The organism is Coriobacteriia bacterium (assembly GCA_003149935.1).
GTDB lineage: Bacteria > Actinomycetota > Coriobacteriia > Coriobacteriales > QAMH01 > QAMH01.
In genome coordinates this window covers 252,153-367,495 of record QAMH01000006.1, presented here as the reverse complement: position 1 = coordinate 367,495, position 115,343 = coordinate 252,153, and the positions used below count along the sequence as shown (strand labels likewise).

Genomic DNA, 115,343 nt, shown 5'->3' with positions numbered 1-115,343 from the left:
ACACCCCATCACCTCTTCTTGAACGAGGACGACATCAAGGCCGATAGCTATAGCACGAACCTCAAGATGAATCCGCCGTTGCGCACGAAGGAGGACAACCTCGCCTTGCAAGAGGCCCTTATCGACGGGCGCATCGACATGGTCGCCACCGATCATGCCCCGCATGCCGCTCATGAGAAGGCTCTCGAGTTCAACCGTGCGCCCTTTGGCACGACGGGTCTCGAGACGGCGCTGGGACTTTTGCTCACCGAGCTCGTGTTGCCGGGAAAGATGTCCTGGCAGCGCCTCGTCGAGGTCACGTCCATCGCTCCGCGCAATCTCATTGGCGTGGAGCAAGTCGAGCTGATCGAGGGCTCTACGGCTGACTACACCATCATCGACCCGGCTCTTGATTGGGTGGTCGAGGCCGATGACTTCTACTCGCGCTCCAAGAACTCGGCGTTTCTCGGATGGAAACTCACAGGACGTCCAACGGATGTCTTCGTGGATGGTTATGCCAGCATGGAAGATGGTGTCGTGACCTTCTAGCTTTTCGTTTCAAGTATGTGAACAAATGCACCCGCACTTCGATGCGGGTGCTATAGTTCCCTGCGGTCATACAACCTTTAACGAGCGGTCCCGTGAGACCGACAAGGGAGATGGACATGTCATTGCATAGCACTATGCCAGCCGTTCTCATGCTCGAGGACGGAACGACCTTTGAGGGTCATGCCTGCGGATGCGCGGGCGAGGCCTTCGGCGAAATCGTCTTCAATACCTCGATGAGCGGTTACCAGGAAATCCTGAGTGATCCCTCATACGCAGGCCAGATTGTGGCGATGACCTATCCGCATATCGGCAACTATGGTGTCAACGAAGCCGATGCCCAGTCACGGGGCTGTTTTTGTCGCGGTCTCGTCGTGCGCGCCATGTGTGACACTCCGAGCAACTTTCGTGCGGAGATGTCGCTTCCCGCGTATCTTGCCGCTCGCGACATCGTTGTCATCGAGGGTATCGACACGCGCAAGCTCGTGCGGCACGTGCGCGAGCACGGCGCGATGAAGGCGGTTATCTCGACGGAATGCGATGACATTCTCGCTCTCGCGAAGCGCCTTGAGGAATCTGACGGAATCATCGGGCACAACTTCGTCGCCGAGGTCTCCTGCGAGCAGCCTTATGAGCTCGCGTCGCTTTCCGGTGCCGGTCGTCATCATGTCGTCGCTCTTGACTGTGGCATCAAGACGGGCATACTCGATGGTCTACGCACGCATGGATGCGACGTGACGGCCGTGCCCTGGGACACGGCACTTGACGATGTTCTCGCCCTTAATCCCGATGGTGTCTTTCTCTCCAATGGACCGGGAGATCCGCAGGCGGTTGCGCCGGCCTACGAGCTTGCCCGCCAGCTTATCGGGAGGCTTCCGGTCTTCGGTATCTGCCTCGGTCACCAGATGCTCTCCATTGCCGCCGGTGCTCGTATCGAGAAGCTCAAGTATGGGCATCATGGTGGCAATCAGCCTGTCATGAACCTGCGTACGGGCGCTGTCGAGATCACGGCGCAGAACCATGGCTTCGGCCAGGTCTTCGAGAGCATCGGACCGCTCGTTCCCGAGCTTTCGGGTGGTCTTGCCGAGCATCCCGAAAGCTTGCTGTTCTGGAGCGAGCAGCGTATCGCGCCCGTCGTTGAGTCGCGTGAGTTTGGCCGTATCCAGCTTACGCATGTCAACCTCAACGACGGCACACCGGAGGGCATGGCGTTTCTCGACCACCCCGTGTTCTCGGTGCAATACCATCCGGAGGCAGATCCCGGTCCGCATGATTCTTCGTATCTCTTCGAGGCGTTCTCCCGCCTGATGGATGGCCGAAGCGACTATTTGGATATCGAGGTGCGAGACGTGCGAAGCACGGCATAGATTGCGAAGTAAGCGCCTTACCGAGGCTCGATCGCAGCATGGGATGCGAAGCCGAGGTCCAAGGGAGCGAGCCGTGAAGACCGCGAAGCGGGCTGTCGGGGAGCGACCGTCGAGGCGAAGCGCCCATGCTGCGACCTGTTCGAAAGTTGATTTGAAAGGTTTCATTACATGCCACGTAGAGACGATATAAAGAAGATTCTCATCATCGGCAGCGGCCCCATCGTCATCGGACAGGCTTGCGAGTTCGATTACTCGGGCACCCAGGCGTGCAAGGTGCTCATGGAGGACGGATACGAGGTCGTCCTCGTGAATTCGAATCCGGCGACTATCATGACCGATCCCGCCATGGCAACGCGCACCTACGTCGAGCCCATCACGGCTGCGGTCATCGAAAAGATCATCGAGAAGGAACGCCCCGATGCGCTTCTCCCCAACATGGGCGGACAAACCGGTTTGAACTGTGCGGTCGAGCTTGCCGAGTCGGGCGTACTCGAAAAGTACGGTGTCGAGATGATCGGCTGTGACCTCGCCGCCATTCAGAAAGGCGAGGATCGCAAGCTCTTTGCCGAGGCCATCAAGCGCATCGGCTTGGAGGTTGCGCGAAGCGGCTACGCTTATTGCGTCGCCGATGCCGAGAAGCTTGCCGACGAGTTCGGCTTTCCGGTCGTGTTGCGCCCGAGCTTCACGCTCGGTGGCGCCGGCGGTGGCATCGCATATGGCATGGATGATCTGCGTGATATTGTGCGCGAAGGCCTCGAACTCTCGCCCGTAGGAGAGGTGCTCGTGGAGGAGTCCATCATCGGTTGGAAGGAATACGAGATGGAGGTCATGCGCGATCGGTGCGGTAACGGCATCATCGTGTGCTCCATCGAGAACTTCGATGCCATGGGCGTGCATACGGGCGATTCGATTACCGTTGCCCCGGCCCAAACCCTCACGGATGTCGAGTACCAGCGCATGCGCGATGCATCGCTTGCCATCTTGGAGGAGATCGGCGTTGCCTGCGGCGGATCCAACGTGCAGTTTGCCGTGAATCCCGAGGACGGTCGCCTCATCGTCATCGAGATGAACCCGCGCGTGAGCCGTTCCTCCGCGCTTGCTTCCAAGGCCACGGGCTTTCCCATCGCGAAGATGGCGGCCAAGCTCGCGGTTGGCTATACGCTTGACGAGATTCAAAACGACATCACCAGGGCCACGCCCGCGTGTTTCGAGCCGTCCATTGACTATGTCGTCGTCAAGATTCCGCGCTTTGCCTTCGAGAAGTTCGCGGGAAGCGATGCGACGCTCTCGACGCGCATGAAAGCGGTCGGTGAGGTCATGGCCATCGGAAGCACCTTCGAGGAGGCACTTGGCAAGGCGCTGCGCTCGCTCGAGAACGGCAGGAGCGGCCTTGGGCGCGATGGCAAGGACGAATTTGACGAGACGCACTTCACGAGCCTCGTCTCGACGCCGACCGAGCATCGCATCTACTACATGGCAGAGGCCTTGCGTCGGGGAATGAGCAAGGAGGAACTCGCCTCCCTTAGCCTGATTGACCCGTGGTTCATCGACCGGCTTGCTGACATGGTCGAGGTCGAGACCATGTTCGAGGGCCGTGATATTGCGAGCGTTGACAGGTGCCTCATGCGTCTCGGCAAACGCTACGGGCTTTCCGACGTGCAGATTGCGCAGCTCACGGGTGCGACCGAGGAAGAGGTACGTGCGCGGCGCAAGGAGCTCGGTGTCATAGGGGTCTTCAAGACGGTCGATACCTGCGCGGGGGAGTTCGCCTCGCAGACGAATTACTACTACAAGACCTATGGGGACGAAAGCGAGGTGCGTCCTTGCGACAAGCCCAAGGCCATGATCATCGGTGCCGGTCCCAATCGCATCGGGCAGGGCATCGAGTTCGATTACTGCTGCGTGCAGGCGAGCTACGCGCTTTCCGCGATGGGCTACGAGACCATCATGGTGAACTGCAATCCGGAGACGGTATCGACCGATTACGATACCTCCGACCGTCTCTATTTCGAGCCGATTACCTACGAGGATGTCATGGACATCGTCGATGCGGAAAAACCCGACGGCGTCATCGTGACGCTCGGTGGGCAAACGCCGCTCAAGCTTGCCCAGATGCTTGCCGACGAGGGAGTGCGCATCATGGGCACGCAGCCGGCGGCAATCGATCTTGCCGAGGATCGCGATCGTTTCTCCGCCTTACTCGATGAGCTTGGTATTCCCTATCCGGTTGCCGGCGTCGCCGAATCGCTTGACGAGGCACTTGCCGTTGCCGAGCGCATTGGCTATCCGCTACTCGTGCGTCCAAGCTACGTGCTTGGCGGACGTGGCATGGTCATCGCCTACGACGAGCATTACCTCGAGCGCTATATGGCCCAAGCCGCTCGTGTCACACCCGACCACCCCGTCTATCTCGATGCGTTTCTCGAGTCTGCGACCGAATGCGATGTCGATGCCCTCTGCGACGGAGAGGATGTTTTCATTGGCGCGGTTCTCGAGCATATCGAGGAAGCGGGGATACATTCGGGCGACTCGGCCTGCTGTACGCCGCCCTTCTCGTTTTCCGATGCCGTGCTCGACAACATCACCGACTACACGCGCAAACTTGCGCTTGCCGTCCAAACGCGGGGTCTTGTCAACATCCAGTTTGCGGTGAAGGACGGCAAGGTGTATGTCATCGAGGTCAACCCTCGTGCAAGCCGCACCGTCCCCTTTACGAGCAAGGCGCGTGGCGTTTCGCTCGCGCAATATGCCGCACGCATCATGACCGGGGAGAAGCTTGCGGATCTCGACCTACCCGCAATCGGCGACGAGATGGGGTATTACGCCTGCAAGGAGGCTGTCATGCCCTTTGGACGCTTTCCCGGTGCCGAAACCATGCTTGGGCCCGAGATGAAGTCGACGGGCGAGGTCATGGGCATTGCCGCGGACTTTCCGAGCGCATATGCCAAGACGCAGCTTGCCATCGACTATTCGCTGCCCAATGCGGGCAAGGTCTTCATTTCGGTGTGCGATCGTGAAAAGCGTAACATCGTTCCCATCGCCCATGCGCTTCAGGATCTGGGATTCTCCATCGTGTCAACAGGGGGGACGGGGCGCCTGCTGCGTGCCAATGGGCTCAAGGTCGAGGTCACGCGCAAGATGCAGGAGGCACGTCCCAACATTGGCGACATGATTGCCAACGGAGAGATAAACCTGCTCGTCAACATTCCCTTCGGCCAGGAGACGCGTGGCGACAGCTATCATCTGCGCAGCGCGGCCGTGCGTCACGGCATTTGCTATGTGACGACGCTCGCCGGTGCCAACGCCTTCGTCCAGGCTATCAGCGCCGTGCACGATGGCCGTCTTACGCCGGTTGCATTGCAAGACTTGTAGGCGGTGAGGCACAGGGTGAGACACATTGGACAGGTACATCTGTCTCATTTTGCGCAAAATGAGACAGATGTACCTGTCCAATGTGTCTCACCCCACGTCTGCGACTAGACGGGGCAGCCAATGGCGATATGCGCAAGAAGTGCGCTATCATGAACAAAATCATGTTGAACCAGGCGTGGAGGGAAACGCGAAAGCATGGTCCAGAAGCTTCAAGAGAGTGGCCCGGTCCTCTTCAACAGGCAAATTGCCGAGGGAATCTATCATCTGTCCGTGCTGGCTCCCCGCATTGCCGCTACCGCACATCCCGGTCAATTCGTTCAAGTCAAGGTTGCAAGCGAGCCTTCGGTTCAGTTCTTGCGCATGCCCTTTGCCGTCTTCGATGTCGATGTAGACGCAGGTTCCGTTGACATCTGCTATCAGGTCGTCGGCGACGGGACCGAGCAGTTGACGCATGTTGGCATCGGTGATGAGGTCGATCTTGTTGGCCCCATCGGTAACGGCTGGCATGTTCCCACGGGTACAACGCATGCGTTGCTTGCTTGCGGCGGTGTGGGTACTCCTGCTCTCAAGCTTCTTGCAGACGAGCTCGCCGCGCAAGGTGCGCGTGTTGATGTCGTCATCGGGGCTACGACGGCCGATCGCGTCGCCTGCACGGAACAGTTCGAGGACAGTGTGCGCCGATCGCAGGGCGCTCTCTATATCGCAACCGATGACGGATCGATGGGCGTCAAGGGCTTCGTGAACGCCGTCACCGACGAGCTCCTCGCCACGAATGACTACGATTACGTCGCCGTGTGCGGGCCGCCCCTCATGGAGCGTTCCGTGGCGCTTCCCGCCATCGAACATGGCGTGACCTGCGAGATCTCGATGGAGCGACTCATGGCCTGCGGTGTTGGCGCATGTCTTGGTTGCGTTGTCGAGACGACAGGCGGTCTCAAGCGCTGCTGCGTCGATGGCCCCGTCTTCGATGCAAGCGAGGTGATCTGGTGATGAGCATGCCCGATATGCATGTCGACGTTGGCGGCTTGTCGATGAAGAACCCCGTGACGGTTGCCTCGGGAACTTTTGGCCATGGCGAGGAATTCGCCGATTTCCTTGACGTCTCGTTACTGGGTGCCGTTACGACGAAGGGCGTCTCGCCCAGGCCCTGGGATGGCAACGCAACGCCGCGCATCGCCGAGGCGCCGTGCGGCATGCTCAATTCCATCGGTCTGCAAAACCCCGGTGTCGAGGAGTTCTGCGCGAGCCAACTGCCGTGGCTTGCGACGCAGGACACGGCCGTCATCGTGAACGTTTCGGGCCATACGCTCGACGAGTACGTACAGGTCATAGAGCGCCTCGAGGATGAGCCTGCCGTCGATGCCTACGAGGTGAACATTTCGTGTCCCAACGTGGACGCTGGTGGCATGACCTTCGGCACCGACCCGGAACAGGCCGCGCAAGTGACCGCAGCCGTGCGCCAGTGCACGAGGCGTCCCCTCATCGTGAAGCTCACTCCCAACGTTACCGACATCACCGTCATCGCCAAGGCCGTCGAGTCGGCTGGTGCCGATGCGGTGAGTCTCATCAACACCCTGCTTGGCATGGCGATTGATGCCAAGCGTCGTAAACCCAAGCTGGCACGTGTCGTAGGTGGTCTGTCTGGCCCCGCCATCAAACCCGTTGCGTTACGCATGGTGTGGGAGACGCATAACGCCGTCGACATTCCCATCATCGGCATGGGAGGTATCTCGTCTGGTGAAGACGCGATCGAGTTCATGCTTGCCGGTGCGACGGCGGTGGCCGTGGGCGCGGCGAACTTCGTCGACCCGCTTGCGAGCGTGCACGTACTCGACGGAATGATTGCATATTGCGTGGAAAATGGCGTTTCACGAATAAGCGAGCTCATTGGAGCATTGGAGGTATAGCGCATATGGAATGGAAGAGCGAAGCTGCCAAAGACCGCATCATCGTCGCACTCGACTGCTCGGGTGATGAGGCCGTCGTGCTCGGCGAGAAGCTCGCGGGGCATGCCCGGTGGGTGAAGATCGGCATGACCTTGTATTACGCAGTCGGCCCCTCCATCGTGAACACGATGCACAAGCTCGGCTTCAAGGTCTTTCTCGACCTCAAGCTGCATGATATTCCCCATCAGGTCTATGGTGCTGCCAGTTCCATCGCGCAAGCTGGTGCAGACCTCTTCACCGTGCACGCGAGTGGCGGCGAGCTCATGCTCGAATCTGCCGAGCGCGGCGCACGCAAGGGCGCTGCCGATGCCGGCCATGAGGACAACGCCCCGGCGCTCTGTGCGATTACGGTGCTCACGAGCATGGACGCCGATCAGCTCGCCTCCGTCGGCATCGACGTGTCGCCTGCCGAGCAGGTCGAGCGTCTCGCCACGCTTGCGTCCGAGGCGGGGCTTGACGGCATCGTGTGCTCTCCCATGGAGGCAAATCAGATGAGGGAGCTCCTCGGTCCTGATGCCATTATCATCACGCCGGGCGTCAGGCCCAAGGGCGCTGCGTTGGGCGATCAGAGCCGAGTTGCCACACCCGCCGAGGCTTTTGCGGCAGGCGCCTCGCATCTTGTCATCGGTCGTCCCATCACGCGTGCGGCAGACCCCGTCGCCGCGTTCGAAGAGATTGCCGCCGAGCTCGACTAGAGACGGATGTATCCATGGATCAAGGAACGCTCTATGTCATATCGGGCCCTTCGGGAGCGGGCAAGGGGACGCTCGTCTCCGCACTGCTGAAAGAGTGCCCTCACATCGTGTTGTCGGTTTCCGCCACGACGCGTCAGCCCCGCGAGGGCGAGATTGATGGCGTGCATTATCATTTTCTCACCATCGAGGAGTTCGAGAACACCATCGAAGAGGACGGCTTCATCGAGTGGGCCAAGGTGCATTCCAACTATTACGGCACGCCGCTCGCACCCATCGAGGAACACCTCGCGAAGGGGGATACCGTCCTGCTCGAGATTGACGTCCAAGGCGCCTTCCAGGTGCTCGATAAGATCCCGCAGGCCAAGCTCATTTTCATCGCTCCTCCGTCAATCGAGGAGCTCGAGCGCAGACTGCGTGGCCGCGGGACCGAATCCGAGGAAGTCATCGCTCAGCGTCTTGCCAATGCGGCTGGCGAGATGGAGGCTGCGGATAGGTACGATTACGTCATCGTCAACGATGATGTGCAGGGGGCTACCAAAGAGCTCGCGCGCGTGTTAGAATGCTAGGTCGATTCAAAAACAACTCGTTCATTTGAGGAGCTTACCGCATATGTCTATTGTCGAACCACGTATTGACACCCTTCTCGATAAGACCCACGAAGACAAGTACCTGCTTTGCGCTATCGCTTCCAAGCGTGCGCGTGATATCAACGACATGATGCGTGGCCAGCGCGATCGTGCCGTCGCTCTGCAGTCTGTCAGCGAAATCGCCGAGTTTGCGGGTCGCAAGCCGCTATCTCTTGCCATGGAGGAGATTGCCCGTGGTGAGGTCTCCTACGACAAAACGGCCTTCATGAACGACAAGAGCTAGGAGGAGCGCTTGTTCGAGCGTATCTGCCTCGTTCATTATCACGAGGTCGGCCTCAAGGGTCGCAATCGTGCCTCTTTCGAGCACCGTCTCCTCAGCAACATGGAGGCGGCGCTCGTTGCTTTTGACACCAAGGAGATATGCCGTATCTCCGGGCATCTTCTCGTCGTGTTCGAAAATGCGGACGATCTTGAACCAGCTGCCCGGATTCTGCTGCAGGTTCCCGGCGTCGCACGCGTGTCACGTGGCTGGCGCTGCGCACGCGACCCCGAGGAATATAACCTTTGCGCTGAGCTTGCGATGATGGATTGCGGTGAGTTCGAGTCTTTCAAGGTCGTCGCGCGCCGCTCAAACACCGATTATCCCATCGACTCCATGCAACTCAACCAGCTCGTCGGTGCGCATCTGTGCGCTTTTGCCCCCGACAAGAAGGTCAAGATGAAGGACCCGGACGTCAAGGTTCACGTCGAGATCATCCAGGGCAGTGCCTATGTCTTCTCGCGTAGCGATCGTGGCATTGGCGGCTTGCCCGTGGGAACGGCCGGCAAGGTCGTGAGTCTCATGTCAGGCGGTATCGATAGCCCCGTTGCCACCTGGAAGCTCATGAAGCGCGGTGCCGTCGTCGTGGGCGTCCACTTCTCGGGTGCCCCCGTGACCGATGACGCGAGCGAATACATCGTCGATGACCTTGCACATGCGCTTGCACCGGCGGGTGGTATCGGCCGCATCTACACCGTGCCCTTTGGCAACTACCAGAAGGCCATCGCGAGCGAATGTCCGCCCAACTTGCGCATCGTGCTCTATCGACGCCTCATGTTCCGTATCGCACAGGGTATCGCGCGCATCGAAAACGCGAAGGCGCTTGTCACTGGCGAGTCACTCGGTCAGGTTGCGAGCCAGACTCTCGAGAACATAGCCGCCGTTAATGCCGTTGTCGATATTCCGGTGCTGCGTCCACTCATCGGAAGCGACAAGCTCGAGATCATCGACGTCGCCAAGCAGCTCGGCACCTTCGAGATCTCCTCGCGTCCGGCCGATGACTGCTGCACGCTGTTCATGCCTCGTTCGCCCGAGACGCATGCGCGCATCAAGGATTGCGAGACGGCCGAGGCCCTCGTGCCGATAGACGCATGGATCGACGAGATTCTCGATAATCTCAAGTACCGCGACTATCCCTGCCCATCGTACAAAGCGCCGCGTAAGATGCGGCGAGAGGGGAGTGACTGATGCATTCGAGCCAAGTTACGCTTCCCCTGCCCGACGGCATTGACCTTGCCCTCTTCTGCGGTCCCCAGGATGCCAATCTACGTGCCATCGAAGATCTCTTCGATGCGACCATCGCGTTGCGCTCCGATAGCATCGTCATGACGGGTGATGCCCTCGAGGTGCCACTCATCTCGGCGCTTGTCTCCGACCTTTTTGACATGGTCCAGGCTAACAAAGCGCCGACGGTCGAGGACATCCGTCGCGCCGTCGAGGTGCTGCGCAATTCCGATTACTCCCCGAGCTCCCTGCGCGAGGACATTCTGCTTACCTATCGAGGGCGCGCAATCCGTCCCAAGACGAGTGGCCAGAAGCGCTACTGCGATGCCATACGCGACAGCACCGTCACCTTTGCCATCGGTCCGGCTGGCACGGGTAAGACCTACCTCGCCATGGCAATGGCCATCGCCGCACTCAAGCGCAAGGAGATCGGTCGCATCATCCTTACGCGTCCCGTCGTCGAGGCGGGCGAGAACCTCGGTTTCTTGCCGGGCACGCTCGACGAGAAGGTCGATCCTTACGTACGCCCGCTCTATGACGCGCTCTTCGATCTGACCGACATGGAGAAGGGCAACCAGCTCATCTCGCAGGGCGTCATCGAGATCGCCCCACTTGCCTTCATGCGCGGACGCACCTTCAATGATGCCTTCCTCATTCTCGATGAGGCGCAGAACACCACACCCGAGCAGCTCAAGATGTTCCTCACCCGTCTGGGCTTCGGCTCCAAGATGGTCGTCACGGGTGATATCACGCAAGTCGACTTGCCGGGTGGTGTCTCGGGCCTGCATGGCGTGCGTGACATCCTCAGTGATATCGACGAGATCTCATTCATCGACTTGACCGGTGCAGATGTCGTGCGTCATAGCCTCGTTGCGCGTATCGTGCATGCGTATGACGAAGCAGCTCGCGGCGCGCGTAACGATTCCGGGAGGTCGAAGTAGCATGCTCGTGAACATAGACAGCCGTGGCGGTGCGCTAACCTGGGATGACGCCGCTATCGAGAGGCTCGCGTGCTTCGCGCTCGAGTACATGGATGCTCCCGATGCCTGTGAGGTTTCGATTAGCTTGGTTGATGCGGATGAGATTCACGAGCTCAATCGCACGTACCGAGGCATTGACAAGCCCACCGATGTCCTTTCTTTCGAGTGCGATGACCCATGGGATACATACGAGCCGGGTACCCCCATCGAAATCGGTGATGTCGTCATCGCCCTGGATGTCGTTGATGGACAGCGTGCCCAATTTGGCACGAGTCTTGAGCAGGAGGCATCGCTCATGCTCGTGCACTCGTTGCTGCATCTCCTCGGCTACGATCACATCGACGAGACCGAGGCGCTCGAGATGGAGGCGTTCGAGAAGGAGATTCTCGACGCCTATGGTCTGACGGGGATACGCTGATGAAGAACCAGTCACAAGCCAAGAGCTTCGCCGTTGCGTTCGTGGGTATTGGCAGGGCCTTCATGAGCGAAGTTCACATGAAGGTGCATCTCGTCTTCGCGCTCATGGCACTCATCGCCTGCTGGGTCTTGCAGGTCGAACCTTGGGGCTGGTGTGCCGTCATCGTTTGCATTGGGATGGTCGTATCCGCCGAGGTGCTCAACACGGCAATGGAAGCGTTGTGCGACAAGGTAAGTCCCGATTATGACCACCTTATCGAGATAGCCAAGGACGCGGCCGCAGGCGCCGTGCTCGTACTCGCGATTACCTCGGTTGTCGTCGGCCTCATCGTCTTCATCCCGGCGCTCATGAAATTCATTGCGTAATAAGGAGAGACCATGTCCGATCTGGATGAGATGCTCAAAGCCGCAGGCATTGCCGATGATGCGTATGCGGCAGTCAATCCCGAGACCTTTCGCAGCGGCTTCGTGACGCTCGTCGGTCGGCCCAATGCGGGCAAGTCAACATTGCTCAACCATATCATGGGCACCAAGCTCGCCATCACATCGCGTACGCCCCAGACCACGCGTCACCGCTTCCGCGCAGTATACGATACCGATGACATGCAGATGATCATCGTCGACACGCCGGGCATCCACAAACCGAAGGACGCCTTGGGTGCCGAGCTCAACGAGTCAGCCCTGCAGGCGCTGGCGGATGTCGATGTCGTCGCCTTCCTCATCGACGCATCGCAGCCTGTTGGCACGGGGGATGAGTGGATTGCCAACCACATAAACGAGCTTTCGTGCCACAAGATCCTTGTTATCTCCAAAGCCGACCTCGTCAAGAAACCCGTCATCGCCGAGCGCCTTGAGCAGGCACGTGGCCTGTGCGATTTTGATGCCGAGGTCGTCGTTTCCGCCAAGCACAACCGTGGTCTCGATGACTTCATCGACGCCGTCTACGATCTGCTTCCGGCAGGTCCACGCTGGTTTCCCAAGGATACGGGTGTCGATCTTTCTGACGAAGTGCTCATTGCCGAGTTCATTCGCGAGAAGATCCTGCGTTCGACCTTCGATGAGGTTCCCCATTCGGTCGGTGTCGTTGTCGAGGACATCGAGCGCATCGAGGACAGGCGCCTCATGCGCATCTGGGCGGTCATATATGTCGAACGCGATAGCCAGAAGGGCATCATCATCGGTGCCAAGGGCAGCAAGATCAAGCAAATCGGCATGCAGGCGCGTGAGGATCTCGAGCGCATCTTTGGCTGCCAGGTGCATCTCGACCTCACGGTGAAGGTCAAGAAGGACTGGCGTCAGAACGCCGCGCAGGTCAGGAAATTTGGCTATGGCGAAGGCCTATAACGAGCGCTGCATCGTCCTCAAGCACACGAAGCTTGGAGAGACCGACGTCATCGTCACCATGCTCGGCGGGGACGGACGTCAGATACGAGCCGTTGCCAAGGGGCTGCGCAAACCCGGCAACCGCATTGGGGCACGCCTCGAGTTATTCGCCGAGGCAGATTTGCTCTTGCATGAGGGAAAGTCCCTCGACATCGTGCGCGAGGTCAAGACGATTGCCACAAACGCGTCGATACGCGAGGAGCTTGAGCGCACGGCAGCTGCAAGCGTCGAGACGGAGTTCCTCGAAAAGCTCGGGCGTGAGGGCGTTGTCCTGGGTGAGCGTATGTACGAGATGAGCGCGGCGTCAATGCGCACCATAGCTGAGCTACCGGCACGTAGGGCGGCATTCATCGCAGCGGCCTTTCTCTTCAAGGCGATGGCCATGCAGGGCTTTGCACCCGCGACGCGCGAATGTGCGCTCTGCGGAACGTCCATCGAGCAGGTGAAAGCCTTCGACGTGAGCTATGGAGGCGCGCTCTGCGATGATTGCCTTGGGCGACTCGGGATCTGCACGACCATCGACTCGCGGGCTGCGGCTTGGATCGAGGCTTTGCTGTTCTCGACCTTCGCCCAGATTGCCGATATCGAATCCTATCCCGAAATCGAATTGCTCGATCTTGCACACATGTGGGTCTGCGAGCATGCAGGTTTCGAGCTCAAGAGCATTGCCTTTCTCAAGACGTTGCTGATGGGATGAATGTGTCAAGGGGTCAGACCCCCTGACACATTCACGGCGAATTCATGCTTCACCTACACCGCAATTAGGCTACAATGCCACGGTACGAAACTTTACTACGCTAGAGTGATGTAGGGAGAGAAAGATGAAGAAGAAACTCGTATCGATTGCGCTTGCATGCTGCATGCTCTGTTTTGGCGCCCTTGCCCTGACGGCATGCGGTGGTAGTGCTGCATCTTCGAGCAGCGCGGCTGGAAATAACGCACCTGAAGACAACGTCTTCATTGTCGGTTTCGATCAGAGCTATCCGCCGTATGGCTTCAAGGACACCACGACGGGCGAATTCACCGGTCTCGATCTCGATCTTGCCAAGGAGGTTTGCGATCGTAACGGCTGGACCTTCCAGGCCGAGCCGATTGACTGGGATGCCAAGGACGCGCTCATCAACCAGGGCAACATCACCTGCATCTGGAACGGCTTCACCTACGAAGGCCGTGAGAACGATTACTCCTTCACCGACATGTACATGATCAATGGCCAGGTCATCGTTGTTAAGGCTGACAGCGGTATCAACTCGCTTGCCGATCTTGCCGGCAAGACCGTCATGACGCAGGTCGATTCCGCCGCCCTCGAGGTACTCGATGGTGACGAGAAGAGCCTGCAGGACACCTTCGCCGGTGGCAAGGTCGAGACGATCGGCGATTACAATAATGCCTTCATGCAGCTCGAGAGCGGCATGGTCGATGCCGTTGCCTGCGACCTGTCCATCGCGCAGTATCAGATGGCCGCCAAGCCGGGCGTGTTCAAGATGCTTGACGAGCAGCTCTCCAGCGAGCATTACGCCGTTGCCTTCAAGAAGGGCAACGATGGTCTCGCCGATCAGGTTACCATGACGCTCAAGGAGATGGACGCCGACGGTACGGTCAAGGAGATTTGCGAGAAGTACTCTGCTGACGGCATCAGCTACGAGAACTGGTGCCTGGGCAAGTAAGCTCGCTTCATATTCTGGAATCTGCGGGGCGGTCGTCTTGAGGCCGCCCCGTCGTACGCTGTAGACGAGGTGATGCGTGTGGATCCTGCATTCATGCAGATGATGTCCGTGGTCCTGCCCGATCTTGGGGCGGGTTTTGTATTGTCGCTCGAGATATTCGTCGTGACGCTTGTCGGAGCGCTGCCGCTTGGCATCGTCATTGCCCTTGCGCGCATGAGCAAGTTCAAGCCGCTTTCGCTCATAGCACGCGTTTACATCTCGTTCATGCGCGGCACGCCGCTTATGCTCCAGCTCATGGCCCTCATGTTTGGACCGTATTACCTTTTTGGCATCAACATGGGTTCGGGCTGGAAGTTTGGGGCCTGTGCTATTGGCTTCATTCTTAACTACGCGGCCTACTTCGCCGAAATCTACCGCAGTGGCATTCAGTCCATTCCCGTGGGACATTACGAGGCGGCCGAAGTGCTCGGGTACTCGCGTGCCCAGACTTTTTTCTACATCGTGTTACCCCAGGTCATCAAGCGTATCCTGCCGGCAATGGGCAACGAGATCATCACCCTGGTCAAGGACACCTCACTTGCCTTCGTGCTCGGCATCGCCGAGATGTTTACCGAAGCCAAGGCGCTTGCCGCGTCCTTCGTGAGCATGATTCCCTACGTCATCGCCGCGATCATCTACTGGGTCTTCACGCTCGTCGTCGAGTTCATACTGAACAAGGCCGAGAAGAAACTCGCGTACTACCATGACTAGGGGAGAGGAGATAGCACCCATGTCCAAGGAGATTCTCTCCCTCAGAAACGTCGAGAAGAGCTTTGGCGACACGATGGTCCTCAAGGACATTAGCCTCGAGGTCACGCAGGGCGAAGTCGTGAGCATCATCGGATCGTCCGGTGGTGGCAAATCGACGTTGCTTCGCTGTGCGACGTTGCTCGAGACCTTCGAGCGCGGTTACCTGGCTTACGAGGACATCGTCGTGGCCAAGCCCGGACCCGATGGTCGAGCGGTCTATGCAGACAAGGCCACGCTCAAGAAGGCGCGCTCGAAGTTCGGCCTCGTGTTCCAAAACTTCAATCTCTTTCCGCATCGCACGGTGCTGCAAAACGTCATGGACGCGCCCGTACGCGTGCAGAAGGTCGACAAGGAACAGGCGCGCATCATGGCGGTCGAGCTTCTCGAGAAGTTTGGCTTGGCTGGTAAGGAGAATATGGTTCCAAACGAGCTTTCGGGAGGCCAGCTTCAACGTGTTGCCATTGCCCGTGCGTTATGCACGAAGCCCGACATCCTCTTCTTCGACGAACCCACGAGTGCGCTTGACCCCGAGCTTACGCAGGACGTACTCAAGATTATCCGCGACCTCGCCGAAGAGCACATGACCATGGTCATCGTCACGCACGAGATGACCTTCGCGCGTGACGTCTCGGATCGCGTCATCTTCATGGACAAAGGCGTGATCGTCGAGGAGGGCTCGCCCGAGCAGGTCATCGACCATCCGCAGCACGAGCGTACCAAGAGCTTCCTCAGAAAGATTTACGACTGACGGTGACCAGTATTTCATTGCCGCAGGTGAGCAGCTATGGTACGGTTGCACGGTTTGAAAATGCGTTTCTGATTTGCAGTTTCGAGTAGTAAGGGAGAGAGATGTTGAAGGGGAAGTTTTCTAAGATTGCCGTGTTCGGCCTTGCCTGCATCGCCGTCGTCGGCATGCTCGCGCTGAGCGCCTGTGGTGGCTCTTCGCAGTCCAGCTCTGCGAGCTCCAGCTCCGCCGCTTCCGACGAGTACACGCTCGTCACGCCGGGCACCCTCACGGTTGCCACGAGCCCTGATTACGCTCCGATGGAGTATCAGGAGAACGGCGAGATCAAGGGTTACGATATCGCGCTCATCAAGGAAGTCGCGAAGCATCTCGGCCTCAATGCCGACATCCAGAACCAGGCCTTCGATTCGCTCGTGACGCAGGTCGCGGGTGGCAAGACCTTCGATTGCGCCATCAGCGCCATCACCATCGATGACGAGCGTGCCGAGCAGGTCGCCTTCACCGACGCGTACTATGACTCCAACCTCGCCATCGTCGTCCTCAAGGGCTCCGATGTGACGAGCCGCGACGCGCTCAACGGCCAGGCCGTGGGTGCCCAGTCCGGTTCCTCGGGCGAGGCTTGGGCCAAGGAGAACCTGAAGGACATCGCCTACACGCCGTTCCAGGAGACTCCCGACATGCTCGCGGCTCTGCGCACCGGCAAGATCAAGGCCGTCATCTACGACGAACCGGCTGCTGCCTACAGCATCGCGCACGAGTATGACGACTGCGACATCCTCGAGGTCATCCCGACGGGCGAGCAGTACGGCATCATCGTGAACACCTCCAACGTCGCGCTGGCCGAGGCCATCAACAACGCGCTTGCCGAGATGCAGGCCGATGGCACCATCGCCAAGCTCCAGGAGGAGTGGTTCGGCGCGGCCAAGTAGTCCGTTCTCGAACAACCGAATTTCTCTTCGGTTTCAATAAGGCAAGGGCGTATAATTCGTCCTTGCCTTATCTATTTTATGCATATTTACGGGGGATTCATTCATATGGCAGCATACCTGAAGCCCGTGCTCAAGCATGCGCTCGTGACGGCACTCGCGCTCTCGCTCGTGCTGACCTTCGTCTCGCCGCTTCTCGCCGGTGCCATGTCCGTCGACGTGACCACGGCCAAGAGCAACGAGACGGGTACGGGAAGCGTGCTCGGCGGCGAGCCGACGCGCGTGACCTGGGAGGCGCTCGTCGGTGACGGCGAGCAGGTCTCGTCCGTGCGCGTCGAGCTTCCCGAAGGCTCCTCGATCACCGATGAATCGTCGGTCAAGGTGACGGTGCTCGAGGGCACGACCCGTCTGAGCCCCGAGAACGTTGCGACGATGAACAAGGGCGATGCCTCGATCGACGTGAACTTCTCCGCGCCGCTTCAGCCCGGTCAGCGCCTGCGTCTCGAGATGTACAAGGTGTCGCTGCCCAACGTGAACGGCGAGGTCACGCTTTCCGGAACGTATACGCTGGCTAACGGCCAGACCCTCGACTTCGCGCCGTCGCCCGCCATCGAGGTCACGCACGCTTCGACGGCCGAGAAGATCTCCAACTGGCTCGGCGAGCAGCCTGCCGTCCAGGCCTGGAACTCGGTTACCTTCCTGCGCCTCTTCTTCCAGCCCGAGCTCATCGTCTCGTCTATCCCCATCGTCGCGGTTGGCTGGCTCATCTCGCTTGGCCTTGTGCTCGTCGGCTTCCCGTTGGCCATCCCCATCGGCCTCATAGCCGCGTTCATGAAGATCGCACGTGCGCGCATCCTGCATGTACTCGCCGCCGTGTACACCGGCGTCGTGCGTGGCACCCCGCTCTTCTTGCAGATCTACATCGCGTTCTTCGGCCTGCCGCTGCTCGGCATCGACATCAACCAGTACGTGCTCGCGATCATCGTGCTCGCGGTCAATTCGGGCGCCTACCTCTGCGAGATATTCCGCGCAGGCATACAGTCCGTGCCCACCGGTCAGTTCGAGGCGGCACGCTCGCTTGGCATGACCGGCCCGCAGACGATGTTCTACGTCATCATTCCGCAGACCATCCGTCGCGTCATCCCGACCATGACGAGCGAGTTCATCCTGCTCTACAAGGACACCTCGCTGCTCGCGGCCGTCGGCGTCATGGAGCTCATGCTCTACTCACGCTCCATCGTGTCGCTCACGGGTAACATGACGCCCTACATCGTCGCCGCGTGCTTCTACCTCATCGTCACCTTGCCGCTCATCCGCGTCGTCGGTAACCTCGAAAAGCGCCTCGCGCTCGCCGATTCGGGCGGCAGCGCTCCCAAGAAGAAGCGCCGCAAGAACCGCCGTGGCGCGTTTAGCCAGATGTGCGAGGAAATCGCCGACAGCACTGACGATGCACGCGACGAGCTTCAGGAGCAGACGCGCCTTGAAGCCGGTCTTACCGGTGACCTTTCGTCAAAGGACATGGAGCAGGCTATTGACGAGCTCCAAGAAGAGGTAGCTCGCGATGCTCAACTTGATTCCACCGAAGAGAAGGGAGGCGCGCGATGAGCGGACAGGATTCCATGATTTCGATCCAGCACCTCTCGAAGAGCTTCGGCGACAACGAGGTCTTGAAGGACGTCAATATCGAGGTCGCCAAGGGTGAGGTCGTTGTCGTGCTCGGTCCTTCGGGTTCTGGCAAGTCGACGATGCTGCGTTGCATCAACCTGCTCGAGAAACCCACGGGTGGTCACATCTTCATCGAGGGCAAGGAAATCACCGACCCGAAGACCGACGTGAACAAGCTCCGCGAGCACGTGGGCATGGTGTTTCAGCAGTTCAACCTCTTCCCGCAGCTCACGGCGCTCAAAAACGTCATGCTCGCCCAACGCAAGGTGCTCAAGCGCTCCAAGGAGGAGGCCGAGCGTATCGCCCATTTCGAGCTCGACCGTGTCGGGCTGGGCGATCGCGCCGATTACTTCCCCGCGCAACTGTCCGGCGGCCAGCAACAGCGCGTCGCCATCGCGCGTGCTCTGGCGATGGAGCCTCACGTGATGCTCTTCGACGAGGCCACAAGCGCTCTTGACCCCGAGCTCGTGCGTGGTGTTCTCGATGTCATGCGCTCCCTTGCAGAGGAGGGTATGACGATGGTCGTCGTCACGCACGAGATGCAGTTCGCCAAGGATGTGGCGGATCGCGTCATCTTCATGGAAGGCGGAGTCGTCGTCGAGGAGGGTACGCCCGACGAGGTCTTCAACCATCCCAAGCACGAGCGTACGAAGAACTTCCTCGGACATATTCAGTGATGCTCTACAAGTTTCTCATCGTCCTGGCTACCCTGATTTGGGGCAGCTCGTTCGTCATTGTCAAGGATACGACTGATGCCGTCTCTCCGGCATGGATTCTCGTCGTGCGCTTTGGTCTAGCGGCGCTCATCCTTGCGTTGGTGTATCTCAAGAAGCGCGAACTCTATCTTCGCAAGGATTACATTGCCCTCGGAGCGCTCTTCGGCTTTCTGCTCTTCATGGGCTATTATCTGCAAACCATTGGCATCACGGATACGACACCGGGCAAGAACGCCTTTCTGACGGGAACGTACTGCGTCATGGTGCCGTTCTTTGCCTGGGGCATATCCAAGCGTCGTCCGCACGCCTTCAATATCGTTGCCGCATTCATGTGCGTCGTCGGCATCGGACTCGTGAGCCTCGGATCGGGCTTTTCGATGAGCTTCGGCGACTTGCTCACCTTATGCTGCGCGGTTTTCTACGGCCTGCATATCTGCTTCGTCTCGAAGTTCTCGCAAGACAGGGATATCTACGTGCTGACGATGTGGCAGTTCTTCTTCGTCACGGTCTTCTCGTTATGTTCGGGGGCCATCTTCGAGCAGCCTCCGCACTGGGAAACGCTGTCGTGGGAGACCTGGGCAAGCCTGCTCTATCTGGGTATCGCTTGTACCGCGCTCGCCTTGCTCTTCCAGAACATCGGCCAGCAAAAGCTCCCGCCTTCAACTGCCTCGCTGCTTCTGTCACTCGAATCGCCTTTTGGCGTGGCGTTCAGCGTCGCGTTCGGCGCGGAGGTGCTGACGGGACGTATGGTATGCGGTTTCGTGCTGATCTTCGCGGCTATCTTGGTCTCCGAGCTTGCTCCCGGCTTGCTTGCCAAGCGCAAGCAAGAATGAGCTTTCGTGTAGCGCGTAGGGAAGCCGTTTCGCTTCGACGGTCGCTTCCCGACAGCCCGCTTCGTGGGGGCGTCGGGCAGGCCACTCGCCTCGATGGTCGCTCCCCGACGGCCCACTTCGTGGTCCTTTCGGCTCGCTCCCTTAGACCTCGGCTCGACGGCCTGTCCGACGCCAGGTTACTCGCTATTCTTTTAGTTAGTAGCTGCTTCGTAGAGCGCGATGAGTGCGCCGATGGAGACGTCCTGCGAGTACTTCTCGCGCGCGTAGGCGGCGACCTCTTCGCGGTCGAAGTCGATGTCGCCATCGAGCACGAGTTGCACCTCACACGCCAGGTCCTCGGGGTTTTCGCTTTGGAACAGCAATCCGACTTCCGGCGTGATGATGTCGAGGGGACCGCCCTCGTTGCTCGCGATGACAGGCGCTCCACAGGCAAGCGCTTCGATGGCGACGAGCCCGAATGCCTCGTTGCGTGAGGTGAGCAGTGACACCGTAGCGCAGCTGTACAGGCGACGTAGCACCTCGTGCGGCTGGTTGTGCAAGAAGTAGACGTGCTTGAGTCCGAGCTGGGTGGCAAGCGCGGTCATCTCGTCGAAGAGTTCGCCATCGCCGGCAAGTAGGGTTGCGACACCATCTCGCTCGTATAGTGCGGCTGCATTGAGCAGTATGTCGATGCCCTTGAAGTACGTGAACTTGCCCGCAAACGACACGATGCTGTCGTAATCGCCCTCGATGTCGAAGTGGTCGAGCACCTCGCGCACGCTGCAGGTTTCCGGATAGAACATCATGGGGTCGTAGCCATTCTGTATGAGATGCACCTTCTCGGGGCTGCCGAAGAGCTTCTCTACGAGCGCGGCGCTGTCCTTCGAGATGGCGATAACGGCACTGGCGGTGTCAAACGCCTTCTTCGCCTGTTCGCGAAAGCGTTCTGACTTTTCGAAACCGATGAGGTCCGTGCCATGGGCGGTGATCACGAGCGGTATGCCGTAATCGGCTGCGTAACTTGCCTGGACCCAGATATGACCGCAATGAATGACGTCGGGATCGAAAGCGGCAATCTCGTCTTCGATGGCAGCACGAAACGCGCCCTCATAGGCGGCCATCTGCGCATCGTCAAGTTCATAGAAGGTCGTGATGCTGCGGGATGCGTGGTAAAGCAGGGAAAATCGAAGCCCAGAGCATCGTCAACACAGGAGTTGAAGTAAACGGGATGCAGGCGTACACCATCTATCTCGAGCTCTGCAAGCTCTTCGTTCTCGGGCATGATGATGCAGACTTCGTGACCCTTGCGAACGAGCGCGCGGGCGATGTTGATCGTGTAGACGCCGCTGCCCGAGCCCTGGAGCGGAAAATGGTTCATGAGTAAGATGCGCATGCCGTAATCCTCTCTTCGCATAGCCAACGTCTAATTATACGTTTTTATTGCATGTGATGGACCTGACATGGGCTTACCAATGCATGCAAGGCGTGCTATCCTCTCTGCGGCAAAATGATGACAGAAGCATTCGAATATGGTTTTATCTCATATGAACGAACACAAAGCAGAAACTCCTATGCCCGATCAGAAAAAACTCGAGAAGCGCGAGGAAAAGGGGGAAGACAAGGTCACCCGTATGGGCACGGCGCCCATTGGCAAGCTCATGCTCGAGTTCTCCATTCCCGCCGTCGCAGCCGTCGTCCTCAATTCGCTCTACAACGTCATCGACTCGATCTTCCTCGGGCAGGCCATGGGCGAAATCGGCCTTGCCGCAACGCAGGTCGCGTTTCCCATCATGACCATTGTCAACGCGTTTGCGATTCTCGCGGGTAACGGCGGAAATTCGCTCGCGGCCATCTTGCTCGGCGAGGGACGCAAGGATGATGCCGAGCGCGCGCTTGGAAATTCCGTGACGGTCATGATCATCGTGTCCATTGCCGCGGCCATCTACGCGACGTTCTGGATCGACCCGCTCCTCATCCTCGTGGGCGCAACCGACGTGACGCTTCCGTATGCGCGCACCTTCATCCAGATCATCATCTACGGCATGATGATCTGCAACATCAGTTTTGGCGTGAACAACTTCATCCGTACGGCGGGCGCTCCCAACTTGGCGCTTTGGACGACGGTCGTGGGAACGGTCGTCTGCGTCGTCCTCAACTACGTCTTCGTGCTCGTGCTCGGTTGGGGCGTGGCGGGCTCGGCGAGCGCGACGATCATCGGCCAGGCTGTCACGGCGGTCATCGTGCTGTGGTATTTCGTCTCGTCTCGCTCATCGGCGCCTTTCAAGCTCCACCTGCGCAATCTGGCAATAGACCCCAAAATCTGCAAGCGCCTCATCGAGCTTGGTCTGGCTCCTTTCGGCTTGCAGGCGGCAATGGCCGTGACGCAGGTCATCAGCAACATGTTGCTCGCCTCGCTCGGCGCGGCTGACCCGATCGGCGTCGATGGCGCACTCGCGAGTATTGGCGTCGTCTCAAAGATCACGGGCGTCGTCTTCTTCCCGGCCCTTGGCATCGCGATTGCGGCACAACCCATACTCGGCTTCAACACGGGTGCGCGCAAGTACCGGCGCGTGCTCAGGACGCTCTATGTCGCCTTGGGGGCGGCAACAGCGATTCTGACGGCGTTCTTCGTGCTCATTCACGTATTTCCCGAGCAGATTATCTCCGTGTTCGGCATCGAGCCTTCGCTCATGAGCTTTGCGGTATGGGCGCTCATCGTCCAGACGGCGCTCATTCCGCTCATTTCCGTCCAAGTTATCAGCTCGAACTATTTTCAGGCTACCGGCCAGCCGCTTAAATCGGCGTTTCTTTCGCTCACACGTCAACTCATCTTTCTGCTCCCCGCGTTCCTCATTACCCCAACGCTTATTCCAAGTCTCTTTCCGGGGATGACACCGCTCATGGGCTACTGCTTTGCATTCCCGGTTGCCGACGGTCTCTCGGTCCTGCTTTCGGCCGTTCTCATCATCGCCGAGGTTCGCAAGCAACATCGTCGTATTGCGGATGTCGAGGCAAAGGGCGCGGTGACACAATAACGTGCAGTTACAGTAATGACAGGGGACGGATGACGGGGGACAGATGACGGGGCAGATGACGGAGGACGGGGATAATGTCACCTGTTTCAGGTGACATTATCCCCGGGCGGATTCTAGCGGTCATTGCACGCATGGAAAGGATGTGGTGCAATGGCTAAATACTCTATCGATGATTGGACGGCGGTCAAAGAGAGGCTTCGCGCGGGTGATTCGATCAGGGAGTGCGCAAGGCGGACCGGAATCGGACGTGGTGCCGTTTTCAAGTGGAGCCGAATGGACCGCCCTCCGGATCGGATGGTGCTTACAATGGACGCCGCGAGCTGCCCGACCCCGAGCGCAAGAACATCGCCCAAGCAGCGCCTGACATACGAGGACCGCTGCTTTATCGCGGCCCTTCTCGATGTCGGGCGCACCAACCAAGAGATTGCCGATAAAATGAACATCAGCAGGACGACCGTCGCTCGCGAGCTTTCCCGGGTGCAAGGACCCTACGATCCGAGGCACGCCCAGCTTGATGCGAGGAAGAAGGCGAAAAGGCCAAAACCCCGCAAGCTCGATGCCCGAGGCCCCCTCAGGGCCTATGTGCTGCAGATGCTTGCCAGCAGATGGTCGCCCGAGCAGGTCTCCAAGCGGATCGAAGAAGACTTCCCGGATGACGAGGAGATGCGCATAAGCCACGAGACGATATACCAGTCCCTTTATGTGCAAGGCTACGGGACGCTGCGCCATGAGCTCGGCGTCGAGTACGCCTTGCGCACCAAGCGCCGCGGTCGCAAACCGGCATCCAAGCTCCCCGCAAAGAACAGGCCCTGGCTTAAGGATGCGCATATATCCAAGAGGCCCCCGGAGGCGGGTGACCGCTCCATCCCCGGGCATTGGGAAGGGGACCTGATCATTGGAAGCGACCTGTCGAGCTGCCTCATAACCCTCGTGGAGAGAAGGTCGCGCTTCCTTTTGATGTCGAGGCTGACCTGCCATGACGCGGACACGGTCGCAGAGCGCATGGCGCAGATGGCCGAGGGGATCCCCGAGGAGCTCAGGCGCACGCTCACCTGGGATCAGGGGTCGGAGATGGCATGCGTGGACAGGTTCAAGCTCTCCTCTGGCTTCGAGGTGTATTTCTGCGATCCGCACTCTCCTTGGCAGCGGCCCACCAATGAGAATGTGAACGGGCTGATCAGGGAGTTCTTCCCCAAAGAGACTGACTTCACGGAGGTGTCGGACGAAGAGGTGGGCAAGGTGCGGTGGCTGCTCAACAACCGTCCGAGGAAGGTCCTGGGCTGGAAGTTCCCTTCCGAGGCTATGCAGGAAGTGTTGGCGGAAGGTGCAATGATCGCCTGAACCCGCCCCGTCCCCCGTCATCTTGTCTGCTCACAGCAAAGAAAAGGGAGCTCCGACATTTGCCGGAGCTCCCTTTCGCGCAAGGTGACAAGCGAGAGATCACTCTCCGTTGTACATTTCCTTGAGCTTGAGCAAATGAGCATGACGTGCCATGGCGTTTTGCTCGTTCTTCTCGAAGAGCTCGGTTGCGCGCTCGGGGAACTCGCGCGTCAGGCGGCTGTAGCGGGCCTCGTTCATGAGGAACTCCTGGTATCCACCAGCCGGCTCCTTGGAGTCGAGGGTGAACTTCTTACCAGGTTCGGCAGCCGGGTTATAGCGGAAGAGATTCCAGTAACCGCAATCAACGGCTTTCTTCATCTCGGTATCGCAGCAGGCCATGCCGCCCTTGATGGAGTGCATCTCGCAGGGGCTGTAACCGATAATGAGAGAGGGGCCGTCATAGGCCTCGGCCTCGTTGATGGCCTTGAGCGTCTGGGCCGGGTTGGCGCCAATGGCAACCTGTGCGACGTATACGTAACCGTAGGTCATGGCAATCTCGGACAGGCTCTTCTTCTTGATGTCCTTGCCCGCGGCTGCGAACTGAGCGACCTGACCGAGGCGGGACGCCTTGGAGGACTGACCGCCCGTGTTCGAGTAGACCTCGGTATCGAAGACGAAGATGTTCACGTTCTCCTTGCTGGCGATGACATGATCGAGACCACCGTAGCCGATGTCGTACGCCCAACCATCGCCACCGAGGATCCAGAAGCTCTTCTTGGTGAAGAAGCTCTTGTCCTCGAGTAGCGACTTGGCGAGATCGGATCCATCGGCTTCGAGCGCGGTAACGAGGGCTGCGGCCGTCTCCTTGCTGGCCTGTGCATCGTTGCGCGCCTCAAGCCAGTTCTTCGCAGCGAGCTTGACGGCATCATCTGCATCGCTCGAGTCGATGAGAGCCTGCGCCTTGACGGCAGCACGCTCCTGCTCGGCCATGTAGCCGAGATACATGCCCAGACCATGCTCGGCGTTGTCCTCGAACAGCGAGTTGTTCCATGCGGGACCATGTCCATCGCGGTTGACCGTGTATGGCGCGATGCCACCAGGATTACCCCAGATCGAGGAGCAGCCGGTTGCGTTCGAGATATAGAGACGATCGCCGAAGAGCTGGGTGAGCAGGCGCGCGTACTGCGTCTCTGCGCAACCAGCGCAGGCACCGGAGAACTCGAGCAGCGGTTGCTTGAACTGGCTGGCTTTGACGTTGGTCGTACCGGCAAGCTCGGGCTTCTCGGTAATGTTGGCAACGCAGTAGTCGAAGACCTCCTGTTGAGGAAGCTCGTCCTTGATGGGCATCATCGTGAGCGCATCACGCGGACAGGCGGTTACGCAGACGCTGCAGCCCATGCAATCGAGCGGACTGATAGCCAACGTGTACTTGAGACCAGCTTCCTTGGCCTCCTTGCCGTTGGCATCGAGCAGCTGCATGTTGGCGGGAGCAGCCGCGACCTCGGCGGCGTCGAGCGCGAAGGGCCTGATGGCAGCGTGTGGGCAGACATAGGAGCAGTTGTTGCACTGAATGCAGATCTCCGAGTCCCAGCGTGGAACCGTGACGGCAACGCCACGCTTTTCGTAGGCCGAAACGCCCAGCTCGAACTGGCCATCCGCATGGTCTACGAAGGCTGAAACCGGGATGTCGTAGCCGTTCATCGTGTTGATGGGCTGCATAATCTCTTTGACCTGCTTGACGAGGGCCGCGGGGCCCTCGATCTGCTCCTCGACGGGGTCGCTTGAGGCGCTCTTCCAACTGTCGGGGATATCGACCATCGTGAAAGCGGTGGCACCGGCGTCGATCGCCTTGTGGTTCATGTCAACGACATTTTGGCCCTTCTTGAGGTAGGACTTGGTCGCCGCGTCTTTCATGTATTCGATCGCCTCGGCCTGCGGAAGCACGTTGGCGAGTGCGAAGAAGGCGGACTGCAGGGTAGTGTTGGTGCGCTTGCCCATACCGACACTTGCCGCAAGATCGATGGCATCGATCATGTAAAGCTTGATGTTGTTGTCGGCGATGTAGCGCTTGTCTTTGCTGGAGAGGTGGTTCTCGAGCTCCTCGAAATCCCACTGGGAATTGATGAGCAGCGTACCACCCGGCTTGACGCCGGCGACGATGGGGAAGCCCTTGGTGATGTATGCGGGCACATGGCAGGCGACGAAGTCGGCCTTCGTGATGTAGTACGGCGAGCGAATGGGGGAATCGCCAAAGCGCAGATGGCTGATGGTCACGCCGCCCGTCTTCTTGGAGTCGTACTGGAAGTATGCCTGGATGTACTTGTTGGTGTGATCGCCGATGATCTTGATGGAGTTCTTGTTCGCACCAACCGTACCGTCGCCACCCAGACCCCAGAACTTGCACTCGATGGTGCCCGGTGCCGCCGTATTGGGGCTATCCGGATTCTCGGGAAGGGAGAGATGGGTGACATCATCGTTGATGCCGACGGTGAACTCACGGGCGGGATTGTCCTTTTCGAGCTCCTTGTAGATGGCGAAGGCACTCGAAGGCGGCGTGTCCTTGCTACCGAGACCGTAGCGGCCGCCGACGACGGTGATGCCGGTACGGCCTGCCTCGAAGAGCGCGGAAACGACATCTTGGTACAGGGGCTCGCCGATGGAGCCCGGCTCCTTGGTGCGATCCATGACGGCAATCTTCTTGACCGTGCTGGGCAGAACGTTGACGAAGTGATCGATGGAGAAGGGACGATAGAGCCGAACCTTGATGAGGCCAACCTTCTCGCCATGCGCGTTGAGGTAATCAACGACCTCCTCGACGACATCGCAGAAGGAACCCATGGAGATGATGACACGGTCTGCGTCAGGTGCACCGTAGTAGTTGAACAGGCCGTAATCCGTACCGAGCTTCTCGTTGATCTTGTTCATATACTCCTCGACGATTGCGGGAAGCTCGTCGTAGGCGGCGTTGCAAGACTCGCGATGCTGGAAGAAGACGTCGTCGTTCTCATGCGAGCCACGCGTGTGAGGATGCTCGGGGTTGAGGCAATGGTCGCGGAACGCCTTGACCGCGTCCGTGTCGACCATGTCTGCAAGGTCGGCGTAATCCCACTGGGCGACCTTCTGGACCTCGTGAGAGGTGCGGAAGCCATCGAAGAAGTTGAGGAAAGGCATGTGACCCTTGATGGCGGCAAGATGCGCCACCGGCGCAAGGTCCATGATCTCCTGAACGTTGCTCTCTGCGAGCATGGCGAAGCCCGTTTGACGGCAGCTCATGACATCGGAGTGATCGCCGAAGATGTTGAGCGCGTGAGTCGAAAGCGTGCGTGCACTTACGTGAAAGACGCCTGGTAGCTGCTCGCCGGCAATCTTGTACATATTGGGAATCATGAGGAGCAGACCCTGGGATGCCGTGTAAGTGGTGGTGAGGGCGCCCGTACCGAGCGAGCCATGCACCGCACCTGCGGCACCTCCCTCAGACTCCATCTCGATGACCTTGACCTCTGTTCCGAAGATATTCTTGGTACCATGTGCGGACCATTGATCGACGAGGTCTGCCATGGGGCTTGACGGGGTGATGGGGTAGATGGCTGCGACTTCCGTAAACGCATAGGACACGTAGGCGGCGGCAGTGTTGCCATCCATCGACTTGAATGTTCTCTCCATGTCTTCCTCTCTCCTTGGGTCATCTTAGTTATGTGCAATTCACATAAAGCAATAGCATAGCGTATTGAGAACACGGAGATTGTGTGACGAGCTATAAACCGGTGCGCGTAAGTTCAGAGTCGGCGAATTTACCAACGTGGTACATCCGCACATTTCATCTACCGAACGGGGAAGTTAAGACAAAAGACGCTATCGCAAAAAGGCTTTATGCGTATAATTTTTTGGGCTGAAATGTCGCCAAGCATTTTCAGTTAGCAAGACCGTGAACGTTGCGGGGGTGTGAAGATGGCGCATATCCAGATCGATCATTTGACTTTCACTTATCCTCATTCTTCCAAACCGGCTCTCGATGATGTGTCTCTTGATTTAAAGCCTGGTTCTCTTCTCATGCTGGGAGGAAAAAGCGGGTCTGGGAAGAGCACGCTGCTCTCGCATCTTACGAGTGCGACAACTCCTGCGGGACAGCGTTCGGGTTCAATTCTGGTTGATGGGGTCCCGCTCGAGGATATGACGACGTTTTCCCAGATGAGCAGCATCGCCCTTGTTCCCCAGCATTCCGATTTGCGCGGCGTCACCGGAAAGGTCATTGACGAGCTTGCGAGTGGTCTCGTTCGCATTAACTGCGAGCAGTCGACCATGCGCTCGCGTATCGCCGAGGCCACGGCATACTTTGGCATCGAAAGCTGGCTCGATCGAAACGTCGAGGAGCTTTCCGATGGCCAGAGAAGACTCGTCAGCCTTGCATCGGCCATGGTGGTGAGCCCGCGTGTCCTTATCCTCGACGACCCCATTTCCCAGCTCGATCCGACTTCCGTGGCAAACTTCCTCTCCATACTCTATGACCTCTATAAGGAGCTCAAGGTCACTGTCATCATGAGCACGAGTGTCTTTGGTGAGATTTACGCGGGCGCCGATGAGATCGTTGTTCTGGATGCTGGCAAGATTGCCTACGAAGGCACACCGAGCGACATCGCCTGTTCCCTTTACCGGGGAAACGACCAGTTCGTCTATGCGCTTCCCTCGTCCATACGCATCTATCATGGGGTGCATCCTCAATCCTCGCCAGACGCGCTTCCCTTGACGGTAGGTGCGGCACATAACTGGATGAAAGCCGAGCTCGAGACAAAGGGGGCTACCGCGCGACACCTGCCCGACAAACGCATGGGAGGCTTTTCCGAGCAGCCTGTCATCAAGTTCGAGAACGCCTCTTTTTGCTACGGCGGGGAACACGAGGTGCTTAAGGACGTTTCGCTATCCGTGACCAAGGGCAGCGTCCATGCCATCGTCGGAACGAACGGAGCGGGCAAGTCGACCATGCTCAGGATGGTTGCCGGCCTCGTTCCCTGCGATCGAGGCACGGTGATGATACATGACAGCAGAAGGGGCAGGTGGGCCAAGGCGAACCAGTCCACCTACGAGGTTGCACTCTTGCCCCAGGACCTTGACGGGTTTTTCACGAGGGAAACCGTGCGAGCCGAGCTCGAGAGCATGGTGGCGGATAGTCATTTCTCGCAGGACGAAATCGAACGATACGTGGAGGATTTCTCGAAGACCATTGGGATCTTCTCCTACCTGGATGTCAATCCTCGTAGTCTCTCGCTCGGAGAGCGTCAGCTTGCCGCCATTGCCAAGGTCATGATGCAGGAAACCCCCATACTCCTGCTGGATGAGCCTACGGAGGGCATCGATCCCTTTGCCCAGCGCAAGGTTGGCAAGCTTCTGCACGAACTTGCCAAACGCGGCGTCGCCATTCTCATCGCTTCTCAGGACCTTAGGTTCTGTGCCGAGTACGCCACCGGGGTTTCGCTGCTTTTCGCGGGCGATGTCGCCACGACCGAGACCCCGCAGGCGTTCTTCTCATCGAATGTTTTGTACACGACGCAGGCGAGCCGTATCAGCAGGGGCGTTTATTCCAATTGCGTGACCGACGACGAGGTCATCGTCCTGTGTCTGGAAAATGGTTGGCAGAAATCCTAAAGCGGCATTATCGGAGGTTAGACGTGCAAAACAACGGGACGAGAGGGTCTTCGTCAGATAACGTAAATCACTACTCACGCGATCGCTACAGGGCTCGTTCGCATGATGATGCGCCAGAAGCGAGCCAACATCGAACGTCTCGTCCGCGTGTGACTCGTCAGGAGAGCCCGCATCCTGCCAATTCCCGGCGATCTCAGCAAGGGGCCGCGTCATCGCGTCGCCCCGTTCACCAGGATGCGCCCTACATGCAGGTGCAATCGCATCGGCGCAATACCTATGCAAGCGGAGCGGCATCGTATTCGCTTTCAACCGGCAATGCCGCTGCCTTTCAAAAGCATGGTAGCAAGCGCTTTATCGTGATTATCGCGCTTGTGCTTATCGCCATTGCCGTTGCTGTCTGGTTTGTCTTCTTCCCGCCCATGTACGATGTGAACGTGAATGGCAAGACCGTGAGCGTTCCGGCAAACGCGACGCTTCAGAAGATTGTCGATGACGGGCATGCCGCGCCTGTCGCAGGAGACCTTCTCGCCGTTGATGGCAGCATCGCCAAGGCGGGGGAGGGAAATCTCCTCTCGGCTACGATCAACGGCGAGGCGACGAGCGATCCGCAGGCGCGCGTCTCGAAGGACGACGTCATCGTCATAGAAAACGGAGACGACGTGACCGAGGAATACGAGGAGACAACGACGCGCCTGCCCTATGAGGCATCCACGATGACGGCGACGCCGGATTCGTACTATCGCGGTTCCGTGCATTTGTATTCGGCGGGTGTCGATGGCGTTCAGGCGGTGCGCACGGGCAAGGTTTCGGGCAAGACGGTGACGAGCGTCGTCGAGCAACCTGTCAACGCGGGATTCACGGCGTATTCGCCCGATACCAAGGGAGAAAAGGTCATTGCACTGACCTTTGATGATGGCCCATGGCCTGAAAGCTCGCGCGAGATACTCGACATCCTTAACGACAACGATGCCCATGCCACCTTTTTCGTCATCGGAAACCAATGCAAGGACAATGCGACGGTGCTCAAGCAAATCGCCGATGCGGGCAATCAGATCGCGACGCATTCCTACGACCATGCGGATGGCTCGGGCCAGGGCGTTAACATGACGCTCATGTCAACGGACGAGCAAATCGCCGAGGTGACCAAGGGTTTCAAGGCCATCGAAGACGTGCTTGGCTACCAGGTAAGCCGCGTGATGCGCGCCCCGGGCGGCAATTACTACGGGCCGATGGTCGAAACGCTCGCCTCGCATGTCACGGCCGAATTCGGCTGGGATGTCGACACGCTCGACTGGAGTCGTCCCGGCGTCGATGCGATCGTGCAACGCATACTCTCGGTACAGCCGGGGCAGATCGTGCTCATGCACGATGGGGGAGGCGACCGCAGCCAGACTGTCGAGGCTCTTCGCATCGCGCTTCCGCAGCTCAAGGAGCAGGGTTATCGCTTCGTAACCGTCGACGAGATGCTCGAATACGGCGTTGCGGGTGGTGCAAGCGAGGGCTAACGGCGCGCCGCACATGCATATGCAACTGAACTGTTGATTTACGCGACGCATCTCAATCTATACTTGTGAGCGAACATACACACGTCGATCAGGAGCACATACTATGAGCACGATCAAGCTTGCAGTTCCGACCATGGGCCAGGCTGGCCTTGATTCCGAGCGTAGCGGCCACTTTGGCAAATGCGATTGCTTTACCCTCATCACCATCGAGAACGGTCAGATTGCCTCGGTTGCAAACATCGACAATCCGCCTCATGAGGAAGGCGGTTGCATGCGTCCGGTCATGCTGCTTTCCGATGCAGGGGCCGATGCGATTGTCGCAGCCGGCATGGGCATGCGTCCGTTCATGGGCTTTACCGAGGCGGGAATCGACGTTTACTTCGAGAACGAGACGCCCAAGGTGGGCGATGTTGCCGAGCTCATCGCGCAGGGCAAGGTCGAGAAGATGACGGCTGACAACACCTGCCATCACTAGATCTCGAGCGGGGCGCACAGGGGAAGGATAGCCGCATGGAGCGCACGGGCATTGTCTGCGGTGGCGAACACGATGGCGAATCCATCTCCTGCGAGCCCTTTGGTTACACCCCCGACACCATGAAGATCTGGTGGCTTCCCGAGACCAAGGAGAAGTTTAGCTACGAGGATGGCTGCTTCTATCCCTATGATGGTCCCGTGATTCACGGGACGGGCTACACCTTCTAGGACTCGATACTATCTCTCTAAAAGTATAATATATCCATTGCGATTCTACTCAGGGAGGTAGCATGAACAAGAAAGTCATTCTTGCAGCGATCGAGGCATTGGAGCTCGGGGAGACGCCAGTCTTCACCACGGAGGATGTTCCTGCATTCAGCGAAGATGCCACGCGCGGTAACGCGCATATGTCGCCTGCATCTCTCGATACCATCATGGCCTCGTTGACGAAAGCCGATATCCTCACGCTCGAGCGCGCCGTGCGTGCCATTGACGATGAGGAACTCGCCTGGCTCGGCTTCAAGGTCGTCTATGATCCGGCGTTGGCCGTGAACAACGTCGACAACGCCGTCACCAAGAAGTACGGCGATGTCGGTTCGGCCGATGGCGATCCGCTCCTTTTCTTTTGCAACGACGCCAAGGAGATCGTCTGCTCGCGCCCTGTTTCCGACCGTGACGTTTTCCAGATGAAGGACGTCACGCGTGGTCCCTCCATGCACAACGAGCAGTTCGAGGGATTGACCTGGGCAAGCGTCGCGCTCTTCGAGCCCGTGCGCGTGTGGTTGCTCGGTGCCTCCGACGTTGCCGTCGAGCTCGCAAAGCTCGCCACGCACGTCGGCTTCGAGGTGACGGTCGTCGACAACGATGTGGCCTATCTCAACGAGCGCCGCTTTCCCGACGTCGAGCGTATCTTGCTGTCGACGGAGGACTTCTCGGCCCTCGACGAGCTTACCGCAAGTCCGGCCGATTACGCGTGCGTGCTGACGCGCGGTCATATGTACGATCCCGAGTGCTGCGTCTGGGCCGAGCGCTGCAACGCCCACTACGTGGGCATGATGGGGTGCGCCGGCAAGAATGGCACCGTGTACGAGATCGTCAAGGCATCTGGTCTCACCGACGAACAGTGGGAGCACATAAAGCGTCCCATTGGCCTGAAGTTCGGCGCCAAGACGCCGGCTGAACTCGCCATCGCCATCGTGGCCGAGCTCATCGACGTTCGCTACATCCAGCGCTACGATGCCGAGGCACGCGAGCGCCACGAACGGGGTCTGGGCCGCGAATAATCCGCATTGCGCAAAGGCATTGCGCTACAATGATGCGGTTTTGTATTCGTCACTTGCGGAATGAGTATCGTGCAGGCATGCTGATGAGCTAATGTGTCAAGGGGTCTGACCCCCTGATACATGCCTGCACGGATTCGTGACCGCACGCGTATGGAGACGTGTTGACCCAGCTCTACTCGCTACAGTTCGTGAGCTTTCTCGCGCTTGCGCTCATCGTCTACTTCATGGTGGGACGCACGCGCTATCGTCGCTTCCAATGGGTCGTCTTGCTCGTGGGAAGCCTCGGCTTCTACCTCTTTTCCGGATGGGAAAACCTCTTCTTCATCGGCATCACGGCGCTCTCGGTCTGGCTTGTGGGCCTGCGCTTCGACAAGCTCGACCAGCTCGAGAAGACGCTCAAGAAGGATGCAGCCGATCGTGCGGCAAAGAAGGCGATCAAGCAGAGCATCAAGCATCGCAAGTGGGTGTTTCTGCTTCTCGTCATGCTGCTCAACTTCGGCATCCTGAGCTACATCAAGTACTGGAACGTCATACTTGGCATGTTCGGTGCCGCAGACGGCTTTCTCGCATCGCAGCTTCTTTTGCCGCTTGGTATTTCCTTCTACACGTTCCAATCCATCGGCTACATCATCGACTGTTACTTCGGCAAGTATCCTCCCGAGCGCAACTTTGCGCGTTTCCTGCTCTTTGTCTCCTATTTCCCCCAGCTCATCCAAGGCCCCATTAATCGCTTTGATGCGTTGGCAACACAGCTCTACGAGTCTCATCACCTCGACATCTACAATGCGCGCAGGGCGCTTCTGCTCATTGGATACGGCATTTTCAAGAAGTATGCGATTGCCGACGTGCTCGTTGGGAGCGTGTCGAGCGCGCTGGACTCAATCGACGCCTCCACGCCGGGAAGTATCATCGTCTATGGCATCTTCTTGTATGCGATTTACCAATACGCCGATTTCTCCGGTGGCATCGATATGGTGCGCGGCGTCTCGCAGCTCTTCGGCATCAAGATGGCCGAGAACTTCCGCCAACCCTATTTCTCGATCTCCATTGCCGATTTTTGGCATCGTTGGCACATCACGCTCGGTGCCTGGATGCGCGACTATGTCTTTTATCCGATGGCTTTGCGTCCATCCATGAAGGCGCTCACCGCGTGGGCAACGACACACATCAGCAAACATGTGGGTCGCACCATTGCCGGTTGCCTTGCCAACATCGTCGTGTTCTTCCTCGTGGGCCTATGGCACGGCGCCGAGATGCACTATATCTTCTGGGGTCTCTATAACGGTTTGCTCATCGCCTCTGCCGATTTGGCACGGCCGTTGTTCGCCTGGCTTATCGAAAAGCTCAAGATCAACGTCGAATCAGCGCCGTATCACGTGTTCAGGATCATACGCACCTTCATTCTCGTATGCATCGGCTATTACTTTGACCGCCTCATGCATGCAGACGATTTGCCCATTGCGTTCTACAACACGCTCTTCAATTTCCAGCCTGCCAACTTCGTGCCCTATCTCCAGCTACACCCAACGGCAAACTTTACGCTCTGCATCTTGCTTGCCGCTGTCTCGTGCCTCATTCTGTTTACCGTCAGCGTTATGGCCGAGCGCGGAATCGACGTGAAGGGACGCATCTTGGCGGCACCGCTCGTCGTGCGCTTCCTCATCTATACCGTCTTTGCCGCACTCATCCTCTTCTCCTTCACGCTCGTACAGTCGTCTGGAGGTTTCATGTATGCAAACTTCTAGACTCAAAAAGCTCCTCTCCGCGATCGTCATCGCCGCCCTCATGATCGGCCTGTTCGGCGCGCTTAACTTTGCACTCGAGCTCAAGGGAACGAAGAGCAATATGGTCTGGACCAATTTTGCACAGGCCGAGGACCTTGACACGATCTACATCGGTACTTCTGTCGCGGCTTCTTCCTTTAACCCCAATCTCATCGATGATGAGCTCGGTACGAGTTCCGCCAACATGGCCTCACCACTTCAAAAGCTCGATGAGACCTACCTTGGCATTCAGAGTGCGTACGAGCGCTTCGGTATCAAACGTGTCGTGATGACGCTCGACTTCACGACACTACAGCTCAACGAGACACCGAACCTGGGATCGGCTTACCTTACGCAACGCGGACGCGTCGTCGGGCCTTCGCAGTACCTTTCCTCGGCTGCGTGGCTTATCGCGGAGAAGGGAGCCGCGAGCGCACCGGGGTCAATCAACATGCTCTTTCCCTGGATATCCAACCATCCGGCCTGGAAGGATGGCATTACGGGAATCAAGCGCAACATCGGGACGAAACTCGATGGCTCGTCGGTCGCCTCGGCCGTCGAGGCAATGGAGCCGGGCTGGATCTACTTTGGCAAGGGCTATGGCAACAAGTACGCGCAGCTCGACTACAACAGCAAGGATGTTGCTCTCTTCGGCGAACTCGAGAAGATCGAGACGCTTTCCTTTGACGAGGCCGCCCTCGCGGGCGTGCGCGAGATATGCTTCTACTGCGCCGATCATGACATTGAGCTTATCGTCGTCAATGTTCCCATCCCCGTCTTCAACATCCACGGCTACGGGCAGTTCTACGTGGATTCGCAGGAAGCGGTCGCCGAGATACTCGGCGATATGGGCGTCAAGTACTACGACTTCGTCTATGCCAAGCCCGAGTTGCTGCAGCTTGCACCCGAGGACTTCTACGATAACCAACATCTCAATGCGGTGGGCGCAGACAAGTTCAGCACGGCGTTCGTCACCTTCATGCGCATGCTCGGTGCGGGCCAGGACACGAGTGCCCTCTTCTATTCGCCCGTGGAATACCTTGCGACAATCGACTACGTGTCGGCGGTCAAGGCGAGCGCCGCTTCGGGCGATGACGGCATCCACATTACGGGCAAGGCTTTTGCCGGCGCAAACGTCGAGGCCGAGTATCAAATGCTCGCCAAGCCTGCAGGCAGTGACGAGTGGCAGCTCGTGCGTGAGTACAGCCCGGCAAGCTCCGCGATTTGGAACCCGGATGCGCGAGGAACCTATGACATACGTGTAAACGTCCGCGCAAGGGGAAGCGACGTCGACTACGACCATTTCAACACGACCCAAGTCATATACTGATTTCGCTCGTGCTATATTGCTAAAGTCTCTCGGACGATTTTGCAGAAAGGTAAGCATTATGGGTGGATTTTGTGGCGTTGCCTCCAAGCGCGACTGCGTCTTGGACGTGTTCTTCGCGGTCGACTACCATTCGCACCTCGGGACGCGACGGGCGGGAATGATATTCCACGATGAGGAAGGTTTCCAGCGTCAAATCCATTCGATCGAGAACACGCCGTTTCGCACGCGCTTCGAGGATGACCTTGCCAAGTTCCACGGCAACTGCGGCATCGGCTGCATTAGCGACACCGACCCGCAACCCCTGCTCGTCCGTTCGCATCTGGGTGTCTTTGCCATCACGACCATCGGCTGCATCAACAATGCCGACGAACTCGTTGACGAGTATTTCTCCAAGGGAGACCGCCAGTTCATGGCGATGAGTTCGGGGAAGGTCAACTCGACGGAACTCGTCGCTGCGCTCATCAACCAACGAGAGGACTTCGTCGCGGGCATCAAGTTCGCCCAGGAGGTCGTGGACGGTTCGCTTACCCTCCTTATCATGACCGATGATGAGCATATCATCGCCGCGCGTGACAAGATGGGGCGTCTTCCCATCCTCATCGGCAAAAATGCCGATGGTTATTGTGCTTCGTTCGAGTCATTTGCCTATGAGAAGCTTGGCTATATCACCGACTACGAGCTCGGTCCCGGAGAGATCGTCGACATCACCTGCGAGGGCTATCAAACGCTCGCGGAGCCAGGCGATGAGATGAAGATCTGCGCCTTCCTGTGGATTTACTACGGGTATCCCAATTCCAAGTACGAGGGAGAGAACGTCGAGGTCGTGCGTAATCGCAACGGCGCCATCATGGCACGCGACGAGAAGGCCCGCGGCATCCTGCCCGACGTCGATTCCGTTGGCGGCGTGCCTGATTCCGGCGTAGCGCATGGCATCGGCTATTCTAACGAGTCGGGCCTGCCATACGCCCGTCCCTTCATCAAGTACACGCCAACTTGGCCGCGCTCCTTCATGCCACAAGACCAGTCCATCCGTAACCGTGTCGCCAAGATGAAGCTCGTCCCCGTTCCAGAGCTCATCGAGGGCAAGAAGCTGCTCTTCGTCGATGATTCCATCGTGCGTGGTACGCAGTTGCGTGAGACGGTCAGCTTTCTCTACGACGCAGGGGCCGCCGAAGTGCATATGCGCAGCGCCTGTCCGCCCATCATGTACGGGTGCAAGTACCTTACCTTCTCGCGCAACAAGGATGATATGGACCTGCTCGCGCGGCGTGTCGTTCAGCAGCTCGAGGGCGACGAAGGTCAGGAGCATCTCGACGAGTACGCCGATGCCACGACCGAGCGCGGCGCCTGCATGCTCAAGACCATCTGCGAGGAAATGGGCTTCGATTCGCTGAGCTATCAGTCGCTGCCAGGCATGCTCGAGGCCATCGGCATCGACCCGTCCACGGTCTGCACCTATTGCTGGGACGGAAGAGAATAGAGGGCTGTAAGCGAAGCGCGCTGACGCATCTCGCGTCAGCGCGCTTCTTGAAGATCAATTGTTCTCGTCTTCGTCCCAGAAGGCCGCATCGGCCTCTTCCTCGAGACGTAGCTGACGCTCGCGCTCGGCCGCTTCTTCCTCGATGCGATGCAGGACGCGCATGGTGTCATCATCATAGCGTTCGTGTTCGAACAGGTAGTCGTAGAGGGCCTGCGCGTTGTTCGCGTAGCCGTAGAGCTTCACCTGCTTACCGCCCAAATCGAAGATGAAGTAGGCGTTGCGACCCGGATGAAACGAGACGCTGACCTGATCCCATGTGTAGCTTTGCTTCTTGGCCATCCAGCTGGTGTAGACGACGCCTTCGTCAGACACGGTGATCTTCTTGTTAAGAAAGCAGCATATGTAGTAGAACCCCAACACGATGGCGGCGATGCCGCAGATGCAGGCAAAGAGCATCCCGAAATTGACCGAATCGTTATTGAGGACGGAATAGAGCATGATGGCGTCGCCACCGAATATGAAAAGCAAGCCGAAAATCGCATTCATGCGAACGCGTTCGGTGCAGGTGACGGATGGGGGCACGTTCATCTAGAGCGCCTCTCGTATGGCCGCAAGCAGCTCGTCATAGGTCTCGAGTGCGGGAATCTCGGGATGGGCCGCTTTGAGCTCGTCAGTGGTTCTGAACAGGAAGCCCGCCTTGGCATCCTCGATCATGCAGATGTCGTTGTGACTGTCACCCGCGCAGATTGTCTCGTAGCCCATCTCGTTGATGAGACGCGTGACCTGGACCTTTTTCTCTGCCTTGCGCATGCTCCAGCCCGTGATGCGTCCATTCTCGTCGACGATGAGCTCGTTGCAGAGGATAGTCGGCCAACCAAGCTTCTTCATGAGCGGAGCGGCGAACTGCGAGAAGGTGTCGCTCACGATCATGACCTGCGTGAGCGAGCGCAGCTCATCGAGAAACGCACGTGCTCCATCAAAGGGGTCGAGTGTCGCGATCGTTTCCTGTATCTGGGAGAGTTTCAGGGCATGCTCATCGAGTATGTCGAGACGGTACTGCATGAGCTTGTCGTAGTCGGGTTCCTCTCGTGTGGTGCGCGTGAGTTCGGGGATGCCGCAGGCTTCGGCAAACTCAATCCAGATCTCGGGAACGAGCACTCCCTCAAGGTCTAGGCATACAACGTTCATGGTCATGATCTCCTCTCGTGATCAGTTTATCCGCAATAGTAAGCGCAGTTATTAGGCGTTTCGTCTACTTCGACCTTTGCCACGGGAAAGCCCATCCCGGCGAGCCGGTCGAAGAAGTAGCGTGCAAAATTCTCGCTCGTGGTACGCCAGGGGACCACGAAGAGCTTGAATGTCTCGGACTCGAGTGCGGCCATGGTTGCCGGAGCAAGCGAGCCTTCCTCGACGATGAACATGTGGTCGAACTCCTCAGTGAGCGAACGAAGGGCATGCTTGAAATCCGAGAAGTCGACGACCATGTCAAGTTCCTGGCCGCTTCCTTGCAGATGCTCGACTTCAATCCAAGCGATGACACGCCATCGATGACCATGGAGGTTCTCGCATTTTCCGTCATAGTTGGTGAGGAAGTGCGCGGCGTCAAAGGAGCTCTCTGTCTTGAGTCCGTACATGGATGCATCCGTTCTCGAGGCTATTTGACGATGATTTCCTGGTTCTTGAGCACGACACGCGAATGTGGCGGCACCGATTCGGTGACGAAGCTATTTCCGGCGATGACCGAACCTTCGCCGATGACCGTGTCGCCACCAAGCACGCTTGCACCCGAGTAGATCGTGACGTTGTCCTCGATCGTCGGATGGCGCTTGGTGCCCTTGAGCTTCTGGCCTGCGCGCAACGAGAGCGCACCGAGCGTGACACCCTGGTAGATCTTGACATGATTGCCGATGACGGTGGTCTCGCCGATGACGACGCCCGTGGCATGGTCGATGAAGAAGTACTCGCCGATTTGCGCGCCTGCGTTGATGTCGACACCAGCGAGCTCGTGGGCATGTTCGCTCATGATGCGCGGAATGAGGGGCACGTCGGCTAGATAGAGTTCATGGGCAATGCGATAGACGAAGGTTGCGTAGAAACCGGGATAGGAGAAGATGACCTCCTCTTTGGATTGCGCCGCTGGGTCGCCATCGAAAGCCGCCTGCACGTCCTTGAGCAAGAGGCGCTGTATCTCGGGAAGGCGATAGAAGAAATCGGAACATATCTTGCTGGTCTGTTCACGCACCTCTTCCTTGGAGAGACTCTCGTCTCGGAAGAGCAGTGCCTCGCGCACCTGCTTGCGCAGAGAATGCTCGATGCGCGTGAGCGTATCGCCGATGAAGTATTTGGGGCCCGTCTCGCAGGGGACTTCCCAGCCGAAGTAGCGAGGAAACATGATGCGCCGTATGTCATCGAGAATCTCGATGATCCGATGCTTGTTCGGGAAATGCCAGTCCTGCTTGGTGAAGAAGATTTCCTCTGCTTCGTAGTAGTTCTTCTCGAAGTCTTCGACGATATCGTCAAGTTTGCGGTTAAAAATGGCCCTGCTCCTTGCTTACGAAGAATGTCTGTTGCACACGATACCAATAAAACCACGCACATGTTTGCCACGTTTCGATTTTGTCAGCTTTTCAGGGGTTTCATGCCGCATGCAGAGGCAAAACGGATGCAAGCTGATGCTATAGTTGTTCGGTTCACTTCATTTGCGACGGGGAATGAGTATGCTCGAAGAGAGAGACATCATCAGACATTGCGAATCGCGCATGCTACGCCGCGCTCGCAATATCGCCCGCACCGATGACGCGATCTTCGATAGACGCTGCAGCTACGATACGGGTGAGAAGCCTATCACGCGTCTGCGTGCGCGGGTCAAGAGCACGGCGGATTGGCGTACCAACTACGAAGTCGAGCTTGCCTTCGACGAGGACCAGGGCAAGGTCATTGACTACGCCTGCACCTGCGCCGCCTCCGTATCCAACCCCGGCATGTGCAAGCATGTCGCAGCTGTCGCCCTCATCTTCCTCGAAGCCCCTGCGAGCTTTACCGGTCACATGTCCGTGCGCGTCACGCAGTCTTCGGCGGGTGTCAAGAAGGCCCTCAAAGAGGCGGTCAAGAACCTGCATGTCGAGGATGCCCTCACGGGGGAGCCCTCCCTGCAGGGTCTCGTCGACCTCGATCCTTGCCTCGTGTGCGTCAAGGAAGGCTGGGGCCTGCGCTTGAGCGTTGCCGGGCTCGAGGGCAAGTACGTCATCAAGGACATTCCGCTGTTTCTCTCATTGTGTCGTCAGGGCAAGTTCTACAGCTACGGCGAGCGCCTCGCTTTCGAGCACGAGCGTGCTGCATTTACGCCGGCTGCCTGGAAACTCGTTTCCTTCATCGAGCGATCCATCGACATCCGCGAGCAACTGAGTTCAGATGCTTTCAGTTCGTATCGTAGCATGCAAGCCGACCTGCGCGGGGCGCTGATGCTCTCGACGCCCGAGCTTGTCACTTTGCTGCATGTTCGCAACGGCGAAACGCTCTATGTTGATGACTGCACCAAACTCAACCATAAGCCCGTTCACACGCGCATCATCGAGGGGAATCCGCCTCTGCACATCGTTTGCGTACCTCAGGGAAACGGTGGCTACGTGTTGCAAAGCGATGTCGATGCTCGCATCATCAAATACGATGACGATATCTACGTATGGGCCGATGACTTCTTCTACCACTGCGATGCCGGTTTCGTGGATTGCCTGCCTTTCCTCGAGAACGTCTATTGCAACAAGAGCGAGCAGGCATATCTGAGCTCTGGGGATGCCGCGACTTTCTGCAAGGCCCTGCTTCCCGCTATCGAGCCCTTCGTAGAGCTTGACCTGCCCAACGAGCTTGCCATGCTGCGTCCGCGTAGCTGCGAGATCGAGATATACCTCGACCGTGACGGTGCTGCCTGCGTGTGCGAGGCCTATGCGGTCTATGACGAGGAACGCATGCCGATTGTCGAGCCCGCGGGATCGGCGCATGCGCTCTCGTATGGCCTGCGTGACGAGGAGCGCGAAGGGCGCGTGCGCAAGACGCTCAATCGCTACTTCCCGATTGTCGCGGAAAGCTCCGCAAGCGATGCAGAGCATGGCCTGCGCGTGTCCGATGATGCCGACATCGCGCGCATACTCTCGACCGGCACCGAGGAGTTTCGTGCACTGGGCACCTTGTTCACGACGCCAGGCTTCGATTCCTTCATCTCGTCACGTCGTCCCAAGGTCGTCTTCGGGCTCTCCATTCAGTCCAATCTCGTCAACCTGACGGCATCGGTCGATGATCTTCCCAAGTCCGAACTTGCCGCGTTGCTTCACTCGTACCGACGACGCAGGCGCTTCCATCGTCTCAAGGACGGCAACTTCGTCGATCTGTCCGAAAGCGACCTTTCGCGTGCCGAGGAGTACGCCGGCGAACTCGGAATGGATGCCGAGGCATTGCTGGTTAACGGAGCGCATCTGCCCCTATACCGCGCCTTTCAACTTGACGGTCTTGTCGAGGGGGCACGTCGCGATCATGCTTTCTATGACTACGTGCAATCCATCGAGCAAGCCGCACAAGTCAAGGCGCACATACCCACTGGTTTCAACGGCGAGTTGCGCCCTTATCAGATCGAGGGCCTGACGTGGCTCAACACCATTGCGGCCATGGGCCTTGGCGGCATTCTTGCCGACGAGATGGGTTTGGGCAAGACCATACAGCTCATTGCCCATACGCTTGTCGATCTCGACGGCATACGAGGTTACGGTCCGGCGCTCATCGTCTGTCCCGCATCGGTCGTCTACAATTGGGTTGCCGAGTTCGAGCGTTTTGCGCCGAGCGTGCGCGTCGTTCCCATCGCGGGAAGCAAGGAGGAGCGCGAGGCAACACTTGCGTCCTGCGCCGTCGATTACTCCGAGGGGTCGGAGCTTCCGGACGTCCTCGTGACTTCGTACGACTTGCTCAGACGCGATGTCGAGTGTTACGAGGCACTCAATCTGCACACGGTGACGCTTGACGAGGCCCAGTACATCAAGAACCATGCGACGATCTCGGCGCGTTCGGTCAAGAGCCTCGATTCCCTCCATCGTTTCGCGCTCACGGGCACGCCCATCGAGAACAGGCTCTCGGAGCTTTGGAGTATCTTCGACTTTCTCATGCCCGGCTTGCTGAGCACGTACGAGAACTTCCGGACTCGTTACGAGCAGCCCATCTTGGACGGTGACGAACGTGCGCTCGAACGCCTGCAGGCACTCGTCGGACATTTCATCCTGCGCAGGATGAAGCAAGACGTCCTCACCGATCTGCCCGATAAGGACGAGTCCATCGTCTATACCCAGCTTGGCGACGAGCAAATGCGTCTGTACCGCGCGCTCGAACAGCGTCTGCGCGAGAGCATCAATTCTCGTTCGCGTCAGGCGTTCAGCGCCGACAAGATTGCCGTACTCGCAGAGATCACGCGGTTGCGCGAGCTCTGTTGCGACCCCGCTCTCCTCTTCGAAAACTACGAAGGGGAGGCGGCCAAGCTTGATACCATCATTGAGCTCATCGAAAGTGCTCATGATTCGGGCGAGAAGACCCTCGTGTTCTCGCAGTTCGTGCAGTTCCTTGACATCATCGCCGAGAGCCTGGACAAGCATGGCATCTCGTACTTCGTCATCACGGGTTCGACTCCCAAGCGTCAACGCATTCAGCTTGTCAATGAATTCAACGAAGACGATACGCCCGTCTTTCTCGTCTCGCTCAAAGCTGGCGGTACGGGCCTTAACCTCACCGGCGCATCCGTCGTCATCCACTCGGATCCCTGGTGGAACCTTGCCGCTGAAAACCAGGCCACTGATCGCGCCCATCGCATCGGTCAGAAGCGCGCCGTATCCGTCTACAAGGTCATTGCAAAGGACACGATCGAGGAACGCGTCGTCGCCCTGCAGCATGCCAAGAGCAAACTCGCCGACAAGCTCGTGCGTGGCGACGGAACGCCACTGGCATCCCTCACGCGTGACGAGCTGCTCCAGCTACTCGATCGATAGGATACGCACGCGATGGGTGATGAAACGCGGACGAGTCGTCTGGAACGGCTGCTGGGTGCACAGGGAGTCGCAAAGCTCGCTTCTGCGCGCGTGATGGTCATCGGCATCGGAGGCGTGGGTTCCAACTGCGTCGAGGCGCTCGCACGTGGCGGCGTGGGATCGTTCGTCATCGTAGACGCCGATTGCGTGCAGGAAAGCAATATCAACCGCCAGGCCATCGCCTTCTCGAGTACGCTTGGCAGGCTCAAGGTCGATGTCATGCGTGACATGATTGCCGATATCAATCCACAGGCTCATGTCGAGACGCTCGAGCGACGCGTCTTGCCTGATGGCGTCGAGAACCTCTTCGAGGAATGTCCGGTCGACTACTGCATCGACGCGCAGGACACGGTCACGACCAAGCTCGCCATCGCCGCATATTGCGATGCGCATGACCTGCCGCTCTTGAGTTCGATGGGGGCTGCCAACACCTTCGATCCGACCAAGCTCGCCTTTGCCGACATATACGAGACCAGTTCGTGCCCCTTGAGCCGCGTCGTGCGCAAGCAGGCGCGCAAGGCCGGCATCAAGCGCATGCGCGTCCTCTATTCGACCGAACAGCCCGCGCAGACGCAGGCGCGCGAAGGTGCCGAACGCAGCGAGCGCAGTGATTTAGGCACTATGTCCTATTTGCCCGCCATCATGGGCCAGATGCTCGCGGCGCGTGCGATATGCGATGTGCTCGGAATCGAGTGGGCATGATCGAGCGCATCGAGGATGTGAATGACGATCGGCTGCGCTTCTACTCGAAGTTCACGGATGCCCAGCTCATGAGCTATCCCGAAGGTTCGCCCGGCATGTTCATCGCCGAGTCGCGCCTCGTCATCGAGCGCGCCATGAAGGCGGGAGCGCGCCCTGTCTCGCTCTTCGTCGAGGATCGATGGTTCGAGCCCTCTCGTGACCTGGTCGACGCCATCGAGGCGATCGATCCCGCCACGCCCATCTTGCGTGTCACGCACGCGCAAATGCAGGAAATCACCGGCTATCAGGTCACGCGCGGACCGCTTGCCGTCTTCATGCGCCCCGAGCTGTCTGGCCTCGACGAGCTCGTGCGTGATGCGCATCGCGTCGCGGTTCTCGAGGACATCACCAATTTCACGAACATCGGCGCGATATTTCGCAGCGCGGCAGCTCTCGGTATGGACGCGGTTCTCATCACGCCAGGATGCCATGACCCGCTTTACAAGCGTGCGTCTCGTGTCTCCATGGGCACGGTGTTCCAGGTGCCGTGGGGGAGGGTTGAAAGCGTCAAGGAGTTGCGGGCACGCGGCTTTACCGCAGCGGCACTCGCGCTCGAACCCAATGCGATTACGCTCGATGACCCTGTTCTCAAGCGTATCGACAAGCTCGCCTTGGTACTGGGAAGCGAGGGCTACGGGCTAGACCGCGCCACAATTGACGCTTGCGACATGAGCGTCATCATTCCGATGGAGCATGAGGTCGATTCACTTAACGTCGCCGCTGCGAGCGCTGTCGCCTTTTGGGAGCTGCGCTACGGGAAGGGAAGGTAGCCGTGGAGCTTCTTGCGCCAGCAGGCGGACTCGAGCAACTGCAGTATGCGGTGCGTTTCGGCGCTGATGCCGTGTACCTGGCATGCGACCGCTTCGGTATGCGCCAGCGCGCGAGCAATTTCACACTCGAGGAGATTCCTGCGGCAATCGGCTATGCTCACGCTCATGGCGTCAAGGTCTACGTGACGCTCAACATCGTCATGCACGACGATGATGTCGAAGCGCTTCCCACATATCTGACTGCCCTGCGCAACGCGGGTGTCGACGCCTTCATCATCGGGGATCTTGGAGCAGCCCGTCTTGCCCGTGAAATCGCTCCGCAAGTTGCCTTGCACGTGAGTACGCAAGCGAGCGTCTCGAACGCTCTGGCAGCGCAAACCTGGTACGAGTTAGGTGCTAGGCGAATTGTCTGCGCCCGTGAGATGTCGCTCGCTGATATCGCGTCGATGCGCAAGCAGATTCCCGATGACTTGCAGCTCGAGGCCTTCGTGCACGGGGCAATGTGCATGGCCTATTCGGGCCGCTGCCTCATCAGCGATTACCTGACGGGTCGCAGTGCGCTTTCAGGGCATTGCACGCAATCGTGCCGCTGGCACTACACGCTCGAGGAGGAAAAGCGTCCCGGCGAGCATTATCCCATCGAGGAAGATGAGCACGGCACGTACATCATGAACGCTGAGGACCTCAACATGCTCGAGCATCTGGAGGAGCTTGAGGAAGCCGGAATCGATTCGATCAAGATCGAAGGACGCAACAAGAAGGCGTTCTACGTCGCGACCGTCGTCAACGCGTACAGAAACGTGCTGGACGGCAAGCCCGTGGAGGACTTTGCACGCGAGCTCGAACTTGTCTCGCATCGACCGTACTCGACGGGCTTTTATTTTGGGCCGGCGCATCAGGCGCAAGCGACTGACGAGCGCACGCAGCTCGTGGAATGGGCTGCAGAGGTGCTCACCTGCGACGAGCGGGAGCCGGGTACATGGTCAGTTGAGGCACGCTGCCGTAATGGTTTTGACGAGACGACGCCGCTCGAGGCACTCAGTCCCCACCAGCCCGTTCGCACAATCGCGATTTCAGACTTGCAACACCTCGAGGACGAGCCGTCCATCCCCGTCACACGTGCGAACCGCGCCATGGAGCGCTACCGCTTCGACTGCGACATCGAGCTCGCGCCCCATACCATCATCCGCATGCCAAAGTAATCGTGGCGCTGACGTCCGGTTGCTGGCTTGCTCTCGTACCCGACTCGCATACGGCACGAGGCCGCTGCGGAACTCGCGTGCAAAGGTCGCACGCTCAAACAGTCCTCGCAAGGTCGCCTCGTGCCGTATGCGAGTCTACTCGAGATGCCAGCAACCGGACGTCAGCGCAAATATTCATGCTCAGTGTGTCACGGGGTCTGACCCCATGACACGTTTGGTGTTGGACGGGGCGCGCGATCGGAGCGAATGGGTTTCTGAGCTCCGACGCGCACCCCGTCCAACGTCTCTAGGAGTCAAGAGTCGTGATGATGGCGTTATCCACGAGGTAGCGGCTGGCGGCATAGCGCGCAGCGACCTCGCGCAGCGCGAAGCCGCGGCCACTCGACTCCATCTCCTGGCGCACGAGAGCCGGATTCATGGGGTTGAGCTCCGTGCAGGCGCCCATGATGTCGTCTTCGCTCACGACAAGTCCCTCATGCTCGAAGAGCGCATCGAGGGCGTAGTCGCAGCGCAGGGTCTGGCGTGCCTGCATCATGATGCCGACCTTGTAGTTTTGCTCGCCGCCTTGCTCCTCGATAAAGTCCGCCATCGTAATGCCCTGCTGCGAGAGCTGATTGCGCAACGTCGCCTCGATCGAGGTTGCCGTCGAGTCAAATGCGGCGTCGGGAATCTCGCCCTCCAGGCGCTTGGCGAGCTCGGTTTGCGCAATCGTGATGATTTGCATGTCGTAATCGTGGAGTGCCTGGGTCTCGTAGGAGAGGCGGATTTCCTCGCGCAACTTGTCGATGGAGTCGTAGGTGGGCATGACGCGCTTGACCCATTCGTCGGTGAGTTCGGGGAGTACCTCTTGCTTCATCTCCTTGATGGTAACCGTGCATTCATAGGTGCGCATGGTGCGCAGGCCATCAGAATCGTAGCCCTCGCCCTCGAAGGAGAAGCTCTTGGTCTCGCCTACGTCCATGCCAAGGAGCTGCTCGTCGAAACTCTCGGGCATGAATCCACGCCCCATCGAGTAGACACGGCTATCGGTGCTGATACCGCTGAGGCGCTCTCCGTCGAGGTAGACATCGATGGCAATGAGAAAGCTGTCATCAGGACCGACGGGATGAGGGTCTGCGGTCACGAAGTCGGAATACATGTTCATGTTTGCGCGTATCTCGGCATCCACATCGACCTCGATGGGCTTGAAGGGCGGCACCGTAATCTCGACGGGGTCGTATGAGCTCAGCGTGAAGTGCGGCTTGGGTTCGACATCGATTTGGAAGCTGAACGCATGGTCACGCATGAAGCCAGGGGAAGGCTGAATCTTGGGTTGAGCGAGTGGCGTAATGCCACGCTGATCGAGCGCATAAGGCACGAGCATGTTGATGGCCTGGGATTGCAAGACGGAGTCAGCGTCGTTGATCTTGAGGTGTTCGGCAAGGGCTTCGGTGACGGACTTGGTCGGATCGGGTCTAAGGCCGAATCTGCTCGCGATTGCCCCCTGCGCACGATCAAGCGCGGCATTGACCTCTTGGGGAGTTGCCGTGATGCTCAGTCGAATCATGCCGTTTTCGAGCTGCTTTTCCTTGACCTTCATGCTGCGTCCTTCCTAGTCCGAAAGCCCCATCTGGAGCAGATATATCTCTTCGCGCATCTCGCGGGCGATCGCCTGGGTTATCTTACCCGACTCGTACATCTCCTGGATTTCGTCGAGCTCGAGACGCAGGCCTTCCGCCTGTACATCGGCAAAGCCCGGCAGGTCGCTCTCGTCAGTTTCGCTTGCCTCGAGGCGCAGACTTCCCGTATCGGTGCGGATGATGCTGTGCTGACCGGCACCTTCCGGTACGTCCGTGATGATTCCTTGGGCACTATCGAGTGCGCGAAGCTGAGAGCGCAGTGCGGAAAGCAGGGATTTGTGCTCGCTGAGTAGCGCGAGTGCCGCCTGGACGCGGCCCTCGTCGGGCTCATGACTCACCACCTCAAGGTAATCGACGGCGACACGTTCGACGTCGATCTTGAATTCGAGCCGCTTGCGTGTCTCGTTCGTGCTCGCGACCTGGTTCTGGATCTTTCCCATCGTAGACGTCGATCCTGCGAGGGGCTGGGCTTGACGGCGAGCTGTGAGCAAGGTCTTCTTGCGCGTAAGCAACTTGAGCATGCGGTCGATGCGTTTGAGGTACCTGGTGCCAAGGCGCTTATCGACATCGTCATGTGCAATGGCGTCTTTGATGAAGTCGCGCTGGTGCAGGAGAACTTCCTGACGCAGGTACCGTAACTGGCGTGACGAGACCGAACGACGCCGCGCGGCGGTGAGTCTGCGATAGTACATGCGCATAACCCTGCCCGTTGCCTGCTTGTTCTCTGGAGTTTGCTGACGCTTGAGACCCGAAATGACGTTCTCGATCATCTCGATCTCATATTCGGGGTCGATCTCGTCGGACTCTTCCTCGTCTGATTTGTGAGCGATGAGGGGAACGACGAAGTTCGCGAGCAAGAGCGTGACGACGATGACGCCGCAGACAAGGAAGAGCAGAAGGTCGCGTTGGGGGAAGACGGCACCCGAGGCAACCGTGAACGGAATGGTCGAGGCAATGGAAAGCGAGACCGCTCCCTTAGGTCCGCACAAGGTGGTGACCAGGGCCTTTCGGACGGCGGAGCGCCCGAGTTTCATGCGCTTTCCAGCTTCGGGATGATTCGAGAGCAGGTCGCAACAGAGAATCCAGATGAAGCGGACACCGACAATGACGGCGGTAAGTATGAACACGAGACCGACAATCCACACGAGGTCAGCAGAGTTCTCCTTGAGTGCCGGGGCAAGCGTCGAGGAGAGCACGATGCCGAGATTGGTGAAGATGACGCCATTGAGGACGAAGGAGAAAAGGCTCCAGACGTTTTGGGATGCGATGGAGAGCCGCGTCGAGAAGGTCGAGAAGGAGCGCGAACGCGGCGTGAGGAGCTGCGAGGCGTAGGAGAGGAAAAGGCCTGCTGCGACGACCGCGAGGATGCCGCTGACATGTGCCTGCGTCGCGACAAGATAGATGAAGAAGGGAAGGAAGAGCTCGAAGCATACGTGGACCGTGGCGCTCTCCACGCCCGCACGTCTCAGACGGCGCATGATGAAGAAGGAGACCACTGCGATTGCGAGACCGAGCGCGATACCCCCGAAGAATTCGACGACGAAGGCCCAACCGGCATCGGCAATCGAGAAGTAACCGGTCACCGCCGCGGCAATCGCAAACTGGAACGAGACGATACCAGAAGCATCGTTGAGCAGCGCCTCGCCCAGCAGAGAGGCCTTCTGGCGCGTCCCGAGCTTGATAGTCTTGCCGAGCGATGCGACGGCGACGGCATCGGTGGGACCGAGGGCCGCACCGAGGGCGAACGCAGCCGCAAGCGAAATGGACGGAACGAGCCAGTGCAGCACGAAGCCAACGACGAGGACCGAGACGACGACCAACCCGATGGCAAGCGAAAGAACCGTGTTGCGATTTTCCCAGAGTATGCGGTTGCTGATATTGCGCGACTCATCGAAGAGGAGCGGTGCGATGAACATGACGAGGAAGAGCTCGGAGTTTATGGTGACGTCAATGGGAAGCTCGACGAAGAAGTAGATGGCAACACCAACGGCCATCTGAACGAGGGGAAGCGACACGCCACGCAAAAACTGGTCAAGAACTGAGGAAACGAGAACGGCACCGATGTAGAGCAGGGCTATGACCAGATATTCCATGGGGTCTTTCGAGTCCTTTCACGATGACGCCTATTTGCACCTTAAGATATTGGTAAGGTACCGCATATCGCGCCGTCATGTGCGCACAGATATGAAAAAGCGGGTATATTCCCGTCAACGCATCCTTGTACTACAATTACGCATTCACGTATAAGAACACGATCGAGGATTTAACAGATGTTCATAGAGGCAATCAAGGCGTTTGTCATCGGCCTTGTCGAAGGACTGACCGAGTGGCTCCCGATTTCATCGACGGGCCACATGATTCTCGTCGACGAGTTCATCAAGCTTGATGTCTCGTCCACGTTCCTCGAGCTGTTCCTGGTCGTCATCCAAATCGGCGCCATCATGGCCGTCATCATTCTGTACTTCACCAAGCTCAACCCCTTCTCGCGCAAGAAGACCCCCGTCCAACGCAAGGAGACCTGGCGTTTGTGGGGAATGGTCGTCATCGGTTGCATACCAGCGGCAATCGTCGGCCTGCTCTTCGATGACTGGGTGACCGAGCATCTTCATAACGCCTGGGTCGTCGCAGCGATGCTCATCCTCTACGGCATCGTCTTCATTGTCCTGGAGCGTCGTAACCGTCGTCGCTATGTGCAGTTTGTTCACGACAGCGGGCAACTCGACGACAAGCCGAGCCCCGACGAGATGTTCCCGATCAAGACCGTTGACGAGATCGGCCCGGCAGCCGCCATCAAGATCGGCCTCTTCCAGTGCCTTGCCATCGTACCCGGTACGAGCCGCAGCGGTGCGACCATCATCGGCGGCATGCTCACGGGATGCTCGCGTACGGCCTCTGCTGAGTTCACCTTCTTTCTTGCCATTCCCATCATGTTTGGCTGGGGCATCGTCAAGGCCTTCAAGGCGTTCTTCACGGCCGGTCTTGTCATGACCGCGACCGAGGTCGTGGTGCTTGTGGTCGGCATCGTCACCGCCTTCGTCGTCTCCGTGCTCTCGATCAAGTTCCTCATGGGCTACATCAAGAACAACGACTTCACGGCGTTTGGCGTGTATCGCATTATCATCGGCATCATCGTCTTGGGTTACTTCGGCATCAAGCTGATGATCGGCTAAAGGGTAGGACAGGGTTACGATGGAAGCTACCATACTCCTTGCTCTTCAGTCGCTGCGCTTTCCCGTTCTCACGCAGCTTGCCGCGCTCATATCGGCACTCGGTAACTACGGATTCGTTTGGATCGTGCTCGGCATCGTCTTCATCGTCTTTCTCGGAAGAAACGACGTCGGTGTCACCCTGCTCTTCACCGTCGTCTTCACGGGTATCATCGTCGGTTTCATCCTGCAGCCCATCTTCGCGCACGTGCGTCCCTATGACGCCGGCATCGGCGTGAGCGCCGTCATGGGCGTGAGTCGTACGGGCTACTCGTTCCCAAGCTTTCACGCGGCGACGTCCTTTGCGGCGGCGACGGTCATCGCGATGCTTGCCGGGCGTCGCTGGGGGACCTGGGCCTTCGTCGGGGCCGTTTTCATCGCATTGTCTCGCATATACCTAGGTGTCGAGTGGCCTCTCGACATCCTCGTCGGCGCTCTTGTCGGTGTTCTCGCTGGCGTTGTCTCGGCTTGGGTTTACAATCAGTTCCTGCACGACCTCATTCGAGATTACCCCGGTATGAATCGCGCCAAGGGGCGACGCAAGTCCGTCAGCGAAAGCCCTGCGGCTCGCCGCAAGAAATAGCATCTCAATGATGATCGTCCGGATCGGAAAGGAAGAAGCATGACAGAAGACCAGAACGCAGAAATCGAGATCGGGAAGCATCGCGCCGTCATCGACTCGCTTGACGAGCAGATTGTCGCGCTTCTCAACAAGCGTGCGACCGAGTCGCTTGCCATCCGCATGCTCAAACCGCAGGCGCAGATGGGCCTCTATGACCCAAAGCGCGAAGAGGAGATCTTCACTCGCCTTGAAGCGCTTAATGACGGTCCCATGTACAGCAATGACATTCGCGAGATCTATGCGACCATTCTCAGGGTGATGAAGGAGATTCGCGCATGAGCAAGACCTATGTTCCCAATCGCACATCTGATGAGGTCATCATTTTCGCCGGTCCCTGTTCCGTAGAGAGTGCGGAGCAATTCGATACGGTTGCTCGCGGCCTGAGCGAGCTGGGTCTTTCCTGGATTCGCGGCGGCGCTTTCAAGCCACGCACGAGCCCGTATTCCTTCCAGGGCCTCGGCATCGAAGGTGTCAAGATCATGGAAGAGGCTGGCAAGACCTACGGCCTCAAGACCATCACCGAAGTCGTCGACACCACGCACGTCGTCGAAGTGCTCGAGCACGTCGATGGCATCCAGATCGGCACGCGCAACATGGCCAATTTCGAGCTTCTCAAGGTCATCGGCAAGGCAACCGAAGAATCGCATCAGCCCGTGCTCTTCAAGCGCGGTATGGCCGCCACCATCGACGAGTGGCTCTCCGCCGTCGAGTACATCACGCAATACGGCAATCCCAACGTCATGCTCTGCGAGCGTGGCATCCGCACCTTCGAGAACGCGACGCGCTTCACGCTCGATATCGCGGCCGTTCCCGTCGTGCACCAGCGTTCGATGTATCCCATTTGCGTCGACGTGAGCCACCCCGCCGGCCAGACGGCTCTCGTCGGCGATCTTGCCAAGGCCGCTATCGCAGCCGGCGCCGACGCGCTCATGATCGAAGTGCATCCCGATCCAAAGGTCGCGAAGTCCGATGCATCCCAGCAGCTCACGCTTCCGCAGTTTGCCGAGCTCCTGGACGAACTCAAGCAGATTGCAGCTGCCGTTGGCAAGAAGGTCGTCTAGTGCTCGACCTATCTTCACTCAACGACGCACAGAAGGAGGCGGTCCTTACATGTGAGGGGCCGCTTCTCGTTTTGGCGGGTGCGGGAAGCGGCAAGACGCGCGTGCTCACCTACCGCATCGCGCATCTGGTCGAGGATTGCGGCGTTGCGCCCTGGAACATCCTTGCCGTCACCTTCACCAACAAGGCGGCTCGCGAAATGCGCGACAGGCTTTCGACACTCGTACCCGGTCGTCTGCGCGGTATGTGGATATACACTTTCCACAGCATGTGCGTGCGCATACTGCGCGCCAACGCTACGGTCCTAGGCTACGGCGATGACTTTACCATCTACGATACCGATGATTCCAAACGGCTTATCAAAGACATTATGGCCGACTATGGCTATACGGGACGGAGCTTTTCCGAAAACGCGATGCGGGGACGCATATCCGCCTGCAAAAACGAGCTCGTGAGTCCGGCGGATTACAAACCACGTGTCAACGACCAGCTCGATAAGGCGTTTGCCGAGATATACAAGGCATACCAGCAACGTCTCAAACGTGCCAATGCGATGGATTTCGACGACTTGCTCGTTAACGTATACACGCTGTTATCCGAGCATCCCGACATATGCCAGGAGTACGGCCAGCGTTTCCATTACATACTTGTCGACGAGTATCAGGACACGAACAAGGCCCAGTACGAGATAACGAAGCTGCTCGCTTCAGGACATGGCAACCTCATGGTCGTGGGCGACGATGACCAGTCGATCTACTCGTGGCGTGGTGCCGATATCCGCAATATCCTCGATTTTGAGCGTGATTGGCCCGATACCAAGACCATCAAGCTCGAGGAGAACTATCGCTCCACTTCCACGATCCTACAATGCGCCAATGCGGTCATCACGCATAACCAATCGCGCAAGAGCAAGGAACTCTTCACACGTGGCGAGCAGGGAGAGAAGGTCGCTGTCTTTCTCGCAGCAGATGAGCGCGACGAGGGCCGCTGGATTGCCGCCATGGCAGATGACCTCCACGCGAAGGGGAGTCGTTATAACGATATCGCGGTCTTCTATCGCACGAATGCGCAGTCGCGCATACTCGAGGATATGTTCCTGCGCGCGGGCGTGCCCTATCGTATCGTCGGTGGCACGCGATTCTTCGATCGTGCGGAAATCAGGGACGTCACGGCGTATCTCAAGCTCATACTCAATCCAGCCGATGATGTGAGTTGCATGCGCATCATCAACACGCCGCGTCGTGGCATTGGCAAAACGACGATCGAACGCATTTCTCTCACCGCACTGCAACGCGACATCCCCTTTCTCGAAGCCGCGCGTGAGGAAACGCTCGACCCGGCCTGTCGAGCTGCCACACGCCGTGCGCTTGAGAGCTTCATCTCCCTCATTGACGAGGCAAGCTCCTACGAGGGGGACCTCTACGCCGTCGTTGACATGATTGTCGAGAAGACCGGACTCATAGAGGCGCTCGAGGCACAGAACACCGACGAGGCACGTGGTCGTATCGAGAACATACGCGAGTTTCTCGGTGTCGTGCGCGAATATGCCGATGATCATGAGCTTGTCTTCGACCCGGATATCCTCGTCAAGCTCGACGAGGGCAACGACGAGCTCGCATTCCATGCGCCCACGCTTGGTGACTTCATGGAATGGCTGAGCCTGCGAACCGACCTCGATTCCCTGGGAAGCGAGGAAAACGATGCCGTCACCTTCATGACGGTGCACTCCGCCAAGGGCCTCGAGTTCGACAACGTCTTCGTCGCCGGCATGGAGGAATCCATCTTTCCGCATACGGCTTCCATGCTCGAAAACGGCGTGGAGGAGGAGCGTCGCCTGGCTTACGTTGCCATCACGCGCGCTCGCAAGCGGCTCTTCCTCACGTGTGCGGCACGTAGGCGCATCTTCAACGACCTACAGGCCAATGCACGGAGCCGCTTCATATCCGAGATGCCCGCCGAGCTCCTCGCCTCCGAAGGCGTCGGATCGCTTGGCTATTCGGGCACGGGCTGGGAGAAACGCGGTGACCGGCGCGGTATATCCGGAAGCGGACAAGGCGAGGAGATGTACGGTGGTCGCGTCTATGGCAGCGGCGGCTATGCCGCCGCACACGATGCAGGCGCTGACGATGCGGGCAAGATGTCATCTGCCGCTTCATCGGCCGAGTTTGCCGAGGGAGATCATGTCGAGCATAAGACCTTCGGCCCAGGCGTCGTCGTTGGCATAGAGGGAGACAAGATCTCGGTCTACTTCAAGAAGAGCGGCAAGACAAAGACGCTTCTCAAGGGATATGCGCCCATCGTGAAGCTCGGATAAAGGTATAATCGCGATATTTCGATTTCGAGGAGAGACTCTCATGGCACAGATTTACGTAGTTGGACATAAGAATCCCGATAACGATTCAATCATGGCGGCGTACGCCTACGCCAACCTCAAGAACATTACCGATGCCGATAACGAGTACATCCCCGTACGTCTGGGCGAGTTGCCAGCCGAGAGCGCGATGATTTTCGAGGAGTACGGCATCGAGGCACCTGCCCTCATAGAGCGGGTGGGCGAGGGCGACGTGCTCGTGCTCGTCGATCATAACGAGATGGGCCAGGCCGTCGATGGCATCGAAGACGCCGAGGTCGCCGAGATCATCGACCACCATCGCATCGCCGATGTCTCCACCTCGGCACCCATCACCTTCATCAACCTGCCCTGGGGTTCAACCACCTCGATTATCACGAAGCTCTACGAGTACTTCGGCATCGCGCCTGACAAGCAGATTGCCGCATGCCTGCTCTCGGCCATCCTCACGGACACGGTCATCCTCAAGTCGCCCACGGCAACCGAGGTCGACGCCAAACACGTCGAGAGGCTCGCGCAGATTCTCGGCGTCGATCCCGTCGAGTTCGGCATGAAGATCTTTAAGTCCCGTGGTGGCGATGACGATGTCTCGATCGAGGATATTTGCAGCCGTGACTCCAAGGAGTTCAACTTCGGTGGTAAGAAATGCTGGATCGCCCAGTACGAGACCGTGGACCTCGAGGGACTGCGTGGGCGCACGGACGATATCGCCGCGCAGGTTGCCAAAATTCAGGAAGAAGGCGGCTATGATGCGGCCCTCATGCTCCTGACCGACATCATCGTCGAGGGTAGCGACTTCGTTGCCGCCGGTGACACTGACTTCATCGCCGATGCCTTCGAGATTTCCTTCGCCGATGGCCCCGTCTGGATGCCCGGCGTGCTTTCCCGCAAGAAGCAGGTTGCCGCCAAACTCATCGATTACGCCGGATAGCACGAAGAACGCGGCGCACGCTCGTGGAGGCCATCGAGAGCACATATCTATACCATCACGGCGGCTACGTCCTCGTTGCCGCCGTTGCCATTCTCACCATTTTGGGGACGATGCTGGTCGCACACCTTCTCGTCAAGGTGATGTACCGGACGCTCAAGAAGACGACGGGGGGTGTGGTCGGTGGCTCGATCGTTGCCAACATCATACGCGTCGTCATCTGGTTCGTGAGCATCTCGTGCATTCTCAAATGGTGCTTCAACTACAACACCTCGGTGCTATGGGGAGCCCTGGGCGTTGGCGGTATCGCGCTCTCCCTCGGTCTGCAGAACACGATATCCAACCTCATCGGTGGCTTGCAGGTTTCCTTGTCACGTGACTTCAAAATGGGGGATTGGATCTCGATTAGGGACATTACGGGCAAAATCGACGACATCACCTGGCGTGTCGTGAAGATGGAAGATGCTGATGGCAACAGCTATATCATCCCCAACGCGGTCTTCAACTCAAATGCGGTGACCGTCCTTCCGCCCTTCCAGACGACGGATCTGACATTCGAGATCTCGAGCATGGCGGATTTGGAGGCGATAGGGGAGAAGTTGCCCCAGCTTGCATACGATGCGCTCAAGAAGGCCGGTTATCTCTATGAGGACATGAAGCCTGAGCTTTCCCTCGACAGCGCATCGCTCAACGCCATCAACGCGACGCTCGAGGTCTATACCGAATACACGTATGAGACGATCGACATCAGGGAATGTGTCATGTCTGCTGTCCTTGCGTATCTCAAGTCAAACAACGCACTTGCAACCTATACCGAATAACCCAAGCTACCTTGTACTTCTCGCGTATAACGCCCTCGTGTTCAGCTAGAATAGTTGCTTCGTATGCAATTAGCCTGAAAGGAACCGAGCATCCGTGCGTACGTTAGTAGAAGACATCATCACATCCGCTATCAAATCCGCCATCGAATCTGGCGAGCTTCCCCTCGATGACCTGCCATCGGCACAGGTCGAGCGTCCTCGTGACCTTGCGCACGGCGATTGGGCGAGTTCCATTGCCATGCGATGCGCCAAGCAAGCGCACATGAATCCCCGTGACATCGCGCAGATTATCGTCGCGCATATTGCCGACGCGCCCGAAGTCGCCTCCGTCGAAATCGCCGGTCCCGGTTTCATCAACATCAAGCTCTCCGATGCCGCATTGCAAAACGTGTTTCGCGTGGTGCGTAGCGAGGACACGCGCTATGGCTCAAGTCATGACGGCGATGGCATCAAGGTCGACCTCGAGTTTATCTCCGCCAACCCGACAGGCCCCATGCATTTGGGGCATGGCCGTTGGGCGGCACTCGGTGATGCGATGGCAAACGTCCTTTCCTTTGCAGGCTACGATGTGACCCGCGAGTTCTACATCAACGACGCGGGCAACCAGATGGACATCTTCGCGGAGTCCGTGGCACTTCGCTACCTGCAGGTCGCACGCCTCATTGCCGAAGGCGCCGCCACGGATGTCGATGGCGCTTACGAGATCATCATCGAGAACATGGATTCGTATCGAGCCGAGCTTCCCGAAAACTGCTATGCCGGCGCCTACGTTATCGATATCGCCGGCATCATCTACGATGCAGAAGGCGCCGCCTGGGTCGATGCCGATGCCGACGAGCGCGCCGCGTACTTCAAGGAGCTCGCTTACAAGACGGTCTTCGAGCACACGAAGGAGCTGCTCGCGGGTTTTGGCCTCGAGTTCGACGTGTGGTATTCCGAGCGCAGCACCTATGCCACGGACGCCGACGGGGGCTCTCGTCTTACGCGCGCTCTCGATGCGCTGCGCGAGAGGGGATACCTCTACGACAAAGATGATGCCGTGTGGTTCAGGACCACGGAGTTCGGTGACGACAAGGACCGCGTGCTCGTCAAGGCCGACGGCAGCTATACCTATTTCGCGCCCGATATCGCCTATCACAAGAACAAGTTCGACCGCGGTTTCGATCGCTGCATCGACATCCTCGGTGCCGATCATCATGGCTATATCAAACGCATCCAATCGGTTGGCCATGTCTTCGACCATCCCGGTCAGCCCGAGGTCGTCATCGGCCAGATGGTTAACCTCTTTCGTAACGGCGAGCCCGTACGTATGTCCAAGCGCACGGGCGAGATGGTGAGCTTTGAGGAGGTCCTTGACGAGGTCGGAGCCGACGCCACGCGCTTCCTCATGCTCGCGCGCTCAACCGACCAGGCAATTGACTTCGATATCGAGCAAGCCAAGAAGCAGGATTCGACCAATCCCGTCTACTATGTTCAGTATGCTCATGCACGCATATGTTCGATCCTGCGCAAGGCCGCTGGTATCGAGGATGCAAACGCATCCGGAGCAAACCCTGATGCCATCGCCGCATCCCTTATCCCAGCCGATGCCGACCTCTCGCCGCTTACGCATGAGACAGAGCTTGCCCTTGCACGCCGCATCGACGAGTTTGGCGAGCTCGTCGCAGGATGCGCGCGTGACCTTGCCCCGTTCAGACTTACGCATTACGCGACGAGCCTCGCAAGCGAGTTCCACCAGTTCTATACCCAATGTCACGTCATCGGCGATGACGTGCGCCTCACGACGGCACGTCTCTACGTCTGTGACGCGACGCGTCGCGTCCTGAGAAACGCCCTGTCCCTGCTCGGTGTGTCGGCACCTACGAGCATGTAACAAAAGGAGAAGTTCAGCATGTCAATTGCACCAACACGCGAACATGTTCTGCCCGACTACATGAAGGCATCCGACCTCCTCAAGGTTGCTCCCATGAGCATGGAGGTCGAGGGCGACAAGGTGACGCTCGACGGCATCGATTTGCGCGATATCACCCGCGATTTCGGTACCGCTCTCTATGTCTACGACGAGGACCATATCCGCAAGCAGCTTTCAAGCTATCGCGATGAGTTCCGCACCTGCTATCCGCAAAGCGACATCGTCTATGCCGCCAAGGCCTTCTGCTGCGTTGCCATGGACAAGATCGTCGCCGAGGAGGATTGCTACATCGACGTGGCAAGCGGGGGAGAGCTCGCCATCGCCAAGGCGGCGGGATTTCCGATGAAGCATGTCTTCGCGCAGGGCAACAACAAGTCCCAACGCGAGATCGAGGAGTACATCGACGCCGGTGTCGCGTGCTTCGTGGTCGATACGCATGAGGAGATCGAACGCATCTCGACCTACGCGAGCGCACAGGGTGTCACCCAACGCATCATCATTCGCGTCTGCCCCGGTATCGAAGCTGACACGCATGCCTATATCCAGACGGCCAACGAGGATTCAAAGTTCGGCTTCAACATCCGTAACGGCGCGGCTGAGGAAGCGCTCGTCTACGCGTTGACGCTGCCCGGAGTCGAGGTCGCCGGGTTCCACTGCCACATCGGCTCGCAGATCTTCGAACTCACCTCCTATGTCGAGGCCATTAACACCATGTTCGGCTTCATGAACGACATGCGCCAGGCCCATGACTTCGTCGCGCAGATCTTCGACATGGGCGGCGGCCTTGGCATTCCCTACACCATCTACGATCGCCCCTCGACCATCGCGCAGTTCGCCCAGATTGCGACGGGCGCCATCCACGCCAATTGCAGCGAATACGATTACCCATATCCGCACATTTTCGTGGAGCCCGGTCGCTCCATCGTCGCGAACGCGGGCATCACGCTCTACACCGTCGGTTCGGTCAAGACGGTTCCCGGCATCTGCACCTACGTCGCCATCGATGGCGGTATGACGGATAACATCCGCACGGCGCTCTATGGGTCGAAGTACGAGGCGTTCGTCGTGGAACGTGCTGACAAGCCCCGTGACGTCATCTGCGACATCGTCGGCAAGCATTGCGAGTCGGGCGACGTCGTCGTGAAGAACGCCCCCCTGCAGGCATGTGAGGCTGGTGATCATATCTGCGTACTCGGCACCGGCGCGTATTGCAACGAGATGGCGAGCAACTATAACAAGCAGGTGCGTCCTGGCATCGTCTTCGTCCATGATGGCGTAGCTCGCGAGGTCGTGCGCCGTGAGACTTATGACGATCTGCTCGCACGTGACGTATGCTCAAATGCGTAGGCATTTTCAAAAGGAGATATGCATGAAGCAAGTGAAGCTCGGTCTGGTGGGATGCGGAACCGTCGGTGGCGGATTCATTCGCATATTGCAAAAGCACCACGATGATTTCATGAGGCATGCGGGCGTTGACATGGTGATTGCCAAGGCAACGACACGCACGCGCTCCAAGCTTGAAGCCCTTGGCATTCCCGATGGTGCAATCGTCGATTCATATGAGGATATCGTCAATGATCCGGATATCGACATCGTCATCGAGCTCATTGGCGGGACGGGCATGGCGGCTGACGTCGTGCTTGATGCCCTGCGCGCGGGGAAAAACGTGATCACCGCTAACAAGGCCCTCATGGCGACGCGTGGTGCGGAGATCTTCCATACCGCCGATGATCATGGCGTAGAAGTTGCCTTCGAGGCGTCCGTAGGCGGCGGCATTCCCATCATTCAACCTCTCAAGCATTCTCTCATCAGCAACGAGATCAATACCGTTCTTGGCATTGTCAACGGAACGACCAACTACATGCTCACCGAGATGGAACAGGGCCTCGATTACGACACGGTGCTCAAACGCGCGCAGGAACTCGGTTATGCCGAGGCTGATCCGACGGCCGACGTTGACGGCTACGACGCTGCCGCAAAAATCGCGATTCTCGCCTCTATCGCCTTCAACTCCCGCGTGACACTCGATGACGTCTTCACGCAGGGCATTCGCTCCATCGAGCCCGTGGATTTCAGGCATGCGGAGGATATGGGATACACCATCAAGCTGCTTGCCATCGCCCACAAGATCGATGGCGAGATTGATGTCCGCGTCCATCCGGCCATGATTCCCACGGACCATCAACTTGCCAATGTCAACGGTGTCTATAACGCCATCTACGTGACGGGCGATGCCGTGGGTGACTGCATGTTCTTCGGTGAGGGTGCGGGCGCAGGTCCTGCCGCATCGGCCGTCATGGGCGATGCCATCGAGGTTGCGCGTCACGTCGCCAACGACGTCAAGCCCATCGTCGGGTGCACCTGTACCGATAACCTGCCCTTGCGTGGCATCGGAAAGCTCGAGACCAAGTATTATCTGCGCCTACTTGTAAAGGACGAGCCTGGCGTGCTTGCTGCCATCAGCGAGATCTTCAGCCAGTACGATGTCTCCATTCGCAGCATGGTGCAACCCACGACGCATGGTGACGGCACCGCAGAGCTCATTTTCATGACGCATACGGCCAACGAGGCTCACTTCGAGGAAGCCCTCAAGGAAGTCAAGGCCCTGGCATGCGTCGCCCAGATCGGTACCATGATTCGCATCGAGGAGGACTAAGGTGACTCTGACCGAACAGGATGTGCGCGACATCGCCGAGTATGCGCGCATCGGCCTTACGGATGACGAGCTATCCGCGATGACGGTCGACCTCAACAACATCATCGAGACGCTCAAGCCCATCACCGAGTACGAGCTCGAGGGTGTCGAGCCGACCTTCCATCCCATCGGCAGCCTCTCAAACGTCATGCGCGAGGACGAGGTGGGGGAGTCCTTCGAGCGTGAGGTCGCGCTGTCGAACAGCGATTCCACAAGCGAAGGATGCTTCGAGATTCCCTCCATTCTTGGTGAGGGAGGCGATCGCTGATGCAGAACTATCCTCAACTGAGCGTTCGTGAAATCCACGAGGGCCTGCTGAATGCCCAGTTCAGCGCCCGCGAGCTCACGACGTCCGCCTTCGACGTGATCGATGCGCTTGACTCGAAGGTCCATGCGTTTCTCGAGCTCACCCCCGAGCTTGCCTACGAGCAAGCCGATGCCATCGATGCGGCTATCGCCGCCCGTGAACCCATCGGCATCCTCGCCGGCGTCCCCATCGCCTTCAAGGACAACATGAACCTCGTCGGCACGCACACGACCTGCGCATCACATATGCTCGAAACCTACGTGAGCCCGTTCACGGCAACCTGTGTCGCCAAAGCACTCGACGCAGGCGGCATCTGTCTGGGCAAGACGAATATGGACGAGTTCGCGTTTGGCTCATCGACCGAGACCTCGTACTTCGGGACGACGAGCAACCCCTGGGATCTCGAACGCGTGCCCGGCGGGTCTTCGGGTGGTTCGGCGGCTGCCGTTGCCGCGGGCATGGCGACGTTGTCGCTCGGCAGCGATACGGGCGGATCCATCCGCCAACCGGGAAGCTTCTGTGGCACGGTCGCCCTCAAGCCGAGCTATGGCGTGGTCAGTCGCTACGGCGTGGTTGCCTTTGGCAGCTCGCTTGATCAGGTCGGTCCCTTTGCCCGTAGCGTCGAGGATGCGGCATATGCGCTCAACGCGATTTCTGGACGTGACCCGCTCGATTGCACGAGCCAGCCCTGCGATATCGACTTTACCGCCAATCTCGATGCCGGCGTCAACGGCATGCGCATCGGCATCGTGCCCACCCTGCTCGAACTCGACGGCCTCACGTCTGAAGTCAAGCATGCTTTCGAGGAAAGCGTCGCGAGGCTCGAAGAGCTGGGAGCCACGATTGTCGAAGTCGAGCTGCCCAATGCGGCAGCCGCTATCAGCGCCTATTACGTGCTCGGGCCCTGCGAGGCGTTCTCGAACCTCTCGCGTTTCGATTCGGTGCGCTACGGACATCACGCCCACGGCAAGAATCTCGAGCAGCGTTACGAGGATAGCCGTGCCCAGGGCTTTGGCCCGGAGGCAAAGCGTCGCATCATGCTTGGTGCCTGGCTACTCGCGAGTGGCGTCTATGACGAGTACTACATCCCCGCGCAAAAGGTGCGCACGCTCATCACGGCAGATTACACGAAGGCGTTCGAGAAGGTCGACGCAATCGTGCTGCCCACGAGTCCGCGTACTGCCTTCAAGTTCGGCGAGGTGAGTGACCCTGCATCCATGTACCTCTCGGACATTTACACCATCAGCATCAACATCGCGGGTAACGGCGGAATGAGCCTGCCCGTTGCACTCGGCGAGGATTCCGGCCTGCCCATCGGTTTGCAAATCGTGGGCCCGCAGTTCCATGACGAGGTCATCCTGCGCGTGGGTGCTGCACTTGAGGCTGCGACCGTCGTTCCCCGCATCGCGCCGCTCGAGGAGGGAGGTCTCTCATGAAGGAACTGACTGAGGTCCTCAAGGACTGGGAAGCCGTCATCGGCCTCGAGGTTCATGCCGAGCTCACCACGCTCAAGACCAAGATGTTCTGCTCGTGCCCGATTGAGTTCGGCGCAGATCCGAATACGCACACTTGCCCGGTTTGCCTCGGCATGCCCGGCGCCCTGCCCGTGCCCAACAAGGCCGCCATCGAGAGCATCGTGCTCGCCGGCCTGGCGACCAACTGCGACATCGAGAAGCACACGATGTTCTATCGCAAGGGCTACTTCTACCCGGACATGGCCAAGAACTTCCAGACCACGCAGGGCCCACTCGCGTTCTGCATGCGCGGTCATCTTGACCTCGAACTTTCCGCCAAGGGCGCTGCCGAACGTGTCGATATTCCCAAGGACGAGGACGGATCGTATACGACGCGTATCGGCATCACGCGCATCCACATGGAAGAAGACGCGGGAAAGATGACGCATCTGGGTGGCTCGGAGGGCCGTATCGATGGCGCGGAGCGCTCGCTCGTCGATTACAATCGCGCCGGCACGCCGCTCATCGAGCTCGTCACCGAGCCCGACTTGCGTACACCGGAAGAAGCTCGTGCCTTCATGCAGAAGCTGCGTCAGATTTATCTCACGCTCGGCATCTCGGATTGCTCGATGGAAGAGGGCTCCTTGCGCGCCGATGGCAATGTCTCGTTGCGCCGTCGTGGATCGACGGAGCTTGGTACGAAGACGGAACTCAAGAACATCAACTCGTTCAAGAACCTTCACGATGGCCTTGCCTACGAGATCTGCCGCCAAGCCGAGGTGCTCGAGAGCGGTGGAGTCATCCGCCAGGAGACGCGTCACTGGGAGCCTGGCGCCAAGCGTACCATTGTCATGCGCGTCAAGGAGACGGCAGATGATTATCGCATGTTCCCCGATCCCGATCTGGCCCCCTTTGACCTTTCCGACGAATTCATCGAGACCGTGCGTGCCAAGCTTCCCGAGTTGCCTGATGCCAAGAAGCAGCGCTTCATGGAAAGCTATGGTCTGCCCGCCTATGATGCCGGCGAGCTTGCCGGTGATGTCGAAATCGCCGAGTTCTTCGAGGAGGCTGCCCACGACGAAGACGCGGCTGTCGCCAAGAAGATCGCAAACCTCATCATCAATGACGTGAGCGCGTGGACAAACGAAAACGCCACGACCGTCTCGAAGTCCGGTATCGCCCCGGCAGCGCTGGCAAAGCTTGCCAAGCTTCTGGCCGATGACACGATCAGCTCCAAACAGGGTAAGGAAGTTCTTGCCGCGCTCATCGGGGATGGCGTCGATCCCGAGGAGTACGTCAAGTCGCACGGTATGGAGCAGACAACCGACACAGGCGCCATCGAGCAGATGGTCGAGGAGCTCATGGCGGCAAATCCCGATAAGGTCGAAGCGTACCGTGGCGGAAAGACGGGTCTGCAGGGCTTTTTCATGGGGCAGGTCATGAAGCAGCTTGGCGGTCAAGGTAACCCCAAGGTCATCTCGGCGATCGTCACCGAAAAGCTCGAGGGATAGCCTTTCGCACCTATGATGGAAGCATGCGCCATATGCCCTCGTCATTGCCATGTTGATCGTACGAGAACACATGGCGTGTGCGGCGAGGGCGATGAGGTGCGTCTTGCACGCGCGGCGCTTCACTTCTGGGAGGAACCGCCCATCAGCGGTGAGTCGGGGAGTGGCACGGTGTTTTTCTCGGGCTGTCCGCTTCGCTGCGTCTACTGCCAGAACAAGGACATCGCACGTGGCAAAATAGGTCGCGCCGTCTCCATCGAGCGCCTGGCTCGCATCTTTCTCGAGCAGCAGGAGCGCGGAGCCCTCAACATCAACCTCGTGACGCCGACGCACTTTGTTCCGCAAATCAAAGCAGCCCTCGATCTTGCCCGTTCAGACGGGTTTTCGAGCAGACCGCTTGCCTTGCCCATCGTCTACAACACCAGTGGCTACGAGCTGCCCGAGGCCGTCGCTGAACTCGATGGCTACGTCGATGTCTTTCTCACCGACTTCAAGTACGCTTCGTCTGAGCTTGCCCAGCGCTATTCCGCAGCACCTGACTATCCGCATATCGCCTCTCGTGCTCTCGATGCCATGTTCGAGCTCGTGGGGCCGCTGCGCTATGACGAAACCGAGAGGGGGGAGGAGCGCCTCGTACGCGGCGTCGTCGTACGTCATCTCCTGCTCCCAGGACATCTCGAGGATTCCAAACGCGTTATGGAGCTGCTTGCCGCAAAGCCCTATCGCGATGACATGATCGTGAGCATCATGAACCAGTTCACACCTTCCGAGGAGCTTATTCGGGATTATCCGGAACTCGCCTCTCGTGTGAGCGAAGACGAATACGACGAGCTCATTGACTACGCCCTTGATTTAGACATCATGAATAGTTTTATGCAAGAAGGCGATACGGCTGACGAGTCCTTCATACCCGACTTCGATTACGAGGGGATATAGCCGTGCGCCATATCGACTATCTCATCGTCGGAGCTGGCCTTGCGGGGGCGACTTGCGCATATCTCCTGCATAAAGCAGGTTGTGACGTCATGCTCCTCGAACGTCTCGACGTCTTGAAAAAGTCCAAGCTCTGCGCTGGCCTTGTCACGCCCCGCGCCATGCGCGAACTCGACATGATATTCGACAATTGGTCTAATAAGCTTGTGAAGTCACAGTTCACGTCCATGCGCTGTGATGCAGCAGGCATCACGGTCGACCTCAATGGCATCGAGATGTGCAGTGTCGAGAGACGCGAGCTCGATGCGTTCGTACTCGATGCCTTTCGTGAGTGTGGGGGAGAGCTCGTCGACCGTTTTCATGTGCGTGCAATCGACTTCGATCAACATCGCCTTGAGGGAACGCGTGACGACGTGCAGGAGATTCTTGGCTATGGCACGCTCATCGCCGCCGATGGGGCGCTTTCATACGTACGAAAGGCGCTCACCGGTAGCACACCCGACGCGATTCTCTCGCTTGAGACTATGGTCACAAACACGGGTGCGCCGCTTACGATGGACTACGAGGACGGCTTCATCGGGTACTCCTGGTACGCACCTTGCGGCGACGTCGCCAAACTCGGCTGCTGCGCCTATGCAGGCGAGCCCGACCTCGACGTCCGCCTTCGGGCATTCGCCAACCAGATGGACGTCGAATACGAGACGCGGCGCGGCGCCTTCATTCCAACCGGAAGCGACATCCTGCTCGAGCGTGACGGCGTCTATTTCATCGGCGATGCGGCGAGCCTCATCGCGCCACCTTCTGGCGAGGGTATCTACCATGCGCTTCATTCGGCACGTATGCTCGCGCGTGCGCTCGTCAACAAGGCAAGCTACCGTGCACTCATGCAGCCTGTCGTCACCGAGATACGCCGTCAGTACAAGTTGCGCAATCTCTTCTTCGACACGCGCTTCATGCGTTGCGGCATCAGACTTGCGGATGCCACGCCTTACGGTGCCGAGCGCGCCGTCAAGTTCGCCCTCAAGCATTTCGCGGGGTACTAAGAAGGGGTCCGGATAAACCGGACCCCTTCGCTTATGCAATGCATGTCGCGTAAGGCTACTCGCGTTTCTTCTCATCTTGCTCCTGATCGAGAAGCTCGATCTCCTCGACATTGGCGCCCGCGACGATCTCGCGACGCGTGCTTGCCTTTGCATCGGGCATCGCCTCGATCTCGGCATAGAGCTCGCGATCGGTACCGGACTCGGGACTCGGCGGATTGACCTCGAAGGGCACTGCCCTGGTGAACAAGCTCACGACCGGCACGATGATGATCGAGAGAATCATCGCGATGGCACCGGCATTGATGGGGGAAGCAATGAGCGGCGTGCCGACAAAGCCCATGATCATGTTCACGGTCGTCAGGCCCACACCGACGATGAAACTCGCCCACACGGCGGCCTTGCTGATGCGCTTGCTGTACAGACCCCACAGCATCGGGCCGAGGAAGGCGCCGGCCAAAGCACCCCAGGAAATGCCCATGAGCTGTGCAATCCAAGTTACGGAACTTTGGTACTGGAACACCGCGATAAGAGCGGAGATGGCCACGAAGACGACAAGTAGCGCGCGAATCCAGACGATTTGCTTCTTCTCGTTCATGTCCTTGACGATGTTACCCTTGATGAGGTCGAGCGTGAGCACCGAGCTCGAGGTGAGCACGAGCGAAGACAGCGTGCTCATCGACGCCGAGAGCACGAGCACAATGACGAGGCCGATGAGGAAATCGGGCAAGTTCGACAGCATCGTCGGGATGATGGAGTCGTAGACCGGCGTGCCGTTGGCAGCATAGGCGATCTGGTCGCCGAAGAGCTGGCCGAAGCCACCGAGGAAGTAGCTGCCACCGGCGATTACGAAAGCGAAGACCGTGGAGATGATGGCGCCCTGCTTGATGGCCGGACCAGACTTGATGGCATAGAACTTCTGCACCATCTGCGGCAGGCCCCAGGTGCCAAGCGATGTCAGGATGACGACACCCATCAAGTTGAGGAAATCGGGGCCGAGGAAGCTCGTGAAGGCACCCAGCTGTTCGGTACCTGGTGCCTGAATCTGGGAAAGCTGAACGACGGCTTCGGAAAGTCCTCCCTGCGTTTGCAGAACCGCGATGATGACGGCCGTGATACCGACGAGCATGACGATGCCCTGCAGAAAGTCGTTGACGACCGTGGCCATGTAACCGCCCAACACGACGTATATGCATGTCACGACGGCCATGCCGATGACACACCACTCGTAGGGTACGCCGAACGCCATCGTGAACAGACGCGACAGGCCATTGTATACCGACGCGGTGTAGGGGATGAGGAACACGAAGATGATGGCTGCCGATGCGATTCGCAGTCCCTTGCTCTGGTAGCGCTTGCCGAAGAACTCGGGCATGGTCGAGGCCTTGAGTCGCTGCGTGACCTCGCGCGTGCGCGGACCGAGCACCCACCAGGCAAGCAAACTGCCAATCACGGCGTTGCCAATACCCGCCCAGGTCGCGGCCATGCCGTACTTCCAGCCAAATTGGCCAGCGTAGCCGATGAACACGACGGCGCTGAAGTAGGCGGTGCCGTAGGCGAAGGCCGAAAGCCAAGGACCGACGTTACGACCACCGAGAATGAAGCCGTCGACATCGCGTGAGGCGGCACGGCGCGTGTAGATGCCGACGCCAACCGCGATGGCTATGAATATGATGATGAGTAGTATTTTGACGAACATGCTCTTTCCTTCTCACGGTAGTACAACGAACAGGCGGAGGCGCACACGACAAGGACATCAAGCGCACGCGAGACATGGAGTGTCGGCACGTGCATCCCGCCGTGTGCTAGAGGTATCGATAATAGGAAAAGATGGAGGCAAACGAGAGCGCGCTGGCATGCACGGCCGCACCGTGATGCCTCGGTATGTTCACTCGATCGTTCAATGGTCCTCCAAATCAGATTGCGAACACTATAGACCACTTTTGCACGCTGTAGTAGTAAATTACTCGATTTTTTTGCATATTCGCCTTCAGAAGATATGATGGACGACATGAAATGGAGCGTCTGGTGCGAGGGAGGTGACGTGCGCGCTCTCAAAGTCACATTGAGCATGGGCTTGACCCTTGCGATTATGGTGCTCATCTTCTGCTTCTCGGCACAAAGCGGAGGAGAGTCGGGATCGCTGAGCGATTCGATTGCACGCATGCTTGCATCCACCTTCGTCGGAGGATTCGACACCATGCCGATTGAGCAACAAACGCAGATCATCGCCCAGATGTCCTGGCCCATACGTAAGACCGCACACGCATCCGAGTATGCTTGTCTCGCCATATCGCTCGTGATCACATGTTGGCAGCTTTACGCCTGGCGCTGCGATAAGAAAGCGGCCATGTCGTCGCTTGGACGACGCGTGGCGCTTGTGGGTGTTGCGGCATTTGTCATCGCGGTGCTCTATGCGTGCAGCGACGAGATTCACCAGCTTTTCATCGACGGACGTGCAGGACAAGTTGCCGACGTGCTCGTGGATGCCTCGGGAGCGGCCATCGGCTGCCTGCTAATGTGTCTGGTAATGCATGCGTTCCTGAAGAGGCGTCTCGCGAAGAGGGAGAGCGCCTGTTGATTCAGCCTCGTGTGATGCACTTTGTGTCGAAATACATAAGTTCCCATAAGATACATTATCAGACATACAGTAATTGAAGATAGAAAAGCTCCGAACATGTAGAGGCGCACGTAAGCGGCTACATGTTCGGAGCCTGTGAGAATACGCTACTTACCGGTGGAGCCGAATCCGCCAGAAGAACGCTCGGTTTCGTCAAGCTCGTTTACCTCGAGCAGCTCGACAACGGGAACCTCTTGAATGACAAGCTGCGCAACGCGGTCTCCACGTTTGATGGCAATTTCGCTCTGCGTGTCTGTATTGAGTCCGATCACGCCGATCTCTCCGCGATACCCGCTATCTATGAGTCCCGGTGTGTTCACGATGGAGAAACCCTGCTTGGCAGCCAAACCGCTACGCGGCTGCACGAAGCCTGCATAACCCCGAGGAATGGCAATGGCAATGCCCGTTGGAATCATAACGCGCTGTCCTGGCTGCAGGGTCACGTCCTTGGCTGCATAGAGGTCAAGCCCCGCATCACCCGGATTTGCGTATGCGGGCGTTGGCAGCCCTTCATCAAGCTTTTTGAGTTTAAGCGTGATGGTCTTACTCATCTTCTAGCTCCTGAACGTCGGTGGCCGATGCTGCGTCAGCTGCGCTTTCGGTCAGGCTCTCAAGCTCTTCGCGCAGCTCGTCGATATCCTTGAAGTCCTTGTAGACCGAGGCGAAACGAATATATGCAACCTTATCCAAATCACCCAATCTTATGAGAACTTGGTCTCCCAAGGACGAAGAAGGGATAGGTCCTCGATATGTGTTGCGAATATCATTTTCGACCATGTCGACAAAGGCTTCGAGTGTATGAAGCGAAACATTGCGTTTGGCGGTTGCCGAAAGCAGGCTCTTGAGAAGCTTGGAGCGATCGAAAGGCTCGATGTGCTCGTCTCGCTTGAGAACCATGATAGGTTCCTCTTCCCTTCTCTCGAAGGTCGTGAAACGTGTTCCGCACTCGAGACATTCTCTCCTGCGTTTTATGCTTGCTCCGTCGTCAAATGAACGCGAATCGATTACCCGGGATTCTTTACAGCTGCAGTTTGGGCAAAGCATCCGTTCTCCTCACTTTGCGTTGAATTATCAAGTAGCGTGATTCTAACAGAGAACGACGGTCTTACGGCCGAGCTTGCACGAGCGTTTGCCCCAGCTGCCTCCCCTTTTTACATGAAGGAGAAGACGAAAAGAGCGCCTATGGCTACGGTGCATGCAGCGAAGGCAAAGACTCGCTCACGCATGCCGTTGAGGAAAACGTGACGCATGCGCGAATCGAGCACGTCGTGCACATCCGAGGAAAAATCACCGCCGTGTAAATAGCCGAACGCCATATCTGCCATACGGTCTAATAGCGATTCACGTGTGCGTGGCATGCCCTGGATAACGGTAAGCTGCGGCTGTACATTGACTGATGTGAGCATCATGCTGGCTTCTTGCGTGCGGAGAGCGTTCATGTTGACCTCCTATTTGCTTCATTTACGTGCTCGTTTGTTATACCCGTTACCTGTGACACGGTTTTAAACCGAACATCTGTTCTCGATATATAATATACGAACATTTGTTTGATGCCAATAAAAAAACGAACATCTGTTTGTAATTAACGAGAGTTTCGTCTAAACTCTTCGATAACGAGTCCAGGAGGATGGCATGGATAACGAAAAGCTCACCAAGCGCCAACAACAGATACTTGATTACATTCGAAAGTGCATCGAGGTAAAGCACTATCCCCCATCCGTGCGTGAGATTGGTCAGGCCATTGGCCTGTCTTCACCCTCCACTGTGCATGCGCATCTCAACGCGCTTGAGGCAAAGGGATATATCAGGCGTGACGGGGCTAAATCACGGTCCATGGTCATTACGGGGTCAGAGCAAGAACAGAAGACGCCGGCAAGCAATACGTCGGCTACGCAGTTCAACGAGCATTCGCTCGTTCAGCTTCCCCTGGTCGGGCGCGTTGCCGCAGGCACACCCATTCTTGCCGAGCAAAACATAGAAGAGGAGGTGCCGCTGCCCACCTCGCTCTTCGGCGATCGCAATTCGTTTTTGCTCACGGTGCACGGCGACTCCATGATCAATGCTGGTATCTTCGATGGCGACACGCTTCTCGTGCGTGAGCAGAACACAGCCAATAACGGGGATATCGTCGTTGCGATGATTGATGATGGTGCAACGGTCAAGACCTACTACAAGGAAAAGGATTGCATACGTCTGCAGCCACACAATGATGCCATGGAGCCAATCTTCACGCGCGATGCGCAGATTCTCGGCGTTGTTACCGGTTTGTTCCGGAGCTATTAGTCCCTATGCAATTTCAAACTGCTTGAACTGGCTCACGAGCGACGCGGGCAGGCACACTTCGAGGCAGATTCCATCCGCTTCATAGCTTTCATGATTTACGCACGCTTGCTCATGTGCAATGGTGACATATCGTCCCTGGTCATAGGGTATGCATACATGCATGGATGCATAACGGCTCTCGAGTTCTGTCTCGAGTCTGGCGCGCAAGTCACTCATCCCCACGCCTGTCTTGGCAGAGAGGAATACGGCTTCGGGATAGAGGTCTCGCAAATGCCCGAGCTCCTCGCTGCGCTCATGTTCGAGCAAATCTATCTTGTTGAAGACCGTGAGTCGGGGAATATCAGATGCACCGATCTGGCCGAGTACGTCTTTGACGGCTTTGAGCTGGGCATCGCGCTGTGTTGAAGCAGCATCAACCGTGAGCAGAACGAGGTCGGCTTCACGCACCTCATCGAGTGTCGAATGAAATGCCTCGACGAGATTATGTGGAAGCTTCTGAATAAAACCGACGGTGTCGGTCAGCGTTACCTTACTGGCACCGGGCAAGTCGAGCACACGCGTTGTCGAGTCGAGCGTCGCAAACAGCTTGTCATATGCAAGTACATCCGAACCCGTAAGAGCGTTCATGAGGCTCGATTTGCCGGCGTTGGTATAGCCAGCCAGGGCAACGCGAAAAACACCAGATTGCTTGCGATGCTTGCGCTGTGTGTTCCTGCTGCTCTCAAGACTGGCGAGCTCGCGACGTATGCGCCCGATTCGCTTGCGCACGAGACGCCTGTCAACTTCGAGCTGGGATTCGCCCTCACCGAAGCGCGAACCGACGCCGCCACCCATGCGATGTGCGGCCAGATGGCTCCACATGCCACGCAGTCGCGGATAGAGGTATTGGTTTTGGGCGAGCTTAACCTGCAGGCGACCCTCTCGGCTTGTTGCGTGCAGGGCGAAGATATCAAGGATGAGCGCCGTTCGATCGATAACCTTGACGGGTTTCCCGACGATGCGCTCGAGATTGCTTTGCTGGGAGGGCGAAAGCTCGTCGTCGAGTATAACGACGTCGGCATGGAGCGCATGTACGCATTCTGCGAGCTCCTCGGCCTTGCCAGCCCCGATAAAGGTGCGCGGATTGGGCGCATCGAGCTTCTGGGACATCGTATGCACGACCTCGGCACCCGCAGTCTGGACGAGGCGCTCAAGCTCGGCCATGGACTCGGCCAATGGCCAGTCGGGGTCTCCGCGATCGATACCGACGAGTATGGCCCGCTCAGGTGACTCCTCGGTGACAACTTCGAACTTCGGACGCGGCATACGTGCGTGGACCTAGAGCTCGAAGCTACCGGTAAAGCTTTCGGCGGCCGGGCCGGTCATCATGACATGGCCATCGCTTTCGCGCCACTCGATCTGCAAGGTACCACCGATGAGTTCGAGCTTGACCTTTCGCGGCGTGTGACCGCATATGTGCGCAGCGACAGCCGTCGCACAAGCTCCCGTGCCACAGGCAAGCGTCTCACCACAACCACGTTCCCACACGCGCATGTGAATGGTATCGCCATCGACCCACGCGAACTCGACATTCGTACCTTCGGGGAAGGCCTCGCAGGTCTCGATAAGGGGGCCAAGCGAGTTGACGAGCTCGAGATCTCTCTTGTCAACGAAGGTCACGGCATGAGGATTGCCCATCGAAACGCAGGTGAAGCGCAACATGCGCCCGTCAAGATAGAACTCCGCATCACATGCGACACGCCCGAACGGCGTCTCGGTGCCACCAAAGGTCGTCGGAACTTCAAGCGGTTCGAGTATGGGAGCACCCATGTCGACGGTGGCACAGGCAAGCTTGCCGTTATCATCGAGCGTGAAGCTGATGGGCTTGGGGCCGGCAAGTGTATCGGCGATGAAGCTTCCTGCCTGCGAATCGATGATATTGCGGTCGACGAGGAACTTCGCGAAACAACGCACGCCGTTGCCGCACATTTGCGCCTTGGTGCCATCGGAGTTGTAGTAATCCATGTATGCGGCACACTCTGGCCGTGGAGAGGGCTTGACGATAATCACGCCATCGGCACCGACGCCGAAATGCCTATCGCAGACTGCCGCAATCTGGTCTGGGGTGAGAGTAATCCTGTCATTCAGGTCCTCAATCATGACAAAGTCATTGCCAAGGCCATTGAGCTTCGCAAAATCGTATCTCATGTTTGGGCAGCCCTTTCAATCTCGTCTATCGTACGTTGCACCAGTGTATCAGTAATCCCCTCATCGGCATGTAACCATATGATTTCGGAGTCGCGTCGCAGCCAGGAAAGCTGCCGTTTGGCATAGCGTCGCGTTGCCTGCTTGACCTGTGCGATGGCTTCATCGAACGTGATATCGCCTTCCAGATACGCGACGATTTCCTTGTAGCCAATGGCCTGCGGAGCCGTGAGACCATCACGGAAGCCCTCATCGAGCAAATGTCGTACCTCGTCGACAAGGCCGCTCTCGATCATGACATCGACACGTTTGTCGATACGTTCATAAAGCATCTGTCGTTCGACGTCGAGGGCCAACTTGATGCTTGATATGCGGGCGGGCAGCGTGGCAAAGGCCCGCTTGCGCTCGGCATAGCTCTCCCCTTCCTCGAGCATTTCGAATGCCCGAATGACACGTCGCACGTTATGGGGATGGATGAGCGCAGCGCTCTCGGGATCTCGTTGCCCAAGCAGCTCGTGAAGGACATCGCTGCCGAGTTCCTCGAGCATGTGCATGTACTTCAGCCGAACAGGATTCTCCGTATCCCCCGGAGCAAAGTCCATGTCATCGAGAGCGGCACGTACGTAAAAGCCGGTACCTCCGCAGATGATGGGCAGACGCCCGCGCAAACGTATGTCCTCGATGGCGGCACGTGCATCATGCTGAAATAGGGCGGCGGAATAGGGTTCTCCGGGATCGAGAATGTCGATGCAGTGATAGGCGACCGCACGCTCGGATGCTGGCACCTTGGCTGTTCCGATATCCATGCCACGATAGATTTGCATGGAGTCGGCCGAGATGATCTCTCCGCCAAGGATTGCGGCGACACGCTCGGCGAGTTCGGATTTTCCCGAGGCAGTCGCCCCCTGGACGCATACGACCTTATCGCAAATATTCGACATCAGACGATTGCTCCTTGCAGGTAGTTTGTCGTCGCGTCATCAATGCGAACGTCAACGATCTGCCCGATGACGTCTTCGATGCGCATGCCATCTGCAAGGGGCGCATGCACGGTCTGAAGTTTGGGGCTCTTTCCCGCCAGAACGCCTGCATCACGTCGCGAGCTCGCATCCACGAGCACGGGCAGGATGCGACCGACTTCGCGCCTGTTCTCCGCAAGCGAGCTTGCCTGGGCAAGCTCCTCAAGGCGTTCGAACCGCCCCTGCAAGACCTCGCGCGGCGTGTCATCGGGCATCGTTGCCGCCGGCGTCCCCGGTCGTTTCGAGTAGATGAAGCGGAACATCTGCCCATAGCCGACTTCCTTAACAACGTCGAGGGTAGCTGCGAAGTCCTCTTCAGTCTCGCCCGGAAAACCGATGATGATATCCGTGGAAAGCGAGATATCGGGACGGGCGGATCGCAGATCACACACCAGGTCAAGATAATGCTCGACGGTATAAGAGCGGTTCATGGCGCGTAGAATGCGATTTGAACCCGATTGCAGCGGCAGATGGAGCTGCGGCATGATATTGGGATACGTTGCCATGGCCTCGATGGTCTCTGGAAGTAGATCCTTGGGATGGCTCGTCACGAAGCGCACCCGATCGACACCCGACTCCCCCGCCAGCGAAAGCACCTCGGCAAAACGCGGCGTGCCGTAAAGATCGCGTCCATACGAGTTGACGTTTTGACCAAGCAGAGTCACCTCGCGTATGCCTTCGTCAGCAAGCATGGCTAGCTCAGCTGCGACATCGTCGAGCGGGCGTGACATCTCGCGGCCACGTACGTAGGGCACGATGCAATAGCTGCAGAAGTTGTCGCAGCCGGTCATGATGGGGACCCAGGCATGCCATGGCTTCTCGCGACGCACCGGCAAATCGCTCGAGAAGCCGTCGTTCACGTCGATCGTCTCGATCTGCGGCTCACCCGTCGCAAGGCGACGCTGTATCAAATCGACAAGATGCCCGAGGTTATGCGTCCCGAAGACGATATCCACGTGCGATAGCTCGTCACGCAGTGCTGCGCCCTCGAGCTGTCCGACGCATCCTCCCACGGCGATGATGCGTTTGGTCTTATGTGCGTTGGGAACGTTCTTGATCGATGCGACCTGCCCCATGAGTCGCAACTCGGCCTTTTCGCGTACGCAGCAGGTCAAGAAGACAGCGATGTCTGCCTCCTCAATGGCGAGCACTGGCAGCGCGCCCGCCTCCTCGAGCATGCCCGAGACGCGTTCGGCATCGTTCTCGTTCATCTGACAGCCAAAGGTACGCTGCCAATACGTCATACCCGCAAGGGGTCGTCTCTCGTCTACTTCGGTCATCTGTTGTATGCCCCGGTTCGTCATCCTCTACGCACGTCCACACGCAGTGAGAAACGCACGGTATTGTCCTTCGTCCAAGCCACAGCCGCCAAGCTGCGCCCGATGCACGTCATCGCCGTGCCAATCCGATCCGCCGCTCACGCCCAACCCAAGGTCATGGGTAATCTCGACGAGCTCGGCACTTTGCGCGGGCGACTGCATGGTATGGTACGCCTCCAGTCCCGTCATGCCTTCGTGGGCAAAACGCGCAATGAGGTCAACGATGCGATAGCGTGCGGGATGGGCCACGAAGGAGCATCCACCTGCCTCGGCAATGAGTCGCATGGCCTCAATCGTCTCGGGATAGACGGCATCGATGTAGCAGGGTGACGAGGAGCCGAGCAACCGCTTGAAGGCATCGTCGACGCTTGAGACGCACCCTCGTTGCAGGAGCAAGCGTGCGAGAAGCGGCCTATTCGGTGTTTCCTCTGACGCCAGGAGATCCTCAGCGCATACGGGATATCCCTGGTCATGCAGCAAATCAGCCATCTTGCAGGCACGTTCGGCACGTCTTCGACGATTCTCGTCGAGAAAGCCAGCAAGCGCAGAGCTGTTTGCATCGACAAAGTAGCCGAGCATGTGTACGGCGCGCCCCGCATGTCGTGTCGTGATTTCGACACCAGGAACGAAACCGACATCATGCATGGCACACGACAGCCTGGCGTCCTCAAGGGCAGCCAGGCTGTCGTGATCGGTGATGGAAATGGTATGCAGACCTTCGGTCTTGGCTGCTAGATCGGCAATATGGGCAGCATCGAACGTTCCGTCAGATGCGGACGAGTGCATATGCAGATCCGCAAAGACCACGTGGCGCCCCTAGACGAGCGTTACTTCGTCTACGCTCTCCTCGACCTCGACGATATCGTCAGAGTAATGCGGGTGAACAGCGAATCGAATGCCCGTGCGCGTATCACCGTTTATCTCGAGTTCGACGAAGGAGGGAACGCAGGCAACGTCAATACCGCTCGGTGCGAGATACCCACGCGCGATGGCAATTGCCTTGACGGCCTGGTTGACCGCACCGGCGCCAATCGATTGTATACGTACGGGGTTCCCGTCTTTGATAAGACCGGCAATCGCGCCGGCAACAGATGCGGGGGAAGACTTGCTTGAAACCTTCAGAAAATCCATGGTGTGTCCCTAGTGCGTGTGTTCTTCATTAGTACAGTGTTTAAGCTTTCAGCGAGAGGATTATAAACCATACGGAACACGAGATTGACTAGGATTGCAGAAATAAGTGACTAGAAAATGAAATGATTTTGAAGGTCAAAATATCTTAGACAATTGGCAGGAATATGACGGGTGTATATATCCCTGCCAATTCAACGCAGCAAGCCCATCGTATACGTAAAAACGTTTAATCCAAGAGTTCCTGAGCAGCGCTAGAAAGCTCAAAAAGAAGCTGTTCTGCCTGGTCACGAGTGCTTGCCTTGCTAAAGACATACGCTTTTATCTTCGGTTCGGTACCACTGGGACGGATGATGATACGCACCCCGTCGCCAAGGTCGAAAGAGATGACGTTTGCATCGGGAAGGATCTGATGCTCGTCAGGATTTCCGTTTATCTTGGTCATAGGAGCGCCATCCGCATAGTCCAAGATACTCATGACAGGTAAGCCTGCGATAACTTGTGGAGGATTTGTGCGCAAGCCGTCCATGATCGCCTCCATTTTGGCGGCGCCGGAGCTTCCCGGATAGGACATGTTGATGGTCTTGTTGAGATAATAGCCATAGCGCTCGTAGAGAGATTCAATGGCCTCGACCAAATCGATTCCTTCGTTCTTATACATTTGCGCCATCTCGCATATGAGCATGGAGGCGCTGATGGCATCCTTGTCACGCACATAGGTACCGGACATATAACCGTACGACTCCTCGAAACCGAACATGAACCTATCGGCCTCGTTCTGTCCGAGCAAAGCGATCTGGCCGCCGATGTACTTGAACCCTGTCAGCACGCGCCTGAGTTCGAAACCATAATATGCAGCCTGGGCATCAGGCATGAGTGTGGAGACGATGGTCGTCACGACGAGCTTTTCCGAAAGGTCCTCTCCCCTTTCGGAGAGGCGTTTGGCGATGTAGTCGATGAGCAAGACGCCGACTTCGTTTCCCGTCAGAAGCTCATATGCACCATCATGCAAAACAGCAATACCAACGCGATCTGCATCCGGATCCGTGGCAAGCAATATGTCGGGATTGACGCGCTCGCAAAGCCTAAGCCCAAGCTCAAGTGCCGCACGGTCCTCTGGATTTGGGTACGGACAAGTCGTGAAGTCGCCGTCAGGATCCCTCTGCTCGTCAACGATGCTCACGTCATCGAGACCCACGCGCTTGAGGATGCGCGTCACGCACTCAAGGCCAGTGCCGTTAAGCGGGGTATATACAATCTTTAGCTTGTCGATAGCGGTTGCGTCCTCTGGCTTGACGGATTGGGCGGCAACTTCGTCGATGAAGCGATCGACAACGGTATCGTCGACCCATTTGATGAGACCAGCCGCAACCGCATCGTCGAAATCCATTCGTTTGACGTCGTTGAAGAAATCGAGGCCGTCGATATCAGCTTGAATCTCGACCGCAGCCTGCGATGCAATCTGGCAACCATCCTCGCCATAGACCTTGTACCCGTTGTAAGCTGCCGGATTATGGCTTGCCGTTACGTTGATTCCCGCGCTGCAGTGCAGGTCACGTACGGTAAAGGAGAGAACGGGCGTGGGCTGGATAGCGCGATACACGTGGGCGACGATGCCATTTGCCGCGAGCACGCAAGCCGCGGCGGAGACGAACTCCTCGCCCATGTTGCGACTATCCCGAGCAATGGCGACGCTCGGATTCTCGTAATGCGCGTTGAGATAATCGGCAAGGCCCTGAGTCGCCTTTCCGACGGTGTAGACGTTCATGCGATTGGGGCCAAGCCCGATGATGCCGCGCAGTCCAGCTGTGCCGAAGGCAAGTTCACGGTAGAAGGCATCATGGAGTTCCTCGATGGAGTCGGCTTGTTCGCGAAGCTGTTCGGCCTCCTGGGCAGACACATGCTCCAGCCAGCGCTCGTATTGCTCTTTCTCGATACTCATGGACTACAGCTCCTTATCAAAGGGAAACTTGACGTTAATCGCATCCTTGCCAACGCGAATTATAGGCTCCTCGGTGAGCTCGATGTAGTAGCGATGTGCGATTGTCGCAAAAGCTTTCTCGAGTTCGCGTGAGAAGGCGGACAGGTCATCCATCGAGAGTTTGAGACCCCGGCGGTCCTGATAGAGGTCGATGGGTTGCCCCTGGCCTTGCGAGGAGCACTGCTGCGGGACGAGGCGATCAAGCAAGGGGTCAAGCGATGCGATCTGGCCGGCGAGGATACGATGCGCCGTGCGCTCCGACATGTCGAGCCCGAGATCGCTGCAGATGGCGGCGAGCTCGGCAGCGTCACCGGCAATGGCAGGTCTGAGGCTGACAGGCAGCCTTTCAATGTCATTGCAGAACAACAAGCGCGTGTCCTTGACTTGAGTCTGACCGCGCTCGATGAGCGTAGCGACGATTTCGGCAGGAGAGCCGATGAAGACGTCGATGGAGCCCCGCACGTCAAGGGCAAACTCGACAAGTGTGCGATTGACGTTATGCGGACCGGAAATGACGGCGAGCTTTCCTTCCTCGTCGATGCCGACGACGGGCAGTGACGATTGATCGGTCTTCTCGTCAAGGGACTCGAGGTCAATGCGGATGGCCAGAGATGAGCCCAGCTCTGGTGCCGATGCGACAACGTGTGCGTCGGCGGCATTTGATTTGATCGAGTACAGCGCCATACCGCGACCGTGTACGCCCCAGGTGTCCATAACCATGGTCTCGAGCTTCGAGGTGACACGCGGCTCGAATATGCGCTCGTGCATGTCGGCAGGGATGCCGTCACCGTCATCGAGGAAAACGAGCGTCTTGAGGGCGCCCTCACGGCTCGTGGCCACGTATATGACGCTTGCATGCGCATCGCGAGCGTTGCGCAGCATCTCGATGACAATATCCTCGACGCAGCGTATGTCGTGCTTTGCCTGCCGCCGCTCCGCCTCGGCGGTCTTGAGACGCACGAAGCCATCACCGAGGTTTTCCTCGATGGCGAGATGGTCATCACCCGAAACGGATGCGATGAACCCTATCAGATCATCATCAGACATTCGTCCTCCACATACGCAGCGGGCCATGAAGCACGTACTCCATGGCCCGCCTTGGTCGCAAACATGCTCATCTGGCTATTTGGCGAGCGCCTCGGAACGGGACTCGCGAATCACGACGACGTGAATCTGGCCAGGGTATTGCATCTCGTCCTCAATCTGCTTGGCGATGTCATGCGCGAGGACGGTCGACTTTGCGTCGTCGATGGAATCGGGCTGCACCATAACGCGGACCTCACGTCCGGCCTGCATGGCATAGGTACGCTCGACACCCTCATGCGAGTTGGCGATCTCCTCGAGCTTCTCGAGACGCTTGATGTAATTCTCGTAGCTCTCGCGGCGTGCGCCCGGACGGGCAGCACTTACGGCATCGGCAGCCTGGATAATGACGGCAAGCACGGTAGAAGGCTCAACGTCGGCATGATGGGCCTCGATGGCATGCACGATGGCGGGATTCTCACCATAACGGCGAGCGAGGTCCGCACCGATGACGGCATGCGATCCCTCTACCTCGTGATCGACGGCCTTGCCAAGGTCATGCAGCAAACCCGCACGCTTGGCAGTAATGGGGTCAAGGCCGAGCTCGCTTGCGATGGCGCCGGAAAGCGTCGCGACTTCGAGGGAGTGTTGTAGGACGTTCTGACCGTACGAGGTACGGTACTTGAGACGACCAAGCGTCTTGACGATATCAGGATGCAAGTCATGAATGCCCATGTCGAAGGTCGCCTGCTCGCCGGCTTCTTGAACCTGTTGGTCGACGTAACGCGTAGCCTTCTCGAACATCTCCTCGACACGCGCGGGATGAATGCGCCCGTCAGCGATGAGGTTCTCGAGCGTGATGCGCGCGGTCTCGCGGCGAACCGGATCGAAGCACGAGAGCGTGACGGTCTCGGGCGTATCGTCGATAATGAGGTTGACGCCGGTGATCTGCTCGAAGGAGCGGATGTTTCGTCCCTCGCGACCGATGATGCGGCCCTTGATATCATCAGACGGGATCTGGACGGAGGTGACGGTACGCTCGGCCGTGTAATCGGCGGCCATGCGCTGAATGGCGACGGAGAGGATCTCTCGGGACTTGCGATTTGTCTCGGCCTTGGTGCGTGACTCAATATCACGGATGATACCGGCGGCTTCGGCCGTGCACTCCTCGCGGATGTCGTCGAGAACGATGTCACGAGCCTCGTCCTTGGTCAGTGATGCGATGTCGAGAAGACGACGGTCGGCCTCGTCGAGCTTGGTCTCAAGCTTCTTGTTAAGACTTTCGGTGCGCGACTGCAGGCTGTTGAGCTGCTGCTCGCGCTTATCGAGCCCGGAACTGCGTTTGTCGAGGGAGTTCTCGCGCTGTTCGAGGCGATCGGAACGTGCCTGTATGTCCTTGCTCTGCTGACGGACCTCCTCGGTCTGTCTGCGAGCCTCTTCCTCGGCCTGCTGCTTAATTTTGAGCGCTTCGTCCTTTGCTTCGATTGTTGCCTCACGGCGAATGTTCTCTGCGGATTTCTCGGCATCGGCAAGTGTGCGCTCGGCCTCGGCCATGGCACTCTTTGCATTACCACCTGAAACAAGGCGGGAGACCAGGAAACCTACGGCGAGGCAGACAACCGCGACAACGACGTAGATAACGATTTCCATTTTGACTGGTACCTTTCCTATGTCATATAAGTACGTTTGGATGTACCGATGAAAAAGGCCGGATACATCCGGCACTCATTGCAATCCATATACTATTAAACCAGCGTTGGGCTGGGAAAACCACGATATAGAATATGCAACCCGCATATATAACTCGCATACATGCGAGGGAAAAATGAATGCCACCCGTTATCCTACCATATGAGTGACAGTATCGAAGTGTTCATGTCAATGTAATATCTGGACGGATTGATGGCAAAAGCGACGAGCTTCTTGATGCAAGTATGTCAATTTATGCGGAAAGATAGTCGCGCACGACACGATTCGAAAGCTCGTAGGAAAAGCCCCTGCCGATAAGACGTCGCATGTAGGTTGCGTAGGGATTCTTGGAATGGGCCTTGCGCTTGGAAAGTTCAGCCATGGCGACTTGATATTCGTCTCTGGTCGAAGAGAACTCGTCGCTGCAAAGGGCGATGGTCTGCTCGTCGATGCCATTGGCCGCGAGACGCGCGAGAATCTTGATCCTCCCCCATCCCGAATGCGTCTTGCCACGAATGAACGCACGGGTATAGCGCTCCTCGTTGATAAGATTGACGCGCACGGCCGTCTCGATGGCATCCTCGACTTCCTCATGGGTGAAATCGCAGGAGGCGAGGCGTTCGCGAACTTCCTTGACGCTACGCTCGCGAACGCCAACAAGCACGTTGATCTTTTCCATCGCCTCGCTATGTCGTTGGGACGTAACCATCATCGAGGCGTTTACTCGGCAGCAGAGCCCTCGGTTACGGCGGAATCGGCAAGGTTCTCCGAACCGGTGAAGGCACCTGCCGGAACATCGGCAAGTGTGAAGGCATCATCGTCATCGTACTCGACAGGTAGACCGATGGCGGCACGCACCTTGTTCTCGATCTCGCGACGCAGTGCCGGGCTCTCGACCAAGGCGTTCTTCGCAGCTTCCCGACCTTGTCCCAAGCGCTCGTCACCGTAGGTATACCAAGAACCAGACTTGGTGACTATTTTCTCATCGACGGCCATATCGAGGATGTTGCCCTCGCGCGAGATGCCAGTGCCGTACATGATGTCGAACTCCGCCTGCCTAAAGGGTGCAGAGCACTTGTTCTTGACGACCTTGACACGCACGCGATTGCCCACAGCACCACCATCAACCTTGATGGTCTCGATACGACGGATGTCGAGACGGACGGATGAGAAGAACTTGAGCGCACGGCCGCCGGTTGTGGTCTCCGGGCTACCGAACATGACACCGATCTTCTCACGCAGCTGATTGATGAAGATGCAGCAGGTGTTTGACTTGGAGAGGGAGCCCGCGAGCTTGCGCAGAGCCTGACTCATGAGACGCGCCTGCAAGCCAACGCTGGCATCGCCTATCTCCCCCTCGATCTCTGCGCGCGGGACAAGCGCGGCAACGGAGTCGATGACGATGCAGGAGACGGCATTGGAGCGCACGAGCATGTCGCAAATCTCGAGGGCTTGCTCGCCCGTATCTGGCTGCGAGATGAGAAGCTCGTCGATATCGACGCCAATCTTGGCGGCATAGACGGGGTCAAGTGCGTGCTCGGCATCAATGAAAGCAGCAACTCCGCCAAGGGCCTGGGCTTCTGCGACGATCTGCAACGAGAGCGTGGTCTTGCCGCTTGACTCGGGGCCGTAGATCTCGACGATACGACCACGGGGCACGCCGCCGATACCGAGGGCGGCATCGAGCGCAAGGGCACCCGTGGGGATGACCTCGACGTCGAGGGCGGAGTCCTCGTCGCCCAGGCGCATGATGGAACCATCGCCGTACTTCTTCCTGATTTGCTCTTTGGTAATCTTGAGTGCCTCTTCTTTGGAGGCCTCCGAGGGAATCTTTGCCTTGCTTGCTGTGCGGGCCATGGGTGAGCTCCGTTCCTCTTCTACGTATGCACGCTACGCGCATATGGTAATCGAACATATGTACGGTGTCAACAAAGGAGCCTTCAACTACCGTGGTATCACTCTACAATGTGCGCAACCGAGACATCCACCCCCAGAATCTGAGCAAAACACGAGTGAAACCGGAGCAAATCCAGAGCGAAATGCGAACGAAACCCGAATTCCAGACTACGAAAGGGCCTCGAGGAGCGCTTCAAGCGCATGCGTTACGGCTCGGGCTCGCACCTCTTCGCGCGAATCACCCACGCACGTCGTAAAGCTCGTGCATGCGTTGGGCGTCGCGATGCCGTAGCAGACGGTCCCGACGGGCTTTCCGGGTTCCGCCCCTGTCGGGCCGGCGATGCCGGTGGTGGCCACCGCGTAGTCGCATGCGAGCACATTGCGCGCGCCGGCGGCCATCGCCTCGGCCGTCTCGATGCTCACGATGCCATGCCCTTCGATAAGCTCAGCATCGACGCCCAGGACACGCTCCTTGACATCGACCCAGTAACTCACAATGCCGCCGACGAAGCTATCCGATGAGCCGGAAACGGCCGTAAGGGCCGCGGCAATCATGCCGCCCGTACAGGACTCGGCACAGCCAAGCGTTACGCCCCTCTCGCGTGCGCGGGCGAGCACGCATTCGGCAAGGCGGCGATTCTCCTCATCGATGCTATTGATCAGATCGCTTGCCAAAGCCCAGCACCTCACGAGACTTGTAGAAGTAATCAATCATGGAAACGATTGTCATGACGACGGCAGCAAGCAAGACGAGCCATGAGAAAATGGTAAAGCAGGTCGCGAAGCCATCGCCCATGAGCGTAATCTGGAGCGAGTCCTTGACCGTGAACAACAGGATCGCGCAAATCTGCAGGACGGTCTTGAACTTGCCAAACATGCTCGCGGCAATAACCTTGCCCTGAGCCGCAGCGACCATGCGAAGACCCGATACGATGAACTCGCGGGCGATGATAATGAGCGCCACCCACGAAGGAAAGGTCTGGAGCTCGACAAGCGCGAGCAATGCGGCGCACACGAGTATCTTGTCCGCAAGCGGATCGAGAAACTTGCCCAAGTCAGTAATCTCGTCACGCGAACGGGCGAGATGCCCGTCGATGGCATCGGTAGCCGAGATGACGACGAAGACAGCAGCGGCAATCCAGGGCTGCCACATCGCCCAGAATTCCGGTTCGGGAAGCCATGTTGGCCAAGGCGAGAGCAGTGCGGCAACGAAGACGGGAATGAGCAGTATGCGAGTAAGCGTGACGATGTTCGCCGGCGTCCAGATGCGTTCGGTTTCAGCAGGCATGATCTGCAAGCTCCCCCTCGATTTCGTAGAAGAAGCTACCCGTGAGCTTCACCTGGGCAAACTGCCCGGGCTTTAGTTCATCATGGACTTTGATGGGCACATGCACTTGCCCGTCCACTTCGGGAGCCTGGCCTTGCGTACGACACAGGGCCTCCAAACCGGCATCGGTCTCCTCGTAACCCTCGACGAGCACCTTTGCGTACGTGTCGACACATGTGGACACGCGTGCGGTCCCGATCGCCTCGCAGGCATCGAGCAGGCGTTGCGCGCGCTCCATGCGCTCGTCATCATCAAGCAGGCCGTCCAACTCGTATGCAGCACTCCCCTCTTCGGGTGAGAACGCGAAGACACCAGCGTAATCGAACTGCGCTTCGTCAACGAAGTCGAGAAGCTCCTCGAATTGTTCCTCGGTCTCGCCGGGAAACCCTGCCATAAGCGTCGTGCGCATCATGATGCCCGGAACATGCGCGCGCACCCGCTCGATGAGCGCGAGTATGTCTTGCGGGTTACCACTGCGGTTCATGCGCGCGAGAACTTCCGCATTGACGTGTTGCAGGGGCATATCGAGATATGAGCAAACGTTGGGAATTTCTGCCATGGCATCGAGGAGCTCGTCGGTGATGCCTTCGGGCTGCACGTACAAAAGCCTGAACCACGTTTCCGGATACCGTCGTGCGAGGGTCTCGAGAAGCTGCGCCGTGGTTGCAGGCTCATCGAAGTCGCTGCCCCATATACCCGTATCCTGCCCGATGAGGACGATCTCGCGTACGCCATTGCAGACGAGTTCGGCGACCTCGTCATCGATCTGGTCAAGCGTGTAACTGTGGTAACGTCCGCGTATGTGCGGAATCATGCAATACGAGCAGAAACGATCACAGCCATCCGATATCTTGACGTAGGCGCTGCTTGGATGCGCATGGCGCAAAAGCTTTGGGCCACCACCCATGAGGCAGCCCTCGAGGCCGAGCAGGCGATTGACCTCTTCTACGACATGGTCTTCCTCGCCTGCCGCGAGGAAACCAGCTGCCTCGACGAGCTCCTCTGACAGGGAATCGCCATAACGCGAGGGCATACAACCGGCAACGAGCACCTTGAGCTCTTCGCCCGCGGCGTTTTCGCGACCCACCAAATCGAAGATGACCTCGATGCTCTCCTCGACAGCGCTTGCAAGGAATGCGCAGGTATTGACGATGACGAGGTTTGCGTCGTTAACGTCATCGACAAGCGAAAAGCCGGCAGCGACGAGTCGCGCTTGCATCTTGTCGGTGTCGACCTCGTTCTTGGCGCAACCGAGCGTGACGAACGCGATGCGGGGTTCTTGGCTCACGAGCCCGTACCCTAGCGATAGTTGGTGAACTGCAGCGGAATGCCGTAGTCCTGCTCGCGCAGAAAGGTGATGACTTCCTGCAGGTCATCGCGCTTGGGGCCGCTCACGCGCAGCTTGTCGCTCTCGATCTGGACCTTGACCTTGAACTTCTCGGCCTTGATATCCTTCGAGATGCGTTTGGCGACATCCTGCTCGATGCCCTGCTGGATGACGCCGACCGTGCGGATCATGCCTCCGGAGGCATCCTGGGGGGTGCCCCATTTGAGGGCCTTGAGGTCGACCTTTCGCTTGATGAGGTTCGTGTTGAGCACGTCGATGACCTGACTGCTCACGAAATCGCTGGGAGCAAGCACGGTGATGGTCTTCGCACCCTTGTCGAAATCGATCTTTGAGCCGGAATCTTTGAGGTCATAGCGCTGTTTGAGGCCCTTCTCGGTATTGTTGAAGGCGTTCTCGACCTCCTGCATGTCAGTCTCGGAGACGATGTCGAAGCTGTTGTCCTTAGCCATGCTCTTCCTTTCGCGATTGATTACTTGGGAGCGGATTGGATGCTGATGTAGAGACTTCCTGACCCATCCTCGTTCTTGGCGATTTCGATGGGATTGTCGTTTTCGGTGATGGTAACCGCAGACGGGTTGCTGAAAGTCGCACTGAACGATTCGGTCACGGGAAACTCGCGCGAGAACTGGCCACCGACGGCCGTGCCCTTGTAGGCATTCGCGCCATCGTAAGTCACCTCGACGAGCGAGGTCTCGCCCTTGGCGACCTCGATCTTGATGATGACCGGATTGCCGTTTGCCGTCGTAATGGTCTTGTGTGCCGCGTTCTCGCCGTCCGTCGTCATCGTGTCGTTGGTGGCACCACCTTGCACGGGAATAATGCCGCTATTGCCGTGACCAGCCGTGCTGATGAGAACCGAAGCCGCAATGATGACGGCGATGACGATCGTGATGACCGCAATGGCAATGAGACGCGTGCGGCGCTCGCTGAATATCGAGGAGAGAAGACGACGCAGACGAGCGAAGATATTGCCGTCGTCAGCCTGCGTAACGTCATCTCGCTCAGACACCCTGTCTCGCGTGGTCGAGCGGCGGCGCGTGCTGCTGCGCACGGTCGACTCACCCGTATCGACGTCGATGCCAAAGAAGTTGGGGGTACGATTTTCGGTACTGCGCGAAAGATCCTCCGTAGGACGCGCGGTAAAGGTATCGACCGTCGAGGAACGACGCGTCGAAGCACCGCTGCGTCGCGAACTCCCCGAGCGTGAACGCGATGTGGAAGCAGGGCGCGTAGTGGGCTCGAAGCGTCCGGTATCTTCGCGGGTGGGATGAACGGACCTGAAGGACCCGGTCTGTCGTGTACCGACGACGCGCACACTACCGCTGCGGTAGCGTTCGTCATCTTTTGCAAGTGCCTCGTCCTTGAGATTGCGACTCAACTTGGAAGCGCTCTCACCTTCCGCATCGCCACGCCTACGCTGAGTGCGCTGCGAGCGACCACTACGCGAGGACTCGCGACTTGTGGGGCGAGACTTATCACCGGCAATGCGCTCGCCGAAGCGACCGACCCCACGGCGCGTGTTGTTGGCGCTCTCGGCGATCTCGCGGTTCGCGCTGAAGGCCTCGTACTCGTTATCAAAGGCCTCGACGATTGCCGCCGAGTCCAGGTCGAGATAGCGTGCATACGAGCTGAGCATGCCGATGGCATGCCCGCGTGGTGGATACTGGGAATAGTCACCAGCCTCGAGAGCCTCCAACATGCGCGCGCGAATATTGGTGTCACGCGCGGCCTGCTCAAGCGATATGCCAAGCTCGATACGGCGACTCATGAGAGCCGACCCGATGCGAGATTCGGATTTCACCTAGCTTCCTCCTGGTCTTGTTCATCAAAGGCACGCAGGGCCTCGAGATCTTCAACGCTGTCGATAAGCACGTCGCGGGCACGAGATCCTTCCTGCGGCCCGACGACCCCCTTGCTTTCGAGCATGTCCATGATACGCCCCGCGCGTGCGTATCCGACCTTTAATCGACGCTGAAGCATGGAAGTGGAGCCTAGCCCGGCGGCAACGACAGCCTCGGCTGCCTCCCAGATGAGCGGATCGTCATCATCGCCAGCCGTCGAGGCAGAACCCGATGAGGAGCCCGACCCCGTCGCGATCTGCTGCTGGAGAATCTCGCGATGGTATTCTGGCTCACCTTGCGATTTTAGATGCTCGACTGTCGAGGCGATTTCCTCCTCGCTCACGAAACAGCCCTGAATGCGCTTGGGTTTGCCCCACTCGGGCTTGGAAAAGAGCATGTCACCGTTGCCGACGAGCTTCTCGGCACCCGACTGGTCGAGGATAACGCGGGAGTCGATGTTGGTGGCGACAAGCAGCCCGATGCGATTGGTGATGTTGGCCTTGATCATGCCGGTGACGACATTGCTCGAGGGGCGCTGCGTGGCGATGATGAGATGGATGCCGGCCGCACGCGCGAGCTGGGCGATGCGCACGATGGAGTCTTCGACATCCTTGCCCGCGACCATCATGAGGTCGGAGAGCTCGTCAACGACGATGACGATGAACGGCATCTCATCGGGATGATCTCCGTTCTCGTCGGTAAGCTCGCCCTTTTGAATCATCTGGTTGTAGAAGCCGATGTTCTTGGCACCGACGCCTTCGAAGACCTTGAGTCTGCGCTCCATCTCGGCAACAGCCCACTTAAGGGCGCTCGCAGCCTCTTTGGGCTCGGTGACTGGCGGAACGAAGAGATGCGGGATGCCGTTGTAAAGCGACATTTCGACGCGCTTCGGGTCAATGAGAATCATGCGGACCTCGGCAGGCGTCGCACGCATGAGTATGGTCATGATCATGGCGTTGAGGCACACCGACTTGCCCGAACCCGTCGTGCCGGCGATGAGCAAATGCGGCATCTTGGCAAGGTCGACGCAGACTTTCTCGCCATCGACATCCTCCCCGATGGCAACCTGAAGTGGTCCTGCGCTACAGCTCGGCAAGATATCGCCAAGCAGCACGCTCGAGCGCACCTTGTTGGGAATCTCGACGCCCACGAGGGAAGTGCCGGGAATCTGCGCGATGCGCACGGCTGATGCCGCAAGCGCCAGCGCGATGTCATCGGAAAGGTTCGTGAGCTTCGCGAGGCGCACGCCACTGGGCAGTTCCACCTTGAACATGGTGACGGTGGGACCGGCAAGCCAGCCGACGACCTTGGCCGGCAGGCTGAACTCCTCGAGCGTCTGCTGCAGAATATTGGCCGTCTGGCGCAACTCGCCCGTCATGTTGGAGCGCTTGGACTTGGTGACACCGAGTATGCGTGCATCGGGCAAGGTGAAGCCCTCGAGCGCCGAAGGCGTCGACCCATCGGGAATCACCTGCGTCTTCTTGCGGATGGGGACGGTCTCGGTCGAATCGGCGGCTTCCTGCTTTGCAGCCGAGAGATCCTTCTTCTTGCGCTTGCGTGGCTTGGCGTGCGAATGGTCGTCAAGCGTGACCGTCCGATCGGGATCATCATCGAAGACGACCGTTATGTCGGAATCCGCGCCATCGAAGGCAACCGTGGAGAGCGGGTCAGCGGAAATCTCATCGTACTCGTCAATGGGAGCGCCCTCTTCCCTGCCAAACTTTTCCTTGAAGCGCGCAAACGGTGACTTCTCCTCATCGGAGTAATCTTCGTCGTCAGCCTCGGCATCGGCGTACTGGGGCTGGCCAGCCGTGTAGATGGTGCGCTGGTAACGCGTCTGAGCGCGGTCTTCCTTCTTGTGCGAGAGGAAGTTCTTGAGTGCGAGGAAGGGGGCGGAGATGGAGACGCCCGCAATGACGAGGCCGGCGACGAAGATGCCCACGAGAATAATCGCGGTGATGACGCGCCCGAACAGGGTCATGAGGGCCCAGGAGATGCCGCTACCCACGTAGCCGCCACCACCCACGAGCACTTCATCGGAAAAGAGGCTGTAAGGCAGCGCCTCGATGGTACCGGGAGCGAAAAGCGAAAAGAGCGCCATGAGCGCAATGAGCATGACGGCGAGACCGATGACAAGGCGCCCGACCTTGACCCCCTCGGTCTTGAAGAAAAAGGTCGCGCCCCAGAACACGAGCACGAAGGGCACGACATAGGCGCCCAGGCCAAGTGCATGCTTGAGACCATCGGAGATGACGACCGTGAGCATGGCATCGGCAGGCACGACGACGGCGACGAAGAGCGCGATGCCGATGACCGCCAGCGCGATGCCGATGAGATCCTCGCGCATCGAGCCGTCAACGAAGCTCTTGCGTGGAGTCTGCTCTTTAGTTGGAAGGCCCTGAGTCCTTCCGGCGCCTTTCTTTGCGGCGCTGGAAGATGACCTCGAGTTGCCCTGGTTCGATGCTGCGTTTCTCGAGCCCACTGCTACCTCCAGTTGCTACGCGCACAATTGTATCGCATCTAGATTTCGATGACGATCGGCATAATGATGGGCCTGCGATGCGCGCGCTTCCACACGAAATTCGAAAGCGCATCGCGCTCCTGTTTCTTGATGCGGTTTATATCGGGCTTGTGGTTCTCGAGCGACTCGCGCACTGCCTTGGCAACGCATTCGCGCGCCTCGACGATGAAGTCGTCGTTGTCGAAACCGGGAATGCCACGCATGGTGATGACCGGATCGGCCGCAAGCTTGCCGCGCTTGAAATCAATGGCAACCGCCACGCTTGCCGCGCCCTCGCCCGACATGGACTGACGATCGCGCAGGACGTTTGCACCGATATCGCCCACCGAGGACCCGTCAACGTAGACGATGCCGCTCTCGACGCCTTCGCCACGCTCGACCTTGCCGTTGGTCATCACGAGGGAATCGCCGTTTTCGAGAATGAAGATGTTATCGGAGTCGACACCGACGGCCTCGGCCAGACGCGCATGGGCACGCAAGTGAGAGGCCTCGCCATGGACCGGCAGGAAGTGCTTGGGATTGACGAGCGAGAGCACGAGCTTGAGCTCCTCGGCACCCGCATGCCCCGAAACGTGCACAAGCGCACGGTTCTTATCCCACACGTCGGCGCCTACCTTGGAGAGCTGGTTGACGATGCGCGTGACCGACTTCTCGTTGCCGGGAACGGGCGTGGCCGAGATGATGACGGTATCACCACGCTCGATTTCGATGGTCTTGTGCTCCCCCACCGACATGCGCGCAAGGGCCGACAACGGCTCACCTTGGCTGCCCGTGCAGAGCACGACGGTCTTCTCGGGTGGATAGTTGCCGACGTCATAGGCATCGATGATGAGATCGTCGGGTACGTTGAGGTACCCGAGCTCGCGCGCAATGCGCGTGTTAGTGAGCATGGAGCGGCCCGTGACCGCAACCTTGCGGCCTGCCAGCTGCGCCGCATCGCAAATCTGCTGGACGCGGTGAATATGCGAGGAAAAGGCCGCGACGACGACACGTTGCTTGGCGGTGGCGATGACATTGCGCAGCGTCACCCCGACTTCGGCCTCGGACTTCGTGAACTGCCTGCTTGTCGCATTGGTCGAATCGCTCATGAGCAAGTCGACGCCCTGGGCGGCAAAACGCGCGAGCGCGGCGAAGTCGGTGAGCTCTCCGTCAATGGGCGTCTCGTCGAGCTTGAAATCACCCGTGTGCAAGACATTGCCGGCAGGCGTGTGCATGAAGACGCCCATGGCCCCCGGAATCGAGTGGTTGACCGTGAAGAACTCAAGCTCGAAGCAGCCGAGCTTGGTGGTGCTGCCTCGGTGTACCTCGACGAGCTTGGGCTGCTTGGAAAGACGGTGCTCCTCGAGCTTGCCCTCGATGAGCCCCAAGGTGAGCTTGGTGCCGAGTATGGGGACGGAACGGTCGAGGTCCTTGAGCAGGTACGGCAGCGCACCCGTGTGGTCTTCGTGTCCGTGCGTGATGACGATGCCGCGGAGGCGATCGGCATGCTCGAGTATGTAGGTGTAATCCGGAAGGATGAGGTCGACGCCCGTATGCTCGTCATCGGGAAACATGAGCCCGGCATCGATGAGAATGATATCGCCACCGCACTCGAAGGCCGTCATGTTCTTGCCGATGGCGTCGAGACCGCCGAGCGGGATGATGCGCAGCGTATGCGTGGGCTTCTTTCCACGGCCCTGATTGCCCTTGCTGCGCCGACGTGGGCGCTTGCCCTTTGGCGTCGTTTTCGCAAGCGTCTTGACAGGTGCCTTCGCAAGCCCCTTGTCATTCGTATTCTTTTTTTCTGGCATGAGAGAAACTCCTCAGCCTGTGATCATGTACAGGTGTTCTTCGTTTGCTGGTTCTTTATTCTACGGGTGCACAGGCGCGCATGACCTCGGCGAGCTGAGCCGACTGCTCCGGCGTCGCCTCGATGAGCGGCAGGCGCAGGCCACCCACGGGAAAGCCCACGAGCTTGAGGGCTTCCTTCACCATGATGGGATTCGAGGTGATGAAGAGCTCGTTCATGAGCGGCAGCAGCGCGGCATGGGCGGCAAGCGCCTCGTCATGCTTGCCGGCTGCCTCGAGCTCGACGATCTCCTTCATGCGTTTCGGTGCAACATTGGCGATGGTCGAAACCACGCCCACGCCGCCCAAGCCCATGATCTCAAGCGTGTCGGCGTCATCTCCGGAATACACGGAGAAGCCAGCCGGAGCACCCTTGGCTATGGCGGCAATCTGGTCCATCTTTCCGCTCGCTTCCTTGATCGCGATGATGTTCTCGTGATCATGCGCGAGCCTCAAGGTCGTCTCAGCCGTCATGTTGATGACCGAGCGACCGGGGATGTTATAGAGCATAATGGGGAGTTCCACCGCATCGGCAATGGCGCTGTAATGCTGATAGATGCCCTCTTGCGGAGGTTTGTTGTAGTACGGCACGACACAAAGATAGCCATCGAAGCCCATCGGCTCGACCTTGCGTGCGAAATCGACGGTGTCCTGCGTGCAGTTGTCACCCACGTAGGCAATCGTCTTGCAACGGCCGTCGACGGCCTCGAGCACGGCCTCGAAGAGACGGATCTTGTCATCGTAGAACACGGTCGGGCACTCGCCGGTTGTGGGGCAAACGGCGATCGTGTCGATGCCAGCCTCGATAAAGCGCTCGGCAAGCTCCTGCGCGCGCGTAAGGTCAAGGTCAAGATTCTCGTCAAAGGGGGTCACACTTGCGACAATCGTGCGTCCGAAAAACGGCTCCGTCATGCTCGACTCCTCATCTTTACAGTGCGTTTGAACAAAGCGTTGTGCGAATTATACAGGCAAGCGCACGGGTTAATCCATGAGCTTTTCGAGTCCGACCGTCACGCCCTGCATATCGACGACGGCACGCGTTGCCATGAGTATGCCCGGCATGTAGGATGCGCGGTCGATCGAGTCATGGCGTATGGTGAGCGTCTGGCCCATGCTGCCAAAGATGACCTCCTGGTGCGCGACGTAGCCAGCCGTACGCACCGCATGCACCGGCACGCCATCGACGAGGGCACCACGAGCGCCCTCGAAGCCAGAAAGCTCGGTCTCCTTGCCGGGCGCGTCGCTCGCGCCATTGCGTGCCTCGGCGATGAGCCGCGCCGTGCGGATGGCAGTACCCGAAGGGGCATCCTTCTTGCCGTCATGATGAAACTCGATGACCTCGATATCGGGGAAATACTTGGCCGCCTGTTGGGCAAAGAGCATCATGAGCACGGCACCGGTCGTGAAGTTGGGTGCATGGAAGAGCGCGGCATCTCCCGTGGCGGACTCGTCGTATATCTCCTGGAGACGCTCCTCGGAAAGGCCCGTCGTGCCAAGCACGCAGTTGACACCCATGCTAAGCGCGCAGCGCACGTTTGCCTCGGCAACATCGGGGCGCGTGAAGTCGATGACGACATCAGGCCGCGTTACCTCGATGGCCTCCTTGAGCGTGAGGAACACGGGGGCATTATCCGTGCCGACCGTGGTATCGTCGCTTGCGCTCGGATCGACGCCGGCGACGAGCCTCATGTCGTCCGCGCTATCGACGGCCTTGCAAATCTCCGTACCCATACGGCCAAGCGCACCGCTTACCAGCACCTGAATCATTTGAGCATCCTTTCGATCTTCTCTTGCTTGTAGGGACTCACGACTGCGAGCGTCATCTCCTGCGTGAATAGCTCGCGTGCCGCCTCGTTTACTTCTTCGAGCGTCACCGCACGGTATTTTTCGATGATCTCGTCAATGGAATCGATGGGCAGGTCGAGCACGGCCAGACGGCCCAAGCGCGACATGCGCGTACGCGTTGACTCGGTGCCAAGCACGAAACTGCCGGCGGCAAGCTCCTTGGCACGGGCAAGCTCGTCGGCTGTCAGGCCGTCTTGGGCTGCCAGCGCGAATTGCTCCGTTGCCACCTTGACGACCTCGGCGATGTTCTCCGGACGCGTGCCCGCGTACATCTCGAAGATGCCGGCTCCTTCGTAGAGCTGCGATGATGCGTACACGGAATAGACGAGACCGCGCTTTTCGCGTATTTCCTGAAAGAGACGCGAGCTCATGCCCCCGCCGATAATGATGTCGAGCAGCGAGTAGGCAAAGCGACGCGGGTCGTCATTGACGATGGTGGGTGCGCCAAGCACGATGTTGGCCTGTTCGGAGTCCTTCTTGACGCAGGAAAGCATGACGCGTTCACGGGTATCGACGGGACCACGCTCAAGCCAGGGACCAACCGGAAGGCCCGAAAGGTAACGCGCGGCAAGATCGACGATGGCCGCATGATCAACGCTTCCGCAGGCGACAACCGTGATGTTGCCCGTGGTGTAGTGCGCGTCATGATAACGATGCATTTCGTCGGTATCGAAGGAGGAGACGGTATCGGGCGTGCCGAGCACGGGGCGTCCGAGCGCATCATGTGGATACATCGCCTCGGAGAACAGGTCATAGACGTAATCCTCAGGCGTATCTTGACTACGGGCAATCTCCTCGAGCACGACCTGACGCTCCGGGACGATGTCCTTGTGGGCAAAGGTCGAATTGACGAGCATGTCCGCGAGAATCTCGAAACCGAGTTTGAGACGCTCGTCAATGAGACGCGCGTAAAAGCACGTGAATTCGCGGGAAGTGAAGGCATTGAACTCCGCGCCCAATGCATCAAATGCCGTGGAGATGTCGAGCGCGCTGCGTGTCGTGGTGCCCTTGAACAGCATGTGCTCCATAAAATGGGACATGCCACCTTCGACAGGGACCTCATCGCGCGAACCCACGCGCACCCAGAAGCCGAGAGCAACGGAGCGCACGCCCTCCATGTGCTCGGTGATGACCGTTATGCCGTTGTCGAGTACGGTTTTCTCGTAAAACATGAACTTCTCCGGTTGAGCATACGAATCTTTATTGTAGCCCAAGCCATCAGGGTCTAAAAATAATTCTTGTAGTGCACTTCCTCGTTAAGTGGATCATTGGGGAAAAGGAATGCGTAGAGGTCAATGAAATAGTCGTCTGTCATCGAGGCGATGAAGTCAACCGCGATGTCCTCGGGACGGTGATCCAACTCGAATGTATAGGGGTAGCGCAACATGGGCTGGTCGAGATAGTGCCTGAATATGGGCGACTCCTCACGCCCCATGTGGATATCGTCGACGAAGGCCATGAACATGCGCTCCATCATCGGCTGGACGAAGGTGATGCGCCCAGAGACCTCGTCGCTCTTATAGATTTTCTCGTAATTTTCCTTGCGCATCGCGTCAATCGCGGCAAAGACTTCCTCGTCCATGGCCAGGTAGTCATGGCCGAGCGAGTTCTTGATGATGTTGCGCGTGATGTTCTGGATGATCTGGTGATTGAGCTTCCCGACAAGTGGGCTCTCGTCGTAATCGGACGTATCGAGCAGCTTGATACGTGCCGCGTCTTGGCGGTCCTTGCCGAGATAGGCGATGATGTCGCTGATGCGCACGACGCAGCCTTCGAGCGTGGAGGGGCGCAAGTCGCGGATGTTGCTCTGGTCGATGTAACAGGACTCGATGAGATCGTTGAGTGCATCGAAGTCCGGACATGGTGCGGGCCGGTATTCGAGAAAGGTCTTCTCACCGCAGTGCGTGAGGATGCCGTTGTACGTCTGCAGGCACAAGTTAGTACGTGCGATGGTCTTGAGCAGGCGCACGCTATGCACGTTATGGTTGAAATAACGCCCCGTGCTGGCGTGATAGAGGTCCGAGAGGTAGTCCTCGCCCTGATGGCCAAACGGCGTGTGCCCGAGGTCATGACCCACGGCGATGGCCTCTATGAGATCGAGGTTGAGCCCGAGCGCCATACCGATGGTACGGCCGACACGGCTGACCACCTGCAAGTGGAAGGAGCGTCGCGTGATATCGTCGTTACGCACAAGCGAAAAGACCTGCGTCTTATCTGCACAACGAGAATAGAACGGGTTATGAACGATCTTCTCGACGTCTACCACGAAGCACGGACGCCCAAGGTAGACGTCAGGATCTTCATAACGTTGGTTGAACTCGCGTATGCCCTCGTCGTCACGGCATGCATGCGGCGAGAGCATGGCCTGAACTGCGGCATGACGTGCTCGCAGCTCTGCCTTCTCGTCCTCGGTAAACTCAAATAGCCTGGTATCGAATTCCACGGTGCTTCCTTGCTCGTGTCATCATCACGCACGTAGCTTAACGCGTGAGTGTGACATGAATTTCTTAGCGGAAGCTGGCCGACTGCGCCGATGCCGAATCCTTGAGCAGCACGTCATGCGCACCGCCCTCGACGATCGAGACGCTCGACACGCGCGTGATCTTGGCCTTCTCGCGCAGCTCGGGCAAGTCGAGCGCACCGACGTTGCACATGGTGTGCTTGACCTTGGAAAGCGAAAGCGTGACGTTGTCATGCAGGGAGCCGGCATAGGGCACGTAGCTATCGACGCCTTCCTCGAAGGCGAGCTTGCCGCCCTCTCCGTCGTCGTAGCGCTGCCAGTTGCGGGCACGGGCCGAACCCTCGCCCCAGTATTCCTTCATGTAGTTGCCGTTGACGCTCACGCGCTTGGTGGGGCTTTCGTCGAAACGCGCGAAATAGCGACCGAGCATCATGAAATCAGAACCCATGGCAAGGGCCAGGGTCATGTGGTAGTCCTGCACGATGCCACCATCCGAGCAGATGGGGATGTAGATGCCCGTCTCGGCGAAGTACTGGTCGCGCGCCTTGGCGACCTCGATGACAGCCGTAGCCTGACCACGACCGATGCCCTTCTGCTCGCGGGTGATGCAGATGGAGCCACCGCCAATGCCAATCTTGATGAAGTCGGCACCCGCCTCGGCAAGAAAGCGAAAACCCTCGGCGTCGACGACGTTGCCGGCACCGACCTTGACCTCGTCGCCATACTGCTTGCGCACCCACTCGAGCGTGAAGCGCTGCCAATCGGAATAGCCTTCGGAGGAGTCGATGCACAGAACGTCGGCACCTGCATCGAGAAGCAGCGGCACGCGCGTCTCGTAGTCGCGGCTGTTGATGCCAGCACCAACGACGTAGCGCTTCTGGCTGTCGAGAAGCTCGAGCGGATTTGCCTTGTGCGAGTCATAGTCCTTGCGAAAGACGAGCGAAGCGAGGTGCCCGTCCTTGGTGACGATGGGAAGCGTGTTGAGCTTGTGATCCCAGATGATGTCGTTGGCCTGGGAGAGCGTGATGCCGTCCTCCCCCGTCACGAGGCGATCGCGCGGCGTCATGAAGTCAACGACCTTGGTGGACGGATCCATGCGGCTCGGGCGATAGTCGCGGCTCGTCACGATGCCGAGCAGCTTGCCCGTGGAGGAGCCGTCCTCGGTGACGGGCATGGTGGAGTGGCCCGTCTTGCGCTTGAGCTCGACGACGTCCTTCATGGTCATGTCGGGCGTGACGTTCGTATCACTCGGCACGAAACCGGCCTTGTAGGACTTGACCTCACGGATCATATCGGCCTCGGACTCGGCAGACTGAGAGCCGTAGATGAACGAGCAGCCACCTTCGCGGGCAAGGGCCTCGGCCATGCGCGGGCCGGAGACGGACTGCATGATGGCCGAAACCATCGGGATGTTGAGGGACAGCGGGCACTCCTCACCGCGTTTGTACTTGACAAGCGGCGTGCGCAGGCTGACGTCTGACGGAATGTTCTTCGCCGTCGTGTATCCGGGAACCAGCAGATACTCGCTAAAGGTATGAGATGGTTCATCGTAGTAAAACGCCATGCCTGGGGCCTCCTCTATCTCTCAATGGTTTCAGAGAAGTGTACTACACGAGCACCGAGCACGGCACCGCGATTTTCTGTGGTCGTGCAACGGAATTCTCACGAGGCTGTGTGTGCAAGCAAGCTACCGATCCAAAGCAGGGCAATGGGCCGGAAAGGCGCTCCGGCTCGACGGTCGCTTCCCGACGGCCCGCTCCGCGGTCCTTACGGCGCGCTCCCTTGGACCTCGCCTTCGCACCATTCTCGGCCCATTGCCTAGATTCCTGCTCGAAGGATTGTCAACGTACAAATGGGCAAAGAAAAAGGGGCCGGATGGCCCCTGATAATTTTGGTGGAGATAAGGGGGTTCGAACCCCTGACCTCATGACTGCCAGCAACCTCTTTGGCATTTTGCCTACCTGCGGATTCTCAAATCATATCGCTGAGCTGCGCTTTTCGGTTCGCTCAAGTTCGCTCAGATTCGACATTTTGCATTAGCTTCGTGCATTCGGCTGCATCGCGAGCGGGTGACGATGCCGAGAAGTATCTTGGTCACAACAAAAAAAGCCGGGGACACCCCTCCGCAATGGAGAGATGCCCCCGGTCATTGTCCACGGTTTAGGACGGTTTAGCACGTCAGCCCGCGCCACGGCATGAGCCACCCGGCGACCCAATCAGCCAGCCGCATACCAGTCCGCGTCCTCCTCGCGCCATCTCGCGTCAACGAGCATGTCGCGCTCGGCAGGGTCGGTAGTCCAGTGGTGGCTGCCGGAATTCGGGTTGTAGAGGCGAAGCACCGGCGTTCCCTCGCGTGCGCTCGCGAAGGTGACGGTCTCTGTCCGCCACCCGTCCTTGACCAGCGACTCGGCCTCGTCGTAGTCGGTCGTGAACATGTGCTGCTCCGCGTTCGGGTTGTAGAGGCGGTACACGATTGCCCCGCTGTCCGCTCCCATAAACGCCACGCCCTCGCGCGAGTACTCGGCTGGCAGGTTGTCGTACTCGGCCTTGGATGCGGTCAGGAAATGGTCGTCTGTGTCGGCGCGATATGCGCGGTACACCGGGTAGGTGCCGCACGGTATCTCGATTCGTATCAAGTCGTATCCCTTCGTCGGAGCACCCGGCACGATGCCGAACGCGGCCATGATGCCAAGCGCGAGCTGGTCGATGTGCGAGTTGAAGGTGCCCACGTCGAGCTCGTCGGTTATGAAGCCGCATTCGAGCAACCGGTAGCCGTAGCCCTTCTGCGCGGCCCTGGTCGCGTTAGCGAGCGATTGCCCCCTGATGGACTCTGCTCGACCGGGGAACATGCCCGACAGAAGCGCGGCGAGCGCCAGATCGTAGCCGTCCGGCTGCTTTCCGGGCTTGACGATGACATGACCCCCCTTGGCACCGCGTGGCCCCGAGTCCATGTGAAGCTCGACTATCTGGCTTCCGGGCGGCAGGTCGAGGCCGAGGATGCCACGGTCTGCGAACCAGTTGCGCGACATGTCGAGCACGACGACATCGCCGCCGCCCAGCTCTCCCGTGCGCGCTGCAAGGGCACGCACGCGCTCGGCCTCCTGGTAGCCGCATCCGCACGCGCCGGAGTCACCTGCGCCGTGTCCGGCGATGACGTAGAGCGGCATACTATTCACCCCGCTTGATGTCGCTGGTCACCGCATCTCCCACCATCGCGGCGGTGGTGACGTTGTTGTTGCGCCACCAGGCCCACACGATTGACGCCGCGCTGATGACGCTGGTGGCCGCGACCACGAACGGCTCGGCGTCAACGGCGTAGCCGATGACGTTGAGCACGTTGGCGACGGCCGTGATGACGATGGCGGCGATCGCCTTTGCCCGCTCTGCGGTCGCGTCGATGACCTCCTCGGTGCCGGTGGCCTCGATGACGACCTCGGTTTCCTTCTCCTGCATGATGGTTCCTCCTAATCGGTCACGAGATATGGCCTTAGTTCCATGATCTCTTCCATGTATGCCTTGGCGGTTCCGTTGCCGCCGAGAAGCCTGTACGCCTCGTACTCCTCAAGCAGCTCGTCGTAGGCAGCTATCGTGAGCTTGTGCTTTTCCACGACGTACTTTTGGTACGCCGCTTTGACGTGCGCCCTTGCCGATGCCTTCTCGATGATGATGCGGGCCTTCTCGCGCTTCGTGAACTTGGTCAGCAGGCCCGCGAGGAACCCTGCAAGCGCCGTGAGCGCCGAGATGGAGAGCGTTGTGAGTATCTGCGTCACGTCCATCAGCAGTCCTCCGCGTCGGCGAACTCGGGGCGCTCTGTCTTGAGCCAGGCGTAGGCCTCCTCGACGGTGAGCGGGGCGGATTCCATGCCCTCGGTCGAGTAGCGCACGTCCTCGTGGTAGATGCCGTCGCCGCCATCAAGCTCGCGCTGGCGCTCGGATGCGTCCACGTAGCTTCTCACCCAGGCGCTCACACCAACGTTCGTCTCGATGTCGAGCTGCATGATGCGGTGGTAGCTGACCAGCACGCCGCCGTTGCTCCTCTTTTCGATTTCCAGTGCCATTGGTCCTCCTTACGCTATTGCGTACGTGACGTTGAAGTAGACGCGCCTGCCATCCCTGTTCGACCCTGCGACAGTTAGATTCCCGTTCGAGTCGAGCCAGAGTTTGCCGTTGTTCGCAATGCAATCGACCGTGCATGGAGGACGGTACCCAGCAGGTATGTTGCAAATGGGCATGTCTGCTTTGTCGCTGCCAGTCGCGATGAGTATGTTGTCGCCGCGAATCGTAACCACGTTGCAGTGCCTCACCACGTGGACGGACTGGCCTGACGAGGCCACGCTCGTGAGTGCTTGCCAAAAGTCGTTCCAGTAGACGCTGTTGAACCAAGTCGATATCTCCCGGTGCTGTACCTTGCCGCTCGCGAACACCGGAACCCAGGTGTCTGCGGTGTTGTTAGTGTCGAAGTCCTTCGTCTGCCCCGTGATGTTCTTGTAGGCTCCTGCGGCAGTGTTCGCGCCGGTGCCGTACTCGGAGATCGCCAGGGCCTCACCACGGTACACCGGTCGCCTCACGGCGATCGTCCTGTCAGTCGTGCCAGAAAGCGACGTTACGCGCGAGATGGTGAACAGGTCCTGGAGGGCGAACGTGGAGAGCACGTTGGTGTAGCCGTTCGTCACGGCGCTTATCTCGACGCCGGTGTACTGGCCAGCCGGAAACGCGACCCACAGGTCGTTCGCCGAGTCGTGGCCAAAGTATACGGTCACCGCCTCGTTCTCGCTTGCCGAAACCATGGTGGCCGCTGGTGCATACCATGTGCCGGTGGTCGAGTAGTTGTATCCCGATATGCGGATGACGTAGTTCTTGTAGCTTTGGTACAGGCTCACGTCGAACGCGAGCATCCAGCTCGTCTTGCTGTTTACTTTGACCTTGATGTATCCCGCGCTGTATTCCGTGGTGGTGTACCTGATGGCGTTCAGCTTGAGGTTGTCCCTGGCCTGGATGACGGTGGTGCCGCCATGCCCGCCATGCGGCACGTCGATAACGTCGGTATCCTGGCGCTTCGTTCTCCACGAACCCCACAAGCCTGAGGATGCGTTGTACACGCGGTAGTACTCGCGCCCGCTCGTCCAGTCCATGATGAGCTGGCCCCTATGCCCTTCGTTCGCGTTGTGCTCCGTGTTGCCAAGCACCTTGAACACGGTGAGGCGGAAGGCGTTCGTCAGCGGCGCAGGCTTGTTCGCGAATCCCGAAACACGACTACTGTAACCGCAGACGTAGTTTCCCGGCGTAGTCAACGTGTTAAAGTCCGTGCCGGCGGGTATCTCCATGCCGGCACCGATGGACTGCACCATGAGGTTGTCAGCCGCATCGCCCTCGTTGGTCGCGTCCGTGCCACCGCTCGGTATCGGCACCGGCTTGGCGAAGTGCGCCTTCCCGGTGGAGTCAACGGTGAAGAGGTCGTTTCCGGCCCCGTCCGAGAATCGCAGGAACGACTTGCCGTCCTCGCCCGTTCCCGCGCTGAACACGTTGTCGAACACCACCTGAGCGACGCCATCGACCATCTTGGTGTGGAACTTGCCGACGGCAAGCACGTCGCTCTCGATCGTCGTCTGCCCGCCGGGGCCGCCGATCGTCGTCGTCGGCCCGTACGTGGCGACCTTGTTGCCGAACAGGTCGTATATCTCGACGCCCGTTGTGGCGAGCTTGATGTAGCCAGCGGCCTGCGGGTTCTTCGGCCTGCCCACTATGTCCGCGTCGTCCTCGGTGAGCGGTCGCCTGCCGTCGTCGAATTCGTACTCGTCGCCGACCTCCCACAGCTCGTTGACCGTAACCGAGCCGTCCGAGCCCTTCTCGTAGGGCATCTGCTTCGTGATGTACAGGCCGCCCTTCTCGCCGTTGGTGAGCGTGAGGTGGCTCTGGACGAAGTTCGCCATGGTGGACTGCTTGTCCACGACGTAGTAGCTCGCGATGTCGGCGAAGTCGGGGAACTCCACGGGCTCGTAGAGGTTGGTCTGCTGGTCGAGGACGAAGTAGGCCGTTCCCGGCTTGATGGAGTAGTAGTCGGCAAGCCCGTCCGCCGTCGGCTCGTCAACCTTCGAGAACGTGCCGTCCTCTTCCTTTACGTAGTAGACGTGGCCGGGGTTCACCTCGGTGTCGGTCGTCTTCTCCGGCACGGCGGGCGTCTTGATTGAGTTGGCGTTGAGCCATTCGAGCGTGCCCATCACGTCCTGCACGGTTCCGAGCGAGTTGAGCGCGCCGTTCGCCGCCCAGTTCGCGTCGAGCGCGGACTTCTCGGTAGACTTGGCAGAGACCTTGGCTTTCTCCGCGCTGCCCGCCGCGCTCTTGGCGCTCGCGGCCGCGCTCTTCGCGCTTTCCTTCGCGCTGTCTGCGGCATCTGCGGCCTTCTGCGCGTCTGCCTCGGCGCGCTCGGCCGCGTCCCTCGTGGCCTGCGCGTCGGCGATGGCGTTGGTCGCGAGCTCGTGGGCCATGTCTGCGGTCTGCTGCGCGGAGCTTCCCGTGCGGATGGCCTCCTCGGCCTTCGAGTCGTCGGTTGCGGGGGACGTGTAGTTGCCCTCGATGGTGGCGCGGTTGTTGCGCAGGGACACCGATACCGAGTCACCTGGCTTGCAGGCGACCGAGCTGCGAACGCAGCAGGTGTCGAAATCGTTTCCATCGATGCGCACCCACGTCCTGCCGTCGGGGTCAACGCGCGTCACGTTGCCGCGCCTGGTCTCGCCGTTCGATTCTGGCTTGACGAGCGACGAGATGGACTCGACGAGCTCGCGCCCCACCGCGTTGCTCAGCTCGGTCATGACGCCCTCCTTCCCCACGTCTCGCTCACCTTGATTCCGGCACCGCACTTGAGCTTCTGGCTCATGACGCGGAAATCGCCAGTTACGCCGCTCTCCGGCATGTTGGAGCGCACGATGGAGTAGGGATGGACTCCGTCTGCCCACTCGCGCTCGACGTCGATGGTCTCGTATACGTCTGCGAGCTCTTCGAGCCTGCGCTTGGCGTATTGCAACAGGCTCTCCCCCTCCTTGCGCGTCGGGTCTTCCTCTGACTTCGCCTCGATGACCATGTCGTTCCTGCTCGGCACTGATGTTGGCGATGAGGGGTCTTCGTTAGTCCACGTCTCGTGCCTGCCGTCCTTGTAGACGGTCAGCGAGTTGGGTACGGACTCGATTGGCAACGACGACTCGAACTCCGGCATGAGCAGCCCCAGGTTCTCGGCGCAGATGACGAGGTCCGGTTCGGTCGGCAGCTCGCGCAGCGTCACTGTGCCGTCACCGGCTATCTGGATGCACCAGCCTACGGCCTTGAGCACGCTCCACACGGCGTCGAGCACGCTATCTGAGCTTTCGAAGCTCATGAACTCGCCGAGCCTGAAGCTACCCTCGACCACAACCGGTGCCTTGATGACCTCTCGCAGCCTGTTCGCGCACCATTCGGCTCCATCGACGCCCATGGGCGCCTGCTGGCCCGACCTGCACATGCGAACGGAAGCCGGGGCGAGCACGCTCCTTCCCGACGCCTTGCCGCCCCACGCGCGATGAGACCACTTGCGCCCATCCGGGCAGAACAGCAGGGTGGCGACGGTGACCATCTCGCCGAGCGAGGGACGCATCTCGATGCGGTAGTACCCCTCCTCGACATCGCCCGAGACCTCCATGCTGCCCGATTCGAGCAGCGGTGAGCTGCCGTCGTTCACGGCCCTCTGTACCGTCACGGAGTCAACGCCGTCGAGCACGCCAATCGGAGTCCACGTGTCCGGGTCGATTCTCCTCACGCGCCACATGGACGCGTATCCGGTCTCGTACCCCATCACGCCCCCTCTTCGGCAGGTGCGGTTATGTCACCGGCACCGCACATGTGCGCGGCGGTCAGGTCTATGACGCGTCCGCCGAGCTTGACGGTGACGGTGCCGCCGTCGCAGTCCTCGCCCATGTTCTTGAGGTCGATGTTTGCGTCGAGGGCATGGCCCGCCCCGGTGCGCACGAACACCGCGCCCGGATACTCGCCCATCTCGTTCAGCAGCCGCTTCGTCTCGGCGTCCTCGAAGCGCACGACCTCGGCCCTGATGCTCAGCTTGCGCTCGACAGCGTACTCCCAGAAGCCCGCTACCGAGCCGTCCATGTGCTCGCGTACCTCGAACGCCTTGGAGCGCTCATCCTCGATTGACAAGTTGAAGTCAAGCCAGACATGCTTGTCATCCCAGTCAAGCCGCGTGCCCTCGCCGTGCAGCTCGCATGGGAAGTCCATCCACGCGCAGTCGCCGTCGGTCGTCCTCGTCGCGATGCGGTACGCGGTCTCCGCGCTCTCGGACTCGCACGTGTAGGGCGCGAAGCGGTCGCGCACGGTCGAGCCGAACTCGACGCCGGATGCTATGAGCGCGGCGCCCGACGGCGTGACGCGGTACACGTCGCAAACGTCGCCGTCTGCGGCTCCTTCAGGTGCGCTCGGCGCTATCGTTACGCTCTTCTCCTCGTCATCGCAGGTCAGCGTCGCACCGGGGTACCCGGCGCTCCTCGCGAGGTTGACGGTCACGACCTTCATGACCTCATCTGAACGCAGGCCGGTGTCGCGATTCGTCGCCATGGCCCTTATCTCGTAGGAGCATCCGTCTATGAGGGCCGCGTCGCGTATGACGGCATCGAAACCCGCCGCAACCACGCCCGACCAAACTACGTCACCGGCGAACTGGCGCTCGTATCCGGTCGGCGTCGCGTAGGTGATGCCGCGCGAGATGACGGTCACCGCGACGGTGGAGCCGGTAGATGCCACGGGATGCACGGTGAACGGCAGTGCGGTCACCTCTGCGCCCGTGGTGATGGCGCAAGTCGGTGCCTGGGCGATGGTCACGCTCTCGTATTCGGAGTCGGTGTACAGACCGCCCGTGGTTGCCGAGCACTTGAGCATGAGGTGCGCCGCCCCTTTCGGAAAAGCGTCTGCCGAGAGCACGCAGTAGCCGCCCGCGTCGGTGCCGTCGGCGATGCCCACGGCCCTCTTGTCGAGCGCCGCCTTGCGCTGGGCCTCGGTCATGGTCGCCCACCCCGGTATGGACTCGGGGTTTGCGACGCAGCTGATGTTCCAGCCGCTCTGCTCGGCCTCGGTGCCGATGGTCCACATGCAGGGGATGGCATCGCCCTTCGCGACGTGCGAGGGCACGTCGAGGTTGACCCAGGCGGGGGCTGAAACCGGCGTCGCCATGACCGCGTTCGAGTACTTTCCCGGCGTCTCCTCGTCACCGAGCTTCTGCATCCTGCGGGCCTTGATGTAGACCGGCACGCCCTCCTCAAGGTCGCTTATGTAGACGCGGCCGGAATGGGCGAGCGTGGCTAATGGGTTCTTCGGGCTGTCCTCCCAATCGAATCGGAACCGCTCCGGGTCTTTGGTCGATTGCCAGGCGTACTCGTTCTTGTCCCAGGACAGTTCCGTGGAAAGCAAGAGCTCCTTGAGCTTGTCCTGCTCGACGTTGCTTATCGTCTCGCTCGACCACTCGACATCGACGCGCACGGATGTGCCGTCGTTTCCGCTGATCGCGGAGAGTATGTTCGCGCTGCCGAGCGTCACGGTCATCTTCGGCGTGTAGAGCTGCCTGACCCAGTACGGGTTGGAGTAGCGCGTCTTGCCGTCGTAGCTCGACTTGAGTCGGTAGAAGACCCGCATGCCTCGCTCAAGCCCGTCCTTGGCGTCCTGGATGGTGTCCCAGATGACGGTAGAGAAGCCGCCGACCTCCTTCACGGTTTCCCAGTCGCACGCACCGGGATTCGCGCAGACCTCCTCGTAGGTCTTCTCCTCCCTGGCTATCTGCAGCTCGATGGTGTCAACGGGATTGCCCGCGCTCCACTTCGAGTCGCAAATGACGGATATCAGGTCGTTCGTGATGCCCACGTTGCTGATGACGGGGACGTTCGGGTAGGCGAAGACGCGCTCGACCTCGTTTGGGTCGCCGTCACCGGCTATGCCCTGCGAGTAGGCCGTTACGACCAGCTTGCGCGAACCGCCGTAGGCAAGCGCGCCCTCGATGGACGCCATCGGGGTTTTCCAAACATACGGCACGTCATCGCCGGGCTTGATTAGCCCGTTCACGACGCTCGTGCCGTTCTTCGTCGGCACCCTTATCTCGATGCGGGTGAACAGCACCTCCCGGTAGGCGTCGCCCTCGTCGGGCGTCACCTCGACCTTGACGCACTTCTCCCCGTCCTCGGTCACTATCGAAATCTCGATTTCGGGCGGCTTTGGTCGCTGGATTTCGAGCGTGGGCGACGGCATGAAGTCGCCCCAGCGCCCAGGCCCGTCGTAGACGCCGTGTATGCGCACGTCCACCGTGTTGATTTTCCATTCGGTGAGCGGGTAGAAGGTGCGGCGGGCGACCTTGAAGGTGTCCGAATCCATGTCGCCCTGGCCTGCATCGGAAAACGTCTGCTGCCCGTTCAGGAAGAAGACGCAGTCCATGAACTTGAAAGCCTCCTGGCCGTTGTACGTGGTCTTCCACTCGCAGCCGAAGGTGACATCTCCCATGTCGCCGGATGCGTCGCACTGCACAGTTGGCGTCATGACGTTGGTTATGCCGTTTACGGACATGCCTAGCCTCCCATCAGGCCGTGTAGCTTGAATTCGTGGGCGAGTTCGCGACCTATCGCCTCGGCGTCGTCTCCGGGAGCGGCGTTCACCGTCACCTCGACGTAGTTGACGGTTCCGCCGGATTGCGGCATCTCGCCCGCGAGTGCGGCGGCAAACGGGCGCATGTAGCGGCCGTACAGCGGCATGGACACCTCGGCTCCTGCCTCGCCCATTCCGAACACCGGCTTGGTGAAGATGGCACCGGTCTTGAACCAGCGCACGTCCACCGTAGGCACGCTGCCGGTCTGCGCGTTGAACGAGCCCGACATCGAGAAGTGAGGCAGCTTGACGCTGCCCGCGTCCACGTTGATGCGAACCGTGGTGCTCTTGGGCAGCGAGACGATCGAGGTGCGAATCGAGGCGCAGGCTTTCTGTGCGGCGGCCGATGCCGCCGAGAACGATGCGATGGCAGTTGACGCTATCGTGGAAAACGCGGTGGATGCCGTCGCCGACACCGATTGCATGGACGCGTCCAGTGTCACCATCCCGGCAGATGCCGTCTGCGTGCCGGCAGCAAGCGCCGCCATGGACGCCGCGCCGAGCATCGTTCCTGTGGCCATCGTTGTGACGGACGCTGCCATGGTGGTCATCACGGGAGCAGCTTCGGTAAGCGCCGGTACCGCGTTGGTCGCGCCCTGAGCGAGCTGCTGCATGCCGGTACCGGCCGCAGGCCCCTGCGAGGCTATTACAGGAAGCGACGCGCAGACCATGAGCAGGCCCATGGCCGCCATCATCGCGGCGGTGCCCATCGGAACTATCGCCGCCGACAGCGCGGCGGCAGGCCCGGCACCTGCGACGAATCCCGGAACGGCGGCGAGGGCGGCACCTGCCAGCAGGCCGAGTCCGGCTGCGGCTGGTGCGGCGGAAGCCGCAATCATCGGCAGCGCCGTGCCCATCACGATGATGGCGGGAGCCGCCATGGCCGCGCCGGCACCGACCATCATCATCCCCGCGCCGAGAATCATCACGGCGGCGGAGGCTATGAGAAGCCCCGGTGCCGCGACGAGCAGCCCGACGCCCAGCACCGTCATGCCCACACCGGCCACGAGGGCACCGGCTCCCATCACAAGAAGTCCGGCCCCGAGCGTCGTTGCCGCGACGCCAGCCGCCATGCCGTATGCGGCTATCGTGGGCAGAGTGCCCGCCACGAGCACGAGGCCGACGGAGGCGAGCAGAACGCCGGCGCCGACCATGAGCACGGCCGCACCGAACGCCACCATGCCGACCGCACCGGCGGTGAGCGCCGGAGCGATTGCGGCTGCGCCAACCGCGAGGCCCGCAATTGCACCGACCATACCCACGAGCGCGACGGCAGCCATGGGGCCAGCGCTCGCTATAGCCACGGCACCCTGTGCGAGCAGGAAGACGCCCGTGCACGCCATGAGGATGCCGGCACCGACCATGAGGGCGGCCGCACCTACCTGGATGAGGGACGGGGCGGCGGTCTTGGCACCGGCACCGGCCTTTGCCAGGCCGCCTGCCGCCTTGGTAGCCCCACCGCCGACGACGGTGAGCGCACCGCCGAACGCGCTCACGAGTCCGGCAGCGGCAGACGCCCCTTTGACCACCATCATGCCTATCGCGACGGCACCTATAACCGGCACCACAACACCGGCATTTTGAGCGAGCAGCGCAAACGCCTCGGCGACAAATCCGACGATTGGCGTAGCCATCTGGATGACGGGGATGAGCGAGTTTATCGCGTTACCCACCATCGTGCCGAAGTCCTCGGCTGACATGCCGCCCGCGCCGAACGCCGCCGACACGACCTGGCCCATACCGTCGAACGCGGCGGCAAAGCCCTCGAAGTCGATGGTGTTCTTGATGGAGTCGATTGAGGCGACGATGAACGCGCCCGCGTTGTTGATGGTCGCCTTGACGCCGTCGAATATCCCGGCTATCTCGCCGTTGGCGTTGAGCTTGCCCAGGATGTTGGCCATCTGGTTCGATATGGCGTTCTTCGCGTTGTTTGCCGATGTCTCGATGCCCTTGGTCGCCTCGCGCGCCTGCGTCTCGAAGCTTGCGAAGCCCTCGCCGCCCTCCTTGTCGAGCCTGACCATGGTAGCGAGGAAGTCATCCATCTTCACCTTGCCGCTCGTCAGGGCGTCCTTGAGCTCCATTCCTCCCTTGCCCGCGCCGAGCATCGATTCCGCTACCTTGTCGATTGTTCCGGGGGATGCCGTGTAGATGGACATCCACGAGTCCATCTCGACCTTGCCGGTAGCTATGACCTTCGAGAGCTGGTTGAACGCCTCGTTAGCGACCTCGGGGCCTTTGCCACCGGCGAGCATCATGTCATTGAACGCCTTGCCGACGGTGGTGGCGTTCACCTCCCCATCCGACAGGTTGCGCATGGAGGAGGTGAGCATCTGCACGTTGCCGGTGATGTCCTGTAGCTTGGTCGGCAGGCCGTCGATGGCGGCCTTCATGATGTCGCTGCTCTTCGCGGCGGCCTCTGCCGAATAGCCCATCGAGGTCATCACGCGTGGGAAGTTCGCTAGCGTGTCGGCTCGCTTCACGGCGGAGTCCATCGAGGCCGAGATTGCCCCCATCGCGGCGGTCGTGACCGACGAGACGGCACCCATGACGGCACCGCCCTTGAACCAGCTGGCAAGACCGCTCACAGGCCCCTTGAAACCGGCCATGAACGCCTTGCCGGTCTTGGTGCCCGACGGCATCGCGTTCTCGATGTTTGACTTGAAGCTCTTGTCTGGCTTCGAGCTGACCTTGACGTAGCCGCTCGCCACCTCAGTTCCCGCCATCAACGTCACCTCCCGTCCTCGGTTTCGATAGCTCCGCGAGTAGCATTTCCCTGCTCATCGGCATCGCCGGGAGCTTTCTCGTGTTATCGGCCTCCACGAGCCACTTCGGGCCTAGCGGCTTCGGCCTGGGGCCGCGCCTCTTCTTGTCGGCGTTGGCCCAGATGTAGCCCTGTATCTGGTTCACGAGCAGGGCGAGGAGAACCCTGTCCATGTTCCACAGGGCGTCCTGGTCTTCGGCGACTCTCCACCGGCAGTCCTCGGGCATCTGCGCCACGATCGACGCGACGAAATCCGGCGAGTACCGCCCCTCCATGGCCTCGTCCAGGCACACTCCGTAGTGCTGCATCAGGTCAGCGCGCAGCTCGTCCACGCGTTCGCAGACGAGCCACGCGAGCGTCCTCAGTTTTTTGGGGTCGCCTCCATCACAGCGCGCGACAGCAGGCCCATGACCTCATCGGCGGGCTTTCCGGCCATCGCCTCGGACACGTCGTCGAGGTTGGGAATGGCGCGCTCGTAGTACTCAAACACCGCCACGCCCTTCTCCTCGTCGGTTCGCTCGGAAGAGGCCATGCGCGCCGCCTTGCGCATCCCGTCCCAGGACTGGACGTAGGCGGTGTCCACCTGCACCTCGATGCCATCGACATCGACGGCCTTGACTGGACTCTTCGCGGCCATTAGTTGCCTCCCTTGCTGGATGCGACAGCTGCTACGGGGGCGGCCGAAGTGAACGCGATGTACTCGGTCATGGTCACGCCCTCGACGCCCAGGCAGTCGAGCGTCAGCTCGCGACCCGCGTAGTCCTCGCCGTTGCCAGCGACATCGCCGCGCTCGGTGAGCTGCGTCTTGGCGCAGTAGCGGGCCACCGCACCTGCGAAGGGAACGGCCTCGATTACGGTGTGCACGGGTTCCACGTCGCCGCCATGGTGCTTGATGGTGAGGTTGCCGCTCGCGTCGACGGACACCTTGTCATCTCCCCAGGTGAACTTCGCAACGTCCTCGTTGCACTCGACGGGGGTGAACTTGATCTGCTCGTTGTACTCGGTTCGCTTGTTGCGCACGACGGTGCGGCCCTCCCAGACGCGCAGCTGCTTGGTGGAGCCGTCCTCGGTGATGACGATGCCATCGTCACTGGTGAAGCCGAGGCACTTGTACGCGGCGGGAAGTGCGGTGGTCGCGTCGGTCGGCAGCGGCGTGGTGACCGGGGCGACGAAAATCGCACCGGTGACCTTGCCCTCTAGCACGGCGACCTTGGTCATGTCGGGTGTAGCCATCTCTGGCCTCCTAAATCTCTAGCTGGCAGGTCACGTTCAGCACGAGCTGATAACGAGCCTTGCCTGTGTCTTGGTCGTAGAACTGGTACGGGCCGGTCTCGACCCGGATTGAGTGGACTCCCGCAGGTGGCGGGTTGATGAGGAGGGCCACCTTCACGGCGTTTCCCATCTCCTCTGCCCGCGCGTCGCTGTCGGCCCACGTCTGCACCGCCATGGACGGGTGGTCGACCATGCTTGACGTGCCACCGCCAACGCGCTCGACGGTGACGAACTCGGCAGGCCCCTTTCGGGGGACGCGGCTGCTGGCCGCGTAGCCCATTGACCGCAGGTGCTCGACGAGAGCCTGCGTGACGCTGAAAGCCGCCATGGTCACCCCCTGGCCTTGAGTAGCGTGTTGTTGAGCGTGTTGTCCTTCATGGCCGAGTAGTTGCCCGTGTAGACGATGCCGACGGGAAGCCCGTTGAACTTCTTCACGCTCGACTTGTACTTAGGTTTGGTGTTGCCCACTGCGGGAGACTCGTGGTTACGGTGGTACAGGCCCGTTCGGAAACCCGCGCTCATGGAGTCCGCCGCCGTCTTTATCTCGGCGGTCTTGGCCTTGACATGCGGCTCGGCGGCCTCGCCAACGAGATTCCTGAGCTCCTTGTCGTTCCACTTGAGCTTAGCCATGGGCCATCTCCACCTCGACGGGACGGTTCCACGGCCCCGGCGACTTCATGTACGGCATGGGATTGCCGATGACGCGGTAGATTCCCTCCCACGGCTCGGGCAACTCGACGGAGCATCCTTCGAGCGACGCCATGTACATCTTGGGAAAGTGCAGGGTAAGCGCAACGGTGACGCCATCGGGTCTCGCCGCATCCATGTCGGCGGTCGGCCCAGGTGCCACGAGCACGTTGCCCACTGGTTCGCGCTCGGGTTCTCCGTCCACCTCGTTGCCGAGGCGGTCTGTCGTCCTGGTCGGGCGCAGAACGGTCACCTCGATGCCCCGCATCGCCATCACATCCTTCCCCATCCGGCCCTGCCGCCGCCGAGACCGAGCATTGAAAGCTCGCTCGGCAGCAGCTTGGGAAGCCCGTAGGACGTCGCGTAGCTCACGGTGCGAGAGTACGGGCCGTCGGTTTCGGCGACCGATGACGCGCCAAGGGGAACGTCCACGCCGCCTGGCATGATGCGGTTCGCGACCGAGCGGCACACGCGCATGCAGGCGTCGGCGAACATCTCGTCTTCGAGCTTCGCGTCGATGTCCACGTGCCTCTTGGCGAACTCGGCCCTGATGGCCGCCGTCGCGTCTTCGAGGCATTGGGCGAGCGTCGTCTTGTCGCCCACCTCGCCGAAGCGCGATTCGTACTGCTCTTTTGTCGCGAACGGCTCCATCACTAGGCCCCCTTGGTCTTAGCGGCGCTCTTGCGCGGCGTCGCCTTGGGCTTCGCCGCCGTCGCCGCCTCGGGCTTCTCGTCCACCTTCTCCTTCGCCTCGGCGAACCCGCTTTCGAGGAGACGGGGGGCCGCCTCCTCGCATGCGAGCACTTCTATGCCGCCGGGGCTTACCAGGCGCACCATCGCCTAGGCCGTCAGACGAACGAAAGTGGCGAGGTCGCGCACCATGAACGTCAGCTCGAAGGTGAACTTGACGGCGAACATGCCGCGCTGCCAGAGATTGAGCGTGATGGTCTCGTCGCCATCCTTGTAGGAGAGCGTGGCCTCCTCGGACACCGAGCCCTTGATGGACTCGACGCAGCCCCATGCGCAGTTCTCGAAGTCGCCAGCGAGGCCGAGCGTCGCCGGGACGGCGGGCTTGGCGGTGTCGCCGGAGCCGGATGCGGCCTTTCCTGGGACGTACACGCCCTTGCGCGTGCTGGTCTTCGCGCCGAGGATGTCGTTGATGGAGCCAGCCGAGACGCCCGACGTGAACAGCGGATGGCCGTTGCCGTCCACCGCCGCGAGCACCTTGGAGCGTCCCTGCGGGGCGAACGCGATTGCGCTCATGATGCCGCCCGCGCCGCTGATGGTCTCGTCAACCGCGACGAACGTGTCGTAGAGCGTCTTGCCGGTCGCCGGGGTCATGCTCACCGCGCTCGCGCCGCCGAGCACGTCGAAGTTCTCGCCGGGAGCGGCGTCGCTCATGACGGTCTTGTCGAGCTTGCGGCCGAAGAGCTTGGGGATGCGGCGCACGCATTCGTCGTACAGGCCCTTCTTGTCGCGCTTGAACTCGTTGGAGAACGGCACGATGAGGTCCATGCTGTACGGCTCCACGGTCTTGCTGCCGAAGGAGAACTTGCCGACTGCCGCCGGGTCGGTTTCGCCTCGCCACTCGGGCTCGGGGTCGCCGGTGATGGTCTGGTACTTCTTGCCGTTGCCCGCGATGGTGATGCGGGGCGCGAGCTGCATGAACGCGGACTCCTCGATTGCCTTGCTGATGATCTCGGAGGAGATTTCGGGGTCGAGGATTACGTTCGCGCTCTCCCTGCTGGTGTCGATTGCCATTTCCTATTCCTTTCACTCGCCGAACAGTCCGTCAAAGAACTTGTCGGCCTTGTCCTTCTTCTTGGCGGCACCTCCGGTGCCCCCGTCGTCGGTTCTGGTCGGGTATGCGGGAAGCAGCTTCAGCGCACGCTCCACCTGCTCGGCAAGCTCGTCTGCGTCCTTGCCGGATAGCATCGCCACGAACTCGTGCGGCACCTTGGCGGCGTCTGCCACATGCGCCACGGCTTGCGCCCTCTCCTGGCTCGCCTTGAGCTGCGCGGCCTCGTTCTCGGCCGCCTCCGCTCGCGCCTGGGCCTTCTCCAGCTCGGTCTGCTGGCCCTCCCTGAGCTTTTCCAGCTCGTCGGCAGCCCCCTGGTTGGCCTTGGCCTTCTTCTCCCACTCGCGGGAATGGGCCATTGCCGCCTTGTACTTGGCCTCCCAGTCGGACTGCACGGGCGCTGCGCCCGCACCTTCCGGCTGGCCGTTTTGGCCCTCGTTGGCTTCCTCTGCCATGCCTGACTCCTAACCGCCCTTTCCGGGCATCGACGTGGGCGACCTTTCCGGTGCCCGAAACGAAAAGGGCCCCTTTCCGGGGCCGTAAATGGAAAAGGCCACCCTTTCCGGATGGCCCTATACGAAAGAAGCCGCCCCGTCGGGACGGCTGGTTTCTCTTACATTACGCAAGCATCTTTTGCATTGTTTTCTCTCGATCGCTCAATT

The 115,343-nt window shown here is 59.1% G+C and carries 104 protein-coding genes and 2 pseudogenes (1 of these 106 only partly in view); 53 read left to right on the top strand and 53 right to left on the bottom strand.

Going from position 1 to position 115,343, the window contains the following annotated elements:
- The 22 genes and pseudogenes from DBY20_04355 to DBY20_04250 form a co-directional block, all read left to right on the top strand.
- Nucleotides 1-528, top strand: partial view of a dihydroorotase gene (locus DBY20_04355; GenBank protein ID PWL79113.1) — the 3' end only. It extends 774 nt beyond the left edge of the window; only the last 528 of its 1,302 coding nucleotides appear in the window; its start codon lies beyond the left edge, outside the window; its stop codon occupies nucleotides 526-528.
- Between the two features lie 110 nt (nucleotides 529-638).
- Nucleotides 639-1,892: a carbamoyl-phosphate synthase small subunit gene (locus DBY20_04350; GenBank protein PWL79112.1), complete on the top strand. Its 1,254-nt coding sequence runs from the start codon at nucleotides 639-641 to the stop codon at nucleotides 1,890-1,892.
- A gap of 168 nt (nucleotides 1,893-2,060) precedes the next feature.
- Nucleotides 2,061-5,264 carry a carbamoyl phosphate synthase large subunit gene (gene carB, locus DBY20_04345; protein ID PWL79111.1) on the top strand — a complete coding sequence of 1,068 codons (3,204 nt, stop codon included), beginning with the start codon at nucleotides 2,061-2,063 and terminating at the stop codon, nucleotides 5,262-5,264.
- Between the two features lie 195 nt (nucleotides 5,265-5,459).
- A complete protein-coding gene (locus DBY20_04340) occupies nucleotides 5,460-6,254 on the top strand; it encodes a dihydroorotate dehydrogenase electron transfer subunit (protein ID PWL79110.1) in 795 nt (264 codons plus the stop codon).
- Nucleotides 6,254-7,171, top strand: coding sequence for a dihydroorotate dehydrogenase (locus DBY20_04335; protein PWL79109.1), 918 nt, complete (start codon nucleotides 6,254-6,256; stop codon nucleotides 7,169-7,171). The genes DBY20_04340 and DBY20_04335 overlap by 1 nt, the downstream gene beginning before the upstream one ends.
- 5 nt (nucleotides 7,172-7,176) lie before the next feature.
- Nucleotides 7,177-7,905, top strand: a complete 729-nt coding sequence (locus DBY20_04330; protein ID PWL79108.1) for an orotidine-5'-phosphate decarboxylase — start codon at nucleotides 7,177-7,179, stop codon at nucleotides 7,903-7,905.
- Between the two features lie 14 nt (nucleotides 7,906-7,919).
- Nucleotides 7,920-8,471 (top strand): guanylate kinase, encoded by a 552-nt coding sequence (locus tag DBY20_04325; GenBank protein PWL79107.1) that lies wholly within the window; start codon nucleotides 7,920-7,922, stop codon nucleotides 8,469-8,471.
- A 43-nt stretch (nucleotides 8,472-8,514) separates the two neighbouring features.
- Nucleotides 8,515-8,775: a DNA-directed RNA polymerase subunit omega gene (locus tag DBY20_04320; GenBank protein ID PWL79106.1), complete on the top strand. Its 261-nt coding sequence runs from the start codon at nucleotides 8,515-8,517 to the stop codon at nucleotides 8,773-8,775.
- Nucleotides 8,776-8,784: 9 nt separating this feature from the next.
- On the top strand, nucleotides 8,785-9,999 hold the full coding sequence (locus tag DBY20_04315; protein ID PWL79105.1) for a tRNA 4-thiouridine(8) synthase ThiI: 1,215 nt from the start codon (nucleotides 8,785-8,787) through the stop codon (nucleotides 9,997-9,999).
- Entirely contained in the window at nucleotides 9,999-10,976 is a 978-nt protein-coding gene (locus tag DBY20_04310; GenBank protein ID PWL79104.1) for a phosphate starvation-inducible protein PhoH, read from the top strand. Before DBY20_04315 ends, DBY20_04310 begins: the two co-directional genes overlap by 1 nt.
- A gap of 1 nt (nucleotide 10,977) precedes the next feature.
- Nucleotides 10,978-11,433, top strand: coding sequence for an rRNA maturation RNase YbeY (gene ybeY, locus DBY20_04305; protein PWL79103.1), 456 nt, complete (start codon nucleotides 10,978-10,980; stop codon nucleotides 11,431-11,433).
- Nucleotides 11,433-11,798 carry a diacylglycerol kinase gene (locus DBY20_04300; protein PWL79102.1) on the top strand — a complete coding sequence of 122 codons (366 nt, stop codon included), beginning with the start codon at nucleotides 11,433-11,435 and terminating at the stop codon, nucleotides 11,796-11,798. The genes ybeY and DBY20_04300 overlap by 1 nt, the downstream gene beginning before the upstream one ends.
- Nucleotides 11,744-11,827, top strand: a pseudogene (locus DBY20_04295) (hypothetical protein). Before DBY20_04300 ends, DBY20_04295 begins: the two are co-directional and overlap by 55 nt.
- 1 nt (nucleotide 11,828) lies before the next feature.
- Nucleotides 11,829-12,776 (top strand): GTPase Era, encoded by a 948-nt coding sequence (locus DBY20_04290; GenBank protein PWL79419.1) that lies wholly within the window; start codon nucleotides 11,829-11,831, stop codon nucleotides 12,774-12,776.
- The gene (locus tag DBY20_04285; GenBank protein ID PWL79101.1) at nucleotides 12,760-13,512 is read left to right on the top strand and encodes a DNA repair protein RecO; all 753 of its coding nucleotides are present in this window, start codon (nucleotides 12,760-12,762) and stop codon (nucleotides 13,510-13,512) included. Before DBY20_04290 ends, DBY20_04285 begins: the two co-directional genes overlap by 17 nt.
- 124 nt (nucleotides 13,513-13,636) lie before the next feature.
- Entirely contained in the window at nucleotides 13,637-14,482 is an 846-nt protein-coding gene (locus DBY20_04280; protein PWL79100.1) for an ABC transporter substrate-binding protein, read from the top strand.
- 99 nt (nucleotides 14,483-14,581) lie between these two features.
- Nucleotides 14,582-15,232 carry a polar amino acid ABC transporter permease gene (locus tag DBY20_04275; protein ID PWL79418.1) on the top strand — a complete coding sequence of 217 codons (651 nt, stop codon included), beginning with the start codon at nucleotides 14,582-14,584 and terminating at the stop codon, nucleotides 15,230-15,232.
- Between the two features lie 19 nt (nucleotides 15,233-15,251).
- On the top strand, nucleotides 15,252-16,019 hold the full coding sequence (locus DBY20_04270) for an L-cystine ABC transporter ATP-binding protein YecC (protein PWL79099.1): 768 nt from the start codon (nucleotides 15,252-15,254) through the stop codon (nucleotides 16,017-16,019).
- A 101-nt stretch (nucleotides 16,020-16,120) separates the two neighbouring features.
- Nucleotides 16,121-16,945 carry an ABC transporter substrate-binding protein gene (locus tag DBY20_04265; GenBank protein ID PWL79098.1) on the top strand — a complete coding sequence of 275 codons (825 nt, stop codon included), beginning with the start codon at nucleotides 16,121-16,123 and terminating at the stop codon, nucleotides 16,943-16,945.
- A 78-nt stretch (nucleotides 16,946-17,023) separates the two neighbouring features.
- Nucleotides 17,024-18,547: an amino acid ABC transporter permease gene (locus tag DBY20_04260; GenBank protein PWL79097.1), complete on the top strand. Its 1,524-nt coding sequence runs from the start codon at nucleotides 17,024-17,026 to the stop codon at nucleotides 18,545-18,547.
- On the top strand, nucleotides 18,544-19,284 hold the full coding sequence (locus tag DBY20_04255; GenBank protein ID PWL79096.1) for an ectoine/hydroxyectoine ABC transporter ATP-binding protein EhuA: 741 nt from the start codon (nucleotides 18,544-18,546) through the stop codon (nucleotides 19,282-19,284). Before DBY20_04260 ends, DBY20_04255 begins: the two co-directional genes overlap by 4 nt.
- Entirely contained in the window at nucleotides 19,284-20,156 is an 873-nt protein-coding gene (locus DBY20_04250; GenBank protein PWL79095.1) for an EamA family transporter, read from the top strand. Before DBY20_04255 ends, DBY20_04250 begins: the two co-directional genes overlap by 1 nt.
- 191 nt (nucleotides 20,157-20,347) lie before the next feature.
- On the opposite strand, the gene DBY20_04245 is transcribed toward DBY20_04250, so the two are convergent.
- The gene (locus tag DBY20_04245) at nucleotides 20,348-21,256 is read right to left on the bottom strand and encodes a hypothetical protein (GenBank protein PWL79094.1); all 909 of its coding nucleotides are present in this window, start codon (nucleotides 21,254-21,256) and stop codon (nucleotides 20,348-20,350) included.
- Entirely contained in the window at nucleotides 21,124-21,549 is a 426-nt protein-coding gene (locus DBY20_04240) for a hypothetical protein (GenBank protein PWL79093.1), read from the bottom strand. The genes DBY20_04245 and DBY20_04240 overlap by 133 nt, the downstream gene beginning before the upstream one ends.
- A 115-nt stretch (nucleotides 21,550-21,664) precedes the next feature.
- Here DBY20_04240 and DBY20_04235 point away from each other — a divergent pair, with 115 nt between their 5' ends.
- The gene (locus DBY20_04235; GenBank protein PWL79092.1) at nucleotides 21,665-23,170 is read left to right on the top strand and encodes an MATE family efflux transporter; all 1,506 of its coding nucleotides are present in this window, start codon (nucleotides 21,665-21,667) and stop codon (nucleotides 23,168-23,170) included.
- Between the two features lie 150 nt (nucleotides 23,171-23,320).
- On the top strand, nucleotides 23,321-24,511 hold the full coding sequence (locus tag DBY20_04230; GenBank protein PWL79091.1) for an IS30 family transposase: 1,191 nt from the start codon (nucleotides 23,321-23,323) through the stop codon (nucleotides 24,509-24,511).
- Nucleotides 24,512-24,610: 99 nt separating this feature from the next.
- Here DBY20_04230 and nifJ read toward each other — a convergent pair whose 3' ends face one another.
- A complete protein-coding gene (nifJ, locus tag DBY20_04225) occupies nucleotides 24,611-28,153 on the bottom strand; it encodes a pyruvate:ferredoxin (flavodoxin) oxidoreductase (protein ID PWL79090.1) in 3,543 nt (1,180 codons plus the stop codon).
- A 285-nt stretch (nucleotides 28,154-28,438) separates the two neighbouring features.
- On the opposite strand from nifJ, the gene DBY20_04220 reads away from it, so the two are divergent.
- The 8 genes from DBY20_04220 to DBY20_04185 all read left to right on the top strand — a co-directional run bounded on the left by DBY20_04220 (nucleotide 28,439) and on the right by DBY20_04185 (nucleotide 37,965).
- Nucleotides 28,439-30,130 (top strand): hypothetical protein, encoded by a 1,692-nt coding sequence (locus DBY20_04220; protein PWL79089.1) that lies wholly within the window; start codon nucleotides 28,439-28,441, stop codon nucleotides 30,128-30,130.
- 245 nt (nucleotides 30,131-30,375) lie between these two features.
- Entirely contained in the window at nucleotides 30,376-31,635 is a 1,260-nt protein-coding gene (locus DBY20_04215) for a polysaccharide deacetylase (protein ID PWL79088.1), read from the top strand.
- Nucleotides 31,636-31,738: 103 nt separating this feature from the next.
- Nucleotides 31,739-32,110: a dinitrogenase iron-molybdenum cofactor biosynthesis protein gene (locus tag DBY20_04210; protein PWL79087.1), complete on the top strand. Its 372-nt coding sequence runs from the start codon at nucleotides 31,739-31,741 to the stop codon at nucleotides 32,108-32,110.
- Between the two features lie 35 nt (nucleotides 32,111-32,145).
- Nucleotides 32,146-32,337 (top strand): hypothetical protein, encoded by a 192-nt coding sequence (locus DBY20_04205; protein ID PWL79086.1) that lies wholly within the window; start codon nucleotides 32,146-32,148, stop codon nucleotides 32,335-32,337.
- Between the two features lie 62 nt (nucleotides 32,338-32,399).
- A complete protein-coding gene (locus DBY20_04200) occupies nucleotides 32,400-33,392 on the top strand; it encodes a xanthine dehydrogenase (protein PWL79085.1) in 993 nt (330 codons plus the stop codon).
- 224 nt (nucleotides 33,393-33,616) lie between these two features.
- Nucleotides 33,617-35,137: an MBOAT family protein gene (locus DBY20_04195; GenBank protein PWL79417.1), complete on the top strand. Its 1,521-nt coding sequence runs from the start codon at nucleotides 33,617-33,619 to the stop codon at nucleotides 35,135-35,137.
- Entirely contained in the window at nucleotides 35,124-36,485 is a 1,362-nt protein-coding gene (locus tag DBY20_04190; protein ID PWL79084.1) for a hypothetical protein, read from the top strand. Before DBY20_04195 ends, DBY20_04190 begins: the two co-directional genes overlap by 14 nt.
- Nucleotides 36,486-36,543: 58 nt before the next feature.
- Nucleotides 36,544-37,965, top strand: a complete 1,422-nt coding sequence (locus DBY20_04185) for an amidophosphoribosyltransferase (GenBank protein ID PWL79083.1) — start codon at nucleotides 36,544-36,546, stop codon at nucleotides 37,963-37,965.
- A gap of 54 nt (nucleotides 37,966-38,019) precedes the next feature.
- Here DBY20_04185 and DBY20_04180 read toward each other — a convergent pair whose 3' ends face one another.
- The 4 genes from DBY20_04180 to DBY20_04165 are packed head-to-tail and all read right to left on the bottom strand — an operon-like array spanning nucleotide 38,020 to nucleotide 40,501.
- Nucleotides 38,020-38,553, bottom strand: coding sequence for a hypothetical protein (locus DBY20_04180; GenBank protein ID PWL79082.1), 534 nt, complete (start codon nucleotides 38,551-38,553; stop codon nucleotides 38,020-38,022).
- Nucleotides 38,554-39,153: a bifunctional phosphoserine phosphatase/homoserine phosphotransferase ThrH gene (locus tag DBY20_04175; protein PWL79416.1), complete on the bottom strand. Its 600-nt coding sequence runs from the start codon at nucleotides 39,151-39,153 to the stop codon at nucleotides 38,554-38,556.
- 26 nt (nucleotides 39,154-39,179) lie between these two features.
- A complete protein-coding gene (locus DBY20_04170; GenBank protein PWL79081.1) occupies nucleotides 39,180-39,599 on the bottom strand; it encodes a 6-carboxytetrahydropterin synthase QueD in 420 nt (139 codons plus the stop codon).
- A gap of 20 nt (nucleotides 39,600-39,619) precedes the next feature.
- The gene (locus DBY20_04165) at nucleotides 39,620-40,501 is read right to left on the bottom strand and encodes a serine acetyltransferase (GenBank protein PWL79080.1); all 882 of its coding nucleotides are present in this window, start codon (nucleotides 40,499-40,501) and stop codon (nucleotides 39,620-39,622) included.
- Between the two features lie 175 nt (nucleotides 40,502-40,676).
- Here DBY20_04165 and DBY20_04160 point away from each other — a divergent pair, with 175 nt between their 5' ends.
- The 4 genes from DBY20_04160 to DBY20_04145 are packed head-to-tail and all read left to right on the top strand — an operon-like array spanning nucleotide 40,677 to nucleotide 46,737.
- Nucleotides 40,677-43,985 (top strand): serine/threonine protein kinase, encoded by a 3,309-nt coding sequence (locus DBY20_04160; GenBank protein ID PWL79079.1) that lies wholly within the window; start codon nucleotides 40,677-40,679, stop codon nucleotides 43,983-43,985.
- A gap of 12 nt (nucleotides 43,986-43,997) precedes the next feature.
- On the top strand, nucleotides 43,998-44,726 hold the full coding sequence (locus tag DBY20_04155) for a tRNA threonylcarbamoyladenosine dehydratase (GenBank protein ID PWL79078.1): 729 nt from the start codon (nucleotides 43,998-44,000) through the stop codon (nucleotides 44,724-44,726).
- Complete coding sequence (locus DBY20_04150; protein PWL79077.1) at nucleotides 44,723-45,535, top strand: rRNA methyltransferase; 813 nt, start codon at nucleotides 44,723-44,725, stop codon at nucleotides 45,533-45,535. Before DBY20_04155 ends, DBY20_04150 begins: the two co-directional genes overlap by 4 nt.
- Nucleotides 45,505-46,737, top strand: a complete 1,233-nt coding sequence (locus tag DBY20_04145; GenBank protein PWL79076.1) for a peptidase U32 — start codon at nucleotides 45,505-45,507, stop codon at nucleotides 46,735-46,737. Before DBY20_04150 ends, DBY20_04145 begins: the two co-directional genes overlap by 31 nt.
- Before the next feature lie 286 nt (nucleotides 46,738-47,023).
- Here the strand turns inward: DBY20_04145 and DBY20_04140 are convergent, their stop codons facing one another.
- Entirely contained in the window at nucleotides 47,024-48,316 is a 1,293-nt protein-coding gene (locus DBY20_04140) for a trigger factor (GenBank protein PWL79075.1), read from the bottom strand.
- Nucleotides 48,317-48,328: 12 nt separating this feature from the next.
- Nucleotides 48,329-50,449 carry a sodium:proton antiporter gene (locus DBY20_04135; protein ID PWL79074.1) on the bottom strand — a complete coding sequence of 707 codons (2,121 nt, stop codon included), beginning with the start codon at nucleotides 50,447-50,449 and terminating at the stop codon, nucleotides 48,329-48,331.
- A 177-nt stretch (nucleotides 50,450-50,626) separates the two neighbouring features.
- Here DBY20_04135 and DBY20_04130 point away from each other — a divergent pair, with 177 nt between their 5' ends.
- The 15 genes from DBY20_04130 to DBY20_04060 all read left to right on the top strand — a co-directional run bounded on the left by DBY20_04130 (nucleotide 50,627) and on the right by DBY20_04060 (nucleotide 67,194).
- Complete coding sequence (locus DBY20_04130; protein ID PWL79073.1) at nucleotides 50,627-51,526, top strand: undecaprenyl-diphosphate phosphatase; 900 nt, start codon at nucleotides 50,627-50,629, stop codon at nucleotides 51,524-51,526.
- A 19-nt stretch (nucleotides 51,527-51,545) separates the two neighbouring features.
- Nucleotides 51,546-52,145 (top strand): phosphatase PAP2 family protein, encoded by a 600-nt coding sequence (locus tag DBY20_04125; GenBank protein ID PWL79072.1) that lies wholly within the window; start codon nucleotides 51,546-51,548, stop codon nucleotides 52,143-52,145.
- Nucleotides 52,146-52,184: 39 nt separating this feature from the next.
- On the top strand, nucleotides 52,185-52,463 hold the full coding sequence (locus tag DBY20_04120; GenBank protein ID PWL79071.1) for a chorismate mutase: 279 nt from the start codon (nucleotides 52,185-52,187) through the stop codon (nucleotides 52,461-52,463).
- Nucleotides 52,460-53,245 carry a 3-deoxy-7-phosphoheptulonate synthase gene (gene aroF / locus DBY20_04115; GenBank protein PWL79070.1) on the top strand — a complete coding sequence of 262 codons (786 nt, stop codon included), beginning with the start codon at nucleotides 52,460-52,462 and terminating at the stop codon, nucleotides 53,243-53,245. The genes DBY20_04120 and aroF overlap by 4 nt, the downstream gene beginning before the upstream one ends.
- Complete coding sequence (locus DBY20_04110; protein ID PWL79069.1) at nucleotides 53,245-55,557, top strand: DNA helicase UvrD; 2,313 nt, start codon at nucleotides 53,245-53,247, stop codon at nucleotides 55,555-55,557. Before aroF ends, DBY20_04110 begins: the two co-directional genes overlap by 1 nt.
- Before the next feature lie 40 nt (nucleotides 55,558-55,597).
- The gene (locus DBY20_04105; GenBank protein PWL79068.1) at nucleotides 55,598-56,524 is read left to right on the top strand and encodes a manganese-dependent inorganic pyrophosphatase; all 927 of its coding nucleotides are present in this window, start codon (nucleotides 55,598-55,600) and stop codon (nucleotides 56,522-56,524) included.
- Between the two features lie 23 nt (nucleotides 56,525-56,547).
- Nucleotides 56,548-57,342, top strand: a complete 795-nt coding sequence (locus DBY20_04100) for a hypothetical protein (GenBank protein PWL79067.1) — start codon at nucleotides 56,548-56,550, stop codon at nucleotides 57,340-57,342.
- A 94-nt stretch (nucleotides 57,343-57,436) separates the two neighbouring features.
- Complete coding sequence (locus DBY20_04095) at nucleotides 57,437-59,215, top strand: arginine--tRNA ligase (protein PWL79066.1); 1,779 nt, start codon at nucleotides 57,437-57,439, stop codon at nucleotides 59,213-59,215.
- A gap of 18 nt (nucleotides 59,216-59,233) precedes the next feature.
- A complete protein-coding gene (gene lysA / locus DBY20_04090) occupies nucleotides 59,234-60,601 on the top strand; it encodes a diaminopimelate decarboxylase (GenBank protein PWL79065.1) in 1,368 nt (455 codons plus the stop codon).
- A 22-nt stretch (nucleotides 60,602-60,623) separates the two neighbouring features.
- Nucleotides 60,624-61,910: a homoserine dehydrogenase gene (locus tag DBY20_04085; protein ID PWL79064.1), complete on the top strand. Its 1,287-nt coding sequence runs from the start codon at nucleotides 60,624-60,626 to the stop codon at nucleotides 61,908-61,910.
- Nucleotide 61,911: 1 nt separating this feature from the next.
- Nucleotides 61,912-62,217, top strand: coding sequence for an Asp-tRNA(Asn)/Glu-tRNA(Gln) amidotransferase GatCAB subunit C (locus tag DBY20_04080; GenBank protein PWL79063.1), 306 nt, complete (start codon nucleotides 61,912-61,914; stop codon nucleotides 62,215-62,217).
- Nucleotides 62,217-63,692: an Asp-tRNA(Asn)/Glu-tRNA(Gln) amidotransferase GatCAB subunit A gene (locus tag DBY20_04075; protein PWL79062.1), complete on the top strand. Its 1,476-nt coding sequence runs from the start codon at nucleotides 62,217-62,219 to the stop codon at nucleotides 63,690-63,692. Before DBY20_04080 ends, DBY20_04075 begins: the two co-directional genes overlap by 1 nt.
- Complete coding sequence (locus tag DBY20_04070; GenBank protein ID PWL79061.1) at nucleotides 63,689-65,221, top strand: Asp-tRNA(Asn)/Glu-tRNA(Gln) amidotransferase GatCAB subunit B; 1,533 nt, start codon at nucleotides 63,689-63,691, stop codon at nucleotides 65,219-65,221. Before DBY20_04075 ends, DBY20_04070 begins: the two co-directional genes overlap by 4 nt.
- Nucleotides 65,222-65,236: 15 nt before the next feature.
- Nucleotides 65,237-66,154, top strand: a complete 918-nt coding sequence (locus tag DBY20_04065; GenBank protein PWL79415.1) for a radical SAM protein — start codon at nucleotides 65,237-65,239, stop codon at nucleotides 66,152-66,154.
- A complete protein-coding gene (locus DBY20_04060) occupies nucleotides 66,151-67,194 on the top strand; it encodes a hypothetical protein (protein PWL79060.1) in 1,044 nt (347 codons plus the stop codon). The genes DBY20_04065 and DBY20_04060 overlap by 4 nt, the downstream gene beginning before the upstream one ends.
- Before the next feature lie 55 nt (nucleotides 67,195-67,249).
- Here DBY20_04060 and DBY20_04055 read toward each other — a convergent pair whose 3' ends face one another.
- A complete protein-coding gene (locus DBY20_04055) occupies nucleotides 67,250-68,890 on the bottom strand; it encodes a sodium:solute symporter (protein ID PWL79059.1) in 1,641 nt (546 codons plus the stop codon).
- A 300-nt stretch (nucleotides 68,891-69,190) separates the two neighbouring features.
- Between DBY20_04055 and DBY20_04050 the strand changes: the two genes are divergently transcribed.
- A complete protein-coding gene (locus DBY20_04050) occupies nucleotides 69,191-69,772 on the top strand; it encodes an acetobutylicum phosphotransbutyrylase (protein ID PWL79058.1) in 582 nt (193 codons plus the stop codon).
- A gap of 146 nt (nucleotides 69,773-69,918) precedes the next feature.
- Here DBY20_04050 and DBY20_04045 read toward each other — a convergent pair whose 3' ends face one another.
- The 3 genes from DBY20_04045 to DBY20_04035 all read right to left on the bottom strand — a co-directional run bounded on the left by DBY20_04045 (nucleotide 69,919) and on the right by DBY20_04035 (nucleotide 71,250).
- Nucleotides 69,919-70,362 carry a dUTP diphosphatase gene (locus DBY20_04045; protein PWL79057.1) on the bottom strand — a complete coding sequence of 148 codons (444 nt, stop codon included), beginning with the start codon at nucleotides 70,360-70,362 and terminating at the stop codon, nucleotides 69,919-69,921.
- The gene (locus DBY20_04040; GenBank protein ID PWL79056.1) at nucleotides 70,355-70,855 is read right to left on the bottom strand and encodes a transcriptional regulator NrdR; all 501 of its coding nucleotides are present in this window, start codon (nucleotides 70,853-70,855) and stop codon (nucleotides 70,355-70,357) included. The genes DBY20_04045 and DBY20_04040 overlap by 8 nt, the downstream gene beginning before the upstream one ends.
- 107 nt (nucleotides 70,856-70,962) lie before the next feature.
- Complete coding sequence (locus DBY20_04035) at nucleotides 70,963-71,250, bottom strand: hypothetical protein (protein PWL79055.1); 288 nt, start codon at nucleotides 71,248-71,250, stop codon at nucleotides 70,963-70,965.
- Nucleotides 71,251-71,443: 193 nt separating this feature from the next.
- On the opposite strand from DBY20_04035, the gene DBY20_04030 reads away from it, so the two are divergent.
- Nucleotides 71,444-72,094, top strand: coding sequence for a transcriptional repressor LexA (locus DBY20_04030; GenBank protein PWL79054.1), 651 nt, complete (start codon nucleotides 71,444-71,446; stop codon nucleotides 72,092-72,094).
- A 3-nt stretch (nucleotides 72,095-72,097) separates the two neighbouring features.
- Here the strand turns inward: DBY20_04030 and hflX are convergent, their stop codons facing one another.
- The 40 genes and pseudogenes from hflX to DBY20_03830 all read right to left on the bottom strand — a co-directional run bounded on the left by hflX (nucleotide 72,098) and on the right by DBY20_03830 (nucleotide 115,136).
- Complete coding sequence (gene hflX / locus DBY20_04025) at nucleotides 72,098-73,399, bottom strand: GTPase HflX (protein ID PWL79053.1); 1,302 nt, start codon at nucleotides 73,397-73,399, stop codon at nucleotides 72,098-72,100.
- A 12-nt stretch (nucleotides 73,400-73,411) separates the two neighbouring features.
- Nucleotides 73,412-74,281, bottom strand: a complete 870-nt coding sequence (locus DBY20_04020) for a diaminopimelate epimerase (protein PWL79052.1) — start codon at nucleotides 74,279-74,281, stop codon at nucleotides 73,412-73,414.
- Nucleotides 74,278-75,210, bottom strand: a complete 933-nt coding sequence (locus DBY20_04015; protein ID PWL79414.1) for a tRNA (adenosine(37)-N6)-dimethylallyltransferase MiaA — start codon at nucleotides 75,208-75,210, stop codon at nucleotides 74,278-74,280. Before DBY20_04015 ends, DBY20_04020 begins: the two co-directional genes overlap by 4 nt.
- 8 nt (nucleotides 75,211-75,218) lie before the next feature.
- Nucleotides 75,219-76,541, bottom strand: a complete 1,323-nt coding sequence (locus tag DBY20_04010) for a tRNA (N6-isopentenyl adenosine(37)-C2)-methylthiotransferase MiaB (protein ID PWL79051.1) — start codon at nucleotides 76,539-76,541, stop codon at nucleotides 75,219-75,221.
- Nucleotides 76,542-76,604: 63 nt separating this feature from the next.
- A complete protein-coding gene (locus DBY20_04005) occupies nucleotides 76,605-77,423 on the bottom strand; it encodes a hypothetical protein (protein PWL79050.1) in 819 nt (272 codons plus the stop codon).
- Nucleotides 77,424-77,432: 9 nt separating this feature from the next.
- Nucleotides 77,433-77,747, bottom strand: a complete 315-nt coding sequence (locus DBY20_04000; GenBank protein ID PWL79049.1) for a stage V sporulation protein S — start codon at nucleotides 77,745-77,747, stop codon at nucleotides 77,433-77,435.
- Between the two features lie 226 nt (nucleotides 77,748-77,973).
- Nucleotides 77,974-79,686, bottom strand: a complete 1,713-nt coding sequence (locus DBY20_03995) for a phosphoglucomutase (protein ID PWL79048.1) — start codon at nucleotides 79,684-79,686, stop codon at nucleotides 77,974-77,976.
- Between the two features lie 3 nt (nucleotides 79,687-79,689).
- Nucleotides 79,690-80,772, bottom strand: a complete 1,083-nt coding sequence (locus DBY20_03990) for an ATP-binding protein (protein PWL79047.1) — start codon at nucleotides 80,770-80,772, stop codon at nucleotides 79,690-79,692.
- A gap of 75 nt (nucleotides 80,773-80,847) precedes the next feature.
- A complete protein-coding gene (gene rny / locus DBY20_03985) occupies nucleotides 80,848-82,398 on the bottom strand; it encodes a ribonuclease Y (GenBank protein PWL79046.1) in 1,551 nt (516 codons plus the stop codon).
- 292 nt (nucleotides 82,399-82,690) lie between these two features.
- Nucleotides 82,691-83,149, bottom strand: a complete 459-nt coding sequence (locus DBY20_03980) for a hypothetical protein (protein ID PWL79045.1) — start codon at nucleotides 83,147-83,149, stop codon at nucleotides 82,691-82,693.
- Nucleotides 83,150-83,157: 8 nt separating this feature from the next.
- Nucleotides 83,158-84,294: a recombinase RecA gene (gene recA / locus DBY20_03975; protein ID PWL79044.1), complete on the bottom strand. Its 1,137-nt coding sequence runs from the start codon at nucleotides 84,292-84,294 to the stop codon at nucleotides 83,158-83,160.
- A gap of 207 nt (nucleotides 84,295-84,501) precedes the next feature.
- Nucleotides 84,502-85,621: pseudogene (pgsA, locus tag DBY20_03970) on the bottom strand (CDP-diacylglycerol--glycerol-3-phosphate 3-phosphatidyltransferase).
- Entirely contained in the window at nucleotides 85,611-86,948 is a 1,338-nt protein-coding gene (rimO, locus tag DBY20_03965; GenBank protein PWL79043.1) for a 30S ribosomal protein S12 methylthiotransferase RimO, read from the bottom strand. The pseudogene pgsA and the gene rimO overlap by 11 nt, the downstream one beginning before the upstream one ends.
- A gap of 11 nt (nucleotides 86,949-86,959) precedes the next feature.
- On the bottom strand, nucleotides 86,960-87,457 hold the full coding sequence (locus tag DBY20_03960; protein ID PWL79042.1) for a YajQ family cyclic di-GMP-binding protein: 498 nt from the start codon (nucleotides 87,455-87,457) through the stop codon (nucleotides 86,960-86,962).
- A 20-nt stretch (nucleotides 87,458-87,477) separates the two neighbouring features.
- Nucleotides 87,478-88,809 (bottom strand): hypothetical protein, encoded by a 1,332-nt coding sequence (locus DBY20_03955; GenBank protein PWL79041.1) that lies wholly within the window; start codon nucleotides 88,807-88,809, stop codon nucleotides 87,478-87,480.
- Nucleotides 88,806-91,196, bottom strand: a complete 2,391-nt coding sequence (locus DBY20_03950) for a cell division protein FtsK (GenBank protein ID PWL79040.1) — start codon at nucleotides 91,194-91,196, stop codon at nucleotides 88,806-88,808. The genes DBY20_03955 and DBY20_03950 overlap by 4 nt, the downstream gene beginning before the upstream one ends.
- A 173-nt stretch (nucleotides 91,197-91,369) precedes the next feature.
- Nucleotides 91,370-93,160, bottom strand: a complete 1,791-nt coding sequence (locus DBY20_03945; GenBank protein PWL79039.1) for an RNase J family beta-CASP ribonuclease — start codon at nucleotides 93,158-93,160, stop codon at nucleotides 91,370-91,372.
- A 55-nt stretch (nucleotides 93,161-93,215) separates the two neighbouring features.
- Complete coding sequence (locus tag DBY20_03940) at nucleotides 93,216-94,109, bottom strand: 4-hydroxy-tetrahydrodipicolinate synthase (GenBank protein ID PWL79038.1); 894 nt, start codon at nucleotides 94,107-94,109, stop codon at nucleotides 93,216-93,218.
- Between the two features lie 69 nt (nucleotides 94,110-94,178).
- Entirely contained in the window at nucleotides 94,179-94,964 is a 786-nt protein-coding gene (locus DBY20_03935; protein ID PWL79037.1) for a 4-hydroxy-tetrahydrodipicolinate reductase, read from the bottom strand.
- Nucleotides 94,961-96,214 carry a peptidase M16 gene (locus tag DBY20_03930; GenBank protein PWL79036.1) on the bottom strand — a complete coding sequence of 418 codons (1,254 nt, stop codon included), beginning with the start codon at nucleotides 96,212-96,214 and terminating at the stop codon, nucleotides 94,961-94,963. Before DBY20_03930 ends, DBY20_03935 begins: the two co-directional genes overlap by 4 nt.
- 53 nt (nucleotides 96,215-96,267) lie before the next feature.
- Nucleotides 96,268-97,485, bottom strand: coding sequence for a phosphohydrolase (locus DBY20_03925; GenBank protein ID PWL79035.1), 1,218 nt, complete (start codon nucleotides 97,483-97,485; stop codon nucleotides 96,268-96,270).
- Between the two features lie 64 nt (nucleotides 97,486-97,549).
- Nucleotides 97,550-99,067 (bottom strand): IMP dehydrogenase, encoded by a 1,518-nt coding sequence (locus DBY20_03920; protein ID PWL79034.1) that lies wholly within the window; start codon nucleotides 99,065-99,067, stop codon nucleotides 97,550-97,552.
- 652 nt (nucleotides 99,068-99,719) lie between these two features.
- Entirely contained in the window at nucleotides 99,720-100,670 is a 951-nt protein-coding gene (locus DBY20_03915; protein ID PWL79033.1) for a hypothetical protein, read from the bottom strand.
- A 1-nt stretch (nucleotide 100,671) separates the two neighbouring features.
- Nucleotides 100,672-100,956: a hypothetical protein gene (locus DBY20_03910; GenBank protein PWL79032.1), complete on the bottom strand. Its 285-nt coding sequence runs from the start codon at nucleotides 100,954-100,956 to the stop codon at nucleotides 100,672-100,674.
- An 11-nt stretch (nucleotides 100,957-100,967) separates the two neighbouring features.
- Nucleotides 100,968-101,279 carry a hypothetical protein gene (locus tag DBY20_03905; protein ID PWL79031.1) on the bottom strand — a complete coding sequence of 104 codons (312 nt, stop codon included), beginning with the start codon at nucleotides 101,277-101,279 and terminating at the stop codon, nucleotides 100,968-100,970.
- On the bottom strand, nucleotides 101,279-101,560 hold the full coding sequence (locus DBY20_03900; GenBank protein ID PWL79030.1) for a hypothetical protein: 282 nt from the start codon (nucleotides 101,558-101,560) through the stop codon (nucleotides 101,279-101,281). The genes DBY20_03905 and DBY20_03900 overlap by 1 nt, the downstream gene beginning before the upstream one ends.
- A gap of 9 nt (nucleotides 101,561-101,569) precedes the next feature.
- Nucleotides 101,570-104,311 carry a hypothetical protein gene (locus DBY20_03895; protein PWL79029.1) on the bottom strand — a complete coding sequence of 914 codons (2,742 nt, stop codon included), beginning with the start codon at nucleotides 104,309-104,311 and terminating at the stop codon, nucleotides 101,570-101,572.
- The gene (locus tag DBY20_03890) at nucleotides 104,308-105,324 is read right to left on the bottom strand and encodes a hypothetical protein (protein ID PWL79028.1); all 1,017 of its coding nucleotides are present in this window, start codon (nucleotides 105,322-105,324) and stop codon (nucleotides 104,308-104,310) included. Before DBY20_03890 ends, DBY20_03895 begins: the two co-directional genes overlap by 4 nt.
- On the bottom strand, nucleotides 105,324-108,086 hold the full coding sequence (locus tag DBY20_03885) for a hypothetical protein (protein PWL79027.1): 2,763 nt from the start codon (nucleotides 108,084-108,086) through the stop codon (nucleotides 105,324-105,326). The genes DBY20_03890 and DBY20_03885 overlap by 1 nt, the downstream gene beginning before the upstream one ends.
- A 2-nt stretch (nucleotides 108,087-108,088) precedes the next feature.
- Complete coding sequence (locus DBY20_03880; protein ID PWL79026.1) at nucleotides 108,089-110,887, bottom strand: hypothetical protein; 2,799 nt, start codon at nucleotides 110,885-110,887, stop codon at nucleotides 108,089-108,091.
- Nucleotides 110,874-111,257: a hypothetical protein gene (locus DBY20_03875; protein PWL79025.1), complete on the bottom strand. Its 384-nt coding sequence runs from the start codon at nucleotides 111,255-111,257 to the stop codon at nucleotides 110,874-110,876. The genes DBY20_03880 and DBY20_03875 overlap by 14 nt, the downstream gene beginning before the upstream one ends.
- A gap of 29 nt (nucleotides 111,258-111,286) precedes the next feature.
- Complete coding sequence (locus DBY20_03870) at nucleotides 111,287-111,562, bottom strand: hypothetical protein (GenBank protein PWL79024.1); 276 nt, start codon at nucleotides 111,560-111,562, stop codon at nucleotides 111,287-111,289.
- Nucleotides 111,562-112,158: a hypothetical protein gene (locus DBY20_03865; GenBank protein ID PWL79023.1), complete on the bottom strand. Its 597-nt coding sequence runs from the start codon at nucleotides 112,156-112,158 to the stop codon at nucleotides 111,562-111,564. The genes DBY20_03870 and DBY20_03865 overlap by 1 nt, the downstream gene beginning before the upstream one ends.
- A gap of 10 nt (nucleotides 112,159-112,168) precedes the next feature.
- Nucleotides 112,169-112,525 carry a hypothetical protein gene (locus DBY20_03860; GenBank protein PWL79022.1) on the bottom strand — a complete coding sequence of 119 codons (357 nt, stop codon included), beginning with the start codon at nucleotides 112,523-112,525 and terminating at the stop codon, nucleotides 112,169-112,171.
- A gap of 2 nt (nucleotides 112,526-112,527) precedes the next feature.
- A complete protein-coding gene (locus DBY20_03855) occupies nucleotides 112,528-112,827 on the bottom strand; it encodes a hypothetical protein (GenBank protein PWL79021.1) in 300 nt (99 codons plus the stop codon).
- Nucleotides 112,820-113,158 carry a hypothetical protein gene (locus tag DBY20_03850; GenBank protein PWL79020.1) on the bottom strand — a complete coding sequence of 113 codons (339 nt, stop codon included), beginning with the start codon at nucleotides 113,156-113,158 and terminating at the stop codon, nucleotides 112,820-112,822. The genes DBY20_03855 and DBY20_03850 overlap by 8 nt, the downstream gene beginning before the upstream one ends.
- Entirely contained in the window at nucleotides 113,158-113,535 is a 378-nt protein-coding gene (locus DBY20_03845) for a hypothetical protein (GenBank protein PWL79019.1), read from the bottom strand. The genes DBY20_03850 and DBY20_03845 overlap by 1 nt, the downstream gene beginning before the upstream one ends.
- A 2-nt stretch (nucleotides 113,536-113,537) precedes the next feature.
- A complete protein-coding gene (locus DBY20_03840; protein PWL79018.1) occupies nucleotides 113,538-113,720 on the bottom strand; it encodes a hypothetical protein in 183 nt (60 codons plus the stop codon).
- A gap of 3 nt (nucleotides 113,721-113,723) precedes the next feature.
- A complete protein-coding gene (locus DBY20_03835; protein ID PWL79017.1) occupies nucleotides 113,724-114,644 on the bottom strand; it encodes a phage major capsid protein in 921 nt (306 codons plus the stop codon).
- Between the two features lie 12 nt (nucleotides 114,645-114,656).
- Nucleotides 114,657-115,136, bottom strand: a complete 480-nt coding sequence (locus DBY20_03830) for a hypothetical protein (protein PWL79016.1) — start codon at nucleotides 115,134-115,136, stop codon at nucleotides 114,657-114,659.
- Nucleotides 115,137-115,343: the final 207 nt, after the last annotated feature.

Coding starts and splice junctions, on each gene's coding strand:
- DBY20_04350 (PWL79112.1), top strand. CDS start 639: ATGGACATGTCATTGCATAGCACTATGCCAGCCGTTCTCATGCTCGAG.
- carB (PWL79111.1), top strand. CDS start 2,061: ATGCCACGTAGAGACGATATAAAGAAGATTCTCATCATCGGCAGCGGC.
- DBY20_04340 (PWL79110.1), top strand. CDS start 5,460: ATGGTCCAGAAGCTTCAAGAGAGTGGCCCGGTCCTCTTCAACAGGCAA.
- DBY20_04335 (PWL79109.1), top strand. CDS start 6,254: ATGAGCATGCCCGATATGCATGTCGACGTTGGCGGCTTGTCGATGAAG.
- DBY20_04330 (PWL79108.1), top strand. CDS start 7,177: ATGGAATGGAAGAGCGAAGCTGCCAAAGACCGCATCATCGTCGCACTC.
- DBY20_04325 (PWL79107.1), top strand. CDS start 7,920: ATGGATCAAGGAACGCTCTATGTCATATCGGGCCCTTCGGGAGCGGGC.
- DBY20_04320 (PWL79106.1), top strand. CDS start 8,515: ATGTCTATTGTCGAACCACGTATTGACACCCTTCTCGATAAGACCCAC.
- DBY20_04310 (PWL79104.1), top strand. CDS start 9,999: ATGCATTCGAGCCAAGTTACGCTTCCCCTGCCCGACGGCATTGACCTT.
- ybeY (PWL79103.1), top strand. CDS start 10,978: ATGCTCGTGAACATAGACAGCCGTGGCGGTGCGCTAACCTGGGATGAC.
- DBY20_04300 (PWL79102.1), top strand. CDS start 11,433: ATGAAGAACCAGTCACAAGCCAAGAGCTTCGCCGTTGCGTTCGTGGGT.
- DBY20_04290 (PWL79419.1), top strand. CDS start 11,829: ATGCTCAAAGCCGCAGGCATTGCCGATGATGCGTATGCGGCAGTCAAT.
- DBY20_04285 (PWL79101.1), top strand. CDS start 12,760: ATGGCGAAGGCCTATAACGAGCGCTGCATCGTCCTCAAGCACACGAAG.
- DBY20_04280 (PWL79100.1), top strand. CDS start 13,637: ATGAAGAAGAAACTCGTATCGATTGCGCTTGCATGCTGCATGCTCTGT.
- DBY20_04275 (PWL79418.1), top strand. CDS start 14,582: ATGATGTCCGTGGTCCTGCCCGATCTTGGGGCGGGTTTTGTATTGTCG.
- DBY20_04270 (PWL79099.1), top strand. CDS start 15,252: ATGTCCAAGGAGATTCTCTCCCTCAGAAACGTCGAGAAGAGCTTTGGC.
- DBY20_04265 (PWL79098.1), top strand. CDS start 16,121: ATGTTGAAGGGGAAGTTTTCTAAGATTGCCGTGTTCGGCCTTGCCTGC.
- DBY20_04260 (PWL79097.1), top strand. CDS start 17,024: ATGCATATTTACGGGGGATTCATTCATATGGCAGCATACCTGAAGCCC.
- DBY20_04255 (PWL79096.1), top strand. CDS start 18,544: ATGAGCGGACAGGATTCCATGATTTCGATCCAGCACCTCTCGAAGAGC.
- DBY20_04250 (PWL79095.1), top strand. CDS start 19,284: ATGCTCTACAAGTTTCTCATCGTCCTGGCTACCCTGATTTGGGGCAGC.
- DBY20_04245 (PWL79094.1), bottom strand. CDS start 21,256: ATGGCCGCCTATGAGGGCGCGTTTCGTGCTGCCATCGAAGACGAGATT.
- DBY20_04240 (PWL79093.1), bottom strand. CDS start 21,549: ATGCGAAGAGAGGATTACGGCATGCGCATCTTACTCATGAACCATTTT.
- DBY20_04235 (PWL79092.1), top strand. CDS start 21,665: ATGGTTTTATCTCATATGAACGAACACAAAGCAGAAACTCCTATGCCC.
- DBY20_04230 (PWL79091.1), top strand. CDS start 23,321: ATGGCTAAATACTCTATCGATGATTGGACGGCGGTCAAAGAGAGGCTT.
- nifJ (PWL79090.1), bottom strand. CDS start 28,153: ATGGAGAGAACATTCAAGTCGATGGATGGCAACACTGCCGCCGCCTAC.
- DBY20_04220 (PWL79089.1), top strand. CDS start 28,439: ATGGCGCATATCCAGATCGATCATTTGACTTTCACTTATCCTCATTCT.
- DBY20_04215 (PWL79088.1), top strand. CDS start 30,376: ATGCAGGTGCAATCGCATCGGCGCAATACCTATGCAAGCGGAGCGGCA.
- DBY20_04210 (PWL79087.1), top strand. CDS start 31,739: ATGAGCACGATCAAGCTTGCAGTTCCGACCATGGGCCAGGCTGGCCTT.
- DBY20_04205 (PWL79086.1), top strand. CDS start 32,146: ATGGAGCGCACGGGCATTGTCTGCGGTGGCGAACACGATGGCGAATCC.
- DBY20_04200 (PWL79085.1), top strand. CDS start 32,400: ATGAACAAGAAAGTCATTCTTGCAGCGATCGAGGCATTGGAGCTCGGG.
- DBY20_04195 (PWL79417.1), top strand. CDS start 33,617: ATGGTGGGACGCACGCGCTATCGTCGCTTCCAATGGGTCGTCTTGCTC.
- DBY20_04190 (PWL79084.1), top strand. CDS start 35,124: ATGCAAACTTCTAGACTCAAAAAGCTCCTCTCCGCGATCGTCATCGCC.
- DBY20_04185 (PWL79083.1), top strand. CDS start 36,544: ATGGGTGGATTTTGTGGCGTTGCCTCCAAGCGCGACTGCGTCTTGGAC.
- DBY20_04180 (PWL79082.1), bottom strand. CDS start 38,553: ATGAACGTGCCCCCATCCGTCACCTGCACCGAACGCGTTCGCATGAAT.
- DBY20_04175 (PWL79416.1), bottom strand. CDS start 39,153: ATGAACGTTGTATGCCTAGACCTTGAGGGAGTGCTCGTTCCCGAGATC.
- DBY20_04170 (PWL79081.1), bottom strand. CDS start 39,599: ATGTACGGACTCAAGACAGAGAGCTCCTTTGACGCCGCGCACTTCCTC.
- DBY20_04160 (PWL79079.1), top strand. CDS start 40,677: ATGAGTATGCTCGAAGAGAGAGACATCATCAGACATTGCGAATCGCGC.
- DBY20_04155 (PWL79078.1), top strand. CDS start 43,998: ATGGGTGATGAAACGCGGACGAGTCGTCTGGAACGGCTGCTGGGTGCA.
- DBY20_04150 (PWL79077.1), top strand. CDS start 44,723: ATGATCGAGCGCATCGAGGATGTGAATGACGATCGGCTGCGCTTCTAC.
- DBY20_04140 (PWL79075.1), bottom strand. CDS start 48,316: ATGAAGGTCAAGGAAAAGCAGCTCGAAAACGGCATGATTCGACTGAGC.
- DBY20_04135 (PWL79074.1), bottom strand. CDS start 50,449: ATGGAATATCTGGTCATAGCCCTGCTCTACATCGGTGCCGTTCTCGTT.
- DBY20_04130 (PWL79073.1), top strand. CDS start 50,627: ATGTTCATAGAGGCAATCAAGGCGTTTGTCATCGGCCTTGTCGAAGGA.
- DBY20_04125 (PWL79072.1), top strand. CDS start 51,546: ATGGAAGCTACCATACTCCTTGCTCTTCAGTCGCTGCGCTTTCCCGTT.
- DBY20_04120 (PWL79071.1), top strand. CDS start 52,185: ATGACAGAAGACCAGAACGCAGAAATCGAGATCGGGAAGCATCGCGCC.
- aroF (PWL79070.1), top strand. CDS start 52,460: ATGAGCAAGACCTATGTTCCCAATCGCACATCTGATGAGGTCATCATT.
- DBY20_04105 (PWL79068.1), top strand. CDS start 55,598: ATGGCACAGATTTACGTAGTTGGACATAAGAATCCCGATAACGATTCA.
- lysA (PWL79065.1), top strand. CDS start 59,234: ATGTCAATTGCACCAACACGCGAACATGTTCTGCCCGACTACATGAAG.
- DBY20_04085 (PWL79064.1), top strand. CDS start 60,624: ATGAAGCAAGTGAAGCTCGGTCTGGTGGGATGCGGAACCGTCGGTGGC.
- DBY20_04075 (PWL79062.1), top strand. CDS start 62,217: ATGCAGAACTATCCTCAACTGAGCGTTCGTGAAATCCACGAGGGCCTG.
- DBY20_04070 (PWL79061.1), top strand. CDS start 63,689: ATGAAGGAACTGACTGAGGTCCTCAAGGACTGGGAAGCCGTCATCGGC.
- DBY20_04065 (PWL79415.1), top strand. CDS start 65,237: ATGGAAGCATGCGCCATATGCCCTCGTCATTGCCATGTTGATCGTACG.
- DBY20_04055 (PWL79059.1), bottom strand. CDS start 68,890: ATGTTCGTCAAAATACTACTCATCATCATATTCATAGCCATCGCGGTT.
- DBY20_04050 (PWL79058.1), top strand. CDS start 69,191: ATGATGGACGACATGAAATGGAGCGTCTGGTGCGAGGGAGGTGACGTG.
- DBY20_04045 (PWL79057.1), bottom strand. CDS start 70,362: ATGAGTAAGACCATCACGCTTAAACTCAAAAAGCTTGATGAAGGGCTG.
- DBY20_04040 (PWL79056.1), bottom strand. CDS start 70,855: ATGCTTTGCCCAAACTGCAGCTGTAAAGAATCCCGGGTAATCGATTCG.
- DBY20_04035 (PWL79055.1), bottom strand. CDS start 71,250: ATGAACGCTCTCCGCACGCAAGAAGCCAGCATGATGCTCACATCAGTC.
- DBY20_04030 (PWL79054.1), top strand. CDS start 71,444: ATGGATAACGAAAAGCTCACCAAGCGCCAACAACAGATACTTGATTAC.
- hflX (PWL79053.1), bottom strand. CDS start 73,399: ATGCCGCGTCCGAAGTTCGAAGTTGTCACCGAGGAGTCACCTGAGCGG.
- DBY20_04020 (PWL79052.1), bottom strand. CDS start 74,281: ATGAGATACGATTTTGCGAAGCTCAATGGCCTTGGCAATGACTTTGTC.
- DBY20_04010 (PWL79051.1), bottom strand. CDS start 76,541: ATGACGTATTGGCAGCGTACCTTTGGCTGTCAGATGAACGAGAACGAT.
- DBY20_04000 (PWL79049.1), bottom strand. CDS start 77,747: ATGGATTTTCTGAAGGTTTCAAGCAAGTCTTCCCCCGCATCTGTTGCC.
- DBY20_03995 (PWL79048.1), bottom strand. CDS start 79,686: ATGAGTATCGAGAAAGAGCAATACGAGCGCTGGCTGGAGCATGTGTCT.
- DBY20_03990 (PWL79047.1), bottom strand. CDS start 80,772: ATGTCTGATGATGATCTGATAGGGTTCATCGCATCCGTTTCGGGTGAT.
- rny (PWL79046.1), bottom strand. CDS start 82,398: ATGGAAATCGTTATCTACGTCGTTGTCGCGGTTGTCTGCCTCGCCGTA.
- DBY20_03980 (PWL79045.1), bottom strand. CDS start 83,149: ATGATGGTTACGTCCCAACGACATAGCGAGGCGATGGAAAAGATCAAC.
- recA (PWL79044.1), bottom strand. CDS start 84,294: ATGGCCCGCACAGCAAGCAAGGCAAAGATTCCCTCGGAGGCCTCCAAA.
- DBY20_03960 (PWL79042.1), bottom strand. CDS start 87,457: ATGGCTAAGGACAACAGCTTCGACATCGTCTCCGAGACTGACATGCAG.
- DBY20_03950 (PWL79040.1), bottom strand. CDS start 91,196: ATGCGCGAGGATCTCATCGGCATCGCGCTGGCGGTCATCGGCATCGCG.
- DBY20_03945 (PWL79039.1), bottom strand. CDS start 93,160: ATGCCAGAAAAAAAGAATACGAATGACAAGGGGCTTGCGAAGGCACCT.
- DBY20_03940 (PWL79038.1), bottom strand. CDS start 94,109: ATGACGGAGCCGTTTTTCGGACGCACGATTGTCGCAAGTGTGACCCCC.
- DBY20_03935 (PWL79037.1), bottom strand. CDS start 94,964: ATGATTCAGGTGCTGGTAAGCGGTGCGCTTGGCCGTATGGGTACGGAG.
- DBY20_03930 (PWL79036.1), bottom strand. CDS start 96,214: ATGTTTTACGAGAAAACCGTACTCGACAACGGCATAACGGTCATCACC.
- DBY20_03920 (PWL79034.1), bottom strand. CDS start 99,067: ATGGCGTTTTACTACGATGAACCATCTCATACCTTTAGCGAGTATCTG.
- DBY20_03915 (PWL79033.1), bottom strand. CDS start 100,670: ATGCCGCTCTACGTCATCGCCGGACACGGCGCAGGTGACTCCGGCGCG.
- DBY20_03910 (PWL79032.1), bottom strand. CDS start 100,956: ATGCAGGAGAAGGAAACCGAGGTCGTCATCGAGGCCACCGGCACCGAG.
- DBY20_03905 (PWL79031.1), bottom strand. CDS start 101,279: ATGGACGTGACGCAGATACTCACAACGCTCTCCATCTCGGCGCTCACG.
- DBY20_03900 (PWL79030.1), bottom strand. CDS start 101,560: ATGGCACTGGAAATCGAAAAGAGGAGCAACGGCGGCGTGCTGGTCAGC.
- DBY20_03895 (PWL79029.1), bottom strand. CDS start 104,311: ATGACCGAGCTGAGCAACGCGGTGGGGCGCGAGCTCGTCGAGTCCATC.
- DBY20_03890 (PWL79028.1), bottom strand. CDS start 105,324: ATGGGGTACGAGACCGGATACGCGTCCATGTGGCGCGTGAGGAGAATC.
- DBY20_03885 (PWL79027.1), bottom strand. CDS start 108,086: ATGTCCGTAAACGGCATAACCAACGTCATGACGCCAACTGTGCAGTGC.
- DBY20_03880 (PWL79026.1), bottom strand. CDS start 110,887: ATGGCGGGAACTGAGGTGGCGAGCGGCTACGTCAAGGTCAGCTCGAAG.
- DBY20_03870 (PWL79024.1), bottom strand. CDS start 111,562: ATGGCCGCGAAGAGTCCAGTCAAGGCCGTCGATGTCGATGGCATCGAG.
- DBY20_03865 (PWL79023.1), bottom strand. CDS start 112,158: ATGGCTACACCCGACATGACCAAGGTCGCCGTGCTAGAGGGCAAGGTC.
- DBY20_03860 (PWL79022.1), bottom strand. CDS start 112,525: ATGGCGGCTTTCAGCGTCACGCAGGCTCTCGTCGAGCACCTGCGGTCA.
- DBY20_03855 (PWL79021.1), bottom strand. CDS start 112,827: ATGGCTAAGCTCAAGTGGAACGACAAGGAGCTCAGGAATCTCGTTGGC.
- DBY20_03850 (PWL79020.1), bottom strand. CDS start 113,158: ATGGCGATGCGGGGCATCGAGGTGACCGTTCTGCGCCCGACCAGGACG.
- DBY20_03845 (PWL79019.1), bottom strand. CDS start 113,535: ATGGAGCCGTTCGCGACAAAAGAGCAGTACGAATCGCGCTTCGGCGAG.
- DBY20_03840 (PWL79018.1), bottom strand. CDS start 113,720: ATGGTGCGCCTGGTAAGCCCCGGCGGCATAGAAGTGCTCGCATGCGAG.
- DBY20_03835 (PWL79017.1), bottom strand. CDS start 114,644: ATGGCAATCGACACCAGCAGGGAGAGCGCGAACGTAATCCTCGACCCC.
- DBY20_03830 (PWL79016.1), bottom strand. CDS start 115,136: ATGGCAGAGGAAGCCAACGAGGGCCAAAACGGCCAGCCGGAAGGTGCG.